The sequence below is a fragment of the Pseudoalteromonas sp. MEBiC 03485 genome (assembly GCF_004195145.1).
In the GTDB taxonomy this organism is placed as follows: domain Bacteria; phylum Pseudomonadota; class Gammaproteobacteria; order Enterobacterales; family Alteromonadaceae; genus Pseudoalteromonas; species Pseudoalteromonas apostichopi.
Map to the genome: position 1 here is coordinate 2,158,653 of NZ_SGBT01000001.1, position 115,343 is coordinate 2,273,995.

At 41.4% G+C, this 115,343-nt stretch carries 115 protein-coding genes, 10 tRNA genes and 1 other RNA gene (2 of these 126 cut by a window edge); 60 read left to right on the top strand and 66 right to left on the bottom strand.

The window, feature by feature from the left end:
• Window positions 1-496, top strand: the 3' portion of a protein-coding gene (locus EVU92_RS09935; protein ID WP_130051094.1) for a general glycosylation pathway protein. Its footprint begins 449 nt before the window's first position; 496 of the gene's 945 nt are visible here — the last part of the coding sequence; the start codon falls outside the window, past its left edge; its stop codon occupies window positions 494-496.
• Between the two features lie 42 nt (window positions 497-538).
• On the opposite strand, the gene EVU92_RS21575 is transcribed toward EVU92_RS09935, so the two are convergent.
• From EVU92_RS21575 to EVU92_RS09945, 3 genes are all read right to left on the bottom strand, one after another.
• Window positions 539-691: a hypothetical protein gene (locus EVU92_RS21575; RefSeq protein WP_167658344.1), complete on the bottom strand. Its 153-nt coding sequence runs from the start codon at window positions 689-691 to the stop codon at window positions 539-541.
• On the bottom strand, window positions 691-1,533 hold the full coding sequence (locus EVU92_RS09940; protein ID WP_130051095.1) for a VOC family protein: 843 nt from the start codon (window positions 1,531-1,533) through the stop codon (window positions 691-693). Before EVU92_RS09940 ends, EVU92_RS21575 begins: the two co-directional genes overlap by 1 nt.
• A 365-nt stretch (window positions 1,534-1,898) precedes the next feature.
• Complete coding sequence (locus EVU92_RS09945) at window positions 1,899-2,492, bottom strand: LuxR C-terminal-related transcriptional regulator (protein WP_205987928.1); 594 nt, start codon at window positions 2,490-2,492, stop codon at window positions 1,899-1,901.
• 521 nt (window positions 2,493-3,013) lie between these two features.
• Here EVU92_RS09945 and EVU92_RS09950 point away from each other — a divergent pair.
• On the top strand, window positions 3,014-5,236 hold the full coding sequence (locus tag EVU92_RS09950; protein ID WP_130051096.1) for a TonB-dependent receptor: 2,223 nt from the start codon (window positions 3,014-3,016) through the stop codon (window positions 5,234-5,236).
• A 39-nt stretch (window positions 5,237-5,275) separates the two neighbouring features.
• Here the strand turns inward: EVU92_RS09950 and EVU92_RS09955 are convergent, their stop codons facing one another.
• Window positions 5,276-5,644 carry a hypothetical protein gene (locus EVU92_RS09955; protein ID WP_130051097.1) on the bottom strand — a complete coding sequence of 123 codons (369 nt, stop codon included), beginning with the start codon at window positions 5,642-5,644 and terminating at the stop codon, window positions 5,276-5,278.
• 49 nt (window positions 5,645-5,693) lie between these two features.
• Between EVU92_RS09955 and EVU92_RS09960 the strand changes: the two genes are divergently transcribed.
• A complete protein-coding gene (locus EVU92_RS09960) occupies window positions 5,694-6,254 on the top strand; it encodes a GNAT family N-acetyltransferase (protein ID WP_130051098.1) in 561 nt (186 codons plus the stop codon).
• A 61-nt stretch (window positions 6,255-6,315) separates the two neighbouring features.
• The gene (gene ggt / locus EVU92_RS09965) at window positions 6,316-7,974 is read left to right on the top strand and encodes a gamma-glutamyltransferase (protein ID WP_130051099.1); all 1,659 of its coding nucleotides are present in this window, start codon (window positions 6,316-6,318) and stop codon (window positions 7,972-7,974) included.
• A gap of 63 nt (window positions 7,975-8,037) precedes the next feature.
• Here the strand turns inward: ggt and EVU92_RS09970 are convergent, their stop codons facing one another.
• Window positions 8,038-9,240, bottom strand: coding sequence for an aromatic amino acid transport family protein (locus EVU92_RS09970; RefSeq protein WP_130051100.1), 1,203 nt, complete (start codon window positions 9,238-9,240; stop codon window positions 8,038-8,040).
• A gap of 405 nt (window positions 9,241-9,645) precedes the next feature.
• Between EVU92_RS09970 and EVU92_RS09975 the strand changes: the two genes are divergently transcribed.
• Window positions 9,646-10,551, top strand: a complete 906-nt coding sequence (locus tag EVU92_RS09975; protein ID WP_130051101.1) for a DMT family transporter — start codon at window positions 9,646-9,648, stop codon at window positions 10,549-10,551.
• 24 nt (window positions 10,552-10,575) lie between these two features.
• Here the strand turns inward: EVU92_RS09975 and EVU92_RS09980 are convergent, their stop codons facing one another.
• On the bottom strand, window positions 10,576-11,454 hold the full coding sequence (locus EVU92_RS09980; protein WP_130052267.1) for an OmpA family protein: 879 nt from the start codon (window positions 11,452-11,454) through the stop codon (window positions 10,576-10,578).
• A gap of 216 nt (window positions 11,455-11,670) precedes the next feature.
• Here EVU92_RS09980 and rnt point away from each other — a divergent pair, with 216 nt between their 5' ends.
• Window positions 11,671-12,351, top strand: a complete 681-nt coding sequence (gene rnt / locus EVU92_RS09985) for a ribonuclease T (RefSeq protein ID WP_130051102.1) — start codon at window positions 11,671-11,673, stop codon at window positions 12,349-12,351.
• Here rnt and EVU92_RS09990 read toward each other — a convergent pair.
• Window positions 12,335-13,960: a FapA family protein gene (locus tag EVU92_RS09990; protein WP_130051103.1), complete on the bottom strand. Its 1,626-nt coding sequence runs from the start codon at window positions 13,958-13,960 to the stop codon at window positions 12,335-12,337. The genes rnt and EVU92_RS09990 overlap by 17 nt on opposite strands.
• Window positions 13,961-14,237: 277 nt before the next feature.
• Here EVU92_RS09990 and ssrA point away from each other — a divergent pair.
• From ssrA to EVU92_RS10000, 3 genes are all read left to right on the top strand, one after another.
• Window positions 14,238-14,596, top strand: a transfer-messenger RNA (tmRNA) gene (gene ssrA, locus EVU92_RS09995).
• Between the two features lie 164 nt (window positions 14,597-14,760).
• A complete protein-coding gene (locus EVU92_RS21580) occupies window positions 14,761-14,907 on the top strand; it encodes a hypothetical protein (protein ID WP_168990006.1) in 147 nt (48 codons plus the stop codon).
• Between the two features lie 2 nt (window positions 14,908-14,909).
• Window positions 14,910-15,308: a hypothetical protein gene (locus EVU92_RS10000; RefSeq protein ID WP_130051104.1), complete on the top strand. Its 399-nt coding sequence runs from the start codon at window positions 14,910-14,912 to the stop codon at window positions 15,306-15,308.
• A gap of 40 nt (window positions 15,309-15,348) precedes the next feature.
• Here EVU92_RS10000 and EVU92_RS10005 read toward each other — a convergent pair whose 3' ends face one another.
• From EVU92_RS10005 to EVU92_RS10055, 14 genes are all read right to left on the bottom strand, one after another.
• Window positions 15,349-16,605, bottom strand: coding sequence for a DUF3596 domain-containing protein (locus EVU92_RS10005; RefSeq protein WP_130051105.1), 1,257 nt, complete (start codon window positions 16,603-16,605; stop codon window positions 15,349-15,351).
• Window positions 16,586-16,789 carry an excisionase family protein gene (xisR, locus tag EVU92_RS10010; RefSeq protein WP_130051106.1) on the bottom strand — a complete coding sequence of 68 codons (204 nt, stop codon included), beginning with the start codon at window positions 16,787-16,789 and terminating at the stop codon, window positions 16,586-16,588. The genes EVU92_RS10005 and xisR overlap by 20 nt, the downstream gene beginning before the upstream one ends.
• A gap of 19 nt (window positions 16,790-16,808) precedes the next feature.
• On the bottom strand, window positions 16,809-17,012 hold the full coding sequence (locus EVU92_RS21585; RefSeq protein ID WP_130051107.1) for a hypothetical protein: 204 nt from the start codon (window positions 17,010-17,012) through the stop codon (window positions 16,809-16,811).
• Window positions 17,009-17,167, bottom strand: a complete 159-nt coding sequence (locus tag EVU92_RS21590; protein ID WP_168990007.1) for a hypothetical protein — start codon at window positions 17,165-17,167, stop codon at window positions 17,009-17,011. The genes EVU92_RS21585 and EVU92_RS21590 overlap by 4 nt, the downstream gene beginning before the upstream one ends.
• 9 nt (window positions 17,168-17,176) lie before the next feature.
• The gene (locus EVU92_RS10020) at window positions 17,177-17,443 is read right to left on the bottom strand and encodes a hypothetical protein (protein ID WP_130051108.1); all 267 of its coding nucleotides are present in this window, start codon (window positions 17,441-17,443) and stop codon (window positions 17,177-17,179) included.
• Window positions 17,440-17,709: a hypothetical protein gene (locus tag EVU92_RS10025; RefSeq protein ID WP_016899773.1), complete on the bottom strand. Its 270-nt coding sequence runs from the start codon at window positions 17,707-17,709 to the stop codon at window positions 17,440-17,442. Before EVU92_RS10025 ends, EVU92_RS10020 begins: the two co-directional genes overlap by 4 nt.
• A gap of 2 nt (window positions 17,710-17,711) precedes the next feature.
• Complete coding sequence (locus EVU92_RS10030) at window positions 17,712-18,077, bottom strand: hypothetical protein (protein ID WP_130051109.1); 366 nt, start codon at window positions 18,075-18,077, stop codon at window positions 17,712-17,714.
• 101 nt (window positions 18,078-18,178) lie between these two features.
• Window positions 18,179-18,766 carry a 3'-5' exonuclease gene (locus EVU92_RS10035; RefSeq protein ID WP_130051110.1) on the bottom strand — a complete coding sequence of 196 codons (588 nt, stop codon included), beginning with the start codon at window positions 18,764-18,766 and terminating at the stop codon, window positions 18,179-18,181.
• Window positions 18,767-18,777: 11 nt separating this feature from the next.
• Entirely contained in the window at window positions 18,778-18,948 is a 171-nt protein-coding gene (locus EVU92_RS21595) for a hypothetical protein (RefSeq protein ID WP_168990008.1), read from the bottom strand.
• Window positions 18,935-19,699 (bottom strand): hypothetical protein, encoded by a 765-nt coding sequence (locus EVU92_RS10040; RefSeq protein ID WP_130051111.1) that lies wholly within the window; start codon window positions 19,697-19,699, stop codon window positions 18,935-18,937. The genes EVU92_RS21595 and EVU92_RS10040 overlap by 14 nt, the downstream gene beginning before the upstream one ends.
• A 70-nt stretch (window positions 19,700-19,769) precedes the next feature.
• Window positions 19,770-20,471 (bottom strand): hypothetical protein, encoded by a 702-nt coding sequence (locus EVU92_RS10045; protein ID WP_130051112.1) that lies wholly within the window; start codon window positions 20,469-20,471, stop codon window positions 19,770-19,772.
• Window positions 20,472-20,581: 110 nt separating this feature from the next.
• Window positions 20,582-20,845 (bottom strand): hypothetical protein, encoded by a 264-nt coding sequence (locus tag EVU92_RS10050; RefSeq protein ID WP_130051113.1) that lies wholly within the window; start codon window positions 20,843-20,845, stop codon window positions 20,582-20,584.
• Window positions 20,846-20,945: 100 nt separating this feature from the next.
• Window positions 20,946-21,110, bottom strand: a complete 165-nt coding sequence (locus tag EVU92_RS21600; protein ID WP_157066240.1) for a hypothetical protein — start codon at window positions 21,108-21,110, stop codon at window positions 20,946-20,948.
• Window positions 21,111-21,127: 17 nt separating this feature from the next.
• Window positions 21,128-21,532, bottom strand: coding sequence for a LuxR C-terminal-related transcriptional regulator (locus tag EVU92_RS10055; protein ID WP_130051114.1), 405 nt, complete (start codon window positions 21,530-21,532; stop codon window positions 21,128-21,130).
• A gap of 193 nt (window positions 21,533-21,725) precedes the next feature.
• Here EVU92_RS10055 and EVU92_RS10060 point away from each other — a divergent pair, with 193 nt between their 5' ends.
• Window positions 21,726-22,601 carry an exonuclease domain-containing protein gene (locus EVU92_RS10060; protein ID WP_205987929.1) on the top strand — a complete coding sequence of 292 codons (876 nt, stop codon included), beginning with the start codon at window positions 21,726-21,728 and terminating at the stop codon, window positions 22,599-22,601.
• Here EVU92_RS10060 and EVU92_RS10065 read toward each other — a convergent pair.
• Window positions 22,587-23,330 (bottom strand): S24 family peptidase, encoded by a 744-nt coding sequence (locus EVU92_RS10065; protein ID WP_130051115.1) that lies wholly within the window; start codon window positions 23,328-23,330, stop codon window positions 22,587-22,589. The two genes, EVU92_RS10060 and EVU92_RS10065, sit on opposite strands and share 15 nt — an antisense overlap.
• A 110-nt stretch (window positions 23,331-23,440) precedes the next feature.
• Between EVU92_RS10065 and EVU92_RS10070 the strand changes: the two genes are divergently transcribed.
• Together EVU92_RS10070 and EVU92_RS10075 are read left to right on the top strand one after the other, a co-directional pair.
• A complete protein-coding gene (locus EVU92_RS10070; protein WP_130051116.1) occupies window positions 23,441-23,686 on the top strand; it encodes a YdaS family helix-turn-helix protein in 246 nt (81 codons plus the stop codon).
• Window positions 23,687-23,794: 108 nt separating this feature from the next.
• Window positions 23,795-24,106 (top strand): hypothetical protein, encoded by a 312-nt coding sequence (locus EVU92_RS10075; RefSeq protein WP_130051117.1) that lies wholly within the window; start codon window positions 23,795-23,797, stop codon window positions 24,104-24,106.
• A 199-nt stretch (window positions 24,107-24,305) separates the two neighbouring features.
• Here EVU92_RS10075 and EVU92_RS10085 read toward each other — a convergent pair whose 3' ends face one another.
• Window positions 24,306-24,515 (bottom strand): hypothetical protein, encoded by a 210-nt coding sequence (locus EVU92_RS10085; protein WP_130051119.1) that lies wholly within the window; start codon window positions 24,513-24,515, stop codon window positions 24,306-24,308.
• Between the two features lie 84 nt (window positions 24,516-24,599).
• Here EVU92_RS10085 and EVU92_RS10090 point away from each other — a divergent pair, with 84 nt between their 5' ends.
• The 25 genes from EVU92_RS10090 to EVU92_RS10210 all read left to right on the top strand — a co-directional run bounded on the left by EVU92_RS10090 (window position 24,600) and on the right by EVU92_RS10210 (window position 50,569).
• Window positions 24,600-25,646 carry a PriCT-2 domain-containing protein gene (locus EVU92_RS10090; RefSeq protein ID WP_130051120.1) on the top strand — a complete coding sequence of 349 codons (1,047 nt, stop codon included), beginning with the start codon at window positions 24,600-24,602 and terminating at the stop codon, window positions 25,644-25,646.
• Complete coding sequence (locus EVU92_RS10095) at window positions 25,646-27,004, top strand: virulence-associated E family protein (protein ID WP_130051121.1); 1,359 nt, start codon at window positions 25,646-25,648, stop codon at window positions 27,002-27,004. Before EVU92_RS10090 ends, EVU92_RS10095 begins: the two co-directional genes overlap by 1 nt.
• Before the next feature lie 308 nt (window positions 27,005-27,312).
• A complete protein-coding gene (locus EVU92_RS10100) occupies window positions 27,313-27,672 on the top strand; it encodes a hypothetical protein (RefSeq protein ID WP_130051122.1) in 360 nt (119 codons plus the stop codon).
• A 188-nt stretch (window positions 27,673-27,860) separates the two neighbouring features.
• A complete protein-coding gene (locus EVU92_RS10105; protein WP_063529818.1) occupies window positions 27,861-28,334 on the top strand; it encodes a lysozyme in 474 nt (157 codons plus the stop codon).
• Window positions 28,327-28,755 (top strand): hypothetical protein, encoded by a 429-nt coding sequence (locus tag EVU92_RS10110; protein ID WP_063528034.1) that lies wholly within the window; start codon window positions 28,327-28,329, stop codon window positions 28,753-28,755. Before EVU92_RS10105 ends, EVU92_RS10110 begins: the two co-directional genes overlap by 8 nt.
• Window positions 28,756-28,913: 158 nt before the next feature.
• Window positions 28,914-29,207 (top strand): HP1 family phage holin, encoded by a 294-nt coding sequence (locus EVU92_RS10115; RefSeq protein ID WP_130051123.1) that lies wholly within the window; start codon window positions 28,914-28,916, stop codon window positions 29,205-29,207.
• Window positions 29,200-29,577, top strand: coding sequence for an HNH endonuclease (locus EVU92_RS10120; protein WP_168990009.1), 378 nt, complete (start codon window positions 29,200-29,202; stop codon window positions 29,575-29,577). The genes EVU92_RS10115 and EVU92_RS10120 overlap by 8 nt, the downstream gene beginning before the upstream one ends.
• 92 nt (window positions 29,578-29,669) lie before the next feature.
• The gene (locus tag EVU92_RS10125) at window positions 29,670-30,137 is read left to right on the top strand and encodes a P27 family phage terminase small subunit (protein ID WP_130051125.1); all 468 of its coding nucleotides are present in this window, start codon (window positions 29,670-29,672) and stop codon (window positions 30,135-30,137) included.
• Window positions 30,138-31,847, top strand: coding sequence for a terminase TerL endonuclease subunit (locus tag EVU92_RS10130; protein ID WP_130051126.1), 1,710 nt, complete (start codon window positions 30,138-30,140; stop codon window positions 31,845-31,847). It begins immediately after the preceding gene.
• Window positions 31,847-33,091, top strand: a complete 1,245-nt coding sequence (locus EVU92_RS10135; RefSeq protein ID WP_130051127.1) for a phage portal protein — start codon at window positions 31,847-31,849, stop codon at window positions 33,089-33,091. The genes EVU92_RS10130 and EVU92_RS10135 overlap by 1 nt, the downstream gene beginning before the upstream one ends.
• Before the next feature lie 23 nt (window positions 33,092-33,114).
• Entirely contained in the window at window positions 33,115-33,837 is a 723-nt protein-coding gene (locus EVU92_RS10140) for a head maturation protease, ClpP-related (protein WP_168990010.1), read from the top strand.
• A gap of 68 nt (window positions 33,838-33,905) precedes the next feature.
• The gene (locus tag EVU92_RS10145) at window positions 33,906-35,153 is read left to right on the top strand and encodes a phage major capsid protein (protein ID WP_130051129.1); all 1,248 of its coding nucleotides are present in this window, start codon (window positions 33,906-33,908) and stop codon (window positions 35,151-35,153) included.
• Between the two features lie 56 nt (window positions 35,154-35,209).
• The gene (locus EVU92_RS10150) at window positions 35,210-35,464 is read left to right on the top strand and encodes a hypothetical protein (protein WP_130051130.1); all 255 of its coding nucleotides are present in this window, start codon (window positions 35,210-35,212) and stop codon (window positions 35,462-35,464) included.
• 5 nt (window positions 35,465-35,469) lie between these two features.
• The gene (locus tag EVU92_RS10155) at window positions 35,470-36,078 is read left to right on the top strand and encodes a head-tail connector protein (protein WP_130051131.1); all 609 of its coding nucleotides are present in this window, start codon (window positions 35,470-35,472) and stop codon (window positions 36,076-36,078) included.
• Complete coding sequence (locus EVU92_RS10160) at window positions 36,075-36,404, top strand: phage head closure protein (protein WP_130051132.1); 330 nt, start codon at window positions 36,075-36,077, stop codon at window positions 36,402-36,404. The genes EVU92_RS10155 and EVU92_RS10160 overlap by 4 nt, the downstream gene beginning before the upstream one ends.
• On the top strand, window positions 36,397-36,903 hold the full coding sequence (locus EVU92_RS10165) for an HK97-gp10 family putative phage morphogenesis protein (RefSeq protein WP_130051133.1): 507 nt from the start codon (window positions 36,397-36,399) through the stop codon (window positions 36,901-36,903). Before EVU92_RS10160 ends, EVU92_RS10165 begins: the two co-directional genes overlap by 8 nt.
• Complete coding sequence (locus EVU92_RS10170) at window positions 36,900-37,298, top strand: hypothetical protein (protein WP_130051134.1); 399 nt, start codon at window positions 36,900-36,902, stop codon at window positions 37,296-37,298. The genes EVU92_RS10165 and EVU92_RS10170 overlap by 4 nt, the downstream gene beginning before the upstream one ends.
• 1 nt (window position 37,299) lies before the next feature.
• Window positions 37,300-37,764, top strand: a complete 465-nt coding sequence (locus EVU92_RS10175; protein ID WP_130051135.1) for a hypothetical protein — start codon at window positions 37,300-37,302, stop codon at window positions 37,762-37,764.
• Window positions 37,764-38,099: a hypothetical protein gene (locus tag EVU92_RS10180; RefSeq protein ID WP_063528658.1), complete on the top strand. Its 336-nt coding sequence runs from the start codon at window positions 37,764-37,766 to the stop codon at window positions 38,097-38,099. The genes EVU92_RS10175 and EVU92_RS10180 overlap by 1 nt, the downstream gene beginning before the upstream one ends.
• Window positions 38,100-38,340: 241 nt before the next feature.
• Window positions 38,341-40,563, top strand: coding sequence for a hypothetical protein (locus EVU92_RS10185; RefSeq protein WP_130051136.1), 2,223 nt, complete (start codon window positions 38,341-38,343; stop codon window positions 40,561-40,563).
• A gap of 18 nt (window positions 40,564-40,581) precedes the next feature.
• On the top strand, window positions 40,582-41,196 hold the full coding sequence (locus tag EVU92_RS10190) for a hypothetical protein (RefSeq protein ID WP_130051137.1): 615 nt from the start codon (window positions 40,582-40,584) through the stop codon (window positions 41,194-41,196).
• Window positions 41,189-41,803, top strand: coding sequence for a hypothetical protein (locus tag EVU92_RS10195; protein WP_130051138.1), 615 nt, complete (start codon window positions 41,189-41,191; stop codon window positions 41,801-41,803). Before EVU92_RS10190 ends, EVU92_RS10195 begins: the two co-directional genes overlap by 8 nt.
• Window positions 41,800-47,019: a hypothetical protein gene (locus EVU92_RS10200; protein ID WP_130051139.1), complete on the top strand. Its 5,220-nt coding sequence runs from the start codon at window positions 41,800-41,802 to the stop codon at window positions 47,017-47,019. Before EVU92_RS10195 ends, EVU92_RS10200 begins: the two co-directional genes overlap by 4 nt.
• 18 nt (window positions 47,020-47,037) lie before the next feature.
• Window positions 47,038-49,929 carry a hypothetical protein gene (locus EVU92_RS10205; protein WP_130051140.1) on the top strand — a complete coding sequence of 964 codons (2,892 nt, stop codon included), beginning with the start codon at window positions 47,038-47,040 and terminating at the stop codon, window positions 49,927-49,929.
• Between the two features lies 1 nt (window position 49,930).
• Entirely contained in the window at window positions 49,931-50,569 is a 639-nt protein-coding gene (locus tag EVU92_RS10210) for a hypothetical protein (RefSeq protein WP_130051141.1), read from the top strand.
• A 605-nt stretch (window positions 50,570-51,174) separates the two neighbouring features.
• Here EVU92_RS10210 and EVU92_RS10215 read toward each other — a convergent pair.
• The 3 genes from EVU92_RS10215 to EVU92_RS10225 all read right to left on the bottom strand — a co-directional run bounded on the left by EVU92_RS10215 (window position 51,175) and on the right by EVU92_RS10225 (window position 53,779).
• Window positions 51,175-51,726 carry a hypothetical protein gene (locus tag EVU92_RS10215; RefSeq protein WP_130051142.1) on the bottom strand — a complete coding sequence of 184 codons (552 nt, stop codon included), beginning with the start codon at window positions 51,724-51,726 and terminating at the stop codon, window positions 51,175-51,177.
• A gap of 68 nt (window positions 51,727-51,794) precedes the next feature.
• Window positions 51,795-52,799: an alpha/beta hydrolase gene (locus EVU92_RS10220; RefSeq protein ID WP_168990011.1), complete on the bottom strand. Its 1,005-nt coding sequence runs from the start codon at window positions 52,797-52,799 to the stop codon at window positions 51,795-51,797.
• A gap of 263 nt (window positions 52,800-53,062) precedes the next feature.
• A complete protein-coding gene (locus EVU92_RS10225) occupies window positions 53,063-53,779 on the bottom strand; it encodes an enoyl-CoA hydratase/isomerase family protein (RefSeq protein ID WP_130051144.1) in 717 nt (238 codons plus the stop codon).
• A 204-nt stretch (window positions 53,780-53,983) separates the two neighbouring features.
• On the opposite strand from EVU92_RS10225, the gene EVU92_RS10230 reads away from it, so the two are divergent.
• On the top strand, window positions 53,984-54,757 hold the full coding sequence (locus tag EVU92_RS10230; RefSeq protein WP_130051145.1) for a sulfite exporter TauE/SafE family protein: 774 nt from the start codon (window positions 53,984-53,986) through the stop codon (window positions 54,755-54,757).
• Here the strand turns inward: EVU92_RS10230 and EVU92_RS10235 are convergent.
• From EVU92_RS10235 to mnmC, 4 genes are all read right to left on the bottom strand, one after another.
• Complete coding sequence (locus EVU92_RS10235) at window positions 54,747-56,225, bottom strand: methyl-accepting chemotaxis protein (protein WP_130051146.1); 1,479 nt, start codon at window positions 56,223-56,225, stop codon at window positions 54,747-54,749. The two genes, EVU92_RS10230 and EVU92_RS10235, sit on opposite strands and share 11 nt — an antisense overlap.
• 7 nt (window positions 56,226-56,232) lie before the next feature.
• Window positions 56,233-57,069, bottom strand: coding sequence for a transporter substrate-binding domain-containing protein (locus tag EVU92_RS10240; RefSeq protein ID WP_130051147.1), 837 nt, complete (start codon window positions 57,067-57,069; stop codon window positions 56,233-56,235).
• 245 nt (window positions 57,070-57,314) lie between these two features.
• Window positions 57,315-57,950: an SDR family oxidoreductase gene (locus EVU92_RS10250; RefSeq protein ID WP_130051148.1), complete on the bottom strand. Its 636-nt coding sequence runs from the start codon at window positions 57,948-57,950 to the stop codon at window positions 57,315-57,317.
• 126 nt (window positions 57,951-58,076) lie between these two features.
• Window positions 58,077-60,137 carry a bifunctional tRNA (5-methylaminomethyl-2-thiouridine)(34)-methyltransferase MnmD/FAD-dependent 5-carboxymethylaminomethyl-2-thiouridine(34) oxidoreductase MnmC gene (gene mnmC / locus EVU92_RS10255; RefSeq protein WP_130051149.1) on the bottom strand — a complete coding sequence of 687 codons (2,061 nt, stop codon included), beginning with the start codon at window positions 60,135-60,137 and terminating at the stop codon, window positions 58,077-58,079.
• 179 nt (window positions 60,138-60,316) lie between these two features.
• Here mnmC and fabB point away from each other — a divergent pair, with 179 nt between their 5' ends.
• The 4 genes from fabB (at window position 60,317) to EVU92_RS10275 (ending at window position 68,770) form a co-directional block, all read left to right on the top strand.
• On the top strand, window positions 60,317-61,531 hold the full coding sequence (fabB, locus tag EVU92_RS10260) for a beta-ketoacyl-ACP synthase I (RefSeq protein WP_130051150.1): 1,215 nt from the start codon (window positions 60,317-60,319) through the stop codon (window positions 61,529-61,531).
• A 140-nt stretch (window positions 61,532-61,671) separates the two neighbouring features.
• Window positions 61,672-62,793: a 4-phosphoerythronate dehydrogenase gene (locus EVU92_RS10265; protein WP_130051151.1), complete on the top strand. Its 1,122-nt coding sequence runs from the start codon at window positions 61,672-61,674 to the stop codon at window positions 62,791-62,793.
• A gap of 32 nt (window positions 62,794-62,825) precedes the next feature.
• Window positions 62,826-63,842: an aspartate-semialdehyde dehydrogenase gene (locus tag EVU92_RS10270; protein ID WP_130051152.1), complete on the top strand. Its 1,017-nt coding sequence runs from the start codon at window positions 62,826-62,828 to the stop codon at window positions 63,840-63,842.
• Between the two features lie 320 nt (window positions 63,843-64,162).
• Window positions 64,163-68,770, top strand: a complete 4,608-nt coding sequence (locus EVU92_RS10275; RefSeq protein WP_130051153.1) for a FimV/HubP family polar landmark protein — start codon at window positions 64,163-64,165, stop codon at window positions 68,768-68,770.
• 55 nt (window positions 68,771-68,825) lie between these two features.
• Here EVU92_RS10275 and EVU92_RS10280 read toward each other — a convergent pair whose 3' ends face one another.
• Window positions 68,826-70,451 (bottom strand): M28 family metallopeptidase, encoded by a 1,626-nt coding sequence (locus EVU92_RS10280; RefSeq protein ID WP_130051154.1) that lies wholly within the window; start codon window positions 70,449-70,451, stop codon window positions 68,826-68,828.
• Between the two features lie 602 nt (window positions 70,452-71,053).
• Here EVU92_RS10280 and EVU92_RS10290 point away from each other — a divergent pair.
• Window positions 71,054-71,647: a TetR/AcrR family transcriptional regulator gene (locus EVU92_RS10290; protein ID WP_130051156.1), complete on the top strand. Its 594-nt coding sequence runs from the start codon at window positions 71,054-71,056 to the stop codon at window positions 71,645-71,647.
• A gap of 58 nt (window positions 71,648-71,705) precedes the next feature.
• Here the strand turns inward: EVU92_RS10290 and lipA are convergent, their stop codons facing one another.
• From lipA to leuS, 13 genes are all read right to left on the bottom strand, one after another.
• Window positions 71,706-72,671 (bottom strand): lipoyl synthase, encoded by a 966-nt coding sequence (lipA, locus tag EVU92_RS10295; protein ID WP_130051157.1) that lies wholly within the window; start codon window positions 72,669-72,671, stop codon window positions 71,706-71,708.
• Window positions 72,668-73,321 (bottom strand): lipoyl(octanoyl) transferase LipB, encoded by a 654-nt coding sequence (gene lipB / locus EVU92_RS10300; protein ID WP_130051158.1) that lies wholly within the window; start codon window positions 73,319-73,321, stop codon window positions 72,668-72,670. Before lipB ends, lipA begins: the two co-directional genes overlap by 4 nt.
• 19 nt (window positions 73,322-73,340) lie before the next feature.
• A complete protein-coding gene (ybeD, locus tag EVU92_RS10305) occupies window positions 73,341-73,619 on the bottom strand; it encodes a DUF493 family protein YbeD (protein ID WP_054551674.1) in 279 nt (92 codons plus the stop codon).
• Between the two features lie 183 nt (window positions 73,620-73,802).
• Entirely contained in the window at window positions 73,803-74,963 is a 1,161-nt protein-coding gene (locus EVU92_RS10310; RefSeq protein WP_054551673.1) for a serine hydrolase, read from the bottom strand.
• A gap of 54 nt (window positions 74,964-75,017) precedes the next feature.
• Window positions 75,018-75,782, bottom strand: coding sequence for a septal ring lytic transglycosylase RlpA family protein (locus EVU92_RS10315; RefSeq protein WP_130051159.1), 765 nt, complete (start codon window positions 75,780-75,782; stop codon window positions 75,018-75,020).
• The gene (gene rodA, locus EVU92_RS10320; RefSeq protein WP_130051160.1) at window positions 75,782-76,888 is read right to left on the bottom strand and encodes a rod shape-determining protein RodA; all 1,107 of its coding nucleotides are present in this window, start codon (window positions 76,886-76,888) and stop codon (window positions 75,782-75,784) included. Before rodA ends, EVU92_RS10315 begins: the two co-directional genes overlap by 1 nt.
• Complete coding sequence (gene mrdA / locus EVU92_RS10325; RefSeq protein WP_130051161.1) at window positions 76,885-78,765, bottom strand: penicillin-binding protein 2; 1,881 nt, start codon at window positions 78,763-78,765, stop codon at window positions 76,885-76,887. The genes rodA and mrdA overlap by 4 nt, the downstream gene beginning before the upstream one ends.
• Window positions 78,766-78,773: 8 nt before the next feature.
• Window positions 78,774-79,244 (bottom strand): 23S rRNA (pseudouridine(1915)-N(3))-methyltransferase RlmH, encoded by a 471-nt coding sequence (rlmH, locus tag EVU92_RS10330; protein ID WP_036967350.1) that lies wholly within the window; start codon window positions 79,242-79,244, stop codon window positions 78,774-78,776.
• 27 nt (window positions 79,245-79,271) lie between these two features.
• On the bottom strand, window positions 79,272-79,589 hold the full coding sequence (gene rsfS / locus EVU92_RS10335) for a ribosome silencing factor (protein ID WP_130051162.1): 318 nt from the start codon (window positions 79,587-79,589) through the stop codon (window positions 79,272-79,274).
• 56 nt (window positions 79,590-79,645) lie between these two features.
• On the bottom strand, window positions 79,646-80,281 hold the full coding sequence (nadD, locus tag EVU92_RS10340) for a nicotinate-nucleotide adenylyltransferase (protein WP_130051163.1): 636 nt from the start codon (window positions 80,279-80,281) through the stop codon (window positions 79,646-79,648).
• Between the two features lie 12 nt (window positions 80,282-80,293).
• Window positions 80,294-81,334, bottom strand: coding sequence for a DNA polymerase III subunit delta (holA, locus tag EVU92_RS10345; protein WP_130051164.1), 1,041 nt, complete (start codon window positions 81,332-81,334; stop codon window positions 80,294-80,296).
• Window positions 81,334-81,825 carry an LPS assembly lipoprotein LptE gene (gene lptE, locus EVU92_RS10350; protein WP_130051165.1) on the bottom strand — a complete coding sequence of 164 codons (492 nt, stop codon included), beginning with the start codon at window positions 81,823-81,825 and terminating at the stop codon, window positions 81,334-81,336. The genes holA and lptE overlap by 1 nt, the downstream gene beginning before the upstream one ends.
• A gap of 1 nt (window position 81,826) precedes the next feature.
• Complete coding sequence (gene leuS, locus EVU92_RS10355; protein WP_130051166.1) at window positions 81,827-84,415, bottom strand: leucine--tRNA ligase; 2,589 nt, start codon at window positions 84,413-84,415, stop codon at window positions 81,827-81,829.
• 186 nt (window positions 84,416-84,601) lie between these two features.
• Between leuS and EVU92_RS10360 the strand changes: the two genes are divergently transcribed.
• The 3 genes from EVU92_RS10360 (at window position 84,602) to EVU92_RS10370 (ending at window position 88,005) form a co-directional block, all read left to right on the top strand.
• Window positions 84,602-85,060 carry a zinc ribbon-containing protein gene (locus EVU92_RS10360; RefSeq protein WP_130051167.1) on the top strand — a complete coding sequence of 153 codons (459 nt, stop codon included), beginning with the start codon at window positions 84,602-84,604 and terminating at the stop codon, window positions 85,058-85,060.
• 69 nt (window positions 85,061-85,129) lie between these two features.
• Window positions 85,130-87,532, top strand: coding sequence for an ATP-binding protein (locus tag EVU92_RS10365; protein WP_130051168.1), 2,403 nt, complete (start codon window positions 85,130-85,132; stop codon window positions 87,530-87,532).
• Window positions 87,529-88,005: an FKBP-type peptidyl-prolyl cis-trans isomerase gene (locus tag EVU92_RS10370; protein WP_130051169.1), complete on the top strand. Its 477-nt coding sequence runs from the start codon at window positions 87,529-87,531 to the stop codon at window positions 88,003-88,005. Before EVU92_RS10365 ends, EVU92_RS10370 begins: the two co-directional genes overlap by 4 nt.
• Before the next feature lie 87 nt (window positions 88,006-88,092).
• On the opposite strand, the gene lnt is transcribed toward EVU92_RS10370, so the two are convergent.
• Genes lnt through miaB form a run of 5 tightly spaced genes read right to left on the bottom strand, consistent with a single transcriptional unit; the run spans window position 88,093 to window position 93,527 of the window.
• Window positions 88,093-89,640 (bottom strand): apolipoprotein N-acyltransferase, encoded by a 1,548-nt coding sequence (gene lnt, locus EVU92_RS10375; RefSeq protein ID WP_205987930.1) that lies wholly within the window; start codon window positions 89,638-89,640, stop codon window positions 88,093-88,095.
• A complete protein-coding gene (corC, locus tag EVU92_RS10380; protein WP_130051171.1) occupies window positions 89,621-90,505 on the bottom strand; it encodes a CNNM family magnesium/cobalt transport protein CorC in 885 nt (294 codons plus the stop codon). The genes lnt and corC overlap by 20 nt, the downstream gene beginning before the upstream one ends.
• Window positions 90,506-90,527: 22 nt before the next feature.
• Complete coding sequence (ybeY, locus tag EVU92_RS10385) at window positions 90,528-90,983, bottom strand: rRNA maturation RNase YbeY (protein WP_130051172.1); 456 nt, start codon at window positions 90,981-90,983, stop codon at window positions 90,528-90,530.
• A complete protein-coding gene (locus tag EVU92_RS10390) occupies window positions 90,980-92,032 on the bottom strand; it encodes a PhoH family protein (RefSeq protein ID WP_054551658.1) in 1,053 nt (350 codons plus the stop codon). The genes ybeY and EVU92_RS10390 overlap by 4 nt, the downstream gene beginning before the upstream one ends.
• 49 nt (window positions 92,033-92,081) lie before the next feature.
• Window positions 92,082-93,527 carry a tRNA (N6-isopentenyl adenosine(37)-C2)-methylthiotransferase MiaB gene (miaB, locus tag EVU92_RS10395; RefSeq protein ID WP_130051173.1) on the bottom strand — a complete coding sequence of 482 codons (1,446 nt, stop codon included), beginning with the start codon at window positions 93,525-93,527 and terminating at the stop codon, window positions 92,082-92,084.
• 257 nt (window positions 93,528-93,784) lie between these two features.
• Here miaB and EVU92_RS10400 point away from each other — a divergent pair, with 257 nt between their 5' ends.
• A complete protein-coding gene (locus EVU92_RS10400; protein ID WP_130051174.1) occupies window positions 93,785-94,954 on the top strand; it encodes an FAD-dependent oxidoreductase in 1,170 nt (389 codons plus the stop codon).
• 296 nt (window positions 94,955-95,250) lie between these two features.
• Here EVU92_RS10400 and EVU92_RS10405 read toward each other — a convergent pair.
• The 16 genes from EVU92_RS10405 to lolB all read right to left on the bottom strand — a co-directional run bounded on the left by EVU92_RS10405 (window position 95,251) and on the right by lolB (window position 102,081).
• Window positions 95,251-95,325 (bottom strand) — tRNA-Gln (locus tag EVU92_RS10405).
• Window positions 95,326-95,363: 38 nt separating this feature from the next.
• A tRNA-Leu gene (locus EVU92_RS10410) sits at window positions 95,364-95,448 on the bottom strand.
• Window positions 95,449-95,515: 67 nt separating this feature from the next.
• Window positions 95,516-95,590 (bottom strand) — tRNA-Gln (locus tag EVU92_RS10415).
• A 40-nt stretch (window positions 95,591-95,630) separates the two neighbouring features.
• Window positions 95,631-95,715, bottom strand: a tRNA-Leu gene (locus EVU92_RS10420).
• Between the two features lie 67 nt (window positions 95,716-95,782).
• Window positions 95,783-95,857: transfer RNA gene (locus tag EVU92_RS10425), tRNA-Gln, on the bottom strand.
• Between the two features lie 40 nt (window positions 95,858-95,897).
• Window positions 95,898-95,982: transfer RNA gene (locus EVU92_RS10430), tRNA-Leu, on the bottom strand.
• 88 nt (window positions 95,983-96,070) lie between these two features.
• Window positions 96,071-96,147, bottom strand: a tRNA-Met gene (locus EVU92_RS10435).
• Window positions 96,148-96,151: 4 nt separating this feature from the next.
• Window positions 96,152-96,226: transfer RNA gene (locus EVU92_RS10440), tRNA-Gln, on the bottom strand.
• Between the two features lie 36 nt (window positions 96,227-96,262).
• Window positions 96,263-96,347 (bottom strand) — tRNA-Leu (locus EVU92_RS10445).
• Window positions 96,348-96,407: 60 nt separating this feature from the next.
• Window positions 96,408-96,484: transfer RNA gene (locus EVU92_RS10450), tRNA-Met, on the bottom strand.
• Window positions 96,485-97,103: 619 nt separating this feature from the next.
• Window positions 97,104-98,195: a redox-regulated ATPase YchF gene (gene ychF, locus EVU92_RS10455; protein WP_130051175.1), complete on the bottom strand. Its 1,092-nt coding sequence runs from the start codon at window positions 98,193-98,195 to the stop codon at window positions 97,104-97,106.
• Between the two features lie 34 nt (window positions 98,196-98,229).
• Complete coding sequence (gene pth / locus EVU92_RS10460; RefSeq protein ID WP_105174586.1) at window positions 98,230-98,814, bottom strand: aminoacyl-tRNA hydrolase; 585 nt, start codon at window positions 98,812-98,814, stop codon at window positions 98,230-98,232.
• A gap of 19 nt (window positions 98,815-98,833) precedes the next feature.
• On the bottom strand, window positions 98,834-99,445 hold the full coding sequence (locus tag EVU92_RS10465) for a 50S ribosomal protein L25/general stress protein Ctc (RefSeq protein ID WP_130051176.1): 612 nt from the start codon (window positions 99,443-99,445) through the stop codon (window positions 98,834-98,836).
• 152 nt (window positions 99,446-99,597) lie between these two features.
• Complete coding sequence (locus EVU92_RS10470) at window positions 99,598-100,545, bottom strand: ribose-phosphate pyrophosphokinase (RefSeq protein ID WP_130051177.1); 948 nt, start codon at window positions 100,543-100,545, stop codon at window positions 99,598-99,600.
• Between the two features lie 79 nt (window positions 100,546-100,624).
• The gene (ispE, locus tag EVU92_RS10475; protein WP_130051178.1) at window positions 100,625-101,491 is read right to left on the bottom strand and encodes a 4-(cytidine 5'-diphospho)-2-C-methyl-D-erythritol kinase; all 867 of its coding nucleotides are present in this window, start codon (window positions 101,489-101,491) and stop codon (window positions 100,625-100,627) included.
• Between the two features lie 2 nt (window positions 101,492-101,493).
• Window positions 101,494-102,081, bottom strand: coding sequence for a lipoprotein insertase outer membrane protein LolB (gene lolB / locus EVU92_RS10480; protein ID WP_130051179.1), 588 nt, complete (start codon window positions 102,079-102,081; stop codon window positions 101,494-101,496).
• Between the two features lie 83 nt (window positions 102,082-102,164).
• Between lolB and hemA the strand changes: the two genes are divergently transcribed.
• The 12 genes from hemA (at window position 102,165) to rlmM (ending at window position 113,535) form a co-directional block, all read left to right on the top strand.
• Window positions 102,165-103,421 carry a glutamyl-tRNA reductase gene (gene hemA / locus EVU92_RS10485; RefSeq protein ID WP_175580517.1) on the top strand — a complete coding sequence of 419 codons (1,257 nt, stop codon included), beginning with the start codon at window positions 102,165-102,167 and terminating at the stop codon, window positions 103,419-103,421.
• Between the two features lie 7 nt (window positions 103,422-103,428).
• Window positions 103,429-104,514, top strand: coding sequence for a peptide chain release factor 1 (gene prfA, locus EVU92_RS10490; protein WP_054551648.1), 1,086 nt, complete (start codon window positions 103,429-103,431; stop codon window positions 104,512-104,514).
• 2 nt (window positions 104,515-104,516) lie between these two features.
• Entirely contained in the window at window positions 104,517-105,359 is an 843-nt protein-coding gene (prmC, locus tag EVU92_RS10495) for a peptide chain release factor N(5)-glutamine methyltransferase (RefSeq protein ID WP_130051181.1), read from the top strand.
• A gap of 45 nt (window positions 105,360-105,404) precedes the next feature.
• On the top strand, window positions 105,405-106,943 hold the full coding sequence (locus EVU92_RS10500; protein ID WP_130051182.1) for a response regulator: 1,539 nt from the start codon (window positions 105,405-105,407) through the stop codon (window positions 106,941-106,943).
• A 21-nt stretch (window positions 106,944-106,964) separates the two neighbouring features.
• Window positions 106,965-107,339 (top strand): SirB2 family protein, encoded by a 375-nt coding sequence (locus tag EVU92_RS10505; RefSeq protein ID WP_130051183.1) that lies wholly within the window; start codon window positions 106,965-106,967, stop codon window positions 107,337-107,339.
• Between the two features lie 131 nt (window positions 107,340-107,470).
• Complete coding sequence (locus EVU92_RS10510) at window positions 107,471-108,298, top strand: tetratricopeptide repeat protein (protein ID WP_130051184.1); 828 nt, start codon at window positions 107,471-107,473, stop codon at window positions 108,296-108,298.
• 16 nt (window positions 108,299-108,314) lie between these two features.
• Window positions 108,315-109,568 carry a DUF819 family protein gene (locus tag EVU92_RS10515; protein WP_130051185.1) on the top strand — a complete coding sequence of 418 codons (1,254 nt, stop codon included), beginning with the start codon at window positions 108,315-108,317 and terminating at the stop codon, window positions 109,566-109,568.
• 9 nt (window positions 109,569-109,577) lie between these two features.
• Window positions 109,578-110,432, top strand: coding sequence for a 3-deoxy-8-phosphooctulonate synthase (kdsA, locus tag EVU92_RS10520; protein WP_130051186.1), 855 nt, complete (start codon window positions 109,578-109,580; stop codon window positions 110,430-110,432).
• Window positions 110,433-110,532: 100 nt separating this feature from the next.
• On the top strand, window positions 110,533-111,429 hold the full coding sequence (locus tag EVU92_RS10525) for a transcriptional regulator GcvA (protein WP_063706073.1): 897 nt from the start codon (window positions 110,533-110,535) through the stop codon (window positions 111,427-111,429).
• A gap of 1 nt (window position 111,430) precedes the next feature.
• On the top strand, window positions 111,431-112,075 hold the full coding sequence (locus EVU92_RS10530) for an alpha/beta family hydrolase (protein ID WP_130051187.1): 645 nt from the start codon (window positions 111,431-111,433) through the stop codon (window positions 112,073-112,075).
• Window positions 112,072-112,440, top strand: coding sequence for a DUF423 domain-containing protein (locus EVU92_RS10535; RefSeq protein ID WP_167659218.1), 369 nt, complete (start codon window positions 112,072-112,074; stop codon window positions 112,438-112,440). The genes EVU92_RS10530 and EVU92_RS10535 overlap by 4 nt, the downstream gene beginning before the upstream one ends.
• Before the next feature lie 9 nt (window positions 112,441-112,449).
• Window positions 112,450-113,535 carry a 23S rRNA (cytidine(2498)-2'-O)-methyltransferase RlmM gene (gene rlmM, locus EVU92_RS10540; protein WP_130051188.1) on the top strand — a complete coding sequence of 362 codons (1,086 nt, stop codon included), beginning with the start codon at window positions 112,450-112,452 and terminating at the stop codon, window positions 113,533-113,535.
• A 71-nt stretch (window positions 113,536-113,606) separates the two neighbouring features.
• On the opposite strand, the gene cysZ is transcribed toward rlmM, so the two are convergent.
• A complete protein-coding gene (cysZ, locus tag EVU92_RS10545; protein WP_130051189.1) occupies window positions 113,607-114,335 on the bottom strand; it encodes a sulfate transporter CysZ in 729 nt (242 codons plus the stop codon).
• 270 nt (window positions 114,336-114,605) lie between these two features.
• Here cysZ and EVU92_RS10550 point away from each other — a divergent pair, with 270 nt between their 5' ends.
• On the top strand, window positions 114,606-115,343 hold the 5' portion of the coding sequence (locus EVU92_RS10550; protein ID WP_130051190.1) for a transposase. 240 nt of this gene lie beyond the right edge of the window; 738 of the gene's 978 nt are visible here — the first part of the coding sequence; it begins with the start codon at window positions 114,606-114,608; its stop codon lies off the right edge, out of view.

Here is a 115,343-nt window from a genome sequence, read left to right on the forward strand (position 1 = left end):
TATTAAGAGAGCAAGAATGACACCTTACTTCAGGGTTGGTTATGGTCTGATTGTTGGCTGTTTGTTTTGCTTGGTAATTTATCTGTTATATAAAGTGTTTGCTGGTATGGTGGATTTAGTCTTGAATGAAGATATACAGTCAGATCCTCTTAAGCCATTTACTATTATTATCTTTGTTACTTTAGCTTTGGCTATTTTCGATTTAGGGAAAACTATACTGGAAGAAGAAATTCTTATGCATAAGGATATTTTTCGTCACAGCTCGACAAGACGCACGATTACGCGCTTTATCTCAACAATACTGATTGCGGTATCAATAGAAGCTTTGCTTACCATGTTTAAAGCAGCACTAGGGCAAACAGAGTATGTTATACCCGCTGTTTTGATGATGTTTGCTGTAGTTGGACTTTTGGTTGCTCTTGCTATTTACGTTTACTTAGGCGCTAAGGCTGAAGATGTGCTTACACAGGTTCAGCGCTTAAAAGTAAAACATTAATGAATAGGGCGCTTTGTTTAAAACGCAGAGCCCTATAATTTATTAAAGTGTACCGCCAATACCAATGCTCGGATTAACATATACAGGGCCTACTTTAAACGGCGCATTAATATCTAGGCTTGCATAGGGGGTGCAGGCGTTTAAAGCTAACAGTGCAGCCGCAAGAGCAGCTAAGCGAATCATTTTTTTATTCATTACATTTGCTCCTGAATTACAATACCAGCACCCGCTGGATCACGAATAATTGCGACGCTGCCATTACGGACTTTGTCATTTGGTGCCATCAGAACTATGCCGCCTGCGGCGGTTACTTTTAATAGGGTCGCATCAACATCAGCTACTTTGATGTAATTTACCCATGTGTTACCAATCTCGGCATCTGGTTTTTTTACAAAGCCAATAGCAGGTGTGCCATTTAAAGCTAAGTAACTGTAATTGCCATTGTTAAGTGGTTTACTTTGTGCTGAATAACTGTCAAGTGATTGATAAAAGGCTTTGCTTTGATCTGGGTTATCACTCCATACTTCTTGCCAAATCCAGCCGTTATCAGTTTGCTGAGTTTCTGGGTCACCATTAACTGTATTGATCAGCGAAAATACAGCCCCTTGAGGGTCTTCTAATACAGCAATAGTGCCACGGCCTTTAATTTCGGTACTGCTTACTAAGACTTTACCTCCGGCTTTGATAGTTTTTTCACTGACAGCAGCTATATCTTTGCTACTGATAAGGCTCAGCCAATGGCTGGCATTTTGCTTATTATCGAGCTCAGCAATGCCTGCAATTAACTTACCCTCTAGTGATGCTAGTGTATAGTTGTCGTTAACTTCTTTAAACTGCCAACCAAACACGCTGGCGTAAAATGCTTGAGATTGAGCCAAATTGGGGGTGATTAAATCGTGCCAGACAACGTGACCTGAGTTTTTTGTTCCTGAATCACTGATTGCGGGAAGTTCGCTTGAGGTAAGCTGGCAACCTACCAATGAAACCGCTGAAACAGCCAATAAAATCGCAGTTCGTAAGGGAGTGGGTAATTTCAAAATTTGCTCCTTGCAAAATAGGGTCAAATAAAAGCATAGACCATTATTTGTTTGTTATTCAATCAAAAAACAGTTGTTTAATGACCTCATTTTGATGCTTTGCCACTATTTTTATAATTGTGTTTTTAGTCTTATTAACTGTTTTGTATAAATCAGTTGAAAGTCATCGTTTGAATGTATTTAGCCTCTTAATAAGAATTCATCATAAAAGCAATAAGTTAATTATTCTCTGTGTTAGCGAGTTAATATTGATTTTGAAAATTAATCACCCAGTCATAGCTTAAGTGCCAGTTACCATCTAATCAAAATGGTCAGGATGTTGAAGGTGGTTCATCGGCAGTACAGGGGTACAATTCGCCTGCAGATTAGCCTGCAAGCTTATTGATCTTATTAATATTCCTCTTGCACCACTGTAGAGCTTTTTGTTTATTTTTAACATTAATCTTTTGGTATATCTTGTGCAGGTGAACTCGAACAGTTGCTTCACTAATGAACAACGTATCAGCTATTTGATGGCATGTTGCGCCAGAGGAGAGCAAATGAAGTACTTTAGATTCTTTAAACGTTAAGTTATTTGATCGGATTTGATTTTTTTGCTCAGTTTCCAGCATTTCTCTCATCCATTTATCACTGACTGTTCTTGGAAACCACAGCGAACCCTTTTTAATTTCTTGCAGTCCTTGTTCAAAAATATCTGTTTTGGTGTTTTTATAAAATAGCCCTTTCAATTTTGGCCAGTCTTTAAGAGATAGAACGTCAGCTCTATGGGGCATGTTAAAAATAACTAGATGATGATATCCATGAGCTTTCATAAACTCACTTATTAATTCACGATTAGTCAAAGTGTCTAAAGAGTCGTAATTGAGTAGTAGAGTTTTATCATCGCTTGCAACACAGTAAGGATGAATTAAAACAGATGATACAGAATCATCCGCGTTTTTATTAATTAGAAAATCCATATTCACGTCAATAACTACCGCTAAATGATAACAAGTAATTTGTGTTCCTGATTATTACTTTTAAATAATGGAATGCCAACATAGGAAAATGTTGAGCAAATTAATGTTTAGTTAGCTTTTGATTGCTTAGGAGTATTTAATTAAACATTAGCTGAAGAAAGTACCTCCTACAAGACGAGAAATTTCTGAAAATTGTCGTTATTTATATGAATATTAGTAAAGGTTGCTTCATGTTTGTTCATTTTAATTGTGTTACGGAGTTAGGTTCTTGAACTAAAACAAAACTAAACATTTATTTTTATTTACTATTTGCAAAGACTGCGATGACTTATAATTCTGAAATGAGATGTTAATGTGGTTTATTTATACAATTTTTGATAAAAATTAAAAAAAATATACATATTTTCACAAAGCTGACATATAATACCCCTCCAGAGGAAAGATGCTTATACCTAAGCGTCTTTTTTTATGCCTGAAATTTACGGGTAAAAATACACACACGGTATCCTTTGGAGTTTTAATTGAAATTACGTCACCTCTCACAGTTAACTGTAGCTATTGTTGCTGCATTATCTACTTCAGCTTTTGCTGAGCAAGAAAAAACCACTGCTAAACAAGATGCTTTCGAAAAAATCGAAGTAACAGCGCGTAAGCGTACAGAAAGCATTTTTGAGTCGCCAACTGCAGTGACATCAATCGGCGAAAACCTGATTGATAAAGCGAACATGAGCAACCTAGAAGACATTGGTAAATACGTACCTAACCTAAACATCACTCGTTATGGTGTAGGTAATGCGGCCCATGCATCTGTATTTATTCGTGGTATTGGTTTACAAGACCACGTGATCACAACTGATCCGGGTGTAGGTGTTTACTTAGATGGTGTTTACCTAGGCCGTCAAATGGGCTCAAACTTATCATTACCAAATGTTGAGCGTGTAGAGGTATTACGTGGTCCACAAGGTACCTTGTATGGTCGTAACACGTTAGGTGGTGCAGTAAATATTATTACTAAGCAACCTGGTGACGAAGGCATTGTAACGACAACGGCAAAAGTAGGTAGCCGTGGTCGTTTAGCCGGTGACGTTTACTTTAATAACAGCCTTACCGACACTGTAAGCATGTCTGCAAGCGTGTCTTATAAGCAACGCGATGGTGTAGGTGAAGCGATTAACCTTGCTAACCCAGAAAAAGAAATCGGTGAAGAGCAAGAACTAAGCGGTCGTATGGCGCTTAAATGGCAAGCAAGCAGCGATTTATCTTTTGTGTTCTCTGTTGATGGTGTTGATAACGAGTCAGGCCAATCGCCATATACAATTGAATTAACCGCGCCACTGGATCCGAATGACCCATTCAATGGTGATTTTCCATTGCTAACAGAAGATATGTTACCAAGCGATCCTGATGACTTAGCATCAACGGTAGCGGGTATTGAGTCGACAGCCTACTCAGGCTGGGGGTCATCTTTAACAGCTGATTGGGACATAAATAATACTTACACAGCTAAGTTCATTACCAGCTACCGTAGTTCAGAGTATGAAGGTGGTCTGGATGATGACGCTGTTGCTCTTAACTTATCTGAATTTCCTGAAGAAGGCGGCGCAGATCAATATTCATTCGAAATCCAATTAAACGGTAGTTTTGATAATATGGATTTTGTATCTGGCTTATACTTCTTTAATGAAGATGGTTTCACAAGCTCTGGTCCGTTTGTATTTAGCCCGTTTAATACACCAGATGGCTTTCTGAATGATGGTACTACAGCGTCGTTTGGTGATTACGGTTACTTTGATATTAATCAAGAGACTAACTCATACGCGGCTTATATTAATGCAAGTTATGATCTAAGCGACGATTTAACTGTAGGTGGTGGTCTACGTTATTCGAAAGATAAAAAAGAAGCCGATGCTTTGTTCCCAACCTTTGCGGCACGTAAATATGTAAGTGCAGATTTTGATGCAGTAACATGGGATTTAAATGCATCGTACCAGCTTAGCAATAACATGAACGTGTATGGCCAAATCCAAAAAGGTTATCAAACAGGTGGTTTCCCACCGCGTCCATTTGGTGGCCCTGATCAATTTGTTTCTTTCGATGAAACAAAAGCGATTAACTATGAGCTTGGCCTAAAAGGTCAGGTACATGAAGACGTATCTATGATGCTTGCAGTGTTTGTTACTGACTACACAGACCTTGCATTACCATTCTCAGATCCAACTGCAGGTGGCGGCTTTGTTACTATCGTAGAAAATGCGGGTGAGTCTAAAGCACAAGGTATTGAGCTTGAGACAACTATCGCATTCACTGATGACTTTACTCTACGCAGCGCAATTGGTTACCTAGATTCAGAAATCACAGAAGTTGATGACGGTGTATTAGGTATTGGTAAAGGTGATTCACCAGCACTTACACCACGCTGGACTGTTATGGTCGCACCTTCTTATTTCATTGATTTAAGTAACGGTGGCACAGTTGCTTTAAACGCTAACTACTCATACCGTAGCGATATGCAAGGACAATCAGTTTACAACCAAAGTGAACACATTGATTCTCGTGAATTAGTAGGTTTTAATATCTCTTACTTAAACCCGAATGGTGACTTTGAAGTAACTCTTTACGGTGAGAACGTGTTAAACGAAGTATACGATGTGGGTCGTTTACAACAATCTGGTTTTGTTGGTGTAATGCGCAGTAATGACCGCAGTGAGTTTGGCTTAAAATTCAAAAAAGAATTTGAGCTTTAATTGATACAAAAAAGGGCAAGTAAATACTTGCCCTTCTTTTTAATTATTTTTCTCTTGCTCGCGTTTTTCGCGTGCTTCTCTTAACTCTTCAGCAAGTTCCTTTGCTTTTTGCTTGGTTTTTTCAGAAAGCTCACCAGCAGCTTCTTTGCTTTCAATCCATGCATCTAAGGCAATTTCTTTACCGTCGTCATACATGCTCAAGCCCATCTTTTTACTCTCTTCGAGTAACTCTTGCAGCGAGTCGTCGTTAAACTCATTGGTGGCGTCTTTTACATCGCTCCAAGCATCGGTTAGCGCTTGCTTTACTTCATCTTTTGCTTCGTTGGCATCTTTTTTGGCTTGCTCTGCATCATCACAACCCGTTAAGGCAATACAGCCAAATAAAACTAAGCTTGCTAATTTGTTCATATTTTTCTCTAATGGTTAATCAACTATTAAGCAGTATAAGCAATAAAAAATGAATATAGCTAGAACAGCACGATTAAGTTTTCGGTTAATGGATGAAAATGATGCCGATCTACTTTATGAACTCGATAACGACCCTGAGGTAATGAAATATTTAACTCGTGGCAAAGTAAGCAGTATGGAGACAATCAAAGAGGTATTTATTCCTCGTATGAATGCTTATCGAAATGAGCAAAAAGGGTGGGGGCTATGGCAAGTAAATATTAACGACAGCGATACCTTTATCGGTTGGGTATTGGTAAGGCCCATGGGTTTCTTTGAACAGCCTGATTTCAGTGATTTAGAAATTGGTTGGCGCTTTAAGCAAATGAGCTGGGGCAAGGGATATGCATCTGAGGCAGCACTAGCTGTTGCGCATACGGTGTGTCAGGACCCTGTAGTTAAATCGCTTTCAGCGACTGCATTGAAAGAAAATGTAGGGTCTATAAAAGTGATGGAAAAGTTGGGTCTAACTCATGTAAAGGATTATATGCATAATGATGAGCATGGCGACATACCAGCTGTACTTTATTCGTGTTTTAAAGAGCAGCTTGGGCAAGTTAATCGTAACTAATTGACCTTAAGGGTTACACATGTCTAAATGGTCAAAATAACATCAAGAAAAAGGAAGTACCATGGCAAATTTAGTCAAATACGCGGCACATCTATTCATCGTTACCGCGATATTCTTTCATCCGTTAAGCTTTGCAAAGCAAGCAGCTGTCGCTATGCCAGATAGTTACAGCAGTGATACTGCACGCGCTATTTTAGAGCAGGGCGGTAACGCTGTTGATGCTGCAATAGCTGCACAATTTGTATTAGCTGTCACCCTGCCTGAAGCAGGTAATATAGGTGGTGGTGGCTTTATGCTGATCCAAAAAGATGGCACAGGTGATTTTATTGATTACCGCGAAACAGCACCTGCTGCAGCTCATCGCGATATGTACCTTGATGATAAAGGCGATGTTATTGACAACATGTCGGTATACGGTATTCACGCAAGCGGTGTTCCGGGAAGCGTTGCTGGTATGTGGCTTGCACATCAAAAGCACGGCAGTTTAGAGTGGAAAACTTTGCTAGAGCCTGCAGTTAAGTTAGCAGAACAAGGTTTTGTGGTACATCCCAAATTAGCCGCCAGCATTGAGCGTTACATTAAGCGCATGGCTAACAAGTCGGTCAACATTAACTTTGCAGATTACTTTGCTGATGCCAAAGCAAACAAGGTATTCAAGCAGCCGGAACTTGCCGCCACACTGAAACGTATTCGTGATCAAGGTAAGGCTGGCTTTTATGAAGGTGAGACTGCAAAGATCATTGCTGATTTTATGAAGCAACATGGCGGTATTATTAACGAGCAAGACTTAAAAGCCTATCAAGCTAAATCACGTACACCAATCAAAGGCAATTGGCGCGGTTACGAAGTGCTCACATCGCCACCGCCAAGTTCTGGTGGCATTGCTATTTTACAGTGGCTAAAAATGTATGACCTTGCAAAGCCAAAGGAAAATCTTGAACACAACTCTACAGCGTATGTACATATTTTGGCTGAAGTAGGTAAACGCGTGTTTGCTGATAGAGCTGAATATTTAGGTGACCCAGATTTTTATGAAGTGCCAAAAACAGCTCTACTTGCAGATGATTACCTTGCTAAACGAGCAAGTACAATTCGCCCAGATGTCATTTCAACAACCGAGAATATCAAACCAGGTTTGTATGAAAGCGAGCAAACAACGCATTTTTCCATTATTGATAAATGGGGCAATGCAGTCGCTAATACCACGACGATAAACCTTAGCTTTGGTAGTGGTGTGGTTGTATCGGGCGCTGGCTTTATTTTGAATGATGAAATGGACGACTTCAGTGCCAAACCAGGTGTGATGAATGTATTTGGTGCAATTGGAGGCAAAGCTAACGAAATTCAACCTCATAAACGTATGTTAAGCTCAATGACACCAACAATTTTACTTCAGGATAATAAAGTAAAAATGGTTACTGGCTCTCCTGGTGGCACCACGATTATTAGCTCTGTGTATGAGTCTATTTTAAATGCGGTTGAATTTGATATGACTGCAGAGCAAGTGGTAGACAGCCCACGCTTTCATCACCAGTTATGGCCTAAAAATGTGATTAGATATCACACAGGTCTTGAACCAAAGGTTGTTAAAGCCCTAGAGAAAATGGGTTATACACTTGATGAACGCCATTTTGGTGATATGCATGTAATCATCAATAAAGACGGTAAATTAGATGCGGCATCTGAAGCATCTGGCCGTGGTAAGGCGATGGTGTTTTAATTAAACTTTAAACCAGACACAAAAAAAGCACCCGAGGGTGCTTTTTTCGATTTGATGAGCTGTTTAACCAATAGCTGGAATAAGCCCCGCCATTTGTAAACCTTGAGCACTAATAATAAGCACACCAAATAGGGCGGCGAGTGCTAAACCAATATTACCGCCTTTAACTTGGTAACCCGCATCAGGTTTGCTGCTTCGTTGCTTATAGACCATAGCAACCGGTAAAAACACCGCTAAGATAACCAGTGCAATGGCGGCGTAGCCAAGTGCCATGATAAACCCTTGTGGATAGAATAGCGCAAAGCCTAGTGGTGGAATAAAGGTGATCAAGGCGGTTTTGATTCGATCTTTACTGCCATTACCTTTTTTAAATGCATCAGCAAAAAAGTCGAATAAACCTAAACTTACCCCTAAGAAAGACGTAGCTAATGCTAAATCAGCAAAAATGTTCACAGCTGTGGCAACATGTGGGCTGTGAGCAATGCTAGCGACACTGCTAACAAACCCAGGTAAACCTTGGCTTTGAAGTAAATCGCTTTGACTCATCATACCTTGGCTTAGTAATTGCCAAAAAATATAAATCACTAAAGGAAGTGCTGCGCCTGCCACCATTACTTTACGAAGTGTTTTAATATCTAAACCCACGTATTTCACAATCGACGGAATAGAGCCATGAAAACCAAACGAGGTAAACACCACCGGGATTGCAGATAAAATCAGACCTTGTTCAATCGGCATTTCAAGTAAGTGTTGGCCGTGAACATAAGGCGTCAGCATGTAAAATAAGCTGGCTAATACACACACTTTAATCGTGAACAGTACGCGGTTAAGCTTATCAACTTTGCTGGTACCGAGTGTCACCACAGTACCAATCACAAAAGCCAGAATAACTGAACCAACTTGTGGCGCTAAAGAAAGCGATAAACCATTGTTGAGCTTTTCTTGTAATTGCGCGCCTCCACCTGCGATATACGCAGCGCATAATGCGTAAAACAAAAACATTACTGAAAAGTTTGCCACCCATTGCCCTCGTTTACCTAACCATGATTTAGCTAATGTATTGAGGGTTGCGTCTTTGTCGGCATATTGATGTAGCTCTAGCATCAGTAATGCTGTGTAGGTCATTAAAACCCAAGTTAAAAAGATGAGTGATAACGCTGTTGTGAAACCAAGCCCAGCAGAGGCTATAGGCAATGCCAGCATCCCTGCACCTATGGTGGTGCCAGCAACAATTAACATGCTACCTATTGTTTTATTTTTAAGCACTTTATGACCCTTAAACTTCGTGAGAGGCAAGCAAGATATAACTTGTTTAACAAAACTTAAATAGTTTTGTTATAAATCAAAGAAATTAAATGTAACCTATGATTTACATGTGCAAACAGGCTGTTGAAATCAGCAAAGCAGTTTTTGCCAAATAGCATGAGTATTAGTGTTGACAAAATCACCATTTAGGCGGATTCTTAAACTTCTTCAACTTACTTTTTAAATACCATGATGCAGCTAAACCAACGACCAACAAACAATTGTATGCGCCTGACTTCGTCAGTCGTGTGGTCTGTTATGTGCTGCGGTTAATTAAGTAAGTATTACTAACCGCGTTCTAAGCGGTTGGTTATTTCCCTTTTAAATTCTCTTCCGCTTTTTTCGCCTTTTTAAAGGAATAAGCTTGTGCCTGTTAAAGCCTCATATTTTTTAATGGTGGTGATTTGGTCAACAACACCACTGGGTATTGTTTGGAGTAGTGAAACGGTAGCACCAACCCTGGCTGTGTTTTTACGCATGCTGGTGGGGCTGGTGTTGGCTTCGTTTGTCGTTGCTGTAGCCAATATTCGAGTACCTTGGCATCGGCGTGCTTTATTCCTTTATGGCTATTCAAGCATAGGTATTTTTGGTGGTATGTTATTAAGCTACATGGCTGCTAAAACTGTGCCTTCAGGCTTAATATCATTGATGTTTGGCCTTGCACCGATTTTATCGGGCTTACTTGCGCAAAAGATTCTGAACGAGCCTAAGTTTAGTGCCATTAAGCTTAGCGCACTTGGCTGTGCCTTAATTGGTTTGTTTTTAGTGAGCCAACGCCATATTCAAGGTGGAGTAGAGCAGTTAAGTGGCCTGTTATATGTGTTTATGGCAGTGTGCTTTTTTAGCTTAAGTGGTGTGATGATCAAGCGAGTAAGAATAGCCATTCACCCAATGGCTACAACATTTGGTGCTTTGGTATTTGTAACCCCACTGTTTTTTATTACTTGGTTGCTTGTAGATGGTCAACTAAATAGCCAAGTATGGAGTGCAAAGTCACTGTACTCAATTGTTTACTTAGGCGTGTTTGGTTCATTAATAGGTGCGCTGGCTTATTTTCATGTCTTGCAAAAGTTGAACGCCAGCACAGTAGCGTTAACAACTTTGATCACGCCAAGTTTTGCAATCGCGATTGGTGGTTTGCTTAACGCTGAACCAATTGACCAAGCACTGATTGTTGGCGCGACAATCATTATGGTTAGCCTAGCGTTTTTTCAGTTTGGCGATAAGTGGCTAAAGCGCTTTAAACGCGTGAAGTCGGTAGAAATAAGTTAAGGCAAGTAGCCGCTACGGCGGCTACTACATTTTTGCAATTTGAATGACTAAACGACGGTTTTTGTTTCGGTCTAAAATGTTGTCATTGCTGGCGACATGGCGCTTTTCACCGTAACCATCGGTATCTACTTTGCTTTCATCAATCCCTAAACTAACAATGTAATCTTTAATGGCCTTCGCGCGTTTTTTCGATAACTCTAGGTTGTTCCAGCGACCACCGTAGCTATCGGTGTAAGATGATATTGAAATAGATTCAATGTTGGTGTCGTACTTTAAGTACTCGCCAATTTTATCCAAGCGTTTTTGCGATGATTTAGTTAGCTTGCTGGTATTAGGTTCATAATTCATGATTGTGAACGAAATATCCTCAAAGCTGTATGGCAGCATAGCATCTCGGCATTGTAAAAACGCCCAATATGCTTGTTTAAAGTTAACACTCGATAAGCCAACGGCAATTTTATCGGCACTGTTTTGCCAGTCTTGGTAATAAAATGTAGGTTGATAACCTTTTTCAAGTTCGGTAAGCATTTCCCAAGCGGTTTTATTGCCAAGCTCGCCATCAAACTTACGTAATAGCTTCATATTCGCCAAGTCGCGAGCAGGCATTCCTGCACGCCAACTAGGAGGTACAGCTTTTAGACCTGCAATACTGTAGTTGTCTGGGCGTACGACCATATCAAGGTTAAAGTTTACGTCTTTATTTTTACTGGCAGTGGTGCTGAAAATTGCTTCGCCATAGTAAGGTACTTCATGATTTAATTGGCATTCCAAGCGGGATGTTTTAACCATTTGCCAGTTCGACATGTCAGCATTAGCTGTATACTCACGCATGGCTGTGTGTGCATTTATACTTGCAACTGAGGTTAATAGGCCTAGGCTTAAAGGAAGTAATGAAAGCTTCATCACGGTAATTCTCCAACAAATCATCAATGCCAAATAATTGGCAATTTTTGTGTTTAATAGCATAAGAACACTAAACACTGGGCTAGCTGATTATTTTAAAGCAAGTAATGTGCCTAAAAGCTAAGTAAGAATCTGCGATTTCACACTATTTACTCTAGCAGAGTAGCCGTGGTTTTTGACATAATAGCCAGCTTACACTGGCAAACCAAGAAGACTATGGAAAATACTGAACAAACTCTTTTCGCAAAACGCTTTCGTGGCTTTTTTCCTGTTGTGATTGATGTTGAAACCGCAGGTTTTAACAAAGAGACGGATGCGCTATTAGAAATTGCTGCATCTGTACTTAAAATGGATGACGATGGCGTGTTAAGTATTGATCATACTGTGCATTTTCATGTTGAGCCATTTGAAGGCGCTAATATCGAACAAGCAGCCATTGAGTTTAATGGTATTGACCCTTTCTCTGCACTTCGTGGCGCTGTACCTGAGGAAGAGGCGATTAAAGAAATCTGCAAAGTAGTGCGTAAGGCACAAAAAGCAGCAGGTTGTCAGCGTTCAGTTGTAGTGGCCCATAATGCAGCGTTTGATCATGGCTTTTTAAATGCAGCAATTGAGCGTTGTAAAATTAAACGTACGCCATTTCATCCATTTGTTAGCTTTGATACCACATCACTTGCGGGGCTTGCATTAGGTCAAACTGTTTTAGCCAAAGCGTGTAGAACTGCCGGTATTGAGTTTGACAATAAACAAGCTCACTCAGCACTTTATGATACCGAGCGCACAGCAGAATTGTTTTGTTTAATTGTAAACCGCTGGCAACAACTAGGTGGTTGGCCATTGCCTGAAACTGAAGCAACAGAAGAAGAGCAAGACTCAGCCGCTAAAACGACTGAGTGATCTTTCCTTCAAAAAACCGCACCATGTTAGGAGGGTAAATACGTGAAAACTGTTTACTCTCTTGCGCAATCTTAAGTTCCACCCCAGGATGCATTAATTCATTCACTTTTAAACGACTTGTTGCTAATAAGCGGGCAATCTTAGTTTTGACTAAGTGTTTCTTTTTCTTTGTATTTGCCGATTTTATTTTAATCTGCTGCTCGCTGGCTGTGATCTTATTAATATAATGAGCACGCTGGGCTGGGTCTGATATTTTATTGGCTTTTTTTCGCGCTTGTTGTAAAGCAGCTGCTTTCGTTGCTAATAACTTTTCAAAATCATTAATTTGTTGCTGCTTCTGGCGTAAATCATGCCAGTACTGAGCAATGAATACTCGTGTTTTAGTACCAGATGGTGCCCCGAGCTCGCCAGTTTCAATTCGCATGGCATCTAAAATATTACCCCCAATAATTTTGCCTCGCGGATTGTTGGCTTTGCCAACACGAATTAGGCGGCGAGCGCTTAAATCACAATGTAAGGCTTGGCGCTCGATGAATAAATCTTGCTCTGTTTTTATATGGCAGTACTGAGCATAACCAACAGAAATAGTGCGCGAAGCCGTTATGTTGCAAGTAAAATTTTCGACGTTCTCACGTTTTCTACCAACAGCCCCTAGCATAACGGTGACTTCACTTTTACTCTCAATTGTGGCTGATTCAACAAAACCTAATACGGTGATATCACCCGTGGCTTTAACTCGCATTCCATCTTTTACATCACCACTGATAATGACACTGCCATCAAACTCCACATGACCAGTACTTACATCAACATGATGAAAACACAATACATCATCAACTCGCATACCGCGGGGTAGGGCAATAGGCACACCCTTAGCATCGGCAATCAGCATATCACTATTATTTGGATCAATACGCGTCCCTTCGAATGGCTCAAGGGGGAAGTCTTTACCGGGTTTTGCAGGCACTACATCACCAAATACCGTAAAGCCATCTTCACCAGGTGTTGCAGCAACTCTTTGCATCAATGGCGTGCCAGGTTTAACGGTAATAATGGCACCCAAATTACGCATATCGACTTTACCGCCAGAGGTCGCTTGTGGGCTCAGTACGCGGTCTTGTGCTGTTGAGCATAAACGAACGAATTTAGCATCAGTGCCTTCTTTGGGCATTCTGCCATGGGCTACTATTGCGCTGTAATGCGCGCCTGGTGGTTGTTTAAATTGTTGGCCTAAGAATGTATCGAGGGCGCGCATACTAATGCCTTTAATAACACCTGCTTCTGCAAGTACCTCTTGAGCCATATCCATACTTACAATTTGACCGCCACGCGCCGTTGTTAGATTTGCTTCAACCACCATGTTTTTAGCATCAACTTTAACTTCAAGATGAGCATCAACCGCTTTAGCAACTACCAAAGATTGGGTTTGATATTGGCTGCTCGGTGTAAACAACTTGCCAATATTAGCATCAATATATTCGTAGCTGGCATAAGGAGACTGCTCAAGTAATTCAATTAACTGAGTACTGGTAGTTGGAAAACCCGCATCTCGAGGATGCTCACACAAAGAGACATAGCCGCTTTGTTCATCGAATGAAAACATCGACATCTGAAAAGCCCTGTAAAAAACTGCCTGTTATTATAGTTATGTGTTGTTACAGGTTATTTTAGAGAAGGGTAACAACGTTTCCTATTTCAGCACAACTTTTGTACTATGTTAAGATAATGTATGCATTAAATGTAAAAATATGTATAAAAAGAGACTTTTCTTGCTTAAAAATTCAGCATCTAAAGGCACTTAGCAAAAATTTCCCGATTAATACCTTGAGTATGAATAGGCTACTCAGTTATACTGCGTGAACACTCTGAATGAGATACCAAATTCAGGGGCTGATTAGGATTCGACGGAATTCAAGACGCCCGAGGTGCATGTCGAGGTGCGGTTGGCCTCGTAAAAAAGCCGCAATTTAAAGTAATCGCAAACGACGATAACTACGCTCTAGCGGCATAATAGCCCGCTAGCACTTCTCCGGTGTATGTCTGTGGACCCGGTTCTGAAGTGTCACCCTACACGGACTCGCTACGGAAACCCTGGCCGGGGTTGAAGGGCTAAAACTAAGCGGCCTCGCCTTTGCAGATCGTGTTCGTCCGAGCTGTATAAGGTTAACTAAAAGACGATACTAAGCATGTAGTACCAAAGGTCGAGGCTTTTCGGACGGGGGTTCAAATCCCCCCAGCTCCACCATTAAAAACCCTTGCAATTCAATGAGTTGCGAGGGTTTTCTCTTTCTGATGGATCCGTATTGGATCAATTTCACCATTGTAGCTTAAAAATAATACTAGACATCCTTATTTCGATATCCTACGATCATGGTATCAAGTACCCATGGGTACTTTAAGGAGTTTATAATGTTAGCTAAAGTACAGCCTAAACAAGAAAACAAAGTTTTTAATCGCGAAAGAATGGAAAAAGCTATTAACAGCAAGGTTAATACTGTTCCGACTGGTTTATCTCGCGAGCAAACAAGACAATTGATCTTATCAAGAGCGAAGTAGTATTGACGTATACATGGACGTTTAGTGACGACTTCGCTAATCAATTTAATTATTTCCCCGAAGACCAGCAAGATAAAGTAGTCGATTTTTTACATCTGTTTACTGCACATGGGTTAAGTGATTTCAGCCTTTATGAAGGTAAAATTGCTTGTTCATGGAGTGGTAATTATATGGATCAGGATGACTATAATTTTGCAATGAATAACCATTTGTGGCATTACCACATAGGTATTCCAGAGTATGAAGAAAACCATGAAAAGTATAAAACCTCTGATTGGGTTCTTCATTTTCAATGGTTTGATAAAGGCAACAATATAAATGTTGTTGATTTGTACCACCACTATGATAACGACGGTAACTTTTACTTACCAGGCGAAAGGTCATTGATTATTCTTAAATAGAAAACCCGCTCAACTAGCGGGTTTTTTTGTGCCTTAATATTTATGGATTAGCCGGCTTAGTTTTTCGTTGGTGACTTTGGCTTGCAAATATCTTTGATACTCTCGCGGCCATATCGGGTATTTCTTCGTTCATCCATTTGCCGTAATGCTTTTCTAACATGGTGATGGATGTATGACCCATTTGGCGAGCTATCCAACGTTCGGCTACGCCTTTGGTTAGCAGTTGGCTTGCAAATGTGTGGCGAGCTTGGTTTATAGCGCGGTAGCGAATACCACACTTTTTTAAATGCTTTTGTAAAAATCGTTTATTAACATTTTGGCCATCGGTATGTGGCTTTTGGTTTAGGGTGTTAATAAACACAAATCTAAGCTCTGTTTTTTCATAACTGCGGTTATCGTCTTTTAGTACGTCAACTTTGATTGCTGGCATTGCAAATGAAAGTGCCTTTTGACGAATTAATATGTCGTATGCCTGGTCTAGTAGATCGATGGTCCGATAACTGCCGTCATTTTTAGTGTAAGCATAATCGCCTTTGGTAACACCACGTCTAATTTTTATTTGTCGTTTTACAAAATCAATGTCTTCCCATGCAAGCGCGTAGCACTCAGATGCGCGCAAACCTGTCCAACAAGCAAATAAAAACCCATTAAGCTCACTTTGATCAGCGGTTGGCTGCGACTCTATTAACTGCAGTTCGTCTAAGGTGAACGGGTCACAATTTTCTGAGCGGCTTCTTTTTAAATTTGGTAAATGGTCGAGTGGATTAAAGTCTATTAACCTATCTGCCATTGCATCTTTAAATATGCCGCGTAGGGGAATAAACACATCGTTAATTGTTTTATTTGATAAAAACGTGGTGAGTGTTAAATCACGCCAGTCTCGGATCATGGTTAAGGTGACTTTGTCTAACTTTAACTCGCCAAATTGCGGGCGAATGTATAATTTGCACCTGGCTAAATTGTGCTTGTAGTTATCTGCCCGGGTGTTTGCTTTGTTTCTTTCTAGCCATTTGTCTAAAGCAGTGTTCACTGTTGGTACTGCACCTTTTCCCTCAAACAACCTTACCTTTGCTGAATCAGGAAAATGCTTAGCGTAGTTAAATTGGTTGGTTGCAATTTCATGCAATATGGCGGTGCGTTTATTCGACGCAAACTTGATATTTGATTTAGATATCAAAATTCCCTTAAGGGGCTCTATGCAACGCACACCACGGTAACTGAACATAATACGTATGTTTTTACCGTGGATAGTGACACCCTCATACTTTTTACAAAACTCAAGCAGCGATGCCGTCATTATCAAAATACTCGTCTAGTTTTTCATAGTTATACACAACAACACCGCGTACTTTTTTCCAGTGCACACCCTCTACGATTTTACCTGTTTGGCGCATTCTATTGAGTGCATCATCGGTAAAGCCTTTGTGCTGTTCGATGATCTTGGCTTTCACCCAGCCAAGTTTTACATATGTAATGGTCATAGTTATTCTCCAGTTCGTTTCAAATATTAAGCTGTGCACTTGGAACAAAACAGGGATTCACATACTCCCATTTTTCATTATTAAATATGCTAACAATCCAACCACCAGGTACTCGTAGCCAATGGGTCTTGTGTCTTTCCGAGAAAATTTCTTTAAATTCACCTATTTCGGTCTCTAATAACCAAGATTCCCAATGCTTATTTTTATTTATTACATCGTTCATAGAGAATTTACCTCGTTAAGTTCGTCTAAGTGGGGAAGTGTTTCAAGTGCTTCGTCTAGGTCTTCACACTCATAATTTACGCGACGGCCATTGGTGCGAATTTCAATAACTACGCCATCGGCCTCTTCTAAAATAGTGATTACTTTCTTAGCCATAGTTTTACCTCAAAATAAGGGTCGTTCTTGCCTTGGCTGTTTTGCCTCAGGCCTGTTATCAGCATCAACCACTTCTATAAATGGTTCTTGCTGATATTGGTTACAAAGCTCTGTTATGAACACTTGGGTTTTGTGTACTTGGCAGTGGCCATAACGGGTTTTTGTTTTAGCTTGCCCGCGCCAGTCGGTATGCGGGCAGTGCGGATCGTCGCTTTTACCAATGTGTTTATAGGCCTGACAGCTAATACAGGCCTTTGGCATGGTGATAGCGTTCATTTAACTGAATCCACGTTTTGTTTAATTAACACCAGATTTGGCATAGAGCAAATCCACTTAAGAGCCTCTTCGGTGGTATCGATTTCATTTACTGTACTGATATTGGAAAAGCCAGCTTCAAACAGTCTATCCTCTGTTGCTTCGCTTATTTCTATATCCCAACCGTTAGCATATCCGCTAGGAGTAGGGCATCCGCGTACATACTCAACCCTTACAAAAGGAATATTTTTTCTTTTTAATGCTGAAACAATTTTTCTTTTGCTCATTGCTAAATACCACACAATTCATTAAGTTCACGTTCTAGGCGGTGTTGGTCTAGTCGGTCTTCTAGTTGTTCGCGTGGCGATTTGGTTCGTTCTTCATAAGCAACGGGTACGGCTTTTTTTAGTGCCGCTGGTTTTTGCTTGGGTACTTTAGCCGGCTGTTTTTTTACTTTGCGTGGTGTATTGCTGGCTTGGTAGCTTTTACGTACACAACCACAGCCGGTAACTTTGCCTAAGTTACCTTTTTTAACTGAACGCTCAGTGCCACAAATACAGCGACATAAAAAGTATTGGCCACATGCTTCTTCTGATAGCACTGTCCAATTGTTAAATACATCGCCGGCTGTTATTTGTATTTTGCTTTTGGCCATAATGACTCCTTTTGTTTCTCAGCCTGATTCTTACGTTGATAGTATTGACGTATGCGGGCCCGTTGTTGGGCCACGCAGTTGCGTTTAAATTTGTGCATAACTTACTGTTTCAAATATATTGAATGGCAATGTGATATCTGTTTGTAGATATCGCTAATGTATTTAGCCTGGTGCTTGGCATCATCTAATGCGTTGTGTGGGTTGCCTTTAAATTCATTCGATTTTTTAGGGTCAATACCAAGTACTCGACGGCCAACATCAACCATGGTGCGAACATCACGGTCATTGCTAAAATGCCATGGTTTAGTCATATTGGCGGCTTTGTAGGCGTTGGTTAGAATGGTGTTGTCGAATGTGGCGCCATTACCCCAAATAACACGATTTCTAAACCCTTCGATTTGGTATATCCATTCGTTGAATTCGAGCAGGGCATCTTTAAGTGGCATGGTGTCGTTGGTGTTGAAAATCGAACGGGCATCATCGTTTTGCTTCATCCACCATTTAAGTGTTGAGCCATCTACCTCGCCGTATTTCATGGCATCTTCTATATCGATGACTTGGTAAAATTCTGCACCAATATTGCCTGTAAGTGGGTTAAAGAATACGGCGCCAATTGATACGATCACCGCATTTGAATGTTGGCCAATAGTTTCTAGGTCGAGCATGACATCGTTGAGTTCTGTATTCATGGTGTTTCCTGTTATGTCCAAGGGACTAAGCCCAATTGTTGACGATTATCGTTCCACTTTTTAACCAGTTGGCAGGCTTCTTTTTGAAGTTTTTTGCTAGTTAGTAAGCGGCTGATCTCTTTTTGGTCTTTGGCTTTAAAGCTGACCAGGGTTTCAAGCGTCGCTTGTTCAAAACTGTTCATCTTCATTACTTAACGTAAGTAGGTCTGTGGCTGTTAGTTCCCAGTTGTTGGCTTTAACGCGGCGTAACCAATTACCACAGAGTTCTAAGGTGTCTTTTTTAGGGCGTAAGCCGCCTTTTGGGGCTTCGACTAATTCGGCTTCATCATCTTTGTTGAGGATAATTAAACCACCACGGCCACTTTGGTGTAGGTAGAGTAGTGGGGTTTGCCTTGCATCGTGGCCTTCGACCATGCCGCCAATGTGATACGGGTAGGTTTGTACAATGTCGGTATCGCCACGGTAGATTTGCACTATGTCAGCGGCTGCTAAACGATTTTTAAGTTCGCTTATTTCGGTTTTAAGCTGGGCCGTTGTTTTGCGTTCGCTTTGATAAAGGCGCTTTTGTTGCTCAGTCGCTAAGCGCTGGCTTTCTAGCTTGTCTTTGTAGCTTTTAATTTTGTCGCGAAGCTTTTTAGGTGTGCCGGCAATTTCTTTATAAGCTGTTAGCGTAATCGTTAAATCTTTTACTTTAGCTAATGCTTGATCACGTTCTCTTTGTGCTTGCGCCAGCTGTTGATCGGCACTTTTTGCATTCTTAAGTACAACTGCAGCACCTTGCTCATAGTCTTTTACCAAAGCAGTAAGCTTGTCATTTTGCATTTGTAGCTGCTGTTCGTTTTCAACCATTTGGTCAAACTCAGCAACCTCTTGGTTATAAGCCGCAACTAAGTTTTCGATTGCATCTACGACTGATAAAGGGTGATTACTCATGGTATTTATCCTGGTGTTGTAATAACTTCAATTCAGCCCACTTTTTAAATGAGCTGTCAGAAACTACTGCTTACCAATCAGTATCTGGGTGTAAGCGAAGCTCTAAGAGGTCTTCATCAAAGTCAGCTAAACCAGTAATGACCATTGAGGAAGCGTAAGCTTTAATAATTAGGCTATCTTCGCCATGAAGAATGGTAGGGTTCCATGTGTGTCGAAGTCTGATATCACCGCCCTCACCGATGTACAAACTTACTTCAGAGGAGTTTTTAGATTTCGAGTAATAACCAGATTCACGCTGTTTCCAAATTTGTAAATTGTAACCACCAAGTACGCTGTCATTCTCTTTAAGTTCAACTGTGGCATATTCATCGGTGTTATCTATGTCGTAGTGATCTTCTACTTTCCAGTGCGCTACTATTTTGTTTATAAATTCGTGAATATCCATTGATTCAGGCAGTGGAGCAAATAGCTTGTTCATGCCTTCCATGAGTTTTGCGGCAGCTTTACTTTCAAAAAACTCTCCAATTTTTTGTTCAATGGCTTTTAGCATTACGTCGTTGTATGTAGGTATATCTAATTGTAACGCATTGATTTTTAACTTGTCATCGAGCAATTCGTTAAGCTGCTTAGTGATGTTGCCATATGACTCAAATTGGCGACGGATTGACTCGTTAATTGATTTCTCGATCCCTAATTCAATTGACTTCTCAATCTCGCCACTTTGAATCAAGTCAGCGACTTTCTTGTCAACTAGTGCGTGTAATTCTTGCATTGGTTTGTTCCTGTGTTGTTAAACCCAGCTTTCTAGGTTCTGTTCAAAAATCAGCAATGCGATTAATAACGTGATGAATAGCATTGCTGATAGGGCTTTCTTAAGGGGTTTCATGCTGCCAAAACTGCTTTTGGGATGCGTGTGTTTTCAATCAGGCTTAAAAATGCTTTAGTCATGCATAAATCACGGCGGGCGCTCGCATTTAAGGCGATTGAGCCAAGTACGGTATGCGTGTTTGTATCAACCAGAACAATCAAACAATACTTTGTGTTCGACTCGTAAATGCGTAGCTCTTCGCCTTGCATACGTTGGTTCATGAAGTTAATGCGTTGTTTTAGCTGGTTGATCACCAGTGATGTGAATACGTTTAACATTGCTTTTTCCTTTTCCTGTTGTGTTGTTTTAGTTGCTTACGGCAACCACTCGGCTGGTTTGGTTGGGCAAGTGCGTACCAGCGAACTGTGAAACCTTGCTTTAGGCCGCTTGTGGCGGTGGCTCTGGCGGCGGGTTGTTTGCCGCTTTTAGCTCTGGCACCACTAATTCAAAAGGGCTAATGCGCTGAGCTTGTTTTAGCTTGTGTAATAACGGGGCTGTTGCTGCGTTATTGCGTGCTGTTGGGAATATAAATACTTTGGTCATATTCACTCTCCTTGGCCTTAGGCTGCTAGTAAGTCGTTTTGCAGTTCACGCAGTCGGCGTAAACGGGTGGTGCGAACAGTTCGGGTTACTCGAATCGTTCTAAAACTGCGCTCAACGTCACTGGTAGTTGCACTTAACAACACAAGCACTAGGCACATGGTGTAACGCAACACACCTTGCTTAATTGCTTGGTGTACCGTTTGGCGCATTGAATGGGTGTTAAATTTAAAGCTGAGTTCATTACAGGCTTGGCGAACTGTGGTGGGTTTTACACCCAATGATTCAGCAATAGACTTTTGTGTTAGCCCTTTTGCTACAAGCAGCAGCGTACGTGCTTGCTGTGCAGGTAAGCGAGAATGGGGCTTTGCACTTACGTGCATATCGTCAAGCTGGTATCCAGTTTCTGTGCGTAATGGGTTCATAACTTAAGGTTGGTTTTAATAACTTATGTTATTAATAATGACATAAAAAAAAGGATTGTAAACAACCAAAGTTATCAAACATTTATAATTAAAGTTATATTGATGATTTTAAACGTTTTATTTTTGTCCTTTTTTTGAACATTTAAGGATTTACCGTTAATATGAAAGTGAACTGAATAAAAAAGGAATTAATATGAAAGGAATGGATTTTGTTTCTTTAGATGTAGAAACAGCAAACTCTGATCCAAGCTCTATTTGCCAAGTTGGTTTGGCTCGGTTTAGAGACGGAGTGGTGGTAGATACCGTTTCTCAGCTTATTAACCCACACCAATATTTTAGCGCTGAAAATATTAGTATTCATGGAATTAGGTCATCTGATGTTAAAAATGCGCCTAGTTTGGCCGAGTTTAATGAACAATTTTGGCAATTTATTGGTAATGATTATGTGGTTACTCACACTTCATACGACAGGACGGCTGTCAGCAGGGCGTCTATTCATTATAATTTAATGGCAAATCAAAAAGCTATTTGGATAGATTCAGCGCGTGTTACTCGAAGAGCGTGGAAAGAGTTTAATGAACGAGGGTATGGACTTTCTAATATTTGTGCTCATTTAGGTATTGAGTTTAAACATCACGATGCGCTTGAAGATGCTATAGCTTGCGGGAAAGTGCTAATTGCCGCATGCAAGGTTAAGTCTTTCACTTTAGACAATTGGCATAATGAGCTTAGTCAAAAGCCGTTATCTCGGTTTGAAAAGCTACAAATTGATGAGCTCAAAGGCAACCCAAAGGGAAGTTTAGCGGGCAATATAATTGTATTTACGGGTAACTTATCTCTGTCTCGGGCTGATGCGGCAGAACTTGCAGCTAAGGCAGGGTGTGATGTAGCAAAAGGAGTTACTAAAAAAACAACGATGTTGGTTGTTGGTGACCAAGATTTATCGGTGCTTGCTGGTCATGATAAAAGCAGTAAACACCGAAAAGCAGAGGAACTTATAGCTAAAGGCCAAAAAATTAATATTTTGACTGAATCCGATTTTATGACTCAAGTATCATCTCAAAACTGAATACCAAAATACTCTGCCGATCACTCTCACTGTTTGTGCTTCATCGGCTGATAAGTTTTCATCAGGGTATTCATCTAAGTTAAAACTTCTAATACGCAGGCCACCACCTGGTCTGCGTGTTAGGGTTTTAACATATAGTGCGCCAGCCCAATCAATTGCGTACATGTCACCATCTTTAATATTTGTATTTGAGGTATCTATACCTACTGTTGCTCCATCAGGTATTACTGGCTCCATTGAATTACCAGAAACTTTAACACATGCTGCACTACTAAAATCTATGCCATGGCGCCGTAGTGTTGATTTTGAAAATCGTAATTTTGGGCCTGTTGTTTCTAACTGTATGGCTGAGCCATTGCCAGCTGATAATTCTACTTCCATATAAAACGGTACTTCTACTTCATCTTCATCTAATGGGGTTCTACTGTCCCAAGGTTCCAAATCTATAAATGTGTCAATGTTAGATGATTCTTTGACATTCTGGCTTTGGGGTAATGTTTCAACTGAACAGTGAACGGTTGGCTCTCTAATCTCATTATCTTGATACAATAGCCAATCTACGTTCACACCTAAGGCCCTTGCGAAATCATTAATTTTTCGAGGGTTCTTGGTTTGCCCATTTTCTATTTTCATGACTGCGACTTGAGAAACACCAACGAGATCGCCCAATTCTTTTTGAGTTAACCCTTTGTCTTCTCGCGCTTGTCTAAATTTTTCATGTAGTTTCATAGTTATAGTTTGATAACAATTGTTTTATCAAGCAAATAATTTTAGTTATATTGAAAACAACTAAAGTTGTGTTAATATGATAACTAAAGTTATTTAATTAAGGCTAAATAATGAGTATAAAAGCACTGCAAAAAGCAATTAAGTTCAGCGGCGGCCAAGCCGCTTTAGCTGATAAGTTAGGTAAAAAACAAGGCCATATTTCTATGTGGATCCGTCGTGACAAGGTTCCTGCAGAAATGGTTTTGAAAATAGAGAAAGTTTCTAACGTTCCTAGACATGAGTTGCGACCCGATCTTTATCCACCTGAAGAATACGGTTTTCTTTCCGATGGTACAGACCAAAAGCAAGCTGCTTGATTGGATTGTTTTCATGGTTTGGTTCCTGTGTTGTTGAGCTTTTAGATTAGCCAATCAATAACTGGGAATGTAGCTAAACGAATATATGTTTTTTTATACAGGTGATTTATGGCTCAGGTCTCAGACGTAAAAATAGATTTTAGCGTTGATAACGATGCTGTTATTCCGCTTATTGAACGCTTGCAAGGGGCGTTAAGTAAACTTGATAAGCATGTTGCTAACTTGGTTAGTACGCGCATAGAAGAACTGCACCAAGCTAACGACTTGATCTTTCATATTACGGATTTCCATAAATCTGACATGCATATCCAAGTATTTTCTTACCCTACAGAGAGCTTTTTACACATGGCGCAAGCTGTGTTTTCTAAAAATTATGAAGCGCTTTTACCTCAAAGCCTTTCAGCACCTGAACAAGAATAAGCAGGAACCTAAGGAGCTAATAAGATGCATACCAATAAAACAAATAAGACAGTTTTAGATGTGATTACAGATAAAGATCAGTTGCTAATTCACATAAAAGAATTAGCTGAGCAAGGCGCTAAAGAATGTGACGCTAATTACAAGGGGGTTATTTTGAGACCCCCATATACATCCGAATTAACTAGCTGTGATGAGCTATTTAATCAGTTTCGCGCGCAAGCTCTTTGATTAGTCGATCATAAACTTGAATGGTTAACTCGGGTGTTGATGCATCTTCGAAAACGGTATCTGTAATTTTTTTGGCTAGGTCCATTTGGTCAACTAAGTCGCAAGCAACATTTTTTAGATGTTCAGGCATTTTTGATTGAGCTACAGCTAGGTGTTTATCAAACGGGTTATCAGCTTTCATAGATTTGCTTCCTTATTTTAGTTTGTTGGTTTGGTCGCTAAACATACTAATTTAGGGAAGCGTTTTTTAACAGGAATTTTAATTATGCAGCAGGCAACGTTAGATGATGTAAGGGATGCTTTGCAGTACCTTGACCCAAATTTAGATCGTGATACCTGGGTTAGGATTGCCATGGGCATTAAAAATGAGTTTGCTGATGCGGGCTTTGATATTTTTGATTCATGGAGCGCTGGCGGTGAGCGTTATAAGGCAAGTGATGTTAAAAGTATGTGGCGCAGCGTAAAAGCGAGTGGCGGTGTTACGATTGGTACTGTTATCGGCATGGCTAAAGATAAGGGCTTTACATTTAGCCGAGAACCTATGACGGCAGAGCAACAAGCCAAACTCAACGCTGATTACGCTAAGCGAGCTAAAGAGCGCGAAGCGAAAGAAGCAGAGGATGAAGCAGCGCGCCAGCGTTGGCATGGGGTAATTAGCGATTTTTCCAAACACATCATTGATAATTTCACGATTTCGATAAAATCCAATAAGTACTTAAGCGATAAAAAAGTGAATGCCTATGGGGTGTTAGGTTTTAAAAAGTCGTTTATTTTGATCGTACGGGATAACTTTACGACAGAATTAGTTGAGGGTAGTAAAGCTATCAGTCTATTTTTTGATAGCTTGCCGAGTGATGAAGAGCGTGACTTTTCGTTTTTGCATATTAAGCGTGGCAGTCTGGCTATTCCCCTGATTGATATTAATAAGCAGATTTGGAACATCCAAGTAATCAACAATACTGGTACCAAGTTATTTTTAAAGCATGGTCGTAAGTCGGGATTGTTTCACTTTATTGGTAAAGCAACTAGCTGTAATGTTTTGGCTGTTTGTGAAGGGTATGCAACGGGCGCGAGCATTCATATGGCGACTGGTTGGCCGTGTGCGGTGGCGCTTGATGCGGGTAATTTGTTACCTGTGGCTTTGGCATTTGCAGAAAAGCTAAAAGATAAGACCTTTTTGTTTTGTGCAGATAACGACGTTAATACAAAGGGTAATCCTGGTATTACTAAAGCGAATGAAGCAGCAGCTGCGGTTAATGGACTTGTTGCTGCACCTGATTTTTCTGGTATTTTAAATAAGGAGGCTGCTTGATGGCCTCACGTTCTTTAACAGATTGGAATGACTTACATGTAAGTGCTGGTTTAGCTGAGGTCAAAAAACAGCTATCTGCTGTTGTTGATAAGCCAAGCGCTAATGATGGTGATAACCCGCCGCCGAAAAACGCTGACGCGCGGGAGCGTTCATTGGGGGATGAGCCGTGGCAACGGCTTTTCCAAAGAACCAATGCTGGCAATCCGCAAGCGAATATTAGTAATACGAAGCTGGTTTTAGAGCACGATCCTGCTTTTGATGGTGTTTTAGGTTATTGCAATTTTAGCTATCGGATCATTAAACGTAAGTTGCCACCGTTTAAAATGGCAAAGCTTGGTGAATGGACTGATGCCGATACCGAGCGCTTACGTATTTACTTATCTGAAAGCTATGGTTTTACACCGAAACCCAGTGATGTACTTGGTGCTATTTTGGTTCATTCAGAAGAGCATGCCTTTCATCCCGTTCAGGACTATTTAACGTCAATAAAGTGGGATGGTAAGCCGCGAGTGGCTATGTGGTTACATGATTACTTAGGTGTAGAAGACTCTGATTATGCGGCTATGGTTGGCACATTCTTTTTGGTTTCTGCTGTAGTCCGGGTAATGCGGCCACCCGTAAAAGTTGACTCGGTGTTGATTTTAGAGGGCTTGCAGGGGTTGGGTAAATCGACAATGTGCCACAACCTATTTGGTGATTGGTTCACTGATACCCCTATGGCTTTGGGTGAAAAAGATACGTTTCAACAAATGCAGGGGATGTGGGGAATTGAGCTTGCAGAGCTTGATGCGTTTAATAAGGCTGAGAACACGAAAGCTAAACAGTTCTTTGGTTCACAGGTTGATAGGTACCGCCCCAGTTATGGGCGTATGGTGCAAGAATTCCCGAGGCAATGTGTTTTTATTGGTACCACAAACCAAGATAGGTATTTAAAAGACTCAACGGGAAACCGGCGCTATTGGCCTGTGATGTGTACGAAGATATGCCAAGAGGCCATAAAGCGAGATAGGGATCAGTTATGGGCAGAGGCGGTTCACCTATTAAATGAGGGGACACCTTGGTGGCCTACTGATGAATACAAACACCTATTTGAAGAGCAGCAAGAGGATAGATTCGACTCCGATGTATGGGAGGAGCTTATCTACAAATGGCTTATTAAAAATATGCGTTCGGATTATTCCTGTGCCGAAATTATGGAAGAAGCTCTAGGTATGGATGCTCACGCCATGCGCCCACCTGAACAAAAACGTGTTGGACAAATTATGCATCGCCTTGGTTTTGAGAAAAAGAAAAAGCTTATAAAAGGTAAGCGGCCTGCGTTTTATTTTCCGCCAAAGGGGTTTTGGGATGCTAGATAATTATTTTAGTGTGACAGTGACATTTACCATGACCACTTGCAGCCCTTGCCATATAAGGCTTTGTCATAGTGTCACAGTGTGTCACGGTGTTTTCGCGCACACATACGCGCGCGCGTGCGAGCGGACGCATTTGATATCTATATTCTATTTAATAATGTTACTTACTAATGTATGTAAAAACACTATGACACAGTATGACAGTATGACAATACCAGTAAATACAAGGGCTGTAGCTGTCATGGTTGTGTGTCACGGTGAAAGTGAGTATGACATCAATGTTTTAAACTATTTTGCGGCGGGGATGTAGGATGCAATTAGATCTAAGAGAACAGGCAGAAAACGATTTAGCACAATGGGGCCTTTGGGCGAGAGAGAAGAACTTACCAACGCTAAAGGCTCAGAACCTCGTTACATCGCGTTCAGTGAAGCTAGATATTAACGGTTGCCCTTTAGTGATAAAAGATGACTATGCACAAGTACTCGATGCCAGTATTGCAAGAATGCGACATTTAGATCCTACTTACCCGTTTATTGCTCGCCAGTACTTTAGCTTGGGGTTGAGCTACCGAATAATTGCTCAGGAAACAGATATCAATAAAGACAAGGTGTCTTCTATTGTTGGTGAGATTGTGAGCTGGGTTGCTAGTGATCTTATTAAAGCGGCGTAGATCTTTTTTTCAAAAACTGTTGCTTTTGTCCAGACAGAAACTATACTGATTCAGGTAAGCTTAGCAAAGCTACAACATAAAGCCCGAGGTTAACGCCTTGGGCTTTTTTGTTTCTGCTTTTTAGCTCACGTTCCTGTTGTTGACCCGCTTTGGCTTTGCCTAAGCGGGTTTTTTCGTTAGAGGCCCTTATGAAAGTAAACAAGCTATTAGCCGCTGGTGTTACCGGTGTACTTGCGCTTGCAGGCGTTACGATTGCACAGTTTGAAGGTGAGGTAAGAACGGGCTATGTCGATCCTGTTGGTGTGGTTACCGCTTGCTTTGGTCACACAGCGACAGCTGAGCTTGGCAAGAAGTACACAGAGAACGAATGTTTAAGTTTGTTTGCTAAAGACTTAGGCGAACATAACAAGCAGCTGCTAAGAGCTGTTAGCGTATCAATGTCAGCAAGCGAACATGCTGCTTACTTGTCATTTCATTACAACGTGGGTGCTGGGAACTTTCGTAGCAGTACGTTATTAAAACTTTTGAACAATGACCAACGAGTGAAAGCGTGTAATGAGTTACCACGTTGGGTTTACGCTGATGGCCAGAAGTTACCAGGCTTAATTAAGCGCCGTGAAGCAGAACGCCAGTTGTGCTTAAGCGAGATTAGCGATGTTTAGTTTAAACAAAGTATTGTTTTCAGGCTTGGGAGTGATGCTTGCGATATCAGTGTTTCGATATTTGGGCGTTAGCGCTGAGCTTGATGAAGCGCGTGAAAGTAACGAACAGCTACTCGGCACTATTCAGAGCTATAAGAATCAGGTTGAGATGCTTGCTAACAACTTAGTGAATGCTGAGAAGCAAAATAAGCGATTGCTAAAAGAGCGCACTTTACTAGAACAAATTCGTGCAAAGCACCAAGAACAACTTACCTCTATCGAAAATAAGCTTCAAACAACTAACTCACAACTTGATGCATTAAGGCTATCGACTAATGAAACAACTAAGAACTGGGCTAATGACTGTGTGCCTAGCGCTGTTATCAGCGTGTTCAAGTACGCCAACGCTAGAGCCTGTAATCAAAACAGTCGTACAAACTGAGTATAAGTTTGTACAGATGCCTAACGAGTTCATTAAACCTTGTGAGGTTAGTATTCAAGCTGTTGGAGACAATACATCTCACAGTCAGTACACAGTGTATTTAGAGACCCTTATTGATACCTGCAATGAGCAGTTATTAAGAGCGCGAGAGTGGAACAATGCGAATAGAAACAAGTGATATAGCTGTGCAAAAGGCCGTCAGTGTAACGACCTACAGCGCAAGCTTAGGCACTGCAGCTGGAGGGATATTTAGCTTGAATGAGTGGGCTATATTACTGGGTATTATATTCGCAGCATTAACATTCTTAGTTAATGCGTGGTTTCAACATAAGCGTGACGAACGTGAAGCGCGTAAGCATGATGATGATAGAGAGTTCCATCGCGCAAGAATGGAAGCGCTACAGCAAAGCGACCATGCACAGCTGTTATGCGAGGATAACATTGATGGCTAATAAGCCTGGTAGCTGGTGTAGTAAGTGTCGCAAGGTGCATCATAACGAGCCTTGCCCACACCGCAAGCCTTTTGGTCGTAAGCGTGATGGTAACAAACAATCAGGTCGGGGTGGCCGTGTGTGGCAACGAACAAGAGAATATATATTTCATCGTGATAACTTCCTTTGCCAGATATGTAAGAGCAAAGGTGTACTTACATCCGTTGAGCTTCATGGCCCTTACCATGGTGTATGTGATCATATCGTTCCTTTGACTCAAGGCGGCGATGACAAAATAGAAAACCTACAGACCATTTGCCAGTCATGCGATACAGAAAAGACGGCAAGTGAGTCAAGACACAGCACTCACCCGGGGGCATCAAAAGTCTAGAGGGGTGCTCCGTTCACCGCCGCCCTAATGAGATTTTTATGCGGGCTATAAATGAAATGAAAAAGCCCACTTTATAGAGAGTTAGCTAGTTTATGTCAGGTAGATACCCATCAGTAGCAGAAAAGAATGACGATAAGGTCGTTCAGTTTCCTGGTACCGAAGAAAAAGCGGAAATGAGCGATAAGGAAGCGAAAAAAATCGCGATCCAATCGCGTCCGCGTGGTATGTCAAAACCTGAACAAAAAGTGTGGGAAATGGATGTTCCGGCTTATGTGAAAATTAATCGTTTTAAACCGCACTTCACACGGTTCTTTAGAGAGTACTGTGTTGTTATCGCTCGCATGGAAGAAACAAAAGCGTTCTTAGACCAAGAAAATGTTGGTTGGACCTATACAACAGTTGGCCGCAATGGCGCACAGCATAAGAATCGTCCTGAAGTGGCTCAGTACAACGATGATTGGCGAAAGCTAAACAGCTTAATTAATCAGATTGGTGGTAGTCCAGCAACGGACCAAAGGTTTAACAATTTACAACCTGGTCTGTTTGATGACTTGTATTAGATGCGGAAAAACTACCCAACGTTTCAGCATGACCACCTTGCTGATATAGAGCGTTACGCTAACGATGTTATAAGCGGTAAACGCCTTGCAAATCGTTATGAAAAATTAGCTGTTGAGCGTGAAAGCCGAGATTTAGAACGAGCTGGCACAAAAGATTTTCCATATTACTTTGATGTAGAGGCTGCACTTAAAGCCATAAGGTTTATTGAAACTTTTAGTCATGTAAAGGGAAAGTGGGCAAGGGCGAAAGGGCAGGACGCTTTAATTGCTTTAAGCCCTTGGCAGAAGTGGATAACAGCCCAGGTATTTGGTTGGAAGCATATCATCACCAAGCGCAGACGTTTTAGATCTGCAGCGGTATATGTTCCAAGGAAAAATGGCAAGTCAACGTGGATTGCACCCATTGGGCTGTACATGTTGTCGAACGATGATGAGCCAGGCGCTGAAGTTTATTGTGGTGCTACCAATCAGAAGCAAGCTAATGAGGTATTTCAACCAGCCCATAAAATGGCTACGAGGCAACCTGCTTATCGTCGGCAATTTAAAGTTGAATTACTAGCCCAACAAATATCGAGCACTGCAGACGGCGGTAAGTTTGAACGTTTGATAGGTGATCCTGGTGATGGTGGTTCGCCGAGTTGTTACCTCTGTGATGAATACCACGAACACCCTGATGACAGGCAACGAGACACTATGGTCACAGGGATGGGCGCTAGGGAACAACCACTCGAATTTATAATATCAACAGCCGGTTCTAATTGGTTTGGGCCATGTGGTCAACATTGGAAAGAATGCCAAGAAATACTAGAAGGCACTCGGGTTGATGAAACAACATTCTGTATCATCTACGCAGCAGATAAAGATGATGATTGGCAAGATGAAAATACATTAATAAAAGCCAATCCTAACTATGGTATTTCGGTTGATGTTGATGGTTTAAAAACCCAACTCAACAAAGCTAAGCAATCAGCGCGTAAGCAAAATGCATTTAAAACAAAACACTTAAATTTATGGGTGGGTGCAAAAGAAAGCTGGCTTAATATGGAAGATTGGAAAGCAGCTGCCGATCACTCTATTACCATGGATGAGTTCTTGGGAGATGAGGGAACAAAAGGCGTCGATTTATCTGAATCGGATGATTTAACAGCCGATGTAACCTGCTTTACCCGCACAATTGATGGCAAACTTCACTACTACTTGTTTGCTAAAACCTATGTCACTGCAGCGAAAGCAAGCGAAATTGATATTTACCGAGACTGGGTTGATCAAGGTGACCTCTTAGAGTGCGATGGAACAAGCATTGATTACGATGAAGTCGAACGAGCGATTGAAACTGATAACGAAAATTATCAGATTACAGGCTTGTTTTACGACCCAGCAGGCGCAGCGCCTATCGCACAGCGTGTCCAAAACAACACTGGCATTGAGCCAATAAAAGTCGCGCAAAACTACACCAATTTTTCACCGGCTATGCGTGAGTTTGAAACTTTACTCAGGCAGGGCCGCATTCACCACAATGGTGATCCTGTTCTTGCCTGGTGTTTAGGAAACGTAATCGCGAAAGAAACCATGGACGGCAAATATATTCGTCCAGTCAAAGAGCATAAAGACAATAAGATTGATACCGCGGTTGCTATGTTACTCGCCTTTATAGGCTCATGGCAGCCTGAAGAAGATGATGGTTCTAACCAAGAGTTTTTGGAATTCTAATGTTTAAAATCCCTTTTTTAAGTCGTTCAAGCAGCAAAAGCACGACACAAGTAAGCAATACTGCTGAGCAAAACGACATATCAGTACAAGATATTAATTCCTTGGCTGATCTATTTGGGGTAATGCCTTCATTTGCAGGCCCAGCTGTTACACCAAAAACATCCATGAAAGTATCCATCGTTTTTGCTTGTGTGCGATTAATTGCCGGCGCTATTGCTCAGATGCCCGTTCATATCTTTGAACAAAGTGAAAAGAACGATAAACAAAGAGTCCCAAACCATAGTTTAGCTAACTTATTTAACTTACAGCCAACACCAGCGTGGAGTGCAGCTGCATTTTGGGAGTTTATCGTATCGAGCATGCTGCTTCACGGTGATGGGTTTGCTGTCTTACTGAGAGATAGAAACGGTGATGTAGAAGAAATATTACCAATCAGCCCTGTAGGTATGAATGTAGTTAATAACAATGGGCGTTTAAATTACTTTTTCACACTTGATGATAATCCCCGAGGCTTTGATCAGGACGATATTTTGCATTTTCCTGGCTTTGGTTTTAATGGTCTTAAATCTATGTCAGTTATTCAGTGGGGGGCATTTAATAGCATTGGCCTTGAGCTTGCCATGGAGCAACACAGTGGTGAGTTTTTCAAATCAGGTTCAACTCAACGCGTTGCAGTTGTTAAACAAGGGAAGTGGGATGAAACACAAAAAGAGTCATTCAGAAACGCGTGGGTTAAAGCTTATGGCGGTATCGAAAACTCTAAGTTTCCACTGGTTCTTGATAACAGTACAGATGTAAAGCAACTGAGTGTGTCAGCCAAAGATTCTCAGCTGCTTGAGTCGCGTGAATTTCAAATTACAGATATTGCACGTGCGTTTGGTTTGCCTAGCTTTATGGTAAATCAAGAACAAAAGACAACATCCTGGGGCAGTGGCATTGGTGAGATTGGCTTATCGTTCTTGCGTTTTACGCTAGGACCCCACCTCAATCGCTTTGAACAAGAAGTAAACCGCAAACTCTTTTTGAAAAAGCCCATGTTTGCTGAATTTATCGCTGCTAATTTAATGCGTTTGACCTTAAAAGATCGCAACGAAGCATACCGTCAAGCGATTGGGGGCTCGCAAGGTCCTGGCTGGATGAGCATTGATGAAGTTCGTAAGCTTGAAAACTTACCAGAACTGGGTGGCCGTTACGCATTTCCTTACGATCCAATCGCCGCAAACAATCAACAAACGGACAATTAACCATGAGAAATAGCCGAAAATTAATGCAGTTAGTTAAAAACAACTGCCAAAACCGTGAACAAATTGGCTATCAAGTCAAGCAGCAGTCACCACTGGCCAATGCAGATGAAAACCGACCTGCATTTCTAATATACGATGTAATAGATGCATGGTGGGGCGTATCAGCTGAAATGATAAAGCGCGATCTGCTTAGCATTACTGATGCAACAGACATTGATATTTATATTAATAGCCCTGGTGGTGATGTATTTGAAGCGACAGCTATTTATTCAAGTTTAAAAGCGCATCCTGCAAAAATTCATGTGCATATTGATGGTATTGCCGCAAGCGCTGCAACACGCATTGCATTAGCCGGCGATACAATTGAAATCGCGGACTCAGGCTTTTATATGATCCATTACGCATGGACACTAGCTTTGGGTAATGCACAAGAAATTCGCGATACAGCAGACATGCTTGATAAAGTCGATAACACCATTGTTAATGACTACGAAAAACGCACAAATGCTGGTGAAGAACAAGTTCGTAACTGGATGCAAGCTGAAACATGGTTTACCGCAGAAGAAGCCTTAGAACACGGCTTTGTTGATAGCATTATGCAAGATGAAAGCACAGATAAAACTACCAATAAAGCTTGGGATTTAACAACGTACCAAAACGCACCTGAACCCAAAGCCCCAGAAAATATATTTCCGCAGCGTGAAAGGCTAGAACGATTTGCCAACATGTTGCTGGCAACTAGCTAGCTCCGCTGGCACCACTATCGAAAGCACCGAAAGGTGCTTTTTTTATACTTAAAATTGAGGAATACATTATGCCTAGCATTCAAGATAAGCGGGAGCAGCGCAAAGGTTTAGCTGTCACCCTAAACCAATTAGTCACAGATCATCCAAAAGATGAAGCTTGGACTGATGACAAGCAGAAAAAATATGATGATCTGGTTAATAAAATCGATGCATTAGACGGTGAGCTTGACCGTCATCAAAAAGTGCTCGATTTACAGGCTAAGTCAAAGCAAACCATTCAAGATCGCGCAGACCAAAACGGCATTTCTACTGATGAAGCTGAGCACCAAATTCAGCAAGAAAAAGCAGCGTACGCAACATGGCTACGTGGTGGTATGTCGGCGCTTAATGAAGAACAACGCACTGCAGTACAAGCTCGTATTGATAGCCCTAAAAATACGATGAGCACTGGCCAAGGTTCAGAGGGTGGTTACCTCACTGCTGATGAAATTGCACCTGGTATTTCACAGGCATTAAAAGCTTATGGTGGCATGCGTGAACTGGCGACTGTGGTACCTACACAAACAGGTTCTACAATTCCTTGGCCTACAGCAAACGCAACCGCTGAGCAAGGTGAATGGTTAGCAGAAAATGCCACAGCAGATGACGAAGATACTTCATTCGGTGTGCGTAACATTGATACGCATATGATCAGCTCAAAAGTCATTGCAGTGCCATTCCAATTGTTGCAAGACACTCAATTTGACCTTGAGGGTTACATTAACAACTTAATCGGCCAGCGTATTGGCCGTACGTCTGAAGATGCATTTATTAATGGTGATGGTACGGGTAAGCCACACGGTATTCTTGCAGATATCACTGCAGGTAAAGTGGGCGGTTCAGGCCAAATTGCAACAATTACTGTTGATGACCTTATTGATCTGGAACACAGCGTTGATCCTGCTTATCGCCGTAGCATGAAGTGCGGTTACATGATGAATGACTCATCAATCAAAATTGTTAAGAAGCTTAAAGACAGTCAAGGCCGCCCACTTTGGTTACCGGGTATTGAGTCAGCTGAACCAAATACAATTTTGGGCAAGCCATATGCCACGAACCAACACATCCCTGCTATGGCAGCAAATGCTAAATCTGTGTTGTTTGGTGATTTCTCTAAATACATTGTGCGTGATGTATCACAAATGCTGTTCTTCCGTTTCACAGACAGTGCGTATAGCCGCAAAGGCCAAGTTGGTTTCTTAGCGTTTATGCGTACAGGTGGCCGCTGCATCGATGTAGGTGGTGCTGTTAAGTACTACCAAAATGCAGCCGCTTAATTGATGCTCCAATTGCCCCTGAAAAGGGGCTTTTTTATTTAAGTAAGGACTTAACCATGGCAGCTAAAAAACAAATTACTGCACGTGTACTGGTTGCATGCGTGATTGCTGATCAACCTTTTGAGCCAAACGCACTTGTAAAAGGTGATGCTGAGTTACTTGAACCCCTTATAAAGGTTGGTGAGTTATCGAGTGACAAATCTGCGGTAGAGTATTGCAGCAACGAGCTAAAAGTTGAAGCTGTTGATCTTAATGCGACAGGTGAAGACGCAGAAAGTGACACTGGCGACAATACTGACGGCGAAGAGTAACAACAATGAAAATGCTCCGAAAGCTAATCCAGGCGCCTTTGATTGAGCCACTCACCGTAGAAGAATTGGCAGCACATACTTATGCAGATGAAGATCACCATGATTATTTGCAAACCTTGGTACCGAGAGCGCGAAAACGGTTTGAACAACGCACTGGCCGTTTACTCGTAGAACAAACATGGCAATTTGCTATGCCTAAATTCTGTAAGGAAATTGTTTTACCTACCGCGCCGCTTAGGAGCATCACATCAATTAAATACATAAATACATTGGGCCAGTATGTAACGCTTGAGCCAACAGAGTATCGCGTTGTAGAACATGGCTTAACAGCCACCATTACACCTAAATTAGGCGGGAATTGGCCAGCTGTCGGTTTTAAAGTAGCTGATGCAGTACAAATAGAATGCATCATGGGTCATACAGCTGTGGTGAATGATGCAATTGACGCAAATACGTTAATTGACAAAGACAAATACGATCTTGCAAAACAAGCTATTTTAATTTTAGTGGCTGATTGGTTTAGAAACCGTGAAGACACCGCACCCGTGCAGCTTTATGACATGCCAAATGCATTTAAAGCAATCGCAAACGAATTAGCAGTAGAGCTATTATGAAAACCATGCCAGCTGCTAAATACAACTGCAAAGTAAGCTTTGGTAAAAATACCAAGTCAGATGACGGCTACAATACGGACTCTTTCGCACATGAATTTTTTAAATGGGTGAACATTCATACTGGAGCGTCTAAAGAACTAGAGCAAAGTGGCCAGTTAATGGGGCAGGTTACCCATACAATCACCTGTCGTTATAGCAGTAAAATTAAAGCAACCCACCAAATCACATTTAAGCAGCGCCAATTTGAAATTATTGGTAAACCAATAAATCAAGATTTCGAAAATATTCAAACCATTATTGCTGTAAAGGAGATCACCAATGCTTGATGCAGGAATTGATATCTCGGGTTTAAAGCAAATGGAACAAGCATTACAGGATATTTCTAAAGAGATAGGTGCGAAAAAAGCGACAGGCATTATGACAAGCGCTATCCGTGATGGTGCTGTGAAATATCAGCAAGGTATGCAACGTAATGCGCCTGAATCTGAACTTGCCCGCATAGTTAAAACTAAAAGCGGCCAAAAAGTAGAAATCCGCCCAGGCTTTTTAAAATCTCGCATTAAAATTCGCGCCAGCACAAATCGCACAGGTGCAGAAACAAAGCGCTTTGGTAAAGGTGTGGTATCACTTGTAAAAGTTGGGGCATTTAAAGTGCCTTACATTGTTCAAGTTGAGTACGGTACCACACGGCAAAAAGCCCAACCGTTTATTCGCAACTCATTTAAAAAGCGCACGAATCAAGTTGTGGTGGTTATTAATCATCGCTTAGCTAAACGAATTCAAATGGCACAACGCCGCATAGCTAAAAAGAACAAAGCAAAATGATAGAAAATAGCATAAGAAAAAAAGCTTTAGCATCACAAGCTTTGATGGCGCTGATTGGGGATAACTTTCATCTGACAGAAAATCATAACAGCAAAGATAACTACATCTTTCTGACTGTGATTGATGATGAAACACCAATAGAAATTCACTTGGAAAATAATCAAAGCGAAGCATTTGTGCAATTTGATTGTTACAGCAAATTACCCGCTAACGCTAAGGCAATAGCAAAGCAAATTGAAGTTACTTTTAACAAAAAAGGGTTTACCGATACGCATGTGAATGTGCAGTTAGCACTTAAACAGCGCCGTATTCCAGATTTTGATACTGACTCAAAACTATACCGTGAGTCATACGAGTATATTTTTTATTACCACAACATAAATAACGAGGTGTGAAATGCCAGATCCAACTCCAGCAACAGAGCTTGCAACCGATACCGTTGACTCACATGGTTCAACATTACAATTTTGTTCAACGGGTGAAGAAGCCGTTGATAAGTTTTTACCAGGTATTGATGTTATCCCACAAGTGAACTCAGGAAAGCAGTTTGAAGATGACACAGATATAGGTATGACTCGTCGTTCATACTATGAAAAAGCACTTCCTGAAGACCAAGACTTTGAATTAGTTATGCGTGATATACCTGGTAATGCAGACCAAAAAGCATTTACTGATCAAGTTATTGCCGGTACCAACATAACTATGAAAATTACCCGCGCCAGTGGGCGAGTAATTGAGTTTGTACTTGTTCCACAAGATTACTTTTCGGGTGAATCAGGCAAAGAGACAGGCAAGCAAATGTTTGCATGCATTGGCAAGCTTCAAAATGTTAACTTTACTTCAGTTAGTTCGGGTGCTTAATGATTACAGCTGCAGATATTATGGCGGGAAGACTTGCTACGTCTACCCGCGTATTTGACGTAAAAGGTATTGGAAAGGTTGAATTACATCGATTGCCAGCTATTGATGAAGTAAAAGCAAGAGAGCTGTTTTCAGATAAAAATGCTGATCCCAAAAAGCTAGAAAAACTTGCTGAGCGAAATACCTACTATATGCTCCATGGAAAGTATGATGATAAAGAAGCTGCAAAACTGCCGAAACTAATGGATGTAGAGCAGCTTGGCATGATCCACACAACAGGTTTGTTCTTTACAAATCTATCTCAAGACAACCTTGAAACTATTGAAAAAAACTAAAAAAGCAGCCTGAGTTACATGCGCTCTGCAATTTAGCAGATAACTTAGGTTGCTCAATCTACGAATTACATTCACGTTTGCCGGCAGAAGAACTTGAACTTCGATTAGTCCATCAAGGGTTAAAAATGGGGCTAACGTTTGACCGTTCAGAGCAGCGCAAAATTGAACAAAATAAAAAGCAACGTGAAACAGAAGCGTTTTTAAATACCTGTCCTTGGCGCCAACGTAAGAGAACTTAACTATGTCATCAATTGCAACACTCACTATCGACTTGATCGGTAAAAGTGGCAAGTTGTCGGCTGAATTGAAAAAAGCCACTAAAAACACGCAATCTTGGGCTGATAAAACTCGGAAATTGGTGGGGACAAGCACAAAAGCAATGGTTGGCTTTGGTGCTGCTGGTGTTGCTGCGTATGCCTCTATATATGCTAAAAATGCTGAATTTATAGACTTGCAAGCAAAAACCGCTGATAGATTAGGGATAACAACACAAGCGCTTGGTGGTTTACAACACGCAGCTAATCTATATGGTGCGACAAACGAAGAGCTTACAAAGTCGCTGCAGCGGATGCAGCAGGGGCTAGGGCAGGTAGCTCAAACTGGCACTGGGGAAGCTAAGTATGCACTTGATGGCTTAGGCCTATCAATTAAAGACTTGCAAGGTTTTGCGCCTGAAGAGCAATTTAAAGTTATTGCTGACAAGCTAAAAGATGTTGAAGATCAAAGCCAAAAGGTTTACATCGCACAGAGCTTAATGGGTAAGTCAGGCGTTAAGATGATCAACGTGATGGACGCCGGTGCTGAAGGCATCAATGCCATGATGCAGGAAGCTGAAGACTTAGGCATGACATTTGATCGCATCGATGCAGCTAAAGTTGAAATGGCGAATGATGCATTTGATAAAGCACAAAAAACCACACATAGCTTTGGGCAAACGCTAGCCATTGAAACAGCGCCTATTATTGGCGCTATCTCTGATATGTGGACCGAATCAGCCAAAGAAGCCGGTGGTTTTGGCTCTATAGCGCAGCAAGTCGTCACAAAAGTAGCTTCAGGTATTGGCTTTTTGGCTGATATGGGCCGAGGCTTACAAGTTATATTTTTATTATTACGCCAAGGGGTAGCAGAACTAGCTAACGTAGCAGTTCAAAGGTTTGCTGATGTAGCTAGGGCAATCAATCCTGTTTTAGAAGCCTTAGATATGGAGTCTTCTGGACTTAAGCAATTAGAAGAATTTGGAGATTCTTTTTCTGCCACTACAGCTAGCCTAGCGAAAGAGTTGAGCGACTTGGCGTTGGAGCCTATGCCATCAGAGAAAATAAATGCTTGGATAGCAGATGTGCAGGATAAGTTTGAAGCTGCTGCTCAAGATCAGGTTAATAATCCAGATAAAAAGGATTTAAGTGATTTACTTCTTAAAAACGACCCTGCAGCAGTTGATGAAAAAGCCCAGAAGTTAATAGAAGCAGCACGCAACCAGTACCAACAAATATTTGATGCTCAGTTAGAAGCTGATGGCAAAGAGGTTGAACTTGAAAACAAACGCTTTGAGAGAAAACTAGGCGATATGCAGCGTGAGTTCGATATTTTGCGAGAGAAAAATCTGGTTACGGCTGAAATCGAAAATGAGTATAACGCGGCTAGAGAGCAAGCGTTTGCGCTGCATGAGCAACGGATTACAGAAATTAAAAAAGAACAACAAGACGCTCAGCTTGAACAGCATGAAGACTTTCTTACACAGCTCCAGGAGCAAGTTAATTTAAGCACTGAGAACTATGACACGATGTGGGGTAATACTTTTGATCGTTTTACAGCTGGTATAGGTGAATCTGTTGCTAATGCCGTAATGACACAACAGAGCTTTGCAGACTCAATGCGCGATATCACCAAAAGTGTATTAAGTTCAACTATTGCTGCTTTAGCTGAAATGGGTGCAAAACGTTTGGCTTTATGGGCAACTGAAAAGGTTTTAAACAAAGCAAGTGCTACAAGTGCGGCTACTACAATGACAACAAGCGCTCAAGCTATGGCTTTAACTGCTGGTTTGAATGCTTTTGCATCAACAGCTGCCATTCCTATGGTCGGTGCATTTATGGCACCTGGAGCTATGGCCGCAGCCTTGGCTGTAGCAGAACCTATGGCGCTAGCAATTGGTGGTATTTCGGCTGGAATGGCTGGTATGGCGCATGAAGGTATTGATGCCGTGCCAAGAGAAGGAACTTGGTTACTCGACAAGGGCGAACGTGTTTATACAAACGAAAGCGTTGATAAACTGGATAGAATGTACGAAATCATTGCAAACAGAAGTGGCAATGATGATCAGGGCAATGGTGCCCGCGAAGTGCATATTTCCCCGCAGTTTTTCATTGAAAACAACACTAATGACGCAATGACAGAGTGGTTTGACAACAACATAAACCGCATTGCTCAAAAGCTCCAAGACGTTATCGATATTCCACATTAATAAAATTAAGGTTGTTCAATGGCAACGTTCCCAGAGCAATTTATATTGCCGCAAAAATTGCGTATTCGCAGCTTAGACAGCACGCAAACAGCTCAGACACAGGGCGGCATTAGCCATAAAAACCGTATTGGCTACCGGCATCGCTGGGGCTTTGATATGACCACCCCAAAACTTAATTACGAAAGAGCCATGGCGCTTTATGCGTTTGTTTGCTCAATGGGTGGTCGCTTTGGTATTTGCACCATGCGAAATCCGCTACCTATGCTTGGTGCCGGTGCAGAAAACGCCTTAGTAAGAGAAAATATCACGCAAGGTGATACAGCAGCACCGCTCTATGCACTGACAGGTAGCGTAACGGCCGCGTTAAAGCCAGGTGATTACATTCAGTTTGCCAACCATACAAAAGCGTACATGGTCACGGCAACTTTAAACAGTAATGGGCTAGGGCAAGGAACGGTGTCTTTCACTCCTAATCTGCGTGTAGATGTACCCACAGGTACGTCGATGTTATCGGGTGGCGATGTGCATTTTAGCCTTGAGCTTAAAAGTGATGACCAAGACATACAGCACCGCGCAGACTCAGAACGAGAAGTACCCATAAAAATTGAGTTTGAGGAATACATAAATGATTAGCCTAAGCCCCGAACTTAAACAGCTATTAAGAGGCCCGCACACAACCGCTTTGCTGCTTACTGTGCATTTTTCCACGCCATTTAGAGCAACAAACAGTGGCGCCAGCTTAAAACATAATGGCGCCACGTTCGTGAGTGGCTTTTGGTCAGATGATGGCATACGAACCGAGCAACAGGGGAGTCCTAAAGTGGGCGAGGTACCCATCAACTTAAATGCAATTGATAGCGCCATTTCGGCGCTTTTTTTTTCTGAAAAATGGCTAAACACCCCTGTCACCGTCGAAAAAGCATGGCTTAACAATGCGGGAAAAATAGCGTTTACCCAAGTTATTTATAAAGGGCTTATCGCAGAGAAGGGCGGCGAAGAATCAGAAAAAACGGCAAGTATCGCCCTTAAATCGGCGTCTATTTGGGCCGACTTCGAAGCGGCAAGAGGCCGTAAAGCAACCCACAAATCGCAGCAACTCTATTACCCAAACGATATGGGAATGGAATTTTCCGGCACAGTTATTACCGATATCCCTTGGGGTAGAGAGGGCAACAGCCCTGCAGTTACATCATCAGGCCGTGGCGGGCGTGGTACAACACCGACTCAGGATCACGAATGAGCTTATTCTCTAAATTAAGACACTTTACAACAAAGCTTATCTTAAACTGGTTAAACCCAGAGCCCGATCGCAGTGGCCAAGGTACCAATGTAACGAAAGCCAGCTCAGATGATCATGTTAAAGTTGTATATGGTACCCGTGAAGTTGGCGGCACCATTGTGTTTATGAACACAACCAACCCAGATGATAACGACGATGTTAAAAACGACTTGCTGCACCTGATTGTTGTCTGGTGTGAGGGCGGCATCGATGGCATCGAGGATCTTTGGCTTAACAAAATTTCAATTTTAGACCCAAAGTTTGACGCTAAAGGCGAGGGGCGCTGGGCCAATGCAGTGCATTTTACAAACGGTATGGGCAATTACAGCGACCCATATTTAAAAGAAGCCGGTTGGGATGCGCTAAGTAAAAACCATAAGCTACAAGGTCTTGCTTGCTCATATATTCGCCTTGAGTGGAGTATTGCCGATGATGCACCGTTTACTGGAATCCCCGATCTTACGGCCATTATTCGTGGTAAAAAAGTTAAAAACTTGCATACCGGTTCAGTGCAATATAGCGAAAACCCAGCCTACATTTTACATGACTATTTAACCGCCTCTATTTACGGTAAAGAGCTAGCAAGTAGCGAAATTTACCTGCAGTCATTTAAAGACGCAGCAGCCGTGTGCAACACCTTAGTGCCGCAATATCAAGGTGCAAGCGAAACACAAAAGCTGTTTACATGTAACCAAGTGATCGATACCGCGCAAAGTATTCTTGATAACGTCGAGCTGCTTGGTAAAACCATGCGCGGCATAATGCCAATTATCAATGGCCAACTGCACTTAATCATTGAGCAGGATGATCCTGTCACGCCAGAAGGGCTAAGCGAGCGCGACTTTAAATCAAAGATCCAGTACAGCAGTGGCGGCAAAAATAAACGTTATAATCGCGTTATTGTTGAATACATCGACAAAGAAGCGCTTTTTTCAGAGCAGGACGCTATTTATCCCGAACCTGGCAGCGCGTTAGAGCAGCAATGGCTTGATGAAGATAACGGTGTGGTATTAGAGCAGCGCTTTAAAGTATCAGGTTGCACCAATTACTATGAAGCCCGCCAAATGGCCCGTGTAATTGCAATGCTAAGCCGAGAGTCGCTTAATTTTACAGTCACAGCGGGCCCAATTGCCCTGCAGTTTACCGTGGGCGATATCGTACCAATCAACCTTAAAAAGCTTGGTTGGGATGAAAAACCATTTCGCTTAATAAAAAGCACCTTGCAAGACAATGGCGATTACAAGCTCACATTTAAAGAGCATCAACCGTACATTTATAATTGGTTAAGTGGTGTGGTTCGCCCGCCTATTCCTGATTCAAACTTACCACCCCCGCGTAATGTCGTTGCCCCTTCTGAGCTTGTGGCCACCGCGCTGGATGATGGCAAGGTAAAACTGAGCTGGGTATCTGCTTACACGATCTTTGATGTGGAAATTTACCGTAACAATACGCTCATTAAGCGTACAGTTACACCACAGCCAGAGTACACCATTACCGACTTAGATGCAGGCAGCTACGAAATAGATGTTCGCGCTCGCTCGAATATGGGTTACACAAGTGCCTATAGCACGTTGGCGTTTGATGTATTCACACCAAGCACACCTATTGTTAATGTGGATTCAGCAACGTATAACACGCTAGTGCTTAAAGCGCGTGTTATGGCAGCAAGTTTAGGTACAACGTTTGAGTGGCAGTTTTTTGGTTTAGTAGATAGCCCGCTTGCCAATCCATCGAGCCAAACTGGCCATAGCGTTACTTATACCGGCTTAGAGCCTGAATCAGAGTATCAAATTCAAGTACGCACAAAAAACATTGCAGGTGTGAGCCCTTGGGTAACTGTGTCTGCAACAACCACCGAGGTAAATTTAGAGCAATATATAACTGAACTACCCCTCTCAAAGCTAGACCAAGAAGCCCAAGACTACCTAAATGAAATGAACGAGTTGGTTGACCGCTTACGTGAAAACAGCGACAACAATATTGACGACCAACTTGATGACATTAAAGATAACATCGAGCAAAACCTAGATGACATTCGCGACGACATAACGACTGTTGAGCTTGGCTTTAATTACAACTTAAATACACTTGATGCCAAGATAGCCGAACGAACAGACTTTGAAAAAGTCGTGTTTGATATGACAGTTGATTATCTTAACTGGCGTACAACCTATGAGCAGCGCACAGAGCAATCAGAGCGCTTAGTCGATGCCGTGGCGTATATTGACCCAGAATCGGGCGTTATCGTTAATAAAGCGTATGAAGCAACGGGTGAAGCACTACAAGAAGCATACACAAAAATTGACGCTGTAAATGCACTAGTTGAGCTATCTACTCAGCAAGTGACCCAAACAGCCACGCGTTTAACAAAAGCAGAATCAACCCTTGCGCTACAAGCTGGGCAAATTAATAGCCGTGCAACGTACACCGAGGTGCAATCAGAAATAGCGGGAGCTATTCAGGCGCTCACCCCCGCATACAGCTGGCAGTTTAATAGCTCAGATGAAGGGTTCACTGGCGTATCAAGTCACAATGCAGAAGGCTTTATCGTTGCTATTAATGCAGTTACGAGCCCTGCTATTAGCTATATAGCTGATGACAACCCGATGTTTAGGGTTCGTGTACGCTTGCATGACGGTGCAACGTGGCGCGGTAACGTCATTATTAATGACAGCATTACATTAAAACTACCCGCACCTGGCACAGATAGCTGGGAAACCTTGCAAGTTAATGCATTGGGCCTTGCGGGTTACACGGGCGAAGTGACAAGCCTGAAATTTGATTTAGGCGCATGTGATATTGACTCGATTGAAGTTGGTAAACGTGGTGCAAACGACTTGGCACTTCAAGACATTGTTGCACGTACCACGACCCTTGAAACCGACATTAATGCCCGAACGGGTATCATGGCGCAATACGCAAGTACGGCATGGGTATTAGCTAACGGGTATCAAAAAGAAAGTGATGTTAACACCATTATTGATACGTTTAACACCACATACAGCATTACAGCAACACTGCAAGAATTTACAGATAACGACATACTCACCAAAGCCAATAATGCACAACTATTCATAGATGGTGCAGAAGCTTACATTGAGCAACAGATTGTTAGCTTTAATGCAAAGCCGGATGGTACCGACGAAAAGTTTAGCCTAGTAAACCAGCGCTTAGATGCCCAAGCAGGTATTATTGATAGTCAAATAGCACAAATTCAAGGGATAGATTTAGACCTAAAAGACGCGTCTATAAATGATGTATTAGAAGCATACAACGCGCTAATTAAAAACAACGAACTGGCAGAAGTAGGCGTACAAGTTGCGTATGCACAAGAGCAGCTAAAAGCCCAAGTTGATGACATTCAAAGCTTATCAGAGCAATCTAAGCAGCTTGTAGCAGTGTATGAGCAGAGTTTTGCAGCCATTCAGTCTGTCAATAAAGTCGTATCAAACCAATACCAAGCCCAAGTCATAAATCAGCGAGAAGTACAGGCACAGTTTAAAGACAATCAAGCAAAACTCACAGAATACGAAAAGTTTGTTGCTGATGAATTTGAAGCCGTTGCAACTCGCGCCGAAAAGATTGAAGCCAACTTAGGTGAAAGTAACAGCAAGATAGAAACAATTGAACAAGCCCGCACTACTGAAGCTGAAGCAACAGCCACGCGTTTTCAATCCCTCGAAACTAACTTAGGTGAAAGTAACAGCAAGATAGAAACGATTGAACAAGCACGCGCAAGTGAAGCTGAGGCTTCAGCCTCGCGCTTTGAGCAGCTTGAGTCTTCAATTGGTACAGTTAGCAGCTCGCTTTCAAACGATTATTACACCTTAGCTCAAACAAACAATGCCATAGCGAGCGCTAAGCAGCAATTGCAAGCCAGCATTAACGGGGTTTATTCCACTTTAAATGTTAGCTATTACACATCAGCTCAAACAAACAGTGCCATAGCAAGTGCTAAGGAACAATTGCAATCCAACATTAACGGTGTGTATTCAACATTAAATAATAACTATTACACAGCAGCAAATACAAACGAAGCCATATCACAGGCTATAAACTCCTACAGTGTGAATGTTGATGATGCGTTCACGGCGCAAACACAGCGTATTAATCATGTTGAAGCTAAAACAAATGGCAACGCGACGTCTATTAACGCGCTGGTGCAAACTGCAGAGGATCTAGAGTCGGGGCAATCAGCGCTTTCGCAACGTGTATCAGAAGTAAAAACCACTGCGGATGGCGCGGCATCGTCAATTTCGCAGCTCAAAAACCGCGTTCAAACCACAGAGCAACAACAAGCCAGTGCCAACTTAACACTGCAATCGCATGCCAATGATTTAGGGCAACTGTATGCGCGTGCGGCCTTACAAATAGACGTAAACGGTAAAGTTACAGGCCTAGATATAACACCCAACAGCATGGCGTTTGCAGCTGGTAGGGTTCTATTTGATGCGGGCAATAATGTCACCCTCACTTATGAATATGGCGGTTTACGCTTTAGGACTAACGGGGCCTTAACAGCAGCTATATCAGGGAATGGTACCTCTTTTTTACAAGCAGGTTTAGTTACAAGTCAATTCTCAACGCGTGGTGATTGGGAGCATGGCGCGAATCTTCGTGGTACATCGCAAGGGGCGCGGGGTGAAGGCCGGTATTACGCCTTTTATGCTGTCACGGGGGGGTACGGCCCATTCACAGGATCACACGATGCACTTATTGAAAAATCAATTGAGTTAGCACCTGGCGATATTGTTTGTGATTTAGAGCTTGTCAATATAGCAGACGTATCGAATGCCATTTGTACCGCCGTACCCTCAACTCAAGCTAAACAGCGTAGTGTGCGCGGCGTATTCGTCAAAAAGCACTCTACAGAAACAAGCTCAATCCCAGCCGCATTAAAAGGTTTTAGAGGGTTTCAGCGATACCAAGATTATAAACAAACCCATGACCTAGCAGTTATGAACGCATTAGGCGAAGGCGTCATGAACGTGTGTGGTGAAGGCGGTAACCTTGAAACTGGTGATTACATTTGCTCAAGCTCAATGCGTGGCAAAGGCATGAAGCAGCCAGAGCAAGACCACGAAAAGCCCTACACCATCGCACAAGCTAGGCACCCCGTTAGTTTTGATTCACCAACCCAAATTAAACAAGTTGCCGTGATTTATCTGCGCGGCTAAACAAAGAGGTATACACAAATGGCATTTACTGCAGAGTCAGTCAGCATACTAAACGGCCAAGATGTTGTTGATGTAAATAGCGCCGAAAGTATCGAGAACATCAAAGCCGGCGATTTTTTACAAATAGGCAGTTTTCCGCTGGTTGAAATAAAACAAGCTTATAAAAATGGCCAAGGCCAAAAGTTTATTCAACTTACTAAAGCGTGGGAATTAACAACCCAAAGCAATCAACCGGCTATTGTTATTCCGACAAGTGGTGAATTTCGTGCTGCGGTTAAAGCACTTCAAGATGCCAATATTCTTGTTAACGATAATCAGCAAGCCCTGCAGGATTATCAAAACAACCTAGGAACGGTGACATTTAAAAAGTCAGACGGTACCACCACCACGGTCAAAACCCTCAAGCAGATTGAAGCCGACAACCAAGCGCAGATGAATGCGTATCATCCCAACCCATGGGCTATGCGAAAGGTTGAGTTTGAAGCTATGCGAGCAGCGAATGAAGAAAAGTATGCTGCCAGTGGATTTGTGCATTTTGGTAAGCATTACCTTAGCTCAAACACCAGTGTAAGTATTAATGAAGGGTTATGGACTATCACTACACAACCAGACGCACTCAGATTGGGGAGAGACGGTGGTAGTGGGGAAAGTGAAAATGATTTTGCCGCAATTGTTATTGCTGGTGTAATTACTGAGCTTAAAGAGCTTAGTATAGTTGATACTAAAATTAAACTCCCTCCCGCTGAAGATGGCACCCGTACTTATGACAGTGCAACAGGTATCTCTACAACACACGCAACATCTGCATTGGCATTTGCAGCAGAAACAGCTACTAATAAAGTTGTAACTGATCGGGTAGATATGTGGGGCTTTGAAGCGTTCTTACGTGAAATCAATGATAACGATCCATTCGTATATAAAAAAGGACTGCCTCAATCATTAGCTACAGAAATTAATGGTGTACCAACTGTTAGCGATAATGTCAGAGCTGTTACTTATTTTGCTTGGTATGAAGGGGATACAACAAGCGGAGGTAAAGGTGTTAACTGGCAAACAGCAACAGAAGCACAGCGTATAGCTATAGCGAGTGACCCTGAAAACAATATCTACTTCGATGATGCTACAGGTAAGTTTTATCAGTGGTGTGTTCGCGGACGTAGTTTTGCGGGTGCTGGTAATGGTGATTGGCCTTTCATTGACAGTTCGAAAAGCAGTGGGCTAGTTTTTAGTATTACCCCTCTAAAAATAATTCCAAATCAGGGCATTTTAGATATAGTGCCTGACGCAACACTGAACAATTACTACATACCCGCAGCGCATAGCTACAGTATGCATACAGATGTAGGTGCTTACAGAGCAACCCGTGGTTCTCAAAAAAATGTAACAAATGCGGTGAATGGTGAATGTTATTTCTTAGTTTGTGGCACTATTGAAAGATTAAATCAAGGTGCTTACCATCCAAGCCATAACCGTTTTGGCTCAGCAAAATTAACGTCGGATGGTTCTAATTATCAGTTTTGGTACGAATATACTGGTTCTGAAATAACAGACCAGCTTTCTGTATTTGAAAATACCAGAGTAAACACAGGAGCTATCGAGCAAGAATCTGGTCGTCCTGATGGGCGTTACTACGATGCCATTTACGCAAGCGGCCAAGGTGGTGTATGTCGTGATATGCGCTATTCAGCTCATAAATTAACAGCCAAGGACTTTGCAAAAGAAGATTTAAAGATTAAATCTGGGGAGTATCGTGGTAGAGAAGCCTTAAGTATTACTAAATTTTACGCAGGTAACGTTGGCGGAAATACAGTTAGTAATGGGTGGCAGTTGCGTACTTATGATGGTGCAGGGGTAAGTGCTACGGGTGTTAATATCGCTCTAAATACTAATACCCCTGTTTTCGCTGAATCTCTAAAATACGGAAGGGTCTTTGCTGTTACAGATGGGGTTAATAGTTTGGTACTTAAAGTGACAGGGGTTTTAGTGACTAATGTGTATTCACTTACAGTGCTTGATGAAATTGGTTCTTTTCCAATAGTTTCTAGTGATTCAGGGCAAGACAGTTCAAGTCTATCTATCTTGATAGATGTTAAGCATAACGTATCTGTTGCTGGTGAGTACACCCATACCGAAGTCATAGGTGATCCTGCCAAAATTATGCTTTGTGACGATTTAAAAAATGGTTGGGTTGGGAGTTGGAATAGCTTTATTCCTGACGGTTCTGCACTTTGGTCATCAATGAAATTAAGTAAACCGACTGAAGTTACATCTTTAAACAGGGCATACACAAATGATAACGGGTTAACTTGGTCTACTACTGGTATTGCAATTGACCCAGTAACTAACGCATCATCAGTGAACGATGCTCCAGCAATTGGGCGTGTTGAGATTTGGCAGTATAAAACAAAAGCCAATATGACACAGTCAGTAAGTAACTTAGCTATTTATGGTGGCGATATTGGAAATGTTTTCTATTCGCAAGGTTGGCGTGAATGGACAGGAAGGCATTTAGGTTATTCTTTAACAGGGGAAATAAACACTTCTATTGGTGCAGGTACTAATAAATTCTTTCAAACGGTCAAACTGGAATCCTACAGCCTATATGAAGGGAAGCTTGGAGCATGGACTAGCACAAACCGTGGTTCTCCAACTCACGTATTACCAAAAGATTTTAATGCGCCTGAAAATGAAGGCCCTGCGTTTAAAGCCCTTAACTACAACGTAGCTAAAAACCAACAAGGCTTTATCAATTATGCTTACGCTGAACTTACATACGATGCCACAGCCGGTGATTGGGGTGATGACGGCAAAATTCACATCGTAGATAACCAAACCACAATGCTAGACGAGAATGGCCATACTAATTTAGTCGGCATGGCATGCTGCGTAGAACCATTAGGATGGGTTTAATATGACAAACATACTTACACCAATTTTAGAGTTTATCGAACTCGACGCCGAGCAAAATCCTGTCGTTGACGAGCAAGGTTTACCAAGTCTGATACAAGGGCCTGTGGGCCTTAAAGACATACCTGGGCTAATAGCCAAGGGCAAAATTGATAACCTAACCACGTTTGCTGAACTGCAATCAAAGCATGAACAGTACGTGTGGGCCAAAGAGTACGTTGACTATTTAGCCGAGCGTAACAAAGTTGAGCATTACAACGCGAACTTGCCCGAGCCAGTAGCCAATGAAGATGGCAGTGTTACTGAGGTTGAGCCTAAGCCGTTACCCGTTGCACCTGTTCGCCCTGCAGTAAGAACCGTTGATGAAGTACTCGAACCGTACCAAAAGCAAATAAATAAACTCAAAGGTATTGAATACAAAGGCGTGTTTGTGTCACTCAATGAGTCAAACCAAAATGGCTTGTCAGCACTCAAAAGTGCGCTTGAATTAGCCACCGAGTTTGGGGAAGCTGAGGCGTTCTTTCCGGTCAACTTCAATGCTGAAACGGCTCAAGGAGTTCAAGTTGTCACACTTGGAAATGAAGCTGAGTTTAAGCAATTGGGTCTTAACTTTATCATGGCGCGTAAAGCGTATTTTGAATAAACAACAAGGGGCTTTACGGCCCCTTTTTTATTGGAGAGCATTATGTTAACTCTACTTAAAACCTTGAGAACTTTGGTTTGCTACGTACTTTGTGGCTTACTTTTCATCACACCATTCATTGTGTTATCACTAATTGCCTTACATGGCAGCACTTGGGCCTTTAATAGTATATATAGTATAGACATAACAATATGCAGTATTTGCCACGGGACAAAGCTCGAATCTATTTCGGCTCGTAGTTACAGGCTGGGACAAGATAAGCGCTACTATTACCAAATGCGCGTTATTGATTGGTTAGCAAAACCGTTTGATGGTGCCCGTCACTGTGAGCGGGCTTATTTGTGGGAGAGAAAGGTGATAAGCATTCTCTGATAAATTGGATCGCATTTGGATCTTATTAAGAGTTAAAACAGACTACAACAGACCATAAAGCTACAGTAAACAATACCCTCATGTAGTCTGCTCTTATCCTATCAGGGGTTCAAATCCCCCCAGCTCCACCAAATATGAAAAAGGCTGCTCTCAGAGCGGCCTTTTTTATTGTCTTTAGAAATTAAATTACCCATTAAGGTGTTTAAATTAAGGGCCAGATTCGTTGGACTATTTTAACGAGAGTTATTTATTCCTAAATCACTTGCTATGGAGTTTAAAAGTAACTCATACGATTGTTTGTGAGTCGGACTTTCCATCCCTGTAAATCTATTATTCCAATCTTCTTGCCAAGAGGGCAGAGATCTTTTTTGTCCTGGGTCATCTTTTATACGAGCATCTGTTACTTCTCCTTGCCATAGAGCAAAAGCTTCTCTGTCCATATAGTTTAAGTACAAGTCAAATGTTTCAGGTGACCAAAAAGCTCTATGTGAATGCATTTTACTATTTAAGTCTCTGCGATCTTTTAAGATTGTTTCTGGAGTCATATCTTTATATTCGCCCACTTCTTCAATATAGCAATATATATTGTTTAGCTTTTTTCCGATTTTTTCGTATATTTCTGCTCTCTTGGTTATTATAATTTTATTCAAGCTAAAGTTATGATTACTTTCCTGTAATGTCATATTAGTTATTACTCCAAAAGAAGCTATGGAAATTGGCATGGCAATTCCGACAATTAGTTTTGCTATTTCGAGGCTATTCCAAACTTTATTTTCCTTGTCCACTATATACTCCTTTAAATAGTAAGAAGTTTGCAACTTATGTTGTGAAGTAACTTAAAAATAAGTGAATTTTAATTTTTTCTAAGATAAAGCTTCCCGTTTTCAACAACTCTTGTTGGTATTGAATGTCTATCTAAGTCACCATTAATTGTAAAGAGCAGGTCTTCGCAAAAATACTCATCATAGAAATGCCAAGAGTGTGACCAGTTAGCATTACTTTTAACTTTTTCCAATGTTAACCAGTGCTTCTCTACATTGACATTTACTACATTGGAAGGGCTGTTATCAGGTACTCCAACACGGCCAACTCGTGGTTGCGTGCCAAAGCGTTTAACATTTGAAAGCTTTAAAGCAGAGTCTCTTGGGTTTTGGTAATTAGTAATTCTTGTCGCATGAGCGAATAAAGAACTGGATTTTTTATCATCGCTTTGCATTGATTTTCTTGAAATATCGCCACCAATAATAGCTACTTGGCTGACATTCCAATTTATACGCTCTAGCTTTCTGTTTTGGTCTGCTTTGTAGAATGCTTCCCGGATTACATAAGCACCAGTACTATGGCCAATCAAATGGATATCTACATCGCACTTCAGATTATTCTCATTAGCTTGATTCATAGCTAAAAGCATAATGCCGTCTTTTACTAAACTCTCAGCTGTTTTTAGAGCATCGCTTCGGTCTTCTAAGTAGTTTAGTGCCGCGTTAGCGCTGGGCCAATCGAAACTAACTATCGCACCTTTAAACCCTAGCTTGTTTAAGTTCTTTTGTAATAAGTCATGGCGAATCATAATATCTTTAATACTATTATTATATCCATGTACAAATATTAGGATGTCACCGTAGGTATACCCTTCAAGTGGGTGTCCCTTGGGGTGAACTCTTTTCCTATTATTAGTTGCTCTGTTAATTACTTTTTCAAGCCAGTCACCTCTATTTAAAGCTGTTTCAGTAGGGTGGGGATTAAAATTTCCATCGTTTACTTCTAGATATCTAGTAGCACCAGGTTCTGAAATGAAAAACTCTTTTTTACCTTTCTTTTTGGTATCTCTAGTACATATGATTAAATTCGAAAGCATGATTATAACTCCTTTTATATTGGTAAATATAAAAGTTGTCATCGTTTGTTTTTTAATCAAGTTTTTTGGGTGTTTTATTATAAAAATAAGTAATATTTATGGTGGGGTTGGAGCTTTCTATAAAAAATTCTAGTTTCTTTTTATTAGGTTTGTTAAAACCGCTTTTGAGTTTTATCTGGGTTAATTGGGTTGTTTTTTTTAATGATTTGGTTTTAGGTGCCTTCAACTCGAAGACACCTTTGTCCAGTTACAGCGATTGTTTTCTAAACAACCAACTGCACAGCATCAATAATCGGTTTGTTTTCGATATCTATGGTGTCGATAATATGTTTGTGTAGGCGCTTTTTGTGCTCTGCGAAAATAGCACGTTTTTTATCGAACTGGCTGGCAAATTCGAGGGCGGTATTAAATAAAGTTTCGTTGTCTGGGCAGGCTTGTTCGATTACATGATCAGTAGCAAGTTCGCCTGCGGTAACGCGGCGCCCTGTTAGCATCATCTCGTTAAAGCGATAGTCTGGAATGGCTTTTTTAATAAAGGCGAGCATGCCCGGTAAAAACGGGATTGATAAGTCAACTTCGGGGAAGCAGAAAAAACCACGATCGCTTTGCATAAACCTAAAATCACAAGCACACGATAAAATAGCGCCGTTACCAAAAGCGTGGCCATTGATCGCTGCAATAACTGGCATTGGGAAGAGTAATAAGCGTTTAAATACAGCATCCATTGAATGCATAAAGCCACTTACTTCTGCAAATTTTTGTGTTTTTAATGCGGGCATAAGCCAATCAGTATCTATGCCCAAACTCCATGATTTTTCGCTGCTTGAAGTGATCACTAGTGCTTTGTGCTCAGGGTTACTTTCGATTTCGTCAAGGCTAGTTAAAAAAGCCTCTGCAAAAGCAGGGTTGTGGCGATTTTCAGCTGTTGTCATCGTTAAAATAGCAACAGAGCCTTGTGTACTTACATTCATCAGTGTCATGCTACGCCTTTATTTTATTGTGTCGTGGGCATAGTTATATACCATCGCCTTGACAAAATAAACCACAAGTCTGACCAGTTGTGAATTTAGGGGCACTTCTCTTTTGGTTGATATGGTCTTTTAGTCGAAAGGGTTTTCCAATTTGTCGCTAATAGTGATTAGTCATGGTAGCTTTAGGTTAAACACATTATTTAAAGCAGAACAATGGATTTGATCAGTTGGCAGTTTTTGGGTGGAGATTTATTAAGTCCGATCAGCACAATAATGCTCATTGTAGTTGCGGGCTTTACTTCAATGATTTCAGCGGCTTTTGGTGCAGGTGGTGGGTTAATGCTGCTGGTGATCATGGCATCAATACTACCTATGAGTTTGGTTATTCCTGTGCATGGTTTAGTACAATTAGGCTCGAACGCAAATCGCTTTTTATTCACGTTTAAACATATTGATACGTCGATGTTTGTGTACTTCTCTTTAGGGGGAGTCATCGGGGCGTTGGTTGCCTCAACGATTGTCACATCAATACCGCTTGAATTAATGAAAATAGTGGTCGCTGCCTTTGTGCTTTATTTACTGTGGGGTGTGACGCCAAAGCTTAGAGAAACCTCAAAGTTATGGCGCGTTCTTGCAGGGCTTTGGACCACGTTTATCTCGATGTTTGTAGGAGCAAGTGGGCCTTTGGTTGGCAGCTGCTTATATGTAAATAATTATAATAAGCTTAAATTTACCGCCACATTTTCAAGCTGTATGACAGTGCAACATACCTTAAAAGCGATTTTATATGGGGCTGTGGGGTTTGCATTTTGGCAGTGGTTGCCTTTGGTTATGCTCATGATAATGAGCGGTGCATTAGGCACTTGGCTTGGCCTTAAGTTATTGCACCGCATTTCGTCAGACAAATTTAAAAAGATTTTTCGTTTAGTGTTAACAGTGCTTTCCCTGCAACTCGCGTGGCAGGGGATCATGGCTTTTAATATTTAAACAAACCCAGTTTGGCAACGATGCCATGTTCTAATTCATTGAGTTGGCCTATGGTGTTATCAAGGTGCTGAGCTTCTTGCGATAGGCTCTTAGCGCCTTGGTTAATAAGCTGCATAGTATTTAAGATATCAGCGGTAACACTGGTTTGCTCTTCAGAACTTGCTGCAACGCTCTCGTTCATTTGATTAATGGTATTGATTTGTTTAGCAATATCTTTAAATACCGCTTGGCTTTTTTGATTCGCTTGGCTCACTTTATCGCTGAGTGACTTACTTTGCTCTGTTGCTGTTACGCAATCAGAGGTATTATTGTGTAGCGATACAATAATCGACTCAATCTCAGACGTTGAATCATAGGTTTTACTAGCAAGCGCTCTTACTTCATCGGCCACCACGGCAAAACCACGGCCAGATTCACCAGCACGAGCCGCTTCAATAGCAGCATTTAGAGCCAGTAAATTGGTTTGCTCAGCAATACTTTTTATAACATCGAGCACTTGGCTAATTTCATTACTGCTGGCGTTTAACTGTTTTACTACGTTTGATGTGTGGTCGAGCTGTGCTGCTAACTCATCCACCATGTTACCATTGGCATTCATGTTTTGTTCGCCTTGCTGGCATAAGCGATGTACGTCGGTTGTTTGCTGCGCGGTTTGATTAGCCCCTTGCGCAATTTCTTTGGTTGCCTCACTTAACTGACTAAGCGCATTGGTTGCAGAATCTGTGCGGTTATATTCAAGCTCGGCTTCGTTTTTAGAGCGCACTGAGGCTTCGTTTACTGTGCTGGCAATCATTTCAAGCTCGCTGGCTGTGCTGCCTAACTCAGTGATGATTTCTTGCACCTGCGCTATAAATCGATTGAAACCATCAACTAAATAGCCAATTTCATCACTAGATTGATAGCTAATGCGTTTTGTAAGGTCGCCTTCACCTTTGACAATTTCATCAACAAGGCTGTTTACGCTATCGATAGGTTTTATCACTAACAGTCGCACGATATAAATAATCACCGCACCCAAGGCGATAAAAGAGACCAGCAAGGTAATAAACATGGTGCGTGTCGACTCAGCAATGGTGCTATGCAGTGCTTGTTGTGAGTAACCAATTTTTATATGGCCAATTAAATTATCTAAATAGTGTAAATCAATAGTTTTGCTAACTGATGCGTTATTGCTTTGCTTAGTGATAGCGGCAAGTGGCTTATTACGATGATCTGTCACTGAAATGCTATGTACATGTTTGTTTTGCGAAAAGGCTTTAATAATCTGATTGATTAACGGCTCGTCATAAGAGAATACCGGTTCAGCTAAAATAACCTGCATTTGCTCATTAAGGGCAGTGATGTCTTCTTGCCATTGTTGTGTTTGATTCGATTTTGCAAGTAGGTAGTTTGCGCTGATCACAAAGATCACGCTAAGTAAAAGGCACAAAGACAGTGCCAAGGTCATTTTATATTTTAATGATTTCATTGTGCGCTCATTGAAATGGGTTAAACCACAAAGGGCTATTTTTATTAGGTGTGTTCGACGATAGCGTTGGGTTATCTAGCTCAATAACGCGACGCGAGCTTAAGTTGGCTTTTGATAAAACCATTTGTACTTGGCTGTCTGCCAAAAACATCGCGTTAAATGTGCCATCTTCAATCATCTCTTTTAGGGCATCATTTAATTGCTTGTGTAGTGTGTGATTGTTTTTGTTGACGAAAAAGTAAAGAGGGGCGGTGTATTTAATTACCAAGTGTGGTTCAACTGTAAGGTTAAGTTCTGAGTGGTTGGCAATTTCATCCCAAGGCTCATTCACACCACGTGGGAAGTAATCAAAACGTTCGCCTTCAAGCATAGGGAATAAGTTAGGGTATTTTAATGTGGTAACAACGGGCAATTGGTTCGCTTTTAATATTTTAGTATCTGGCCAAGTTTTACCTTGCCCAGCGGTGAAGCGTTTTAAATCTTGCAAGCTATTTACCGAGCTAAACAGCTCGCGGTTTTGAGCTTTTACAATTGCTACTCGCATGCCAAGTAAGCCACGAAACAAAGGAATATAAACGGCCTGATAATCTTGCTCTAACTGAGTTGATGTCATGCTCCACATCACATCAAGCTGGTTGTTTTTTACATCGTTTAGGATACGCGCGTTAGAGATATCTTTATTGGTTTCGTAAGGGTGAACATAATCTAAGCCAGCCCGTTCAATGGCGCTGATCAATAATTTGTGGGGAAGGGAGGTATCGCCACTGTAGCTCTGTACTTTTACCGGTGCGGCATAACAAGCAGATGTAAAAGCAAAGCAAAAAAGAAAAGCAAAATGACGCATAAAGCACCTTTGTTATTATTATGTAAACAATAAACTAAAGTGCTTTACGCGCTTTCTCAATCTTATTTCTTATGCATACGTATTCATACCAATCCGCAATAATACTTAATCATTTTGAGGGATTAAACCTGTCGCTATTTGCGTTAAAAATTTCTGATTTAAACAACTAAATAACGAAATTTTTGCCTTGCTATCAACAAGGTTTTCTTGCCTCAAAATAGACCACTTAATTAAGCAAATTGGTATCAATCGTTCAGTAGACTGTCGATTGACTTATCACCATTAAATAATTCAAACACTTGTGGTTTTTTCGGTGTATGTTCAGCAAGGTATAGCAGGGTATCTGCTACATCTTCACGGTTGATCACCGCATCTTGGCGGGTTGCAGGTCGCGTAGTTGTTAATAATCCAGTTGCTGCATCATTTTTCAGTGTGCCGGGTCTGACTATGCTGTAGTTTAATTCGCTATTGATCAAATGTTGATCAGCCATGTGTTTTGCCACTAAATACGGTTTTATACTGCTTTCGATATTATCTGGGGCGTCAGCGCCAATTGAACTGACTATAATAAAGTGCTTAACTTTGGCATCAACCGCATAATTAATCGCTTTTACTGCAGCCCATAAATCAATCAGTAAGGTTTTATCTGCACCCGTTGACCCACCAGAGCCAGCACTAAAAATAACTTGTTCAACGCCTTCGAAGGCGCGACTAAAATCGTTTTCGAGGTCTTGCTCAACAATCGTTAAATGACTACTTTCAAGCCTGCTCAGCTTGCTTTTATCTCGAACCAAAGCCACCACGTCATGACCACTTGCCAGCATTTTTTCGGTGGTCATTTTACCTATTTGACCCGTTGCACCAATGATTAAGGTCTTCATATCAAACTCCTTCTAATTGCTTTGTAAGTAAAGACCTTGGGGTGTGAATTTATTTTTAAAGGGGAAACTAAAAACGAAATTGTAATCAAGAAAAATAACGGGGCTAATTAAAGCCCCATCGAATCATTAAATTTTATTACGAATTAGGTCGCGTACAATAAAGCGGGCGGGGTGAATAGCTTGACTCACGCGTTCGCTAAATGGTCTTGGTTCATTGTTTAAACAAGCAATTAAATGCTCTGCACATAAAGGGGCACTGCACAGGCCTCTTGCACCAAAGCCAGTGAGTACATGCAAGCCTTGCAGAGGTTTCGTTAAAGTTTGGTACTGATATCGCTTACCTAAGCGAAGATTAGCAAACGCGCTTACATAATCACTTTGTTCAGCCCACTCACCAGCCATGGGTAGATGGTCGATGAAGGTGCATCTTACTGCTGCTTTTGCCGCTGTTATCTCACCTAAGGTCGTTGCAAACTCGCTGTCTGTGTAAAAACTTAATAGTTGTTCGCGATTGGTGTGGTTGTCTTGCTCTTTAACTTCACGGCTTTTTGAGTTTTTTTCAAAGGTCGCGCCCATACAATGATGACCCTGATATTCAGGAGTAAAATAGCCCTTATGGCAAAGCACGGTCTTTAGGCGTTTTGACTGCTCGCTTGCTTGCACATGCGAGACTTGGCCGCGCACACCCACAACGGGCAGAGCGCGAGTTTGACTGAACTGATCGCTGTGTTCACCAGCACAGTTAATTACATCGCTAAATGGTCCGAATGTTTGCTCTTTAGTGTGTAATAACCAGCCATCAGCGGTTTTTTCTAACTTTTCAATATGGCAATTAAAGTGACTGTCCATTTTATTATAGGTAGTCGCACTTAAGGAGTTTGCGGCATTAAATAGTGCTTTAACCAGAGCTGGTGGATTTACCCAGCCGCCTTTTGCAAAGAATACACCTGAATAACCCGTATCCACGCCGGCAATTTCGTCACCTTCTTCAGCGCTTACATTACGCATTAATTCAGCTGGCCAAAGCGCTTTATCGGCAAGGTTTTGATGTTTATCTGCTAGACCTTGTTTAACTGCATGTTGCAATACACCACACCACTGGTGAGGGTAGTCAAAACCATCATCAAGTAATTGCTGGTAAAGACGCATCGCATATAAAAAGCTATGGGCAAACATTTCACTGTGCGGTGAATTCTTCGCTTGTAGATGCGGATAAACAGCTCCTTGCACATTATGTGAAGCGCCCATGGCAAGCGCTTCATCTTGGCAAAAAAGCGTGGCTTTTAGGCCTCTTTTTGCCAGCGAATACAGTACACTGCTACTGGCAATACCGCCGCCGATAACAGCTACATTACTCAGTTCACTTTGCTGATGAGCAAAATACGCAGGCCCTGATTGTTGCTCATTAGGTTCGGTGAGCTCGCCAATCAGCATTTCGCGCTTTTTGCCATAGCCTTTTGCTTTACTCATGCTAAAGCCCGCTTCGATGAGTCCTCTTCTTACAAAGCCTGCGGCCGTGAAAGTGGCGAGTGTGGCGTTTGCTCTTGAGATAGCTCGCATCTTGTTGAATAAGCTTTGCTGCCACATATCTGGGTTTTTACTTGGTGCAAAGCCATCTAAATACCACGCATCAACAACCCCTTCGCTTGGGTAGCTCATGGTATCAATACTGTCTTGCACGTCACCAAAATAAAGATCGAGTATTAGTTTGCCGCCTGCAAATTCAAGGCGATGACAACCTGCCAGATTAATAGGGTATTGAGCAATCAGTTGCTCACTATATTCATTTAAATTAGGCCAGGCTTTGAGTGCTTGGGCGAGATCATCACGCTTAATAGGAAACTTTTCAAAAGAGATAAAGTGCAGGCGGTTAACACTTTTTTTGTCAGTTTTTTTACCACTAAGGTCGTGTTGATTTTGAACTTCTAGCTCTGCATGCTGCCTATCAAGGTAAGCAGCAAAGTGTTGCCAAGTATTTAAAAAGTTAAGCCCCGTACCAAAGCCTGTTTCAGCAATCGTAAAGTGGTTACGGTCATGATTTTGTAATCGTTGCGGGATATGGTTTTGTTGATAGAACACATAATGTGATTCGGCTAAGCCATCGTCATTAGAGAAATAAACATCGTCAAACTGATCGGCGACAGGGGTACCAAGGTGATTAAAATGAATATGTGCGTTTTTGATCATGGTTTAACTAATTAACTACAAACTTTTTTCATTATTTTACGTGTTTTCTTTGAAATAGTCTGGCGTTATTTATAAGCTAGACATTCAGAGTACATGTGTACGCTAGAAAGCTGACCACTTCGAAAGTAATTTCAGCGTAAAATAGAACACAATTTAGTATAGAGCTAAGGTAATTACCCATGAGAAGAGCCGTTATTACGGGCATCGGTGTTGTTTCAAGCATCGGTAACAACAAAGAAGAAGTATTAGAATCATTAAAACAAGGCCGTAGTGGTATTGCGTTCAACCAAGAATTTGCTGACTACAACCTACGTAGTAATGTATCTGGCAAAATCGATATTGATGTTAAAGAGTTTGTTGATCGTAAAGCAATGCGTTTTATGGGCGATGCTGCTGCATACGCTTATATTTCAATGTCTCAAGCAATTGCAGATGCAGGCCTTAGTGAAGAGCAAGTTTCAAACGAGCGCACTGGTTTATTAGTGGGTTCAGGTGGTGGTTCATCTAAATGGCAAGTTGAAGCGGCTGATATTTTACGTGAAAAAGGCGTAAAACGTGTTGGTCCATACATGGTACCGCGTACTATGGCGAGTACGACTTCAGCGTGTCTTGCAACACCATTCAAAATTAAAGGTGTTAACTATTCAATAAGTTCTGCGTGTGCGACATCAGCACACTGTATTGGTCATGCGGTTGAGCAAATTCAACTGGGTAAGCAAGACGTAATTTTTGCAGGTGGTGGTGAAGAGCTTCACTGGACACTGGCTATGGAATTCGATGCAATGGGTGCATTGTCTACTAAGTACAATGAAACACCAGAGAAAGCATCACGTACATACGATGCAAACCGTGACGGTTTTGTTATCTCTGGCGGTGGCGGTATCGTTGTTGTTGAAGAACTTGAGCATGCACTTGCTCGTGGCGCGCATATTTACGCAGAAATCACAGGCTACGGTGCAACATCTGACGGCTACGATATGGTAGCTCCATCAGGTGAAGGCGCAGTTCGTTGTATGAAACAAGCAATGCAAGGTCTTGAAGGCGGTATTGATTACTTAAATACCCACGGTACTTCAACACCTGTTGGCGACGTTAAAGAGCTTGGTGCTATTCAAGAAGTATTTGGTGGTAATTCACCAATGATCAGTGCAACCAAAGCGATGACAGGTCACGCTTTAGGTGCAGCAGGTGTTCACGAAGCAATCTTCTCGTTATTAATGCTTGAGCATAACTTTGTTGCTCCATCTATCAACATTGATGAACTAGATGAGCAAGCTGCAGGTCTAAATATCGTAACTGAGCGTAAAGACGTTGAACTTAACAATGTAATGTCTAACAGCTTTGGTTTCGGTGGCACTAACGCCACACTAGTAATGAGCAAATATAAAGGTTAAACCTCTCCAGTATTTGCTTAAAGCCGAGCAATTGCTCGGCTTTTTCACATAAATAACCCCAAAATCGTCTTAGTTGTTACCTATCCGAATACTGATAAATTCGCTACAATAGCGCCACTTTCTGCCTTTCGGACACACAAATGAAAATTCTTGCAGATCAAAATATGCCATTGGTTGAGCAGTACTTTGCCGATTTTGGTGATGTTGAGCGATTTGATGGTCGTAGTCTACAGCCAGAGCAGCTTGTCGGGGTCGATATTTTGTTAACCCGCTCTGTTACGAATGTAGATAAAAGCTTATTAACTCAAGCAGATAAATTAAAATTTGTGGGCACAGCAACTATAGGTGTTGATCACATTGATACTGAACTACTCGCTGAGCGAAATATAGCATTTAGTAGCGCACCAGGTTGTAATGCAGTTGCAGTCGCTGAATATGTTATTAGCAGTTTATATTCTTTGAGCCAAGAAAATTCCAGCTCATTACAAGGTAAAACTATAGGTATAGTTGGCGTTGGCAGCATAGGCAGCTGTTTACGTGATAAGCTAAGCCTGCTTGGTATGAATGTGCTGCTATGCGATCCACCAAAACATGAAGCCGGTGAGTTGGCAGAGCATATTGAGTTAGACGCATTATTAGCTCAAGCTGATATCGTAACTTTTCATGTGCCGCTGGTTAAGCAAGGGCCACATAAAACCTTGCACATGCTAGACGAAACGCGCTTAAAGGCACTTAAGCCTGGAATGACTATTATCAATGCAAGCCGTGGTGATGTGATTGATAACAAAGCATTGCTTGCACTGTTTAAACAAGGCGCAAAATTAGATTGCGTGCTTGATGTTTGGGAAAACGAACCCAATATACTGACTCCTCTGCTTGATTATGTGCGTTATGCCAGCGTGCATATTGCAGGGCATACACTCGAAGGTAAGGCCCGCGGTACACAAATGCTGTATCAGAAAGTATGTGAGCTTGAAGGTATCGCAGCACTTAAATCTCTGGACGACTTTTTACCAGAGCCAATTAGTCATTCTGTCACATTAGGTGAAACCTTTAACCAAGACGATATCGGCCGCTTGGTGCACTTAATTTATGATGTACGTCGTGACGATGGCATTTTACGAAGTAAATTAGCAAGCGAAGGCTTTGATAGTTTGCGTAAGAATTACCCGCCACGACGAGAGTTTAGTACTTTGTCGGTGGCTGCTAACAGTGCATGTGAAGGCGCATTAGCTGCACTGGGATTTAGAATTAACGAATAAAGTCATTTGCTTTATTCAAAAGAGGAAAACACATGTCGCAAAAATTTAATGTAGCCGTATTAGGTGCCACAGGTTTAGTGGGTCGTCAAATTATCGAAACTTTGGAAGATCGTAAGTTTCCGGTAGACCAATTATTTTTACTCGCAAGTAGCCGTAGTGCCGGTGAAGAAATTCAATTTCGCGGTGAAAGCCTTGAAGTAATCGATGTTGAAGAGTTTGATTTTAGCCAAGCTCACATTGGTTTATTTTCAGCAGGCGGTAGTGTCTCTGAAAAATACGCACCCATTGCGGCAGACGCAGGCTGTGTAGTGATTGATAATACATCACACTTTCGTAATGACTTTGACGTACCATTAATTATTCCCGAAGTGAATGCATCAAGCTTAGCGGATTTCAGAAACCGCAACATCATTGCAAACCCTAACTGCTCAACTATTCAAATGTTGGTGGCGTTAAAGCCTATTTATGACGCTTATGGTATTGACCGCATTAACGTATCAACTTATCAAGCAGTATCAGGTGCGGGCAAAGAAGCGGTTGATGAACTAGCTAAACAAACAGCGAACTTAATGAATGCACGCCCAATGGATAATGCTGTTTTCCCTAAACAAATCGCCTTTAACGTGATCCCACAAATCGACAGTTTTGAAGATAACGGTTATACCCGCGAAGAAATGAAAATGGTCAACGAAACACAAAAAATCTTAGGTGATAACAGTGTTGTGGTTAACCCTACTTGTGTTCGTGTACCAGTGTTCTTTGGTCACAGTGAAGCGATTAATATTGAAACGCGTATGCCGGTAGATATCGAACATGTTAAGCAGCTATTAAACGATGCACCAGGTGTAGAGTTTATTGAAGACTTAGCCGATTTTCCAACAGCGGTGTCAGACGCCAGTGGTAATGACACGGTTTACGTGGGTCGTTTACGTGCTGATATTTCGCATCCTCATGGTTTAAATATGTGGGTTGTTAGTGATAACACGCGCAAAGGTGCAGCAACAAATAGTGTGCAGATTGCTGAAGAGCTAATCGCAAATTACTTGTAAACTGATGATTTAGGCTGAGCTAAATTTGAGAAAAAGCGGCAATTTGCCGCTTTTTTTGTGAATTCACTGCCAAATTATTGCCGCATACGTTGTAAAAGCGTATAAACTTAACGATAACAATAAAAAAGCCTCTCAGCCGCTATTATTTAAGCTATTTACTATCAAGGTGTTGCAATAGATATTGCAAGGCAACTAAGTTATAGTTTGCAGCTGGAATAGAGCTTGCAAGAAAACATAATTAAGAATCAATTCTGCAAGAATTACTTGATGTTTAAGCAACTAAGGTTGCTGTGTTAACATTTAAAACATAAAGGATCAGCATGCGCGGTTTAGCAACACTCTTCATATTAGCGTCTGCATTGGTGGTAACACCGACATACTCTGATGAAGGCACCACACTTAAAGGCCCTAAAGGTGTCGATTACGGTGCGCAGGGGCGCTCTATTGGTCCAATTAAACCGACCGATACATTATGGCGCATTGCCGCTAAAATTCGCCCTGACAACTCTGTAAGTATTTATCAGGTCATGCAAGCTTTGTATGACAAAAACCCATCATCATTTTTAGACCAAAACCTTAATCATATGCGTGATGGCGCATATCTAAAAATCCCAACTATTGCTGAAATGCGTGCGGTCAATCCGACGCTAGCAAAAGCGCGTTCTGAACAAGATGATGAACTATGGGAAAAGAAGAAAAACGGTACTTTGACTACCGCTGAAATCAATGAATCACAAAAGAAAGTCACCCAAGCCCGTAAAGTTGATGTAGACGAAGCAAAGCAAGAGCTTAAGCAAGAAATCAACACCATCAAAACAGAACAGGGCACGCAGCTTGTCGAGTTACAAAAGCAGTTTAAATCGTCGGTTGAAAATGTTGAAGAAATCTTAGCAGAGAACAATAAGCTCAAAAAACAACTTACAGGTATCTCTAAAGAGCTTGAAACCGTTCGAGATCAACTTGGTCAAGACAGTGAAATTCAAAAGCAGCTGAAAGAACTGATCACTAAACAAAATGAAATCATAGAGCAGCAAAAAGCAAAAAAGATTGAAGAGGACAGTGGGTTCAACTTTTCGGATTTACTGAGTAACCCATTTGTTCTCGGTGCATTAATGTTTATTCCTGCATTGCTAATCATTGCTGCCGTTGTGATGTTTTTGAAAAAACGTAACAACTCTAGTGATGACACTGATGCCAGTGACGACGATGAATTTTTACCACAAAGTCCAAGTTATAATCCTGATGATGAGTTAGAGTCGATAGTAGAAAATGATCCACTAGTTCCAGATCCGGTTGAAGAAAATGACGACTTGAGTGTTCGTTTAGATGATGACTTAGACCAAGACATGTTGCCAGATGATGACATCATTTTTGACGACAGCATTGATGATAGCTTTGATGAAGACGACAGTGTTCTAAATCAAGATGAGCTAGAAGGGCTATTAAGTGATGACATCGAGTTTAATGATGAATCTTCAAGTAATGCTGACGATGATGATTTAGATGCATTTTTGCAGCAAGATTTCGATCAAACCGATGACGACAGTTTGGGTGATGAAATTGACCTTGATAGTGGGCAGCCTCAAGCTGATTCATCTGGTGATATTTTAAGTGCTGACGATATTGACGACTTATTTGATACTGATGAAGATGACTCGTTAGATAACGCGAATGATGAAATGGCAGCGCTTAGTGAAGAGCTCGCAGAAGATGACGCTGAAGATGATTTTGACATTGATAGCTTAATTGATGAGCAAAATAACACAGATTCTAATCAAGAAGTAAACCTAGACGATATTGATGATTTACTCGATGAAAATAATGATGCTTCAACAACTAACGTTGAAGCAGAACTTATTGATGAAGATGATTTTGATATCGACAGCCTAATTGATGAAGCGCAAACAGAAGAGCCAGCAGCCGAAGCGAATGATGCAATAGAAAACGACGATCTTGATGATGCGCTGGATGTTGATGACATTGACTCGCTATTAGATGAAGTTCAAGAGGAACAAGCTCCTGTCGAAGAGACAAGTGCCGATGAACTCATTGATGAAGATGATCTTGATATCGACAGCTTAATTGATGAAGCGCAAACAGAAGAACCAACAGCTGAAGCGAATGATGCATTAGAAAACGATGATCTTGATGATGCACTGGATGTTGATGACATTGACTCGCTATTAGATGAAGTTCATGAAGAACAAGCGCCTGTCGAAGAGGCAGGTGCAGATGAACTCATTGATGAAGATGATCTTGATATCGACAGCTTAATTGATGAAGCGCAAACAGAAGATCCAACAGCTGAAGCGAATGATGCATCAGAAAACGATGACCTTGATGATGCGCTGGATGTTGATGACATTGACTCGCTATTAGATGAAGTTCATGAAGAACAAGCGCCTGTCGAAGAGGCAAGTGCAGATGAACTCATTGATGAAGATGACCTTGATATCGACAGCTTAATTGATGAAGCGCAAACAGAAGAGCCAATAGCTGAAGCGAATGATGCATTAGAAAACGATGACCTTGATGATGCACTGGATGTTGATGACATTGACGCGTTATTAGATGAAGCACAAGACGATCTAGAGCCACAAGAAGAGCAAGAACCTGAAGCAGAGCTTGTTGAAGAGCTAATCGAAGAACCTAGTGCAGACGATTTAATCGATGAAAACGAGCTTGATGATGCTCTTGATGTTGACGACATTGATTCATTATTAGATGAGGCACAAGAAGAGCAAGAACCTGAAGCAGAGCTTGTTGAAGAGCTAATCGAAGAACCTAGTGCAGACGATTTAATCGATGAAAATGAGCTTGATGATGCTCTTGATGTTGACGATATTGACGCGTTATTAGATAAAGCACAAGACGATCTAGAGCCACAAGAAGAGCAAGAACCTGAAGCAGAGCTTGTTGAAGAGCTAACCGAAGAACCTAGTGCAGACGATTTAATCGATGAAAACGAGCTTGATGATGCTCTTGATGTTGACGACATTGATTCATTATTAGATGAGGCACAAGAAGAGCAAGAACCTGAAGCAGAGCTTGTTGAAGAGCTAATCGAAGAACCTAGTGCAGACGCTCTAATCGATGAAGACGAGCTTGATGATGCTCTTGATGTTGACGACATTGATTCATTATTAGATGAAGCACAAGAGCCAGAACAAGAATCCGCTGAAGAGCCTACCGAAGAGCCTATTGCAGATGATTTAAGCGATGAGTTTGATACTGATGACATCGACTCATTACTCGATGAGGTAGATGCAGAGTCAGAAGAACCTGAGTTAACAGATGATAGTGATTCAGATATTGATGACAATGCTGCGCAAGATGATGAACTAGATGTAGCAGATATCGACTCTTTGCTTGATGAAGAGAGCAGTGATGAGCAGGACTCTGACGTTGATGATGAGCTAGAAGAGCTTATTCAGCAAACAAACGAGCTGAAGCAAGACACCGAAGCGCAGATCTCAGATTTAAGCCATGAACAGAGTGACAGTGCAGAGCATGATGAAAATCTACAAGAGTCGCTAGAAGATTTAGCCGATGCAGATCAAGCTGTTGATGACATGAATGTTGAATCGATTGCCTCTGAGTTGGTTGATGACGCGGATGATAGTGACGAAGTTGATATTGATGAGGCGTTAAATCAAGAGTTTAATGAAGATAGCGATGAGCTATTAGATGAAGATGATAGTCTAGATGAATTTGATGATTCATCACTGAAAAGCGTTGATGAGTTATTAAATGAAATTGGTGAAGAAGATGATTATGTCGAAGCACCAGATTGGTCAATAGATGAACCAGAGCAAGACATTGAAGAAGTTGAAATTGATTTAGGCGATGATCCACTTGCAGATGAAGACCTAACCGATGAATTTGATTTAACTGCCGATGAAGAGCCATTACAGCAAGATACGGTGACTCCTAGCCAAGAGTTGGAAGAGTATCCAGAACTTGAGCTAGATGAAGCAGGTTTTGAATTAGATGAATCTGATGAAGACACTTCTAATCAGTTAGACGAAGATGAGCCATTACAGTTAAGTCAGGCAGAGCAAGACCTTGCTAACTCATTAGCAACGGGTAATGAGCTTGGTCAGTTAGACGATGATTTTGATGATGACATCTTACTTGATAATGAATTCACAGAAGATGATGTTCTTGATTCTGAGGGCGACTTGCCGGAACAATCAGAAAATGAAGGCACAACAGAGTTAACTAGCGAAGAGCCAATTGATGATGAGGTTGCTGAAAGCCAAGACGAATTAGAGGATTTCCCTGAATTCGAATTAGACGATATTGAACTTGATGATGCTGCAGAAGCTGAGCAAACATTAGCTGATATCGAGTCTAATTTAGCTGACGAGGCTGATTTAAGTGAGCTGTCAGATGATGAAATCGATGATGATTTTATGGCTGATCTCACTCAAACAGACTTTGATGCGCTGTTAAATGAATTAGCAGAGCCAGATGAAGCTGATATTGCTGATGCCAGTGAATTTGATGTTGATTTTAATGCCCTATTAAATGAAGACTTACAGGGTGAAAGTCAACAGACAGTTGAACCTGAAGTAGCAGCCTTAGAGGCTCAAGATGAGCAAGCGCAACAAGCTACAGCCGATGAGTTTGTAGATATTGATTCATTACTTGAACAAAGTGATGATGAAGCTCTAGACCATGAACCTTATGACGAGGTTGATATGGATGTAGGATTGAGTGATTTTAATGACTTACTTGCAGGTGATAATCCAACTGATGTTGATGCCGAAAGTGGTGGTTACTCAGCTAAACTGGACCTAGCAAGGGCATATATCGAAATAGATGACTTTGATGCAGCACTGCAAGCTATTGAAGATGTGATAGCGAATGGCCCTGATGAAGTGCAAGAAGAAGCTCAGTCATTAAAAGCTAAGATAAGTGAGTAATACTAATCAATAAAAAACCGAGCTAATAGCTCGGTTTTTTATATCTATGCGAAGGCTATTGCTTGTCTTGTAAGCGGCGAGCTTTGAAGTCAGACTCGGCTTTCCATTTTGGCCAATCACCGTTATTAGCAAGCTTGGCTGCAATATCAACGATCAGTTCAATATCTTGTTCAACACCACCCATAGACCACTCGGCTGAATAGTCGTCAGCTTCTTTATGATATTTATGAGCAATATAATCAGGATCTGTATCGCCTAGGCTCATAAATAGTAAGCTTGGAACGCCTTGTTTAGCTAGTGAGAAGTGATCTGAACGGAAAAACAAGCCATTTTGAGGGCGAGGGTCCATTTTTACATGACGACCTTGTGCTTTAGCTGCATCTGCAAGGTAGTCTTCCATCTCAGACATGCCTTTACCGTATTGCAATATGTAGTCAACGCCGTCTAGCACGTTCATACCATCAATATTAAGCAACGCGACCATTTGTTTGGTTGGTACAATTTCGCCAGTCGCAAATTGCTGAGAACCAATAAGCCCCGTTTCTTCAGCCGTAAAGTTGGCAAAGATAATAGAGCGCTTGAATGGCTTGTGCTTATGCATTTCGGTAAGAATTCGGGCTATTTCCACTGTTGCTGCACTACCTGATGCATTATCTACAGCACCATTATAGATTTTTACGCCGTCATCAGTTTGCTTCGTACCAAAGTGGTCCCAGTGTGCGCCAATTACAATGTACTCATCAGGAGTTTCGCTGCCTTTTAGGGTTGCAACAACGTTATGCGACTGAGCTTGAGAGATATCACTTTGCAGTGTCAGCTCTGCCTTAGCGTTTAAATCTACGGGTTTAAAATCTGCTTTTAATGCATTGGCTTTTTCAGTTTGATAATCAAGGCCGGCTTGAGCAAAGATTTCATTTGCAGCTTGCTCATCAATCCAACCCATAACAGGAATGTCGGAAACATTTTTCTCTTGGTCGATTAAGGTATATTTACTGCCAGTGTTCGAGCTTTCAACTACGCTCCAAGGGTAAGCCGCAGGAGCTGTTTCGTGAACGATGAATACCGCTTTTGCGCCTTGTCGTGCACCTTCTTCATATTTGTAAGTCCAACGGCCGTAGTAGGTCATGGCATTACCTGTGAAAAGTGCTTCGTCTTGGGTCGCAAAACCTGGATCATTAACAAGTACGATAATGGTTTTGCCTTTGACATCAATATCAGCAAAATCATCCCAGTTATATTCTGGTGCATTAATGCCATAGCCAACAAACACAACATCAGAACCATCAATATTAATCTCAGGGTTAATTTGCTGAGTGCGGGCGGTAAAATCACTGCCAGCATTAAAGCTTAAGTCACCCACTTTTAGGGTCATGTTTTGATCTGGGGTGAGTTTTGCCATAGTAACTGGCTGTAAAAACTCGCCATTATAACTACCTGTTAAGCCGAGTTTTTTATACTCGTCAGCTAAATAGTTAATGGTCAGCGTTTCTCCTTCAGTCAAAGGACCACGGCCTAAGAATTCATCAGAGGCAAGTGTTTTAATATGTGAGCGCACATTGGCAATGTTAACGGCTTCATGGTTTTCAGCACTTGGCTTATTAGCGCTAGATATTGGTTGCTCAGAGCAGCCGAATAAACCAACTGCAAGTGCCAAGCTTGCATATTTAAGGTGAGTTGTCATAGTTTTTCTGGTTGATTGCACAAGGTTTCACTATATGGGACGAGAAGGGGGGCTGTCCAGAAAGAGTCTGCAAATAACTAATTATTCAGGATGAAAGGGTAATAATGCACTTTTATACCAGTCCGCAATAATACTTAATCATTTTGAGGGATTAAACCTGTCGCTACCTGCGTTAAAATTTCTTATTTACGACGGCATGGATGCAGAAGGTAGCATGCAGGAGCAATTGTCGATCACAACTAAATAACGAAATTTTTGCCTTGTTATCAACGAGGGTTTATTGCCTCAAAATAGACCACTTAATTGAGCGAATTGGTATTACTCTATCAAGTGAACGATTAAGTGTTATTAATCTTGGTATCTTGAGTTCTAAAACCTCGGCAACGACTGGGTACTGAATGATACTTGCGCTTGGTATGCTTTTTGTTGAGAGGTTAATTGGGTTATATCAAGATAGAGTGGCGATTGCTAACCATTTTTGAAATCTCAATTTTTATTATAAGTAAATGTCCTGTGTAGTTTTTTGTGGCTTGTTGTAAAAGTAAACTGTCTAGTGCATTTTTTGTTTTTACGGTACACTAGTAACTTGATTGGAGGGGCACATGAAACTATCACAGAGAAAGCGATTAGATATTTTGAATGCAGCAGAGACATTATTTTTTCAGCAGGGTGTTGAGCATACAAGTATGGATCAGGTTGCAAGCTTGGCGGGCGCCTCTAAGCGTACGGTATATAACCACTTTGAAAATAAAGATGTGTTGTTCCAGGCTATTCTTGTGTTTATGTTTGAAAAAGTACGCCAAGAGCAAGCTGTTGTGTTTGATGCTTCTTTGCCAATAGCAGAGCAGTTAACCTGTATTGCCGAGCAAGAAGTAGCGCTACTAACCTCTGAAGAGTTTTTAAAAGTGGCGAAAGTAGCCTTCATGCAAATGTTAAAACAGCCTGATTTAGCTAAATCATTAGCTAGTAACAACATGGGCTGCATGCAAGATCTTGTGTCGTTTTTAGAAGCAGGAAACCAAGCGCAGGCTTTAAATATTGATGATGTTGAGTTCGCTGCAAAACAATTTGTATATCAATTAAAGTCCTTAATTTTTTATCCATTGCTGTATGGCTTTGAACGTCAAGCTGGCGACTCTGATAGTAAAGTGATTGGTGAAACCGTGAAAATGTTCTTAGCGCGATATGGGCGCTGATTGTCTGTTTCATAAAAAAAGCCCGCTTGATGCGGGCTTTTTATATTTATAAGAAGTCTTACTTCACTTCTTTACCAGCTGCTTGTTGGTCAGCATGGTAGCTTGAGCGAACAAATGGACCACAGGCCGCATGAGTAAAGCCAATTTCGTCTGCATAGTCTTTTAATGCATCAAACTCTGCTGGCGGCACATAGCGTTTAACAGGTAAGTGGTGCTTAGAAGGTTGTAAGTATTGGCCTACTGTTAGCATATCAACGTTATGCTCGCGTAAGTCACGTAACACTTCTTCGATTTCGCTAATCTCTTCACCTAAACCTACCATCAAACCTGATTTAGTTTTCACATTAGGGTGCGCTTCTTTAAAACGACGTAGAAGCTCAAGTGACCACTTATAATCAGCACCAGGACGCGCTAATTTGTATAAACGCGGTGCAGTTTCTAGGTTGTGGTTAAATACATCTGGCGGCGTCTCGATTAAGATATCAAGGGCTCTGTCCATACGACCACGAAAATCTGGCACTAAAATTTCAATGGTGATTTCTGGGTTGTGCTTACGAATTTCACGTATACAGTCAGCAAAGTGCTGTGCACCACCATCACGTAAATCATCACGGTCTACCGAGGTAATAACAACATAGCTTAGCTTCATGTCTTTAATGGTCAGCGCTAGCTTTTCAGGCTCTGCTGCATCTGGCTTTAATGGACGGCCGTGTGCAACATCACAGAATGGACAACGACGAGTACAAATAGCACCTAAAATCATAAAGGTAGCTGTACCATGGTTGAAACATTCAGATAGGTTAGGGCATGATGCCTCTTCACAAACTGAGTGCAAACCATGTTTACGCATCGCTTGTTTAATACCATCAATACGTTCGGTTGATTTAGGTAAGCGAATTTTCAGCCACTCTGGCTTACGTAACATTTCGTTTTTTTCAGTCGGTAAAACTTTAACTGGTATCAGCGCCATTTTTTCTGCATCACGCAGTTTTACGCCTGGTTCCATTTTGACTGGTTTATTCATTCGTTTTCAAACCCTTCAGTATGCTTAACCACAGTAGCATTAAGCTTTTTAATCATGTGTTTTACAAGCCCTGCACCTGCTTGCTCGAGGTTTTGCGGACCGTTAAGGTCGGTTGTTTGCACCATGTTCATGCCAGCATAGCCACATGGATTTATACGCAAAAATGGCGCTAGATCCATGTTTACATTTAGTGCTAAACCGTGGAAAGAGCAACCGCGGCGAACACGAAGGCCTAATGAGGCGATTTTACTATCGTTTACGTAGACACCAGGTGCATCTGCTTTGGCGTAGGCATTAATGTCATATTCTTTCAGCGTGTCGATAATACACTCTTCAAGCCATGTAACTAGCTCTCTTACACCAATTTTTAAACGACGTAAGTTGAACAGCACATACATCATTTGCTGGCCTGGTCCGTGGTATGTTACTTGGCCACCACGGTCCACTTGGATCACTTCGATATCACCGGTATTTAATAAATGCTCAGCTTTACCAGCTTGGCCTTGAGTAAATACAGGCTCGTGCTCAACGAGCCAAATTTCATCGGCTGTGTGCTCATCACGGGTGTCGGTAAAAGATTGCATTTTTTGCCAAATTGGCATGTAACGCTGACGACCTAATTGACGAACGATTAATTCTCTTTCGCTCACGATTTACTCCGTAATCGGTCTATAGCATGTGACGTACGTCATCGATGTTGCTGATCACGTTATAAATTTCTTCAATATGCTCTTTACTTGTAACGGTAGCTACAAGCGTTACAGATTCGTAATTACCTTTGCTGCTTGGTTTTACCTTTGGCGCATAATCGCCAGGTGCAATTGGTTGCAGCTTTTCTAGGATCTGATCTGTTAGATTTACATTAGCTAAACCCATGATTTTAAATGTGAATGGGCAAGGAAAATCTAAATACTCGTCAAACTTAGTATTTTTTACAGGTTGAACCACGACGGTGACTCCTCAAACAGTGAGTATGCTTAATAGAGGTGTTCTCTGCCATTTCTTGGCGTTAAGCAAACTTAGATTACGACGCACTCGACCCAGCGCGACTTATATGGGGCGCATTCTATCATTTTTCAGACAAAAAAAAACGCCTTGCGGTGCAAGGCGTTTATAAACTTTACTAGCAGATTACTGAATTTGTAAACGCAGGTAATCGTAGATCTTGCTAAAGAAGCTACCTTCTTCCACTTCTTCTAGTGTAACTAGTGGGTATTGAGCAATTTCTTCACCTTCAAGCTGTAAGAAAAGCGTGCCTACTTTAGTTCCTTTAGCCAGTGGTGCTTCTAACGTTTTATCAAGCTCGAAGTTTGCTTTTAAGTTTTTACGCTGACCACGCGGGATAGTAATTGGCGTGTCTTCTAAGATACCTAGCGATACGTTTTCTTTGTTACCCATCCAAATACGTTGTTCTGCAAAGCTATCGCCTGCTTTGTATGGGGTAATTGTTTCGAAAAAGCGGAAACCATAGTTAAGTAACTTTTTGCTTTCAACTTTTCGTGCACGCTCGCTTTCAGTGCCCATAACCACCGCGATTAAACGCATGTCGTCTTTAGTTGCTGAAGTGACTAAGCTATAGCCAGCTTCAGACGTATGGCCAGTTTTAATACCGTCAACATTCATGCTTTCATCCCACAACAGTGAGTTGCGGTTGTACTGCTTGATACCATTAAAGGTAAATGATTTTTTAGCGTATACTTCGTATTCATCTGGTACATCACGAATAAGAGCTGCACCTAATGTTGCCATATCGCGTGGTGTTGTGAAGTGTTCGTTAGTATCTAAACCGTGGCTATTTACAAAGTGGCTGTTAGTCATGCCAAGTTTTTCAGCATGCGCATTCATTAAATCAGCAAATGCACTTTCACTACCAGCAATGTGTTCTGCCATAGCTACACAGGCATCGTTACCAGATTGAATAATGATACCGTGATTAAGGTCATCAACACTGATCTGCTTACCTACTTCAATAAACATTTTTGATGACTCAGGAAAATTCTTTGCCCAAGCTTTTTCACTCACTGTAACCATATCGGTTGGAGCAATATTACCTGCTTTGATTTCAGTACCAATAACATAACTGGTCATCATTTTGGTTAAACTAGCAGGTGCTAGCTTTGTATCAGCTTCGCCTTCGGCAATTACTTTACCTGTGGTGAAATCAACCAAGAAATAACCTTTCGCATTAACTTGAGGTGGGGCAGGGATAATTTGGGCTGTTGCAGAAAATACGCTAGCAGTGCAAACAAGGCCACAAACGCCACTTAAGATTTTATATTTTATAGATTTCATCGTACTCATTAATGGTTAAAGTTAAACATGTTGCGTTGACCTATTCTAAAGGTCTTACTCACTGTAAAGCAAGAACGCGTTCTGAAATTGGTTTTGTTTTAGCTTTTCTAAAACAGCCTGTGCTTCTGCGGCATCTTTTATTGGACCAAGACGTAATCGATAGATTCCATCTTTTTCAACAATGTTTGTTGGCACATGATATTGCTGACGAAGTTGAAACGCGAGCGCCTCAACATTAGCAAGAGTACTTCCCGCTGCAACCTGAATGTAGCTTAAACGAGGGGCAGAATTTGCAAGGGTAACAGCCTCAACCTTAACACGGGCTGTACCTTGTCGGTAATAACCCAATTTATAGGCCGCAGAATAAGATAAATCGATAATCCGATCTTCATGAAACGGTCCTCGGTCATTAACACGAACAATCACTGATTTACCGTTATCTAAATTTGTTACTCTGGCAAAGCTTGGTAGAGGGAGTGTTTTATGAGCTGCTGTCATTGCAAACATATCGTAGACTTCACCGTTTGAGGTGTGATAATTATGAAATTTTCGGCCATACCATGAAGCGATGCCTTCTTCTGCATAGCCTGTTTCATCAAGCATTGGCGTGTAGCGTTTACCACGAACTTCGTAAGGGCGACTGGCGCTGGCACTTTTAACAACAGGGGTAACTATCGCATCTTGCATTTCAAGTTCGGTCGGTTTACGAAGCGGCGCAGCATCATGCTCCATAGCATAGCGACCTTGCTGCGAAGAACTACATGCTGCTAGCAGCATTGAGAATAACGCTATTAATAAGAAATTGACTCGCTGTGTCATTATTTTAAAAGCATCCTTTTATCGGTGGCGATCGACATAATAATGCCAAACCCAGCCATTAAGGTCACCATTGAGGTGCCACCATAACTTATCAGAGGTAACGGAACGCCTACAACAGGCAGTAACCCAGATACCATACCAATATTTACAAATACATAAACAAAGAAGGTAAGGGTTAATGCACCGGCAAGAAGTTTACCAAAAGCATCTTGCGCGTTTACCGCAATATACAAGCCACGACCAATAATAAACAAGTACATACACAGCAATAAACAAACCCCAAAAAGGCCAAACTCTTCGCTTAGAACAGAAAAGATAAAATCGGTGTGACGTTCGGGTAAAAACTCTAATTGCGATTGAGTTCCTTGTAACCAGCCTTTACCTTCAATTCCTCCGGAGCCTATAGCAATTTTCGATTGAATAATGTGATACCCAGAGCCAAGAGGATCACTTTCTGGGTCCAAAAAGGTAAGTACTCGCTGCTTTTGATAATCAAGCATAACATAATGCCAAAATGGCCAAGCTGCTAATGCCACTGAGGCTGATAAAAAGCCAATTAAGCGCCAACTAAGCCCAGATAAAAACAATACAAATATACCTGAACTAGCTATCAAAATAGAGGTACCTAGATCGGGTTGTTCTTTAATTAAAATGGTTGGCACCATCACTATGGCAAAACCAATAATTAAATGCAGTGGACGAGGGGGAAGATGATTGCGACCAATATACCAAGCAACCATCATAGGCACAGCAATTTTCATTAATTCTGATGGTTGGAAACGGGTTACACCTAGGTCAAGCCAGCGCTGCGCTCCTTTTGAGCTAACCCCAAATAATAACACTCCTACCAGCATTAGTAGCCCCACACAGTAAAGCGGAATTACCATGCTTTTTAAAGTATTAGGCGAAAACTGAGCGAGAATGAACATACCGAGAATAGCGCCAAACATACGCGTTGCATGGCGTATCATCATTGCAGAGTCTTGGCCACTGGCGCTGTATACAATCGCTAAACTTGCAACCATCATAGCCAAAAGGGCTACAAGTAGCGGTACATCGAGGTGTAGACGCTGCCAAATTGAGCGCTTTTTATTTAATGGGATCATGGCGCGTCACTTTGGGTAATTTGAATTGGGTTAGCTGAGAAGTAGTAATCCATTAATTGACGAGCAATAGGAGCTCCAACCGTACTACCACCCCCAGTGTTTTCTACAACTACAGAGACAACAATCTGCGGGTCGTTATAAGGTGCAAAACCAACATAGATAGCGTTATCTCGTTGACGCTCTTTTAGCGACTTAGCGTCGTAACGTTCACCTTGTGCGATACTTACCACCTGCGCAGTACCTGTTTTGCCAGCAGGGTCGTAACTTGCCCCTCTAAATGCTTTATGTGCAGTACCAGTGACTTTGTGCACTGTATTATGCATAGCATCGAGAGCAATTTGCCAATGATGAGGATTTTTTAGTTCCACTGGGGGCTTTTCGTCATTGTTTATTTGCGTTACTTCATTTTCTTTTTTGGCTACTTGCACAAGATGTGGTGGATGATCGAGTCCACGGTTTACCAATATATTGGTTGCGTTAGCAATCTGCATTGGTGTGGCAGTCCAGTAACCTTGCCCGATCCCCACTGAAATTGTATCGCCACGCCACCAAGACTCTCTAAAGCGACCTTCTTTCCACTCTTTAGATGGCATTATTGCAGAAGTTTCTTCATGGATATCAATACCAGATAACTCACCAAATCCAAATTGATACATAAAATCACTGATTTTAGTAATGCCTAAACGATACGCAACGTCGTAAAAGTAGGTATCGCAAGACTCTTCAATGGCTTTGTAAACATCAACATGACCATGACCCCAACGCCTCCAGTCACGCCATTTGTGATCGACATTTGGAATCTGAAAAAAGCCCGGATCCCACATTTGTGTTTGCTCGGTAACGAGGCCTTCCTCAAGCGCTAAAATAGCCATGAGAGGTTTTACTGTCGATGCTGGTGCGTAACGACCCTGTGTAGTTCGGTTTATAAGTGGCCGGTCCGGGTTGAGCAGCTTTTTGTAGTCGGTACTACTGATCCCATGTACAAATAAGTTCGGATCATAACTGGGGTTTGAATACAGAGCTAATACGCCGCCATCTTTTGCATCAAGTACGACAACGGCACCACGCATATCTTTTAGAGCATGCTGTGCTATTTGTTGCAGGCCAATATCCAGGGTGAGTACTAAATCATGACCTGGTTCAGGTGGAGTAAGGCTCAATGTACGAATAACTCGGCCACGGTTATTCACTTCAACACGCTGTGAACCCACCATGCCATGCAGGAGCTCTTCATAATATTTCTCAATACCAAGCTTCCCAATGTCGTGAGTTGCACGGTAATTAGTAGCTTGATCTTCTGCTTCAAGCTTAATGAGTTCTTTTTTGTTGAGTTTGGCAACATAACCTAAGGCATGGGTGAGGGTATCACCATAGGGGTAAAAACGAGCTAACCGAGCTTCGATGCTAAAACCAGGGAATTTATGCTGATTAACAGAGAACTTTGCTACCTCAGTCTCGTCTAGACGGGCCTTTAATACTTGGCTTTTGAAACGGCGATTGTGCTTAATATCATCTAAAAAGTCGGCCTTTTGTTGCTCACTAATTTCGATGATCTGTTTTACTTCTGTTAGAGCTTTATCAAGATCGTCAACTTCTTCAGGGATCACTTCAAGATTGTAAACAGGTTTGTTCTCAGCCAATAATACGCCATTTCTGTCGTAAATGAGCCCTCGGTTAGGAGCAATAGGAATGACCTTGATTCGGTTATCGTTCGAACGTGTTTGATAATCTTGATGATCAATAACTTGGATGTTGTACAGGTTAGATAGCAACACACCAATTAACAATGTAACAAACACAAAGCCCACAAAGGCACGGCGAGCAAATAAGTTTGCCTCAGCCGAGTGGTCTCTAATCGTGGGTCTGTGTTTTCGCATTGGTTTTACTACTCGCGATGATAAGGGTGGTTGTTATTCAAGCTCCAGCCTCGGTATAGGCTTTCTGCAACAATAATGCGCACCAATGGGTGCGGTAGTGTAAGGTTTGATAATGACCACTTTTGCTCAGAGGCTGCGATACACTCTGGTGCTAAACCTTCGGGTCCACCAATCAACAAGCTGACATCACGACCATCAAGCTGCCATTTTTCCATGCTTTTCGCCAACTGGTGGGTATCCATGGGTTTACCCGTTACTTCAAGAGTAACAATACGGTTACCTTTAGGAATAGCTGCAAGGGTCTTTTCACCTTCAAGTTGTAAAATACGTTTGATATCAGCATTTTTACCACGTTTACCAGCGGGGATTTCAATAAGCTCAAGCGGCATATCACGCGGAAAGCGACGTTGGTATTCTGTGAATCCGGTTTCAACCCATGCTGGCATTTTGGTGCCAACAGCAATCAATTGTATTTTCAAAATGGTTACCTATGTCCTTGCTAAGGGTTAGCCCCAAAGTTTTTCTAGATCATAGAAGTCGCGAGTTTGGTCTTGCATTACGTGCACAACCACATCACCTAGATCAACCAGCACCCATTCGCCTTCGTTTTGGCCTTCGTAACCGAGAGGCTCTTCTCCAGCATGGCGTGCTTCTTTAGCAACGTGATCCGCAATAGATTGTACGTGGCGTTTAGAGTTTCCTGAGCATACTAATAAGTAATCAGTAATATCAGACTTACCACGGACATCAAGTTGCACCACATCACGGGCTTTCATATCGTCGACTTTATCAAGGGCAAATGCGAGTAGTTGTTTAGAATCCAAAGTGTTATCTCAAAAATAAATAATCTTAATTTGTTATTTTATCACGCAGACAGTATTTATTCATCTGTTTGGTAAAGATGATGCTGCGCAATGTATTGACTTACCGTGGTAGGTAAAAGTTCCGCTATATTATCATTTAAATGCAGCTTTTTTCTGATTTCGCTTGAGGCAGCATTAACTTGTAAGCCATTTAAAAAGAATAACTTACCTGCATGGGTTTGTTGCAGTTGGCTGAGCTGCTCAGTAAAAGCATTTTCTTTATAAACCGCTAACTCACCACTTACTTGACAGTGTTGACCCGGACGTTGATAAACAACGATATGGCATAGTTCGACAATTTCTTGCCATTTAAACCACTTGTCTAGGCTATTGAATGAGTCCATGCCGATTAAAAACATAATCGGTGAAGACGGATTTTCTGCACGAAGCTCTTTTAAGCTCAGTAGCGAATAAGATGCACCTTCTCTATTTAACTCTCGATAATCAATAGCAAAATGTGGGTTGTTTTCAATCGCGAGTTTCAGCATGTTAATTCGATGCTCATCACTTATTCCTGGCTTGGCTTTGTGAGCGGGAATAGCGCAAGGCATGAAGTAAAGGGTATCAAGTTGACACTGCTGAACGCATTGCTGGGCCATATTAATATGACCTAAGTGAATCGGGTCAAAGGTGCCACCGAAAATAGCAATCATGAATTGTCACTCTTAGTCGAAGACTGGGTGGCAAGGTAAAGGTATTGCCACTGGTTGGCAAAACATTAAGCATATGTGCATTAATGCTTGGTAGGGAGCTACGAGGTTCCCTTGTTTATAAGCTGCATCAAACTGAGCTAACTGAACTGTAATTTGTTCGAGTACTTTAATATTTAAGCGGTTTAAGGCTTGTTGAACAATCGCTTGTTGATTTTTCCAAATATTAAATTGCTTGTATAAATCAGCCATGTTGGCACCATTTAAGCGCCCATGTTGCATCGCCAGTAAATTTGCAGCTTCTTTGTTAATAGCCCAAAAAATACTCATTGCTTCGGTATTATCAGCGGCAAGTTTAGTCATTACTTTAACGGCTTGCTTGGCTTGGCCATTTAATAGAGCATCACTTAAGTCAAAAATATCAAACTTAGACTGGTTAAGCAGTCCTTGCATTACGGCTTGTTGGTCAATTAGCTCACTGCCGTAGAGTAAAGACAGTTTTTCTAGCTCTTGATGACAGGCAAGTAAATTACCTTCTGTGGCATCAATCAAGCTTTGTTTAGCATTGTTATGAAGGTTCAAGTTTAAACGGTAACATTGCTCATCCAACCAACGACTTAGATGATTACCTGTGAGGGGATAACAAGGAACGAATAAGCCTTGTTTATCTAAGGCCTTAAACCAAGCACTGCGTTGAATATCTTGGCTGGCTTTGGCACCTTTTAAAACCAAAATAGTATCGGGATTAGCAAGCTCAACAAGTTGTTTAAAGATTTGGCTGCCTTGAGTACCTGGTTTTTGCTCGTTTAAATCAAACTCAATTAAGGTACGAGCACTAAACAGCGACATACTCTGGTATTGAGCAACAATTTCTTGCCAATCAAAACCTGGCATTAAGGTAAATTTAATGACCTCGTCAAAGCCTTGCTGTTTAGCAGCTTGGCGAATTTGCATGACACACTGTTCAATTTGAAAAGGCTCTTCACCAAAGACCATGTAAAAAGGCGCTAGGCCTTTTTTTAACTGGCTCGGAAGTTGGTTTGCATAACAACGCATTAGAGTTGTGATAACTCACGAACGATACGGCGACTCGCTTGTTTACGAATTTCGTTTAATAGTAAATCAAGTTCTTTTGCCTTTGCAAGGGCATTGTCAGGGTCGTCTTGGTAGTTACGATACAGCTCAAAGCTTTGATTTATGGCTTTTTGACCTGGTCGCTTTAGGGTATAGCTTACGCTATAGGCAAGTTCATATTCAGCAACCTGACCATTATCAAATAATGACAATATTTGACGCTCTAGACGGTCTTTGTGGATGATTAACTCAGGGTATAGGCTGTCACTTTCGTTTAGCTTTACTTGACTAGCGATAAGCTCTTTTTCAACTAATTCGAATAGCGCTGATTTTTCATCATCACCAGCAAGGGTGATCACTTTCAAGTCTTCAGGCAAATTAGAGGCTTTCTTTAAGTGAAAGCCACAACTTGTTAGTAGTAAACAGACTAGCGCAAGGGCTAGTCCGTTTTTCAGTGCTTGAAGCGCTGCCATCTTAATTAGCAACCACGTTAAGTAGTTTGCCAGGTACGTAAATCACTTTACGGATGGTTACGCCATCAGTGAACTTAGTCACGTTTTCTTCAGCAAATGCTAGCGTTTCAACTTGCTCTTTCGTTGCATCTGCAGGCACTGTTAACTTAGCACGTAGCTTACCGTTAACCTGTACAATGATTAGCTTCTCATCTTCAACAAGCGCTGATTCATCAACCTTTGGCCATGCTGCATCTAAGATGTCGCCTTCTTTGCCAAGGTCTTGCCATAACTGGTGACACATATGCGGCGTGATAGGCGCAAGCATGATAAGCAATGCTTCAAGAGCTTCGTTAGCAATAGCTACATCTTGCTTATCTGCAAGTGGTGCTTTTAATAATTTGTTAGAGATTTCCATGATTGCTGCAATCGCGGTGTTGAATGTTTGACGACGTTCAACGTCATCAGTTACTTTTGCAATTGCTTTATGAAGCTCACGACGTAGTACTTTTTGGTCGTTGTTTAATGCTGACTTATCAAGCGCTTGGTAGCCTACTGTTTCTACATCAACAGCGTATTTCCAAATACGTTTTAAGAAACGCATTGCACCTTCAACACCTGAATCAGACCATTCAAGAGTTTGCTCTGGTGGTGCTGTAAACATCATGAATAAACGAACTGTATCTGCACCGTATTCGGCAATAACTTGTTGTGGGTCGATACCGTTGTTTTTCGATTTAGACATTTTGCTCATGCCTGCAGAGAATACCGGCTCGCCATCTTCTTTGTGCCACGCTTTAACAACACGACCTTTGTCGTCTGTTTCAGTTTGTACGTCTGTTGGTGAAATCCAGATATCACCGCCTTTCTCATCTTTACGATAGAAAGTATCAGCTAGTACCATGCCTTGACATAATAAGCGCTCAAATGGCTCATCTGAGTTAACTAAACCGAAGTCACGTAATAGTTTGTGGAAGAAGCGCGAGTAAAGTAAGTGCAAGATCGCATGCTCAATACCACCAATGTATTGGTTTACTGGTAACCAGTAATTTGCGGCACCTGGCTCAATCATACCTTCGTCAAAACGAGGGCTACAGTAACGTGCGTAATACCATGATGACTCCATAAAGGTATCGAAGGTATCAGTTTCGTGGAATGCAGGCGCGCCATTTACAGTTGTTTTAGCCCACTCAGGGTCAGCTTTGATTGGCGAAGTAACACCATTCATTACTACGTCTTCTGGTAAGCGAACTGGTAGCATGTCTTCAGTTGCTGCAAGCTCATCACCATTTTCGTCGCTAAGCATTGGGATTGGAGAACCCCAGTAACGCTGACGGCTAACACCCCAGTCACGTAGACGGAAGTTAACTTTACGCTCACCGACACCAAGTGCTTCTAGTTTGTCTGCAACCGCATTAAACGCTGCTTCAAACTCAAGACCATCGAACTCACCTGAGTTAACTAACACGCCTTTATCTGTGAATGCTTGATTGTCTAAATCAACCGTTTCTTCAGAACCTGCAGCTGGTGCGATAACTTGGGCAATCTCAAGGCCATAAGCTGATGCGAACTCGTAGTCACGTTGGTCATGTGCAGGAACAGCCATTACAGCGCCTGAGCCGTAATCCATTAATACAAAGTTAGCAACCCAAATTGGTACTTGCTTACCTGTTAATGGGTGAATCGCATAAAAGCCAGTAGCAATGCCTTTTTTGTCCATGGTTGCCATGTCTGCTTCTGCGATTTTCGTGTTTTTACACTCATCAACAAACATTGCCACAGCATCGCTGTTTTTAGCTGCTTCTTGTGCAATTGGGTGACCGGCAGCAACAGCAACATACGTCACACCCATGAAGGTATCAGGGCGAGTTGTATAAACACTGAATGTATCGTCGTTATCAGCACGCTTGAATTCGATTTCTAAGCCTTCAGAACGACCAATCCAGTTGCGTTGCATGGTTTTAACTTGCTCAGGCCAGTGATCTAGTTTGTCTAAATCATCTAATAATTCTTGTGCGTAATCAGTGATTTTGATAAACCATTGTGGAATTTCTTTTTGCTCAACAATGGCACCTGAACGCCAACCACGACCATCAATAACTTGTTCGTTAGCAAGTACAGTTTGGTCAACTGGATCCCAGTTTACTGTTGACATCTTTTTGTATACTAAGCCTTTTTCGTAAAGCTTAGTGAAGAACCACTGTTCCCACTTGTAGTATTCTGGGTGACATGTTGCGATTTCACGATCCCAATCATACCCAAAGCCAAGTTGCTTTAACTGATCGCGCATGTAATCGATGTTTTCGTAAGTCCACTTAGCAGGTGCGGTGTTGTTTTTGATTGCCGCGTTTTCAGCAGGAAGACCAAACGCATCCCAACCCATTGGTTGCATTACGTTTTTGCCTTGCAAGCGTTGGAAGCGAGATACTACATCACCAATGGTGTAGTTACGAACGTGACCCATGTGGAGTCGGCCGCTTGGGTATGGGAACATCGATAGGCAGTAATACTTTTCTTTGCTCTCATCTTCAGTGACTTTAAATACTTGGTTTTCTTCCCAGTAGGCTTGTACTTTTGACTCTATGTCTTGCGGGTTATATTGCTCTTGCATCTACGATTCCAGACTTCTTGCAAATTAATAAAAAATTGTCGATAAGGATAACCCAAAATACATGCTAATCACAGCGGCAAATAGGCGCTTTTATTAATTTTCCAATGAAATATATTTTCAGGACAGGTTAACCTATACTCAACTAGTATAACGATTGATTTTTCATCACTTTTGAAGGAGTAAACGATGGCAGATTATAAATCTTGGCTTAGTGATTTGAGTGCTTGGCTTAAAGACGTAAAAGAGAATGAGCTAAAAGATGCAATGGAGAAATTTGTTGAGTCAGAGCAGGCACTTAAAGATTTAGGTCAAGAAAAGCTATATCAGTATCGTGACTATTTAAAGCGCGATATTGACCATATCAAAGAAAACGACAGTCATTATGACTCACTCGCTTGGCTAGAGCTCAAAGAGTCTCTTTGGTACGAATTGTCGCATATCGAAGATAAAACCCAGCTTGAATGGCAAGCATTAAACCAAGATTTTAAACACAATGGTGTGTATCAAGAAGGAGAATGGATAGCCATGGGCACATTAGTATGTAAAAATTGTCAGCATAGTTACGATGTTTACCATGCTACGCAAATTACTCCTTGTACTGAATGTGGCGGTATTTATTTTCGCCGTAAGGCATTACAACCTTAATCAGTGACGCAGGCTTGTGCTGGGCGTTACCTATAATGCCCAGTCAAAACTGGGAAATAAGAAGTTAGAATGACAAAAAAACTAATCCCTCTACCTGTTTCTGCGTTAGCACCTGAGATTGCTGCAAGCCATGTTGCCACTTGCATGCAAAACCCATATCCAGAAGCCTTACCATTTATTGGCCAGCAACGTGCACAAAGTGCCCTCGACTTTTCATTGGGGATGGAATTACCTGGATATAATGTTTATGTAATGGGTGAAGCGGCGCACGGACGTTACACCTTAGTAAAAGACAAGCTCACAGCCCATTCAAAAGACCGCCCAACGCCTAATGAGTGGTTGTACGTTAATAACTATGAAGACCACCGCGAGCCTATTGCGTTATTTATGCAAGCTGGTCAATCAAAACAGTTAGCAGACGATATTGATTCTTTCATTGATGAAGTACTCGATACATTCCCCGCGGCTTTTGATAATCCTGGTTATCAACGTAAGAAAAAATCAATCGACCGTGAGTTTACCGATACTTACGATGCGGCAATTACATCAGTCGAAATTGCTGCTCTTGAGCAAAGTGTGGCTCTGATTGAAGAAAATGGCGTCGTTGGCTTTGCGCCTTTGGTTAACGGTAAACAACTGAGTGACAGTGAATTTGCAGCCCTTGAAGAGCCATTGCGTATTGAGTTTTATGAGGTCATTGAAAAACTTGAAGATGCATTAATCGAAGCACTGATTGAGCTGCCTCGCTGGAAGCGTGAGTCATCTGAGAAACTGCGTAACCTTAAAAAATCAACTGCAGAGCTTGCCACTAAACCACTAATTAAAGCCCTTGAACACAAATATGCCACGCATATTGGTGTGTTACGTTACTTAAAAGACATTCGTGAAGAAATCATTGATGCAGTGCTTGAGTGGCTCGACGACGATGAAAACGACGAAAATAAAGAAGACTTTGACCGTAAAGGGATGCTCACAGACTTCTTTGCGCCAAATATCTTAGTAGAATACAAAGAAGATGATGCAGCGCCTGTGGTGTATGAGCCAAATCCAACGTTTGGTAATATCTTCGGAAAAATTGAATATGCGACTTCGCAAGGCTCTTTAATCACCAGTTACCGTTCAATACAACCAGGTGCATTGCACCGTGCTAATGGTGGTTATTTGATTATGGATGCAGAGAAAGTTATGTCTAACCCACAAGTGTGGGATGGCCTTAAGTTATCTTTAAAAACGCATCAAATCAAAAACGACTTACCTTATCAAGACAGCTCAGTTGGGAGTAGCTTTACATTACGTCCGCAGCTTATTCCCCTTGATGTAAAAATAGTGCTGCTAGGCTCACGGGAGCTCTATTACACAATAGGTGAATATGACGAAGAGTTTGCTGAGTTATTTCGTGTACTCGCTGATTTTGATTACTATTTGCCAAGCAGTGACAAACTGCAATATCAGTTCATTACCAAGGTCACTGAATATTGTCAGCAGACACTTAATTGCACAGTAAATGAAGCAGCGATGGCGAGGTTATTAAAATTTAGTTATCGTCAAGCTGAACATCATAACAAGCTCTCAGCTCGTTTTGCTGATGTATTAGAATTAGTGGCAGAAGCCAGTTTTTATGCCAAGCAAGATGGGCAAACTGTGATTGATGCTCATCACATCGATGAAGCTATTGTAGGTAAGCAATATCGCACCGGGCAAATTTCAGAAACCATGTTGAGTGATATCAAAGAGGGGCAAATTTTAATTGCTACTGAAGGTCACGCCGTGGGCAAAGTGAATGGCTTAACCGTGCTGCACATTGGTGATACTTCATTTGGTACCCCTGCACGTATTACCGCCACTGTGTACGCAGGTGCAGATGGCGTTATTGACGTTGAACGTGAAGCCGAGCTGGGTAAAGCAATTCATTCAAAAGGGGTGATGCTATTAACCGGTTACTTAGGTAATAAATATGCTCAGCAATTTAGCCTAACGCTCAGTGCCAATATCGCAATCGAGCAAAGCTATGGTTACATTGATGGTGATAGCGCTTCATTAGCAGAGCTTTGCGCGCTAATATCGGCAATTACTAATTTACCTATTAGCCAATCTATCGCGCTTACAGGCTCAATTAACCAGCATGGAGACGTGCAATCAATCGGTGGCGTCAACGAGAAAATAGAAGGCTTCTTTAAGCTTTGTAAAATGCGTGGCTTAACTGGTGAGCAAGGGGTGATTATTCCTAAATCAAATCAAGTCAATTTAGTGCTTGATGACGAAGTGCTCGATGCGGTAGAAAAAGGACGCTTTAACATTTATGCCGTTGAAACAGTTGATCAAGCACTGAGTTTATTAATGGATAAAGACGCAGGCGAAATGACACCACAAGGTTATCCTGATGGCTCAATAAATGCCCTAGCATTAGCAAGGCTTGCCAATATTGCTGATATCGTTAATGGCGATAATGATGATGAGAAGGACGCAGAATGATTAATTTAATACTATTACTGATCATTGGTATTTTTTGCTTTTTAATTTTTAAAAATAGTAAAAAGGCGAAGCTACAAGCCCTTGAAAATGAAAAACTAGCAGCGGACTTTTTAGCGAACAATAGTAAAGCCGACGATGTTCATGAAACAGCATCTGGGTTGCAATACAAAATTGAGCAAAGTTCAGGTAATGACGCAAAACCAAATGCAACCAGTAAAGTAAAGGTTCATTATCATGGTACGCTTATGGATGGCAGTGTTTTTGACAGCTCAGTGGTAAGAAATTCGCCAATCAGCTTTGGCTTAAATCAAGTGATTGCTGGCTGGACTGAAGGCTTACAACTCATGAGCGAAGGGGATAAGTTTACCTTTTATATCCCGCCGCAGCTTGCGTACGGCCGTAAACGCCTAGGCAGTATTCCAGCAGGTTCATTGCTGATATTTGACGTAGAGTTGATAAAGATAGAATCTTAAATCTAATCTGCAATAGTGCTTGTTCACTTAGTTAAGCGAATGAGTATAAAACACAAAAAAGGCTTCATAATGAAGCCTTTTATTTTGTTATTTTTTGAGTCTTAAAATCAAACCAACAGTACTGAGTAATATGACTACGGCCCATACTGGCCAATTGCCATATTGGCTATAAATGCTATCGCCTTTAATTAACGTGATATTGGCCTCAAGTACATCAGCTTTAAATTGTGGCATAGCTAATTGTGATTTAGCGATAGGGTCGTAAACGGCGCTAATACCATTATTCGTCACGCGGATTAGCGGGCGCTGCAACTCTAAGGCGCGCATACGCGCTATTTGCATGTGCTGATGCGGGCCATGTGAGTCACCGAACCATGCATCGTTACTCACCGTGAATAAAATGTCGGAGTCACTGCGATAATTACCACGAACTAAATCGGCAAAGGCAATTTCATAGCAAATAGCCGGTAAAATATTTAAACCATTTGCGCGTAAATTGTTTTGTACTTCATCACCACGGGTAAAGGAGGACATAGGTAAATCAAACAGTGGCGCAATTGGGCGCAAGAAGTCCTGAAACGGCACAAATTCACCAATGGGTAATAACTGATGCTTTTGGTAGCGGTTTTTACCTAAATACTGATAATGACCTTCACTGTCATTGTGTTCTTTTTTACCCAGCACAATTAGCGTATTAAAAATGTTACGCGTGTCGTATTGGTAATCAACGATACCGGTAATAAGTGCGGTGTCATTAAACGTTGCAGCACTATCAAGGCCTGTTAAATACTCGGTTGATAATGCTTCAAGCTCGGGGACTGCTGCCTCTGGCCAGACAATTAAATCTGCATTCCAATGTAGGCGAGTCATATCTTGGTATTTGCTCATCGTCGTCCAAAACTCAGACGGCTCAAAGCGAAGATGCTGTTTAATATTACCCTGCACCAGTACAGTTTTAATAGTTTTGTCTTGGTAGTGAAGCTGATTGCTGTTTGCAATCGTATATAAGCCTGCTAAAAGAGCCACAGAGGCGATAAGTGGTTTAGTATCTTTGTATGCTATACGATATAAGGCAAACGCAATTAACATGCATACAAGCGTGATACCGAACTCACCAATTACGGGCGCTAAAAAATTAAGTGGGCTGTCTGTTTGCGTGTAACCAAAACTAAGCCAAGGAAAGCCTGTCAGCAATGTGCCACGTAAGTACTCTGTGGTTGCTATAGCGGCTAGTAACCAACAGATAAAGCTATATGGGCCTTTAGCAAGGCGTGTAGTCAGCCAAGCGGCTAATGCAGGATACAGAGCTAAATAAGCACATAGCAGCACCATTAATGATAGTGATGCTATTAACGGCATACCACCAAAGGTCGCTATTGATACATGAACCCAACTTATGCCCGCGCCAAACCAGCCTAAACCAAATATAAAGCCATATTTAGTACTTTGTTTAGCAGCTAATTTACCGTTTGCGAGTGGGTTTATGCAGTAGAGCAGGGCACCAAGAGAAAGAAAAGTTATAAACCATAGGTTATAGGGTGCGTAACTTAAGGTTAAAAAGAGGCCCGCAACAAGTGCGAGCCAGGCTTTTTTATCTTTTGCAAGGTGGCTTAGGTTAGTTAGCAGTTTCTTCACTGTCGTTATCATCAGCCTTTGGAATGGTGACTTGCAATTGTAAGATGCGGCGGTTATCTGAGTTAGTGACTTTAAAGTGTAAGCCTTCTACTTCGATGGTTTCACCACGGCTTGGCATATGGCCAAATGCATGTAAAACAATACCACCTATGGTGTCAGCATCAGAGGTGCTGTAACCGGTTTTAAAATATTCGTTAAAGTCATCAACTTCAGTCAGTGCTTGCACAGCGTAAACGTGCTTTGCAACTTGGCGAATATCTTGTAGGTCTTCACTTTCATCGTGCTCGTCTTCGATTTCACCAACGATGATTTCAAGAATATCTTCGATAGTTACAAGACCAGACACACCACCATACTCATCAATAACGATAGCCATGTGGTAACGTTGTTGACGAAACTCATTTAGGAGCGTGTCAACACGTTTACTTTCAGGCACTACAACCGCAGGGCGTAAATATTCACGTAATGAAGGTAGTTGATCATCTTTATTGATGATCAGTGGTAATAAATCTTTTGCTAATAAAATACCTTCAACATGGTCTTTGTCTTCACACACCACTGGAAAGCGTGAATGTGTTGAATCAACCATCATAGGCAATAGTTCTTCTAAAGGTGTATCAACCTCTAAGGTCACCATTTGCGAGCGTGGGATCATGATGTCACGCACTTTTAGCTCTGATACACCTAGTACCCCTTCAATCATGTCTTTGGTTTCAGGGTCGATAAGGTCGCGTTCTTGCGCATCGGCAATTACTTCTACCAGCTCTTCTCTATTCTGGGGTTCCCCTTGCAACATTTGGGCTATGCGGCCCAGCCACGTTTTGCCAGAAGAACCCTGGCTAGTTTGCGAGTTGTCGTCGCTCATTGCGTCTAATTGCTCCGTTAATTTAAATATCGTCTCGATATGGGTCAGCGATGTTCAGATCGGCAAGTAATTGCTTTTCTATGCTTTCCATTTCAAGTGCATCTTCGTCCTTTATATGGTCAAATCCAAGTAAATGCAAGCATCCATGGATAACCATATGGGCAAAATGGTCGTGAAAGGTCTTTTCTTGATCAATTGATTCGGCTAAAACAATGGCCGGACAAATGATTAAATCACCTACTAAAGGTAACTCAATGCCCGGTGGTGCTTCAAATGGAAAAGATAAGACATTAGTCGGTTTATCTTTGCCGCGGTAATCATTGTTGAGCTGCTGGCTTTGCGCTTCATCACTGATCACTATGGTCAGCTCTGCATCTTCACGGTAATTGCTAAGGGCTTTGTCAGCCCACAGCTGGAATTGTTCAAAGCTTGGTAAGTCGTCAAACTCACAGGCTATTTGTAAATCTAATTCGGTCACGAGTTTGCTTCTTGTTGGTTTGCTTGCGCTTCTTTCGCACGTTGTTTCTCAGCACGTTTTAAACGCTCTGCTTCATCGTTGCGCTCATAAGCTTCAACGATACGGGCAACAACCGGATGGCGCACCACATCGTGTGATTGGAAGAAGTTAAAGCTAATTTCATCTACACCGTTTAATACTTCGATGGCATGGCGAAGACCTGAACGAGCACCACGGGGTAAATCGACTTGTGTAATATCACCAGTAATTACCGCTTTTGAGTTAAAGCCAATACGGGTTAAGAACATTTTCATTTGTTCTGCTGTGGTGTTTTGGCTTTCATCAAGAATAATAAACGCGTCATTCAGTGTACGACCACGCATGTAGGCAAGGGGCGCTACTTCAATCACGTTTTTCTCAATCAGCTTTTCAACTCGCTCAAAGCCAAGCATTTCAAATAACGCATCGTATAATGGGCGTAAATAAGGGTCGATTTTTTGGCTTAAGTCACCAGGTAAAAAGCCTAGCTTTTCACCTGCTTCAACTGCAGGGCGGGTTAATAAAATACGGCGAATTTCTTGACGCTCTAAGGCATCAACAGCTGCTGCAACGGCTAAATAAGTTTTACCTGTACCGGCTGGGCCAATACCGAAAGTAATATCGTGATGCAAAATATTAGCAACATACACGCCTTGATTATCATTGCGCGGTTTAATAACGCCACGGCGAGTTTTAATCACCATGTCTTTGCCATATACACCTGGATTTTCATCTTGCTCAAGAGCATTTGATTCGCTAATCGCCAAATGTACGGCTTCAGGTTCAATTTCGCCAATCAGGCCGCGAATAGGTTGAGTTTCAATATAGAGGTTTTTTAGGATCTCAACAGCCGCTGCTGCAAGGTGCAGTTTACCGGTTACTCTGAAGAAATTATCACGGTGTGCTATCTCAACACCAAGGCGGCGTTCAATTTGCTTAATGTTTTCGTCAAACGGACCACATAAAGATGAAAGGCGTTTGTTGTCGGCGGGTTCTAAATAAATCTCTAATGTTTTTAACTGATTACTCAAAATTGCTTCCTATTGATGGGTGCAGGCAGTGCCTGCACCAAGTGTCACCCTAAGGTACGAAAGTAGCAACGCCAATTTCGTTAGGGGCCGCAGCGGCCTCAGCTTCAGCAGCTTTACTTAAAATAGCTGAAGGTGCCACATCACGACGTAAGTTCATTTCTGATTCTGTACGAATTAACTCACCACGTAAAGAGTTTGGCAATGCTTCTGTAATACGTACATCAACGAATTGACCGATCACTGAGTGAGGGCCTTCAAAGTTAACCACACGGTTATTCTCGGTACGGCCACGTAATTCCATAGGATTCTTTTTAGAAGGGCCTTCAACTAGAATACGTTGTTCAGTACCAAACATTTGTCGGCTGATTTGTTGTGCCATTTGCGTAATACGATTCTGTAGAAGGTATAAACGCTCTTTTTTCTCTTGCTCTGTCACATCATCAGGTAAATCAGCAGCAGGAGTACCAGGTCGCGCACTGTAGATAAAGCTGAAGCTCATATCGAAACCAATATCATTAATTAGGTTCATGGTTGCTTCAAAGTCAGCTTTACTTTCGCCAGGGAAACCAATGATGAAGTCAGATGACATGCTTAGGTTAGGGCGAATTTTACGTAGCTTACGGATTGTAGATTTGTACTCAAGTGCAGTGTGACCACGTTTCATTAAATTAAGAATACGGTCTGAACCACTTTGTACTGGTAAGTGTAGGTGATCAACAAGCTCAGGTACGTCTGCATACGCATCAATGATATCTGGCGTAAATTCTACAGGATGCGATGTGGTGTAACGAATACGGTCAATACCGTCAATTGCAGCTACATAACGTAGTAGGTCAGAGAAGTAACAAATCTCACCGTCATGAGTTTCACCGCGATACGCATTTACGTTTTGTCCAAGTAGGTTCACTTCACGAACGCCTTGCTCTGCAAGTTGTGCTACTTCAAGTAATACGTCATCAAGTGGACGGCTTACTTCTTCACCACGCGTATAAGGTACTACGCAGAATGTACAGTATTTAGAGCAACCTTCCATAATTGATACAAACGCAGTAGGGCCTTCCGCTTTTGGCTCAGGTAAACGGTCGAACTTTTCAATCTCAGGGAATGAAACGTCAACTACCGAGCTGCTGTCGCCACTTTGCACTTGCTTAATCATTTCTGGTAAGCGGTGTAATGTTTGCGGGCCAAAGATTACATCAACAAACGGCGCACGTTGACGAATCGAGTCACCTTCTTGCGAGGCAACACAGCCACCAACACCAATGATTAATTCTGGTTTGTCGTCTTTTAACAGTTTCCAACGGCCAAGCTGATGGAATACTTTTTCTTGTGCTTTTTCACGGATTGAACAGGTATTGAGTAAGATCACGTCTGCGTCTTCAGCTTCTTCAGTTAACTGATAGCCGTTAGTCGCATCTAGTAGATCAGCCATCTTCTGAGAGTCGTACTCGTTCATCTGACAACCCCAGGTTTTAATATGCAGCTTTTTACTCATTGAAATATAGCCTCGTTTTCAATTCGGTAGTGACACAAAAATGTGTTAGAAACAGGATTAAGTGGCAGTATGCCGACCTAAAGGACGCGTATTTTAGCTGGATACCCGCACAGATCCAAGTATAGTTTTTATCTTTGTGGTGTGAAATCAAACAAGTTACTGTTTTGAAATTCATAAGCGGTAAATGCACTGACACGCAATATTGAATTACGTTACAATTTGTCGCGTATTTTAATAGCCAAATGAGCGAATATTAAATGAATAAAAATAAGGTAATAATTGTCGGTGGTGGCATGGTCGGCGCTGCTACAGCGGTAACACTGGCTAAACAGGGTAGGGATGTCACCGTCATTGAAAAGCACCTTATCGATGCTGATCACATTCTTAGTTCAGATAAAGTAGATATTCGCATTTCGGCTATTAATCGTTTTTCAGAAAATTTACTCGACGACCTAGGTGCAATGCCGTTACTTAGGCAAAATCGCATCGCGCCTTATCAACAGCTTGAAGCCTACCAGCAGCAAGACGAGAATCTATTGTTTGATTGCAAAGATATTGGCGAAACACATTTAGGTCATTTAATAGAAAATAATTTAATACAAGCCAGTCTTTGGCAACAATTTGCTAAGTACAACATTGAAGTAATAGAACAAACGTCACTAATTACAGATATTAGTCAAACGCCTGATGCAATTACCTTACATTATGGTGATACTAAATATACCGCTGATTTAGTTGTTGCTGCAGATGGCGGACAGTCCCAATTACGTACCAAAGCTGGCTTAGGTGTAACGGGTTGGCAGTACGGCCAACACTGCATGGGGGTTTTAATCAAATTAGATGCACCGCAGCAAGTAAAAACATGGCAACAATTTACCCCAACCGGACCTGTGGCATTTTTGCCAATGCAGGCACCGTATGCCAATTTAATTTGCTATCACGACGCTGCGGTATTAAAGCAATGGCATAAACTCTCAAATGAACAACTGAAAGCAAAGCTTATAGAGCACTTTCCTGAGCTACCTGGCGACTTTGAGGTACTTGAACATGCCGTTTTTCCACTTGCACGCCAACATGCTAATGATTATTCACAGGGGCGTTTAGTTTTGGTTGGCGATTCGGCTCACACAATAAACCCACTTGCAGGTCAGGGCGTGAACTTAGGTTTTCAGGATGTCGTCGCGTTGGCTGATATTTTGGCAGAACAACAGGATGTTGGTCACCATGATTTATTAAAACGCTATGAGAAAAAACGCCGTCACGCTAATTTACTAATGATGAGTATGATGGATGCGTGTTACTTTGGCTTTTCAAATGAGGTTAAACCACTTAGCTGGGTGCGCAGTAAGTTTTTAAAGCTTGCAAATAATACAGGTCCTGCAAAAAACTGGGTGTTAAAGTATGCTATCAGCGGGACATTAGATTAATACAAATTCGTAATCAATACTAACAAGCGGGTTAATGAAAATTAGCCCGTTTTTTTATGTAGATATAATCGAGTACAATTTTGAAGAAATTAGAAATTAGAAATTAGAAATTAGAAATTAGAAATTAGAAATTAGAAATTAGAAATTAGAAATTAGAAATTAGAAATTAGAAATTAGAAATTAGAAATTAGAAATTAGAAATTAGAAATTAGAAATTAGAAATTAGAAATTAGAAATTAGAAATTAGAAATTAGAAATTAGAAATTAGAAATTAGAAATTAGAAAGGGAAGTTAGTTGGCTGGGATACCAGGATTTGAACCTGGGAATGGCAGGATCAAAACCTGCTGCCTTACCGCTTGGCGATATCCCAACGCTAAACTTGAAGAGTTTTAGTTCTACTTAAGAACATGGTGCGGAAGGAGAGACTTGAACTCTCACAACCGAAGTTACTGGAACCTAAATCCAGCGCGTCTACCAATTCCGCCACTCCCGCATCAAAGAATTTGCTATTTTAAACTCTTAGCTAGAGACATTCTTCAACACTTTCTTGGTAGAGAAAGTGGCTGGGATACCAGGATTTGAACCTGGGAATGGCAGGATCAAAACCTGCTGCCTTACCGCTTGGCGATATCCCAACAAAGAATAATTTGATAGTTTTGGTTCTTATCAAGAACATGGTGCGGAAGGAGAGACTTGAACTCTCACAACCGAAGTTACTGGAACCTAAATCCAGCGCGTCTACCAATTCCGCCACTCCCGCATCAAAAGGGTTGCTACTTTCAACTCTTAGCTAGAGATATTCTTCAACACTCTCTTGGTAGAGAAAGTGGCTGGGATACCAGGATTTGAACCTGGGAATGGCAGGATCAAAACCTGCTGCCTTACCGCTTGGCGATATCCCAACAAAGAATAAGTTGATAGTTTTGGTTCTTATCAAGAACATGGTGCGGAAGGAGAGACTTGAACTCTCACAACCGAAGTTACTGGAACCTAAATCCAGCGCGTCTACCAATTCCGCCACTCCCGCATCATTTGTACTTAAAAGTACTGGTAGTTATTTTAAACTCTTCATTGAGTACAGTTTAAACTCCTGTAGAGCCATTCCAAAGAAAGAATGGTGGCTAAGACGGGATTTGAACCTGTGACCCCATCATTATGAGTGATGTGCTCTAACCAACTGAGCTACTTAGCCATTGTGGCTGGGATACCAGGATTTGAACCTGGGAATGGCAGGATCAAAACCTGCTGCCTTACCGCTTGGCGATATCCCAACAAAAGCTTGATAGTTTTAGTTCTTATCAAGAACATGGTGCGGAAGGAGAGACTTGAACTCTCACAACCGAAGTTACTGGAACCTAAATCCAGCGCGTCTACCAATTCCGCCACTCCCGCATCATTTGTACTTAAAGTACTGGTAGTTATTTTAAACTCTTCATTGAGCAACAAAAAGAATGGTGGCTAAGACGGGATTTGAACCTGTGACCCCATCATTATGAGTGATGTGCTCTAACCAACTGAGCTACTTAGCCATCTTTTTTGTTAGCACTTCATCGCTGAGTGCGGGGCGTATTATGCTGATATGACCTAAATCCGTCAACACCTTTTTTGCAAAAAAACGCTTATCTGTGTTTGTTTGCGCTAAAATTAAGCTAAGTGGCTAAATTTCATTTGAATTGCTGTTTTTTTGACAGCTATTTGCCAATTTAAAACTGCAATCTGCTTTGAGGTTGTTATTACACTGATTTAAATCTGATTGATTTTTAAACAAAAATCAAGTTGCAAAATTAGTTAGTGTGTTCTTTTAGGCTGTTTAATCGCATAAAAGTCAAAGTTAAGGGTTTTCAATAAGCACTTTAGCTAAAAATAGTTTGCACTTTTACCTATTATTGGTTCATTAATTCAGCAATAGGGTAAATTGAATTGATACTGACCTTATTAACTTTCTGGTTAAACTGTTGTTGAGATCAGCTTGCTTAACTCATATGTGTAAAAATACGATTTGCAATCAATACACGTAAATTAAAGAACATTAATCCCCTAAAGTGACAGGCATCTTTAAGACTAGCACTATCTACAAAGCTAGCAAAACTTAGGTAATAAAAAAGGCTCGTAATAACGAGCCTTTTAAAATAAAACTAGCGAAAATGCTTATACGTTAAATAAGAAGTTCATTACATCACCATCTTTAACGATGTATTCTTTACCTTCTTGGCGCATTTTACCTGCTTCTTTAGCACCACTTTCACCTTTAAACGCAATGTAGTCATCAAATGCGATAGTTTGTGCACGGATAAAGCCACGCTCAAAGTCAGTGTGGATTTTACCCGCAGCTTGTGGCGCAGTTGCACCTACAGGGATTGTCCATGCACGTACTTCTTTTACGCCTGCAGTGAAGTATGTTTGTAATTTAAGTAACTCGTAACCACCGCGGATCACTAAGTTAAGACCTGGCTCTTCTAAACCTAAGTCAGCCATAAATTCTAATTTATCTTCTTCTTCAAGCTCAGATAACTCAGATTCAATAGCAGCACATACTGGAATAACAACGGCATCTTCTGCAGCAGCAATTTCACGTACTTTATCTAGGTAAGGGTTATTTTCAAAACCATCTTCTGCTACGTTAGCAATGTACATAGTTGGTTTAATTGTTAAGAAGTTAAGAGGCTTAATTGCAGCCTGTTCTTCTTTTGTTAGTTCTAAAGAACGTAACGTTAAACCTTCATCTAGATGTACTTTCACTTTTTCTAAAACAGCATTTTGTTCTTTAGCGTCTTTGTCGCCGCCTTTAGCTTTTTTAGCATTACGTAAAATGGCTTTGTCAGCACTGTCCATATCAGCCAGTACTAATTCAGTGTTAATTACATCAATATCATCAGCAGGGTCAATTGTGCCAGCAACGTGAACAATGTTTTCATCTTCAAAACAACGAACAACATGACCAATCGCATCTGTTTCACGAATGTTTGCTAGGAACTGGTTACCTAAACCTTCACCTTTAGATGCACCTTTTACTAGACCGGCAATATCAACGAATTCCATCGTCGTTGGTAAAATACGCTGAGGATTTACGATAGCGGCTAAATCATTTAAGCGCGCATCAGGAACCGGTACCACACCCGTATTTGGTTCGATGGTACAGAAAGGGAAGTTAGCGGCTTCAATACCCGCTTTAGTTAGTGCATTAAATAGTGTTGATTTACCAACGTTTGGCAAACCAACGATGCCACATTTAAAACCCATAGTAAGATACCTTGTGTAATTTCATTAAAACGGATTAAGGTTTAAATGAATGTAGTCTGTTTTGTGCTTTTAACACACCATCTTTTGCAAGTATTTCCATACAACGAACTGCTTCGTCAACGGCGGCGTCCATTTTTTCTTGATCGTCTTTCGCAGCTTTACCTAGCACCCAGCCTGTTACCATTTCTCGGTGACCAGGATGACCAATGCCAATACGAAGACGCATGAAATCTTTTTGGTTTGCCATTTTCGCAATAATATCTTTTAAACCGTTGTGACCGCCGTGGCCACCACCTTTTTTAAGTTTTGCAATCCCTGGTTCTAAGTCCATTTCATCGTGTGCAACGAGAATGTTCTCTACAGGAATTTTAAAGAAATTAGCGAGACTACTCACCGCTTTACCACTTAAATTCATATAAGTCGTAGGGATCAGTAATTTAAATTCTTGGCCTTGAATAATCACTTTGCCAGTGAGGCCGTGATATTTTGGATCATGTTTGAGTGTGCAGTTATAACGTGCAGCCAGTTCTTCGATGAACCAAGCACCTGCATTATGGCGTGTATTTGCGTATTCGGGGCCTGGATTAGCCAGGCCCACAAGCATTTGAATAGAATTCAAGGTGTTTACACCTTAAAAATTATTCTGCAGCGTCTTCTGAAGCTTCGTCTTCAGCAGGAGCTGCTTTGTTAGCTTTGATAGTAACAACTGATTGATCGTGATCAGCGCCTTTAGCTAGCTCAACAGATGAAACACCTGAAGGAAGTTTAAGGTCAGAAAGGTGGATTGAATCACCTGCTACTAGATCAGCAACATCAACTTCTACGAACTCAGGAAGTGACTTAGGAAGACACGTGATTTCGATTTCAGTTAATTGGTGAACAACTGTGTTGCCTGCTTTAGTTACTTTGTCTTCACCGATGAAGTGTACTGGCACTTTAGTGTGAAGTTTGTGAGTAGCATCTACACGTTGGAAGTCTAAGTGAGTGATCTTAGGCTTGAACGGGTGACGTTGAATATCTTTAAGGATAGCTTCAACTGACTCGCCACCGATGTTTAAAGTAAGGATATGCGTGTAGAAACCTTCGTCTTCTTGCGCTTTGATCATATCTTTGTGTGCAAGAACGATTGATGCAGCTTCTTTGTCAGCACCGTAAAGGATTGCAGGAACTTTATCTTCACGGCGTAGGCGGCGGCTCGCACCAGTACCTGTTTCTGTACGTAATTCTGCATTGTATGTGTAAGTTGACATAATGTCTCCAATAATTAATAGTCTTAGGGCCTTTGCGACCAAGGTCCCCAGCCAAAAGGCGCGCTATCATACCACCCCTTTCAGGGAAAATAAATAACGACTACAAAAAAAGCACCTAGGCGGTGCTTTTTATAGTATTTCAGTGACTTTGATTAGTGTTCAAACATCGCTGAAATAGATTCTTCGTTGCTGATACGACGGATTGTTTCAGCAAGCATATCTGCAAGCGTGAGCACTTTGATTTTATCAATTGCTTTAAGCTCATCAGTTAATGTAATTGAGTCAGTTACGATAACTTCGTCAATCACTGAATTACGGATGTTCTCAGCTGCATCACCTGAAAGCACAGGGTGAGTTGCGTAAGCAAATACGCGTTTTGCACCGTGCTCTTTAAGTGCTGCCGCTGCCTTACATAAAGTGCCACCAGTATCGATCATATCATCAACGATGATACAGTCACGACCTTCAACGTCACCAATAATGTGCATTACTTGTGAAACGTTTGCTTGCGGACGACGCTTGTCAATAATAGCAAGGTCTGTGTCGTTTAATAGCTTAGCGATTGCACGAGCACGAACAACACCACCGATGTCAGGAGAAACAACCACAACATCATCGAAGTCGCGTTCTTTCATATCTTCAAGTAGCACTGGGCTACCAAATACGTTATCAACTGGTACGTCGAAGAAACCTTGGATTTGTTCAGCGTGTAAATCAACCGTCAGAACGCGGTCAACCCCAACACTTGAAAGGAAATCTGCAACTACTTTAGCTGTGATTGGAACACGCGCAGAACGCACGCGGCGGTCTTGACGTGAGTAACCAAAATAAGGAATAACTGCGGTAATACGTCCAGCAGATGCACGACGTAGGGCATCAACCATAACGATAAGCTCCATCAGGTTATCGTTAGTGGGGTTACAGGTTGATTGGACAATGAAAACGTCAGAGCCACGAACATTTTCATTAATTTGAACACTGATCTCACCGTCACTAAAACGGCCAACAACAGCATCGCCTAATTCAATATACAAACGTTTTGCAACTTTTTGAGCTAGCTCAGGTGTTGCGTTACCAGCGAAGAGCTTCATGTCAGGCACGGTAGGGTTCCTCAGGCACTGAATTTTGGGACTAACAGGCTATGGTAGGCACCAAAGCAGGTTAACATTTACTTGTACGTTACTTCATTTCAAAGTGAGCATTTAATGCTGTATGAGCAGGTGAAAGTGTAGCACTACTTGCAACAAAACCTGTCCATTTTTCTGGTAATTGAGCTAAAACTTGTTGTGCTTCTGCCTCGGTTGAAAACTCAGCAAAGCAGCAAGCGCCTGTACCAGTCATCTTTGACGGTGCGTATTTTAGCAACCACTGCAGGGCTTTTTCAACCTCGGGGCAGAGCTTTTTAACTAAAGCCTCACAATCGTTGCCTAAATTTTCTATTTGCCAGTCTGCTTTTAGCTTGGGAGTGTCGCGTTTTAAATCAGGGTGAGTAAAAATTTTCGCGGTGCTGACATGTTCCCCTGGATGAATAACACAAAACCAGCTTCGCGGTAATTCAACATTTTCTAACTGCTCGCCAATACCATGAGCAATCGCGCTGTGACCATTAATAAACACCGGAACATCAGCGCCTAATGTTACTCCAAGTTTTGCTAACTCTGCGAGTGATAAATCACAGCCCCATAGCTTATTGAGAGCTAATAGGGTAGTGGCCGCATCGGATGAACCACCACCGACGCCACCGCCCATAGGCAAGCGTTTTAATAATTCTATAGAAACGCCTTGTTGGCAATCACAATGCTGTTGTAATAAACGGGCTGCTTTGTATATAAGATTGTCTGTTAACTCAATGCCGCTGGTATCGCCCTTTACATTTATGTCCAGATCATTGGTCACTGTAAATGTTAAGTCATCACCAAATTCTAAAAAGGTAAATAAAGTTTCTAGTTCATGGTAGCCATCTTCACGGCGACCATTTATATGAAGAAATAAATTAAGTTTTGCTGGTGCTATTAAAGTTAGCGGGGCGGTTGAAGCTTGCGTCATTATTAATTTAACTGCCAATCATTAAGTTGAATTTTAATACGAATTTTTTGGTTTTTAAGGCTTAGCTTAACAGGAAGCCAATAGCCATTATGTTTGATGTAATTTGAATAGCTAATCTGCCATTGCTGACCATCTTGAGCTTGCCATATAAGTTTTTTTAAACGACCTTGCTCATCAAAGCTGGCTTGTTCGTTTTCTACAGTTCCTTTTAGCCATTTTGCCGCGTTATCTAATGGGATTGAAAAACCTGTTAGGCGATATAATAACATTGAGGCATCACTATCAGTATAAACATCGCCGTCATATTCAAGTTCAGCACCTTGTGCATTTTGTTTTAAAGATAGGATGCGAGTACCAATAAAACTGGTGAGTACCATTTCACTGTGCTGCTCATCGTGCTGCCAATTTAAATTGGCGGATTGGCGTTGCTCTGTACTAATAAATGCCATTTTGCCTTGTACTTGCCACTGAGCTTGTTGTTCTAATCGGCTTTTCCAGTCGGGATAAATGTAATCAACTGTTGAAATTTTTTGCGCACAGCCACCTATAAATAAAAAAAATATGAATAAAATCAAATATTGTTTAATCAAATGTCGTTCCTTACTTTCCATATTCCGCTGATTTTTGGTAAAATTAACGCCTTTACAGCTGGGCTTAGCAATATTTGGTACATATGACCATCGTAGCACTTGGTATAAATCACAAAACCGCATCCGTAGAATTACGTGAAAAAGTCGCTTTTTCGCCAGAGCAAATGTCTGAGGCGTTGCAGCAATTAAGTGGTCACTCGCATTTTAATGAGGCGGTTATTGTTTCGACCTGCAACCGAACTGAAATCTATTGTAGCCTTGCCGAGCGTAATTCCCAAACCCTGTTACACTGGTTAGCCAGTTTCCATGGGTTGGATGAACAGGAACTGAGCAATAATGTTTATTATCATGAAGATCATGAAGCAATTAACCATTTAATGCGGGTTTCATGTGGTTTAGATTCGTTAGTACTCGGTGAGCCGCAAATTTTAGGGCAAATAAAGCAAGCTTACCATAATGCGAAAACCCATGATGCGATAGGTGTAACCTTCGACCGTTTATTTCAAAAAACATTTTCAGTTGCAAAACAAGTTCGTACCGAAACTGATATTGGTGCCAGTGCGGTATCTGTTGCTTATGCAGCTGTTAATCTTGCTAAGCACATTTATGGCAAATTAGATAAAACCAATGTATTGCTTATTGGGGCAGGTGAGACGATAGAGCTGGTTGCTAAACACTTATACCAAAATGATCCGCAAAAAATAACAGTTGCTAACCGTACTATTGAACGAGCTAAAACGTTAGCAGATGATGTTAATGCGGATGTCATTGCATTAGCTCAGTTACCTGAGCGTTTACATGATGCAGATATTGTAATTAGTTCAACCGCCAGTACTTTGCCCATCATTGGTAAAGGGGTAGTAGAACAAGCGCTGAAAAAGCGCCGTCACAAACCAATGTTATTTATTGATATTGCAGTACCACGTGATATCGAGAGCCAAGTAGGCGAATTAGATGCGGCCTATTTGTATTCAGTTGATGACTTACAAGCCATTGTAAGCGAGAATATCGCCGCCCGTGAGCAGGCTGCTGAGCAAGCACAAGCTATTATTCGCTCACGTACCGATGAATTTGCTATGTGGTTGCGTTCACTCGATTCGGTGGATTTAATTCGCCATTATCGCAACGATGTACAAGATATAAAGTCAGAACTAGTCGAAAAAGCCTTAGGCCAGCTGCAAGCAGGTAAAGAAGCTGAAAAAGTTATACTCGAGTTGGCAAACAAACTGACCAACCGCTTGATGCACGCACCTACCCGTGCCATTCAAGATGCTGCTAAAAAAGGTGAAGCAGCGGAGTTAAGCCAATTAAAGAAAATGTTAGGTATTGATCAGGAATAGTCGTTAAATGAAAGAGTCTGTTTATAGAAAATTAGAAACCTTAGTTGAGCGTTATGAGGAAGTGCAAGCGCTACTAAGCGACCCCTCTGTGATCAGCGACCAAAATCGCTTTCGTGCCTTATCTAAAGAATACTCAGAATTAGAAGAAATCGTAAAAGCATTTTTAGCTTACCAACAAGCACAAGATGATGTTGCTACTGCTGAAGAAATGTTAAAAGACTCTGATCCTGATATGCGTGAAATGGCGCAAGAAGAATATAAAGAAGCAAAAGCACAAATAATTGCTTTAGAAGACGAAATCCAAATTCTAATGTTACCTAAGGACCCTAAAGACAATAATAACGTCTACCTAGAGGTTCGTGCCGGTACCGGTGGTGACGAAGCTGCTATCTTCGCAGGTGACTTATTCCGTATGTACAGTCGCTACGCTGAAACTAAAAAGTGGAAGGTGGAAGTGGTTAGTACTAATGAAGGTGAGCACGGCGGTTATAAAGAAGTGATTGCACATATCTCAGGTGAAGGTGTTTATGGTCAGCTTAAGTTCGAATCAGGTGCGCACCGTGTACAACGTGTACCAGAGACAGAATCGCAAGGCCGTGTTCATACATCTGCGTGTACTGTAGCAGTCATGGCTGAAATCCCTGAAGCGGAAGCAATTGAGATTAATCCTGCGGATATTAAAGTAGATACTTTCCGTGCATCGGGTGCCGGTGGTCAGCACGTAAATAAAACCGACTCAGCAATCCGTATTACGCATATTCCAACGGGCGTAGTTGTAGAGTGTCAGGATGAACGTTCACAGCATAAAAACCGTGCTAAAGCGATGTCAGTACTTGGTGCGCGCTTACAACAAGCTGAAGATGAAAAGCGTCAAGCGGCTGAAGCATCAGAGCGTCGTAACCTAGTAGGTAGTGGTGACCGTTCTGAGCGTATTCGTACTTATAATTACCCGCAGGGTCGTATCACAGATCACCGTATTAATTTAACGCTTTACCGTTTAAATGAAGTAGTTGCAGGTGATTTGGGCAGTGTTATTGAACCTCTAATGCAAGAACACCAAGCTGATTTACTTGCTGCGATGGGCGATGAATAATCGTGCCGCAAAGCATTGAACAAGCAATTGTTGCTGCAACGGCGTTATTAACGCCTAGCAGCGACAGTGCTAAGCTAGACGCACAAGTCCTCTTATTATCCATTCTTGATAAACCACGCAGTTACTTATTTACCTGGCCAGAAAAACAACTTACCGAACAGCAACAACTTGATTTTGAAAAAGCATGTCAGCGCCGTTTAAATGGTGAACCTGTTGCTCACATTGTTGGCTTTCGTGAATTTTGGAGCCTTCCTTTGAAGGTTAACCCAACGACTTTGATCCCAAGACCCGATACCGAAACTTTAGTTGAGTATGCTTTAGGTCTTGAATTACCTGCTGATGCCAAGGTGCTTGATTTAGGCACGGGAACAGGGGCAATTGCCTTAGCATTAGCCAGTGAAATGCCAAATTGGCAGGTGACAGGGGTTGATAGAGTTGCTGATGCAGTTGAGCTTGCCCAAGAGAACAAACAACGACTTAGTATTTACAACGCCACTTTTACGTTGAGCAATTGGTTTAGTGCAGTAAGTACAGAAAAGTTTGACCTAATTGTCAGCAATCCTCCGTATATTGAACATGATGATGAGCACTTAAGCCAAGGTGATGTTCGCTTTGAACCGCTCTCTGCATTAGTTGCAGATGATGACGGTATGGCTGATATTAAACAAATTATTACTAGCGCGCGTGACTATTTAACGACAAATGGCTATCTTTTAATTGAACATGGCTACAAACAAAGTGTGAAGGTACAAGAATTTTTTGCACAAATGTCGTATAGCCATATACTTACAATTAAAGATCTTGGCGGTAATGACCGTGTAACCTTAGCACAATGGCCTAAATAATCATGAAGAGCACTGTGCGTACATAGCCTTTGAGGGTCCCATACAATGGATGATTTTTTGTTTTCGGATGAAGCACTTGATGAAGTTAATGAGGTGGTTCAGGGTAGTTGGAAAGTCATCATCGTCGATGATGAGCCAGAAGTACATGCCGTAACAAAGCTTGCGTTGAGTGACTTTGAATTTCAAGATAAACGCTTAGAGTTTATTAGTGCCTATTCGGGTGAAGAAGCCAAAGAGGTAATTGAGCAGCATCCAGATGCTGCCATCGTATTACTTGATGTGGTAATGGAAACTGACGACGCAGGCCTTAAAGTTGCTAAGTTTATTCGCGAAACTGCAAAAAATAATCACATTCGTATCATTCTTCGTACCGGTCAGCCAGGTCAAGCACCTGAGCGACAAGTGATAGTTAACTACGATATCAATGACTACAAGTCAAAAACTGAGCTAACTGCACAGAAACTTTTTACCGTGGTTATGTCGAGTTTACGTTCTTACCGTGACATTTTATCGATTGAGCAATCTCGTCAAGGCCTTGAAAAAATTATTAAAGCATCACGTGATATTTTCTCAACTCATTCACTTGAGAGCTTTATTGAAGGGGTGATGCAACAACTCACCTCATTACTCGGTACTGTAGATCAAGCAATGTATGCAACAAGCTTAGTTGCCAGTAACCCGCAGGATAATCAAAAGAAGTTAGTGGTATTTTCGGGGCGTGGTGAGTTTGAACGTAGTGAAGGTAAGGCTATCGAAGAAGTCCTAGATAATGAGCAGTTGCAAGCCTGCCAGCAAGCACTGAACGAAAAAACCATCGTCTACCGTGAAAATTATTTATTTGCTTATTGTTGTAGTGAATGTAATCACAACTCGATGTTATTTATTTCCGGTATCCCTAAGCATTTAACAGACACTCAGCGTCATCTGATTGAAATTTTTTCACAAAATGTGCAGTTGGCGTATGAAAATGTACAGTTACAATCTGAAATTGAAGCAACACAGCAAGAGTTAGTATTTAGGCTTAGTGAAGCGTTAGAGCAACGCTCAACGGAAACCGGTAACCATGTAAAACGTGTTTCGCACATTTGCTATGAATTGGCCTTGGGCTATGGTTTACCTAAACGCGAAGCTGAACTTATTCGCTTAGCAGCGCCCCTACATGATGTAGGTAAAGTGGGTATTCCTGATGCAATTTTAAATAAGCCAGGGCCGCTCAACGACGAAGAATGGGCTATCATGCAGCAGCATGCTGAAAAAGGTCATTTAATTTTAAAAGATTCAAATCGTGACATTGTTAATACAGGAGCCATTATTGCTTTATCACATCATGAGCGTTGGGATGGTTCAGGCTATCCGAAAGGTTTAAAAGGTGAGGAAATTCCAATTGCAGGTCGCATTGTAGCATTAGCTGATGTGTTTGATGCGCTACGTCATAAACGCTGTTATAAAGAGCCGTGGTCACTTGAAGATGTAATCAAGGAAATTAACTCGCAACAGGGCAAACAATTTGATCCGAAGTTAATTGAAGTGTTTAATCAGCGGGTTAAAGAAATAGAAGACGTACTTGTACGTTATCCAGATTAATTAAAACAAAATTAGGGGCATATGGATTATTTAGCAGTAAAACATACTCACATGCTGTTTGCCGTGTTGAGTATTATCTTATTTTACGTTCGTTCGTTTTCACGCTTAAAATCGGGCACTTTGGCAAAAAATAAAGTGGTATTTATTGGTAGTCATAGTATCGACACTTTACTGCTAGTTTCTGCAGTGGTATTGATTGTGATGGCAGGATTTAACCCTTTAGAGCAGTCTTGGTTATTAGAAAAGATAATCTTAGTTATTGCATACATTGTGTTAGGTGTTGTTGCTGCTAAGCAAAATGCAAAAAGTGCGAAGCTCGTATTACTTGTAATCACCACACTCATCTTATTGGCAATTGGCTATTTAGCCTCTGCTAAAACAGCACTTCTTCTTTAAGAATCTCTAAGCGGTATTTGATGGCCTAGGTTGTCATACCGCTTTTTTATATCTCATCGCTCAGTATTGGTAACTTAGGGGAAAAGTAGGTAAACTAGCTGTTCGTTTTTGTAAGAGATGTAGCAGTATAAATGACCACCCCTTGGTTTGAAGATCAAAATGAATCCTATCAAGAAGAGGCCTTTGACGCATTTTCTTCGAAAGTGCTTTATCGTTGTATCGATGCTGAATTGAAGTGGGATCATCAAGCTGATTTAACAGCCTGTTATGACACCCTCAATGAGCTTGAAGACACGGTAACAGCTCTTTGCGCTGAATTAAAAGAGCCACATGAGCGTCTCGATAAGTTACTTGATACCTTTTATCAACAATGGCTATTTAGCTCATCAAGCTTAAAAGTGCCTGAGTATACGTTAAATAGTTTTAGCTACACCATTACCATGCGCAGTGGTACACAAACCACGCTGGCAGTTTTACTTTGTCATTTATTGCAACATGCTGAATTGGACGCGACTGTTACTCTTAGTCAAGGAGACGTGCACGTTCATGTTGGTATGAGTGATGAAGAAGGTTATTTAATTGAGCCCAGCACGGGACAGCAGAGCTGGTATATAACACCAGAGAATGCGTGTGAAGAAAATGGTGATGAACAAGAACCTCTTGAGCTGATTTTTGATGAAGAGCTATATAAATTATATTTAGCTCAGCAAAAATGGTCTTTTATTAGCGAAAGTAAATTTGGTCATGCTTTGCATTGTGTTGAAATGTTGATGGAATTACTTGGTGATGACCCTTATGAGCGTCGTGACCGTGGTTATTTACTTAATCAGCTAGATTGCCCAAAAATGGCCCGCGATGATTTGCAGTACTTTATTAACGAGTGCCCAGATGATCCTGCTATCGAAGTTATTCAGCATCAAATTGCTGAAATAGAAGACAACAATAATACACACCACTAATTTTAAAGGAACATTTATGACTGACGCCCACAGTGCGCTAATTACCAATGACGCAGTCGTACTTGGTTTGCTTGCCGTTATTTTGGGGTTTATTTTTAAAACCTCTCACAGTAATAATGCTGCGTGCCAAAAATTTTATAAATACGTACCGGCATTATTACTTTGCTACTTTTTACCATCATTACTGAATACCTTTGGTATTGTTGATGGTCACTCTTCAAATGTTTATTTTGTTGCATCACGTTATTTACTGCCAGCCTGCTTAATATTGCTGACCATTAGTATTGATTTAAAAGCCATTATTAACCTTGGCCCTAAAGCATTAATAATGTTTTTAACGGGTACCATGGGTATCGTTATTGGTGGACCACTCGCTATCTTAGTAATGAGTGCGGTTTACCCTGAAGCTGTCGGAGGCCATGGCCCTGATGCTGTATGGCGCGGTATGACGACCATTGCTGGTAGCTGGATTGGTGGTGGTGCAAACCAAGCATCAATGAAAGAAATGTTTGAAGTGGGCGGTGATATTTTCTCTGCAATGGTAACTGTTGATGTCATCGTGGCGAACTTATGGATGGCGGTGTTGTTATTAATGGCAGCTAATCATAAGGCGATTGATGCCAAAACAGGGGCAGATACTCGTGCAATTGAAGATTTAAAAGAGCGCGTTGAAAAGTATCATGCTGAGCATGCGCGTATGCCAACCTTAAATGATTACATGACGATTATTGCTATTGCCTTTGGTATTACTGGCCTTGCTCATTTTTGTGCAGACTTTTTAGGTCCGTTTTTTGGGGCTAATTTCCCTTGGGCGCAAGAGTATAGTTTAAATAGTAAATTCTTTTGGTTGATTGTTATTTCTACCACCATAGGTATTAGTTTATCATTTACTAAAGTTCGCCATATTGAAGCCTTTGGTGCTTCAAAAGTAGCATCAAGCTTTTTATATATTCTTGTTGCTTCAATTGGTTTACATATGAATATTACCGCGATTTTTGACTCGCCAATGTATTTTGTACTGGGCGCGATTTGGATGATTACTCATGCAAGCTTAATGTTAATCGTCGCGAAACTAATTAAAGCACCACTGTTTTATATGGCAGTAGGCTCTCAAGCGAATGTAGGCGGCGCAGCATCTGCACCTGTTGTTGCATCAGCATTCCACCCGTCTCTCGCGCCAGTAGGTGTTTTACTTGCTGTTTTGGGTTACGGTGTAGGTACTTACATGGCTTATATTTGTGGATTAATGCTTCAAGCTGTTGCACCTTAAGGAATAGAAATGAACAACCAGTTAATTAAAATTAACGACATTGAATTAGCCAACAACAAGCCATTTGTGCTGTTTGGTGGTATGAATGTACTTGAATCACGTGATTTAGCGATGCGTATTGCTGAGCATTACGTAGAAGTAACATCAAAGCTAAACATTCCATATGTGTTTAAAGCATCTTTTGATAAAGCAAACCGCTCTTCAATTAATTCATACCGTGGCCCAGGTATGGAAGAAGGTTTAAAAATATTTGAAGAAATTAAATCTACTTTCAATGTGCCTTTAATCACTGATGTACATGAGCCTCATCAAGCCGCACCTGTGGCTGAAGTTGTTGATGTTATTCAATTACCTGCTTTTCTTGCTCGACAAACTGATTTAGTAGTTGCTATGGCAAAAACTGGCGCCATTATCAACGTGAAAAAACCACAGTTTTTAGCGCCACATGAAATGCGCCATATCATTAAAAAGTTTAATGAAGCGGGCAACAACAACGTTGCGCTGTGTGAACGTGGCACAAGCTTTGGTTATAACAACCTAGTGGTTGATATGCTAGGTATGGATGACATGAAGCCTATGGCGCCGGTTATCTTTGATGCAACACACGCATTACAGCGTCCTGGTGGTCGTGCTGACTCTGCGGATGGTCGCCGTGCACAAGCTGCAGAGCTTGCGCGTAGTGGTATGGCATTAGGTATTGCAGGTCTGTTCATTGAAGCACACCCTAATCCTAATGAAGCAAAATGTGATGGTCCTTGTGCACTTGCACTAAGTAAACTAGAAGGTTATTTATCGCAAATGAAAGCGGTTGATGACTTGGTTAAGAGCTTTGCACCACTAGATACTAGCGCTAGTGACTTGTAATCTTGCTATTTAAGTATGAAAAAGGCGACCATGGTCGCCTTTTTTTATTTGTATCGCTATAATCGACGCATAAGAAAAACTAATTCTAAGCTTGGTGATTATGTCTCGTCGTTTACCTCCCTTAAATGCGCTAAAAGCATTCGAAGCTGCGGCTCGTCATTTGAGCTTTACTAAAGCGGCAGAAGAGCTGTATGTAACGCAAGCAGCGGTGAGTCACCAAATTAAAACCCTAGAAGAGCATTTAGGTTTAAAACTGTTTTTGCGTAAAAATCGCTCTTTATTGCTGACCGAAGAAGGGCAAGGTTACTTTTTAGATATTAAAGAGATTTTTACCCAGTTGATTGATGCTACAGAAAAGTTGCTTGCACGAGGTGCGAAAGGTTCACTTACAGTGAGCTTAACGCCAAGTTTTGCGATTCAATGGTTAGTGCCCAGACTTAGTTTATTTAATGAATTACACCCTGAGATTGATGTGCGAATTAAAGCGCAAGATCAGGATGAGAATTCACTTTCTGACGATGTCGATATTGCCATTTATTATGGCCGAGGTCACTGGAGTGGGGTGCAAACTTATAAGCTGCACACTGAATATCTGGTGCCTTTATGTAGCCCATTATTATTAACAGGCCCTAAGCCACTCAATCAACCAAGTGATTTGGCGAATCATACGTTATTGCATGATACGACCCGTAAAAATTGGAAAACTTGGATGAAAACGGCTGGTGTGCGTAACGTGCAAGTTAACCAAGGGCCAATTTTTAGTCACTCATCGATGGTATTACAAGCTGCGGTGCATGGTCAGGGTGTTGCTATTGGTAATAGCGTATTAGCTAAACCTGATATTGATGCAGGTCGACTTGTCATACCGTTTAATCACTCATTAGAAAGTAAAAATGCTTACTATTTAGTGATCCGTGAATCGCAAACAGAGCTTGGTAAAATAGTGTCTTTCAAAGACTGGATGCTGAGCTTAGTAGAGCAAGAACAAGAGTATTAACATGTTACAGTGGTTTAAAAGTGCAACGGGCAATGCCCGTGCACAGTTTATATTTGCACACGGCGCAGGGGCGGGCAGCGACTCTGAGTTTATGCAAACAATGGCTAAACTTATTAGTCAGTTCAATATTGATGTGGCGTTGTTTGATTTTCAATATATGCAAATTGCAAAAGAGACAGGCAAGCGAAGACCGCCAGAGCGTGCTCCTAAGTTGCTTGCATACTTTGCAGAGGTGCTGAGAGAGAGACAGCCAGAGCTGCCTTTATTTATCGGTGGTAAATCAATGGGGGGGCGTATGGCTTCTATGCTTTGTACCGAGCAGAGCCTAGCTAAAATAGCCGGAGTTGTGGCTTTTGGTTATCCGTTTCACCCACCAGGAAAACCTGAAAAACTTCGTATAGAGCATTTTGCAGACATACCATGTCCTTTTTTAGTTCTGCAAGGTGAGCGCGATACATTTGGAAATCAGCAAGAGCTCGCTGATCTTAAAATGATTAATCCGCCAGAAATCAAATTTCTCAAAGATGGTGATCATTCACTAAAACCACGTAAAAAAAGTGGAATTACTGAAGAAGAGAATCTACAGCAAGCTGCTGATTATGCAGCAAAGTTTATTATTAATTTAGTGGCAGGAGATGAGCAATGATCAAACTATATTTAATGGTTGGCAGCTTATTCTGCATGTTTTCGGTGATGCTTGGTGCATTTGCCGCTCATGGTTTAAAAAACCGTGTCTCGGAATACGCAATTGGGATTTTTAAAACAGCTGCTGAGTATCAAATGGTGCATGGCCTTGCACTTATAGCTATTGCTATCTTAATTAAGTGGGGCATGAACCTAAGTTGGGCTGGTGGATTTTTTATAGCAGGTACGTTTCTATTTAGTGGTAGTTTGTATTTACTCGCATTAACGGGCATGAAATGGCTTGGGCCTATCACCCCTATTGGCGGCGTTTGTTTTATTATTGGTTGGGCTATTTTGTTAGTTCAAGCCGCACGATATAAGTTTTAAGGGTTATCTATGTCGAGTGTAATTATTTATTGTCGCAGTGGTTTTGAAAATGATGCCGCTGCTGAAATTACCTTTCAAGCTGCTGAACAAGGCTTTGCAGGTTACGTTAAAACAAAACCAAATACAGGTATTGTTGTTTATGAATGTTTTGATGCAAGTCACGGCGATGAAATCATAAAAAAAGTCGACTTCAAAAATATGGTATTTGCGCGTCAATGGTTTACTGGCACTCTAGTGGATAATATGCCACTTGAAGACCGTGTTAGTGCCATTGTTGATGCTGCCGCTGACTTTCCTGAATGTGGTGACTTACGCGTAGAAACGCCCGATACTAACGAAGGTAAAGAGCTGTCTAAGTTCTGCAAAAAGATTTCGACGCCACTGAAAAAGTCGCTTGAAAAGCGCTCGAAGGTAACTCGCGAGCTTGCAGAGAAGAAACCAGTAATGCATGTGTTATTTTTAGCAAATGACAGTGCTTATGTCGGCTATTCGTATACATTTAACAACTCGCCTTTCTTTATGGGTATTCCGCGCTTACGTATGCCTAATGATGCGCCGAGCCGCTCTACCTTAAAACTCGATGAAGCCTTTAACGTGTTTATTCCCCCCCATGAAGCCGAAGAACGTATGCAACCTGGCATGCGAGGCGTTGATTTAGGCGCTTGCCCAGGTGGTTGGACTTATCAGCTGGTGCGCCGTGGAATGTTTGTAAGCGCAATCGATAATGGCCCAATGAATGATGATTTGATGGAAACAGGGCAGGTTAAGCACTTCAGAGTAGATGGTTTTAAATATCGCCCTGAAAAGCGCAATATTCAGTGGTTAGTGTGTGACATGGTAGAGAAGCCGACAAAAGTGACTAATCTTATGATTGATTGGGCAGTTAATGCCTACGCTAAAGAGCTAATCTTTAATCTCAAGTTGCCTATGAAAAAACGTTTTGACAGCGTTTACGAATGTTTGAAAATGATCAAAGAAGAGCTTGATAAATATGGAGTGAGCTACGAGCTGCAAGCCAAGCATTTGTATCACGATCGTGAAGAGGTCACAGTACATTTGAATGTAACTAAGGTTCCACAAAGCCTTTACAGTTAGCATCAATTTGAAAATAAAAAGGCCAATAGCTAAAACTATTGGCCTTTTTATTAGACGATTAAACATCTAATTTAAGTTCGATATTTACTTCGGTAATTATCGACCCATAAACGTGTGCCTCCACATACTGCAACAGGCATGACAATTAAGTTAACAATTGGGATTGCAGTTAAAATCATTACAGCTAAACCAAAACCATAGGACAAGGTTTGCTTTTGCTTTAAGTCACCTTTCATTTCGTTAAAGCTAATTTTATGGTTATCGAAAGCGTAGTCTTCATATTGAACGGCATACATCCAACAGGTGAAAAGCACCCATAAAACTTGCCCGATCACAGGTAAAATCCACAATAAAATAAAAAAGCCAATAGCGCGTGGTAGGTAATAGCAAAGTTTTGTCCACTCTCGTCCTAGCATGCGCGGCACATCTTTCATTGTATCGAAAAGGCTATCGTCATTAATTTTTTGCCCAGTTAAGTAAAGCTCAACTTTTTCACTGAGCAGGCCGTTAAATGGGGCTGCTATAAAATTTGTAATAACCGTGAAGAGCATGCTGTAACTAAATAAAATCACCAGCACGGCAATCGGCCACATTAGCCATTCGAGCCAGCTAAGCCATTCTGGTAATAACGAGTTCATGTAAGCAAAGCCATCAGTGAGCCAACCGTACAAAAAGAACAGCGAACTACCAAAAAGCAGGATATTGATTGTTAAAGGAATAAGTACAAAACGTTTCAACCCCTTTTGGCTAATTAACTTAAAGCCAGAAAAGAAGTATTCCATACCTTGAGTGAACTGCACGAGAAAACCTCATCTTTTTTCTTGTTGTTTGCAGTATATGGTTTTAACGATATTTGAACAGCTTTTTTCCGTAACAAAGTGTTTAACTCTTTACATGGACAGTCACTTTAAGCCTAGCTCTCAGCTGTATTCCAAAGGAAGAAATTTAAATAGACAAAATTAATTTAAATAGACAGTCATTACACTTAACTGTTTTTGCAGCACAAGAGTTTTTGTCTACACTTTAGTTACAGCCCATGCATTTTAAATTATCGGTTCAAGGAGTGGACGATGGCTTTAGCAAGGAAGCGGCAAATCTGTTTGTCGAATACTAAATACTATCACTGTGTATCCCGATGCGTTAGACGCGCCTACCTTTGCGGAGAAGATACTCTCACAGGTAAATCATATGATCATCGCCGAGGGTGGGTTGAAGATCGTCTGCTTGTTCTTGCGAAGGTATTTTGTATTGATGTGTGTGCTTATGCCGTGATGAGTAATCATACTCATATTGTGCTTTATGTAGATGATAAAAAAGCAAATAGGTTAAGCGACAAGGCCGTTCTTCTACGCTGGAAGAAGCTCAGTAAAATGACGCCTTTAGGTCAAAACTTCCTCCGTGGTGAGCACTTGAGTGACGTTCAACAGGCCTTTTTAAATAAAGAGGTTGTAGAATACAGAGCGCGCCTTTCTAGTATTAGTTGGTTCATGCGAATGCTTAATGAGTATATTGCCAGGCGTGCAAATAAAGAAGACGAATGTACCGGGCATTTTTGGGAAGGGCGCTTCAAGAGCCAAGCACTACTTGATGAATCTGCTCTTTTAGCGTGCATGGCCTATGTTGATTTAAACCCTGTTCGTGCAGAGGTTGCGAGGACCCCAGAGCAATCTAACTATACAAGTTTTAAAAAGCGAAGCCAAAGTGCGAAGAATTCAAAACAACCTAAGCTACTAGCTCGTTTTGTTGGTGGTATGAACAAGAATAAATCAAAGGGAATACCTTTTGAGTTAAAGTCATACCTGTTACTT

Coding starts and splice junctions, on each gene's coding strand:
- EVU92_RS21575 (WP_167658344.1), bottom strand. CDS start 691: ATGAATAAAAAAATGATTCGCTTAGCTGCTCTTGCGGCTGCACTGTTA.
- EVU92_RS09945 (WP_205987928.1), bottom strand. CDS start 2,492: ATGGATTTTCTAATTAATAAAAACGCGGATGATTCTGTATCATCTGTT.
- EVU92_RS09955 (WP_130051097.1), bottom strand. CDS start 5,644: ATGAACAAATTAGCAAGCTTAGTTTTATTTGGCTGTATTGCCTTAACG.
- EVU92_RS09960 (WP_130051098.1), top strand. CDS start 5,694: ATGAATATAGCTAGAACAGCACGATTAAGTTTTCGGTTAATGGATGAA.
- ggt (WP_130051099.1), top strand. CDS start 6,316: ATGGCAAATTTAGTCAAATACGCGGCACATCTATTCATCGTTACCGCG.
- EVU92_RS09980 (WP_130052267.1), bottom strand. CDS start 11,454: ATGAAGCTTTCATTACTTCCTTTAAGCCTAGGCCTATTAACCTCAGTT.
- rnt (WP_130051102.1), top strand. CDS start 11,671: ATGGAAAATACTGAACAAACTCTTTTCGCAAAACGCTTTCGTGGCTTT.
- EVU92_RS09990 (WP_130051103.1), bottom strand. CDS start 13,960: ATGTCGATGTTTTCATTCGATGAACAAAGCGGCTATGTCTCTTTGTGT.
- EVU92_RS21580 (WP_168990006.1), top strand. CDS start 14,761: ATGTTAGCTAAAGTACAGCCTAAACAAGAAAACAAAGTTTTTAATCGC.
- EVU92_RS10005 (WP_130051105.1), bottom strand. CDS start 16,605: ATGACGGCATCGCTGCTTGAGTTTTGTAAAAAGTATGAGGGTGTCACT.
- xisR (WP_130051106.1), bottom strand. CDS start 16,789: ATGACCATTACATATGTAAAACTTGGCTGGGTGAAAGCCAAGATCATC.
- EVU92_RS21585 (WP_130051107.1), bottom strand. CDS start 17,012: ATGAACGATGTAATAAATAAAAATAAGCATTGGGAATCTTGGTTATTA.
- EVU92_RS21590 (WP_168990007.1), bottom strand. CDS start 17,167: ATGGCTAAGAAAGTAATCACTATTTTAGAAGAGGCCGATGGCGTAGTT.
- EVU92_RS10020 (WP_130051108.1), bottom strand. CDS start 17,443: ATGAACGCTATCACCATGCCAAAGGCCTGTATTAGCTGTCAGGCCTAT.
- EVU92_RS10025 (WP_016899773.1), bottom strand. CDS start 17,709: ATGAGCAAAAGAAAAATTGTTTCAGCATTAAAAAGAAAAAATATTCCT.
- EVU92_RS10030 (WP_130051109.1), bottom strand. CDS start 18,077: ATGGCCAAAAGCAAAATACAAATAACAGCCGGCGATGTATTTAACAAT.
- EVU92_RS10035 (WP_130051110.1), bottom strand. CDS start 18,766: ATGAATACAGAACTCAACGATGTCATGCTCGACCTAGAAACTATTGGC.
- EVU92_RS21595 (WP_168990008.1), bottom strand. CDS start 18,948: ATGAACAGTTTTGAACAAGCGACGCTTGAAACCCTGGTCAGCTTTAAA.
- EVU92_RS10040 (WP_130051111.1), bottom strand. CDS start 19,699: ATGAGTAATCACCCTTTATCAGTCGTAGATGCAATCGAAAACTTAGTT.
- EVU92_RS10045 (WP_130051112.1), bottom strand. CDS start 20,471: ATGCAAGAATTACACGCACTAGTTGACAAGAAAGTCGCTGACTTGATT.
- EVU92_RS10050 (WP_130051113.1), bottom strand. CDS start 20,845: ATGTTAAACGTATTCACATCACTGGTGATCAACCAGCTAAAACAACGC.
- EVU92_RS21600 (WP_157066240.1), bottom strand. CDS start 21,110: ATGACCAAAGTATTTATATTCCCAACAGCACGCAATAACGCAGCAACA.
- EVU92_RS10055 (WP_130051114.1), bottom strand. CDS start 21,532: ATGAACCCATTACGCACAGAAACTGGATACCAGCTTGACGATATGCAC.
- EVU92_RS10060 (WP_205987929.1), top strand. CDS start 21,726: ATGAAAGGAATGGATTTTGTTTCTTTAGATGTAGAAACAGCAAACTCT.
- EVU92_RS10065 (WP_130051115.1), bottom strand. CDS start 23,330: ATGAAACTACATGAAAAATTTAGACAAGCGCGAGAAGACAAAGGGTTA.
- EVU92_RS10070 (WP_130051116.1), top strand. CDS start 23,441: ATGAGTATAAAAGCACTGCAAAAAGCAATTAAGTTCAGCGGCGGCCAA.
- EVU92_RS10075 (WP_130051117.1), top strand. CDS start 23,795: ATGGCTCAGGTCTCAGACGTAAAAATAGATTTTAGCGTTGATAACGAT.
- EVU92_RS10085 (WP_130051119.1), bottom strand. CDS start 24,515: ATGAAAGCTGATAACCCGTTTGATAAACACCTAGCTGTAGCTCAATCA.
- EVU92_RS10090 (WP_130051120.1), top strand. CDS start 24,600: ATGCAGCAGGCAACGTTAGATGATGTAAGGGATGCTTTGCAGTACCTT.
- EVU92_RS10095 (WP_130051121.1), top strand. CDS start 25,646: ATGGCCTCACGTTCTTTAACAGATTGGAATGACTTACATGTAAGTGCT.
- EVU92_RS10100 (WP_130051122.1), top strand. CDS start 27,313: ATGCAATTAGATCTAAGAGAACAGGCAGAAAACGATTTAGCACAATGG.
- EVU92_RS10105 (WP_063529818.1), top strand. CDS start 27,861: ATGAAAGTAAACAAGCTATTAGCCGCTGGTGTTACCGGTGTACTTGCG.
- EVU92_RS10110 (WP_063528034.1), top strand. CDS start 28,327: ATGTTTAGTTTAAACAAAGTATTGTTTTCAGGCTTGGGAGTGATGCTT.
- EVU92_RS10115 (WP_130051123.1), top strand. CDS start 28,914: ATGCGAATAGAAACAAGTGATATAGCTGTGCAAAAGGCCGTCAGTGTA.
- EVU92_RS10120 (WP_168990009.1), top strand. CDS start 29,200: ATGGCTAATAAGCCTGGTAGCTGGTGTAGTAAGTGTCGCAAGGTGCAT.
- EVU92_RS10125 (WP_130051125.1), top strand. CDS start 29,670: ATGTCAGGTAGATACCCATCAGTAGCAGAAAAGAATGACGATAAGGTC.
- EVU92_RS10130 (WP_130051126.1), top strand. CDS start 30,138: ATGCGGAAAAACTACCCAACGTTTCAGCATGACCACCTTGCTGATATA.
- EVU92_RS10135 (WP_130051127.1), top strand. CDS start 31,847: ATGTTTAAAATCCCTTTTTTAAGTCGTTCAAGCAGCAAAAGCACGACA.
- EVU92_RS10140 (WP_168990010.1), top strand. CDS start 33,115: ATGCAGTTAGTTAAAAACAACTGCCAAAACCGTGAACAAATTGGCTAT.
- EVU92_RS10145 (WP_130051129.1), top strand. CDS start 33,906: ATGCCTAGCATTCAAGATAAGCGGGAGCAGCGCAAAGGTTTAGCTGTC.
- EVU92_RS10150 (WP_130051130.1), top strand. CDS start 35,210: ATGGCAGCTAAAAAACAAATTACTGCACGTGTACTGGTTGCATGCGTG.
- EVU92_RS10155 (WP_130051131.1), top strand. CDS start 35,470: ATGAAAATGCTCCGAAAGCTAATCCAGGCGCCTTTGATTGAGCCACTC.
- EVU92_RS10160 (WP_130051132.1), top strand. CDS start 36,075: ATGAAAACCATGCCAGCTGCTAAATACAACTGCAAAGTAAGCTTTGGT.
- EVU92_RS10165 (WP_130051133.1), top strand. CDS start 36,397: ATGCTTGATGCAGGAATTGATATCTCGGGTTTAAAGCAAATGGAACAA.
- EVU92_RS10170 (WP_130051134.1), top strand. CDS start 36,900: ATGATAGAAAATAGCATAAGAAAAAAAGCTTTAGCATCACAAGCTTTG.
- EVU92_RS10175 (WP_130051135.1), top strand. CDS start 37,300: ATGCCAGATCCAACTCCAGCAACAGAGCTTGCAACCGATACCGTTGAC.
- EVU92_RS10180 (WP_063528658.1), top strand. CDS start 37,764: ATGATTACAGCTGCAGATATTATGGCGGGAAGACTTGCTACGTCTACC.
- EVU92_RS10185 (WP_130051136.1), top strand. CDS start 38,341: ATGTCATCAATTGCAACACTCACTATCGACTTGATCGGTAAAAGTGGC.
- EVU92_RS10190 (WP_130051137.1), top strand. CDS start 40,582: ATGGCAACGTTCCCAGAGCAATTTATATTGCCGCAAAAATTGCGTATT.
- EVU92_RS10195 (WP_130051138.1), top strand. CDS start 41,189: ATGATTAGCCTAAGCCCCGAACTTAAACAGCTATTAAGAGGCCCGCAC.
- EVU92_RS10200 (WP_130051139.1), top strand. CDS start 41,800: ATGAGCTTATTCTCTAAATTAAGACACTTTACAACAAAGCTTATCTTA.
- EVU92_RS10205 (WP_130051140.1), top strand. CDS start 47,038: ATGGCATTTACTGCAGAGTCAGTCAGCATACTAAACGGCCAAGATGTT.
- EVU92_RS10210 (WP_130051141.1), top strand. CDS start 49,931: ATGACAAACATACTTACACCAATTTTAGAGTTTATCGAACTCGACGCC.
- EVU92_RS10220 (WP_168990011.1), bottom strand. CDS start 52,799: ATGCTTTCGAATTTAATCATATGTACTAGAGATACCAAAAAGAAAGGT.
- EVU92_RS10225 (WP_130051144.1), bottom strand. CDS start 53,779: ATGACACTGATGAATGTAAGTACACAAGGCTCTGTTGCTATTTTAACG.
- EVU92_RS10230 (WP_130051145.1), top strand. CDS start 53,984: ATGGATTTGATCAGTTGGCAGTTTTTGGGTGGAGATTTATTAAGTCCG.
- EVU92_RS10235 (WP_130051146.1), bottom strand. CDS start 56,225: ATGAAATCATTAAAATATAAAATGACCTTGGCACTGTCTTTGTGCCTT.
- EVU92_RS10240 (WP_130051147.1), bottom strand. CDS start 57,069: ATGCGTCATTTTGCTTTTCTTTTTTGCTTTGCTTTTACATCTGCTTGT.
- EVU92_RS10250 (WP_130051148.1), bottom strand. CDS start 57,950: ATGAAGACCTTAATCATTGGTGCAACGGGTCAAATAGGTAAAATGACC.
- mnmC (WP_130051149.1), bottom strand. CDS start 60,137: ATGATCAAAAACGCACATATTCATTTTAATCACCTTGGTACCCCTGTC.
- fabB (WP_130051150.1), top strand. CDS start 60,317: ATGAGAAGAGCCGTTATTACGGGCATCGGTGTTGTTTCAAGCATCGGT.
- EVU92_RS10265 (WP_130051151.1), top strand. CDS start 61,672: ATGAAAATTCTTGCAGATCAAAATATGCCATTGGTTGAGCAGTACTTT.
- EVU92_RS10270 (WP_130051152.1), top strand. CDS start 62,826: ATGTCGCAAAAATTTAATGTAGCCGTATTAGGTGCCACAGGTTTAGTG.
- EVU92_RS10275 (WP_130051153.1), top strand. CDS start 64,163: ATGCGCGGTTTAGCAACACTCTTCATATTAGCGTCTGCATTGGTGGTA.
- EVU92_RS10280 (WP_130051154.1), bottom strand. CDS start 70,451: ATGACAACTCACCTTAAATATGCAAGCTTGGCACTTGCAGTTGGTTTA.
- EVU92_RS10290 (WP_130051156.1), top strand. CDS start 71,054: ATGAAACTATCACAGAGAAAGCGATTAGATATTTTGAATGCAGCAGAG.
- lipA (WP_130051157.1), bottom strand. CDS start 72,671: ATGAATAAACCAGTCAAAATGGAACCAGGCGTAAAACTGCGTGATGCA.
- EVU92_RS10310 (WP_054551673.1), bottom strand. CDS start 74,963: ATGAAATCTATAAAATATAAAATCTTAAGTGGCGTTTGTGGCCTTGTT.
- EVU92_RS10315 (WP_130051159.1), bottom strand. CDS start 75,782: ATGACACAGCGAGTCAATTTCTTATTAATAGCGTTATTCTCAATGCTG.
- rodA (WP_130051160.1), bottom strand. CDS start 76,888: ATGATCCCATTAAATAAAAAGCGCTCAATTTGGCAGCGTCTACACCTC.
- mrdA (WP_130051161.1), bottom strand. CDS start 78,765: ATGCGAAAACACAGACCCACGATTAGAGACCACTCGGCTGAGGCAAAC.
- nadD (WP_130051163.1), bottom strand. CDS start 80,281: ATGATTGCTATTTTCGGTGGCACCTTTGACCCGATTCACTTAGGTCAT.
- holA (WP_130051164.1), bottom strand. CDS start 81,334: ATGCGTTGTTATGCAAACCAACTTCCGAGCCAGTTAAAAAAAGGCCTA.
- lptE (WP_130051165.1), bottom strand. CDS start 81,825: ATGGCAGCGCTTCAAGCACTGAAAAACGGACTAGCCCTTGCGCTAGTC.
- leuS (WP_130051166.1), bottom strand. CDS start 84,415: ATGCAAGAGCAATATAACCCGCAAGACATAGAGTCAAAAGTACAAGCC.
- EVU92_RS10360 (WP_130051167.1), top strand. CDS start 84,602: ATGGCAGATTATAAATCTTGGCTTAGTGATTTGAGTGCTTGGCTTAAA.
- EVU92_RS10365 (WP_130051168.1), top strand. CDS start 85,130: ATGACAAAAAAACTAATCCCTCTACCTGTTTCTGCGTTAGCACCTGAG.
- EVU92_RS10370 (WP_130051169.1), top strand. CDS start 87,529: ATGATTAATTTAATACTATTACTGATCATTGGTATTTTTTGCTTTTTA.
- corC (WP_130051171.1), bottom strand. CDS start 90,505: ATGAGCGACGACAACTCGCAAACTAGCCAGGGTTCTTCTGGCAAAACG.
- miaB (WP_130051173.1), bottom strand. CDS start 93,527: ATGAGTAAAAAGCTGCATATTAAAACCTGGGGTTGTCAGATGAACGAG.
- EVU92_RS10400 (WP_130051174.1), top strand. CDS start 93,785: ATGAATAAAAATAAGGTAATAATTGTCGGTGGTGGCATGGTCGGCGCT.
- ychF (WP_130051175.1), bottom strand. CDS start 98,195: ATGGGTTTTAAATGTGGCATCGTTGGTTTGCCAAACGTTGGTAAATCA.
- EVU92_RS10465 (WP_130051176.1), bottom strand. CDS start 99,445: ATGTCAACTTACACATACAATGCAGAATTACGTACAGAAACAGGTACT.
- ispE (WP_130051178.1), bottom strand. CDS start 101,491: ATGACGCAAGCTTCAACCGCCCCGCTAACTTTAATAGCACCAGCAAAA.
- hemA (WP_175580517.1), top strand. CDS start 102,165: ATGACCATCGTAGCACTTGGTATAAATCACAAAACCGCATCCGTAGAA.
- prfA (WP_054551648.1), top strand. CDS start 103,429: ATGAAAGAGTCTGTTTATAGAAAATTAGAAACCTTAGTTGAGCGTTAT.
- EVU92_RS10500 (WP_130051182.1), top strand. CDS start 105,405: ATGGATGATTTTTTGTTTTCGGATGAAGCACTTGATGAAGTTAATGAG.
- EVU92_RS10505 (WP_130051183.1), top strand. CDS start 106,965: ATGGATTATTTAGCAGTAAAACATACTCACATGCTGTTTGCCGTGTTG.
- EVU92_RS10510 (WP_130051184.1), top strand. CDS start 107,471: ATGACCACCCCTTGGTTTGAAGATCAAAATGAATCCTATCAAGAAGAG.
- EVU92_RS10515 (WP_130051185.1), top strand. CDS start 108,315: ATGACTGACGCCCACAGTGCGCTAATTACCAATGACGCAGTCGTACTT.
- kdsA (WP_130051186.1), top strand. CDS start 109,578: ATGAACAACCAGTTAATTAAAATTAACGACATTGAATTAGCCAACAAC.
- EVU92_RS10525 (WP_063706073.1), top strand. CDS start 110,533: ATGTCTCGTCGTTTACCTCCCTTAAATGCGCTAAAAGCATTCGAAGCT.
- EVU92_RS10530 (WP_130051187.1), top strand. CDS start 111,431: ATGTTACAGTGGTTTAAAAGTGCAACGGGCAATGCCCGTGCACAGTTT.
- EVU92_RS10535 (WP_167659218.1), top strand. CDS start 112,072: ATGATCAAACTATATTTAATGGTTGGCAGCTTATTCTGCATGTTTTCG.
- rlmM (WP_130051188.1), top strand. CDS start 112,450: ATGTCGAGTGTAATTATTTATTGTCGCAGTGGTTTTGAAAATGATGCC.